This window comes from Pseudomonas sp. MWU16-30322 (genome assembly GCF_020515535.1).
Taxonomy (GTDB): domain Bacteria; phylum Pseudomonadota; class Gammaproteobacteria; order Pseudomonadales; family Pseudomonadaceae; genus Aquipseudomonas; species Aquipseudomonas fluorescens_H.
Genome location: NZ_JAIWYL010000006.1, coordinates 226,820 through 342,162, shown reverse-complemented (window position 1 = coordinate 342,162; position 115,343 = coordinate 226,820). Strand labels below are relative to the sequence as shown.

101 protein-coding genes and 2 pseudogenes (2 of these 103 running past the window's edge) are annotated in these 115,343 nt (G+C 60.9%); 55 read left to right on the top strand and 48 right to left on the bottom strand.

The genetic code is table 11. From position 1 onward, the window contains the following. Positions 1-428, bottom strand: the 5' portion of a protein-coding gene (locus LCH64_RS14930; RefSeq protein ID WP_226500628.1) for an antibiotic biosynthesis monooxygenase. Its footprint begins 142 nt before the window's first position; only the first 428 of its 570 coding nucleotides appear in the window; its start codon is at positions 426-428; the stop codon falls past the left edge of the window. Between the two features lie 209 nt (positions 429-637). Here LCH64_RS14930 and LCH64_RS14925 point away from each other — a divergent pair, with 209 nt between their 5' ends. Continuing rightward, positions 638-1,597, top strand: a complete 960-nt coding sequence (locus LCH64_RS14925; RefSeq protein WP_226500627.1) for a MerR family transcriptional regulator — start codon at positions 638-640, stop codon at positions 1,595-1,597. A 3-nt stretch (positions 1,598-1,600) separates the two neighbouring features. On the opposite strand, the gene LCH64_RS14920 is transcribed toward LCH64_RS14925, so the two are convergent. Together LCH64_RS14920 and LCH64_RS14915 are read right to left on the bottom strand one after the other, a co-directional pair. Next, entirely contained in the window at positions 1,601-2,206 is a 606-nt protein-coding gene (locus tag LCH64_RS14920) for a hypothetical protein (RefSeq protein WP_003221742.1), read from the bottom strand. Between the two features lie 55 nt (positions 2,207-2,261). Beyond that, on the bottom strand, positions 2,262-2,738 hold the full coding sequence (locus LCH64_RS14915; protein WP_201135781.1) for a PAS domain-containing protein: 477 nt from the start codon (positions 2,736-2,738) through the stop codon (positions 2,262-2,264). Positions 2,739-2,891: 153 nt separating this feature from the next. Here LCH64_RS14915 and LCH64_RS14910 point away from each other — a divergent pair, with 153 nt between their 5' ends. Continuing rightward, the gene (locus LCH64_RS14910) at positions 2,892-3,347 is read left to right on the top strand and encodes a flavodoxin (protein ID WP_103521859.1); all 456 of its coding nucleotides are present in this window, start codon (positions 2,892-2,894) and stop codon (positions 3,345-3,347) included. On the opposite strand, the gene LCH64_RS14905 is transcribed toward LCH64_RS14910, so the two are convergent. Continuing rightward, positions 3,337-4,224 (bottom strand): LysR family transcriptional regulator, encoded by an 888-nt coding sequence (locus LCH64_RS14905; protein ID WP_226500626.1) that lies wholly within the window; start codon positions 4,222-4,224, stop codon positions 3,337-3,339. The two genes, LCH64_RS14910 and LCH64_RS14905, sit on opposite strands and share 11 nt — an antisense overlap. 94 nt (positions 4,225-4,318) lie before the next feature. Here LCH64_RS14905 and LCH64_RS14900 point away from each other — a divergent pair, with 94 nt between their 5' ends. From LCH64_RS14900 to LCH64_RS14875, 6 genes are all read left to right on the top strand, one after another. Continuing rightward, complete coding sequence (locus LCH64_RS14900) at positions 4,319-4,705, top strand: CidA/LrgA family protein (RefSeq protein WP_226500625.1); 387 nt, start codon at positions 4,319-4,321, stop codon at positions 4,703-4,705. After that, entirely contained in the window at positions 4,695-5,408 is a 714-nt protein-coding gene (locus LCH64_RS14895) for an LrgB family protein (RefSeq protein WP_226500624.1), read from the top strand. The genes LCH64_RS14900 and LCH64_RS14895 overlap by 11 nt, the downstream gene beginning before the upstream one ends. 103 nt (positions 5,409-5,511) lie before the next feature. Further along, entirely contained in the window at positions 5,512-6,294 is a 783-nt protein-coding gene (locus LCH64_RS14890) for a class II aldolase/adducin family protein (protein WP_226500623.1), read from the top strand. Beyond that, positions 6,294-7,196 (top strand): alpha/beta hydrolase, encoded by a 903-nt coding sequence (locus tag LCH64_RS14885; RefSeq protein ID WP_103485814.1) that lies wholly within the window; start codon positions 6,294-6,296, stop codon positions 7,194-7,196. The genes LCH64_RS14890 and LCH64_RS14885 overlap by 1 nt, the downstream gene beginning before the upstream one ends. A 202-nt stretch (positions 7,197-7,398) precedes the next feature. Next, a complete protein-coding gene (locus tag LCH64_RS14880; RefSeq protein ID WP_226500622.1) occupies positions 7,399-8,310 on the top strand; it encodes an SDR family oxidoreductase in 912 nt (303 codons plus the stop codon). 970 nt (positions 8,311-9,280) lie between these two features. Then, positions 9,281-11,677, top strand: a complete 2,397-nt coding sequence (locus LCH64_RS14875; protein WP_226500621.1) for a DUF6543 domain-containing protein — start codon at positions 9,281-9,283, stop codon at positions 11,675-11,677. 24 nt (positions 11,678-11,701) lie between these two features. Here the strand turns inward: LCH64_RS14875 and LCH64_RS14870 are convergent, their stop codons facing one another. Beyond that, a complete protein-coding gene (locus LCH64_RS14870; protein ID WP_226500620.1) occupies positions 11,702-12,496 on the bottom strand; it encodes an IclR family transcriptional regulator in 795 nt (264 codons plus the stop codon). Positions 12,497-12,660: 164 nt separating this feature from the next. On the opposite strand from LCH64_RS14870, the gene hmgA reads away from it, so the two are divergent. The 4 genes from hmgA (at position 12,661) to LCH64_RS14850 (ending at position 17,438) form a co-directional block, all read left to right on the top strand. Then, on the top strand, positions 12,661-13,965 hold the full coding sequence (hmgA, locus tag LCH64_RS14865; protein WP_226500619.1) for a homogentisate 1,2-dioxygenase: 1,305 nt from the start codon (positions 12,661-12,663) through the stop codon (positions 13,963-13,965). Positions 13,966-13,968: 3 nt separating this feature from the next. Beyond that, a complete protein-coding gene (fahA, locus tag LCH64_RS14860; protein WP_226500618.1) occupies positions 13,969-15,273 on the top strand; it encodes a fumarylacetoacetase in 1,305 nt (434 codons plus the stop codon). 12 nt (positions 15,274-15,285) lie between these two features. Then, a complete protein-coding gene (gene maiA, locus LCH64_RS14855; protein WP_226500617.1) occupies positions 15,286-15,921 on the top strand; it encodes a maleylacetoacetate isomerase in 636 nt (211 codons plus the stop codon). Positions 15,922-16,067: 146 nt separating this feature from the next. Next, the gene (locus LCH64_RS14850; protein WP_226500616.1) at positions 16,068-17,438 is read left to right on the top strand and encodes an aromatic acid/H+ symport family MFS transporter; all 1,371 of its coding nucleotides are present in this window, start codon (positions 16,068-16,070) and stop codon (positions 17,436-17,438) included. Between the two features lie 55 nt (positions 17,439-17,493). On the opposite strand, the gene LCH64_RS14845 is transcribed toward LCH64_RS14850, so the two are convergent. Then, positions 17,494-18,297, bottom strand: a complete 804-nt coding sequence (locus tag LCH64_RS14845; protein ID WP_226500615.1) for a tetratricopeptide repeat protein — start codon at positions 18,295-18,297, stop codon at positions 17,494-17,496. A 172-nt stretch (positions 18,298-18,469) separates the two neighbouring features. On the opposite strand from LCH64_RS14845, the gene LCH64_RS14840 reads away from it, so the two are divergent. Then, positions 18,470-19,489, top strand: coding sequence for a Glu/Leu/Phe/Val dehydrogenase dimerization domain-containing protein (locus tag LCH64_RS14840; protein WP_003221772.1), 1,020 nt, complete (start codon positions 18,470-18,472; stop codon positions 19,487-19,489). A gap of 189 nt (positions 19,490-19,678) precedes the next feature. Here LCH64_RS14840 and LCH64_RS14835 read toward each other — a convergent pair. Then, positions 19,679-19,918 (bottom strand): annotated as a pseudogene (locus LCH64_RS14835) (YebG family protein); the annotation flags it as partial. A 326-nt stretch (positions 19,919-20,244) separates the two neighbouring features. Here LCH64_RS14835 and LCH64_RS14825 point away from each other — a divergent pair. Then, complete coding sequence (locus LCH64_RS14825; protein WP_003221775.1) at positions 20,245-20,745, top strand: phosphate-starvation-inducible PsiE family protein; 501 nt, start codon at positions 20,245-20,247, stop codon at positions 20,743-20,745. Here the strand turns inward: LCH64_RS14825 and LCH64_RS14820 are convergent. The 3 genes from LCH64_RS14820 to LCH64_RS14810 all read right to left on the bottom strand — a co-directional run bounded on the left by LCH64_RS14820 (position 20,742) and on the right by LCH64_RS14810 (position 24,143). Continuing rightward, positions 20,742-21,059, bottom strand: a complete 318-nt coding sequence (locus LCH64_RS14820) for a DUF3509 domain-containing protein (protein ID WP_003221777.1) — start codon at positions 21,057-21,059, stop codon at positions 20,742-20,744. The genes LCH64_RS14825 and LCH64_RS14820 overlap by 4 nt on opposite strands. Positions 21,060-21,378: 319 nt before the next feature. Then, on the bottom strand, positions 21,379-22,680 hold the full coding sequence (locus LCH64_RS14815; RefSeq protein ID WP_003221779.1) for an HAAAP family serine/threonine permease: 1,302 nt from the start codon (positions 22,678-22,680) through the stop codon (positions 21,379-21,381). Between the two features lie 86 nt (positions 22,681-22,766). Further along, positions 22,767-24,143 carry an L-serine ammonia-lyase gene (locus LCH64_RS14810; protein WP_226500614.1) on the bottom strand — a complete coding sequence of 459 codons (1,377 nt, stop codon included), beginning with the start codon at positions 24,141-24,143 and terminating at the stop codon, positions 22,767-22,769. A gap of 135 nt (positions 24,144-24,278) precedes the next feature. On the opposite strand from LCH64_RS14810, the gene LCH64_RS14805 reads away from it, so the two are divergent. Next, positions 24,279-25,226, top strand: coding sequence for a LysR substrate-binding domain-containing protein (locus LCH64_RS14805; protein ID WP_103369604.1), 948 nt, complete (start codon positions 24,279-24,281; stop codon positions 25,224-25,226). Between the two features lie 200 nt (positions 25,227-25,426). Beyond that, a complete protein-coding gene (locus LCH64_RS14800; protein ID WP_003221782.1) occupies positions 25,427-25,831 on the top strand; it encodes an HPF/RaiA family ribosome-associated protein in 405 nt (134 codons plus the stop codon). A gap of 214 nt (positions 25,832-26,045) precedes the next feature. Here LCH64_RS14800 and fecA read toward each other — a convergent pair whose 3' ends face one another. The 3 genes from fecA to LCH64_RS14785 all read right to left on the bottom strand — a co-directional run bounded on the left by fecA (position 26,046) and on the right by LCH64_RS14785 (position 29,937). Continuing rightward, positions 26,046-28,376: a TonB-dependent Fe(3+) dicitrate receptor FecA gene (gene fecA, locus LCH64_RS14795; RefSeq protein WP_226500613.1), complete on the bottom strand. Its 2,331-nt coding sequence runs from the start codon at positions 28,374-28,376 to the stop codon at positions 26,046-26,048. A gap of 143 nt (positions 28,377-28,519) precedes the next feature. Further along, positions 28,520-29,452 (bottom strand): DUF4880 domain-containing protein, encoded by a 933-nt coding sequence (locus LCH64_RS14790; protein ID WP_226500612.1) that lies wholly within the window; start codon positions 29,450-29,452, stop codon positions 28,520-28,522. Continuing rightward, a complete protein-coding gene (locus tag LCH64_RS14785; protein WP_103485826.1) occupies positions 29,449-29,937 on the bottom strand; it encodes a sigma-70 family RNA polymerase sigma factor in 489 nt (162 codons plus the stop codon). Before LCH64_RS14785 ends, LCH64_RS14790 begins: the two co-directional genes overlap by 4 nt. 179 nt (positions 29,938-30,116) lie before the next feature. Here LCH64_RS14785 and LCH64_RS14780 point away from each other — a divergent pair, with 179 nt between their 5' ends. From LCH64_RS14780 to LCH64_RS14755, 6 genes are all read left to right on the top strand, one after another. After that, entirely contained in the window at positions 30,117-30,422 is a 306-nt protein-coding gene (locus tag LCH64_RS14780) for a DUF3649 domain-containing protein (RefSeq protein WP_007967542.1), read from the top strand. Further along, positions 30,419-32,008 (top strand): PepSY-associated TM helix domain-containing protein, encoded by a 1,590-nt coding sequence (locus tag LCH64_RS14775; RefSeq protein WP_226500611.1) that lies wholly within the window; start codon positions 30,419-30,421, stop codon positions 32,006-32,008. The genes LCH64_RS14780 and LCH64_RS14775 overlap by 4 nt, the downstream gene beginning before the upstream one ends. Continuing rightward, a complete protein-coding gene (locus tag LCH64_RS14770; protein ID WP_226500610.1) occupies positions 32,008-32,334 on the top strand; it encodes a DUF3325 domain-containing protein in 327 nt (108 codons plus the stop codon). Before LCH64_RS14775 ends, LCH64_RS14770 begins: the two co-directional genes overlap by 1 nt. A 1-nt stretch (position 32,335) precedes the next feature. Next, entirely contained in the window at positions 32,336-32,902 is a 567-nt protein-coding gene (locus LCH64_RS14765; protein WP_003221797.1) for an RNA polymerase sigma factor, read from the top strand. Next, positions 32,899-33,888, top strand: coding sequence for a FecR family protein (locus LCH64_RS14760; RefSeq protein WP_226500609.1), 990 nt, complete (start codon positions 32,899-32,901; stop codon positions 33,886-33,888). Before LCH64_RS14765 ends, LCH64_RS14760 begins: the two co-directional genes overlap by 4 nt. A 213-nt stretch (positions 33,889-34,101) precedes the next feature. Further along, positions 34,102-36,531 (top strand): TonB-dependent receptor, encoded by a 2,430-nt coding sequence (locus LCH64_RS14755; RefSeq protein WP_226500608.1) that lies wholly within the window; start codon positions 34,102-34,104, stop codon positions 36,529-36,531. Between the two features lie 143 nt (positions 36,532-36,674). On the opposite strand, the gene LCH64_RS14750 is transcribed toward LCH64_RS14755, so the two are convergent. Then, on the bottom strand, positions 36,675-37,550 hold the full coding sequence (locus tag LCH64_RS14750) for an AraC family transcriptional regulator (protein WP_003221805.1): 876 nt from the start codon (positions 37,548-37,550) through the stop codon (positions 36,675-36,677). 254 nt (positions 37,551-37,804) lie between these two features. Between LCH64_RS14750 and LCH64_RS14745 the strand changes: the two genes are divergently transcribed. Continuing rightward, a complete protein-coding gene (locus LCH64_RS14745) occupies positions 37,805-38,707 on the top strand; it encodes a DMT family transporter (RefSeq protein ID WP_103485833.1) in 903 nt (300 codons plus the stop codon). A 24-nt stretch (positions 38,708-38,731) separates the two neighbouring features. Here LCH64_RS14745 and LCH64_RS14740 read toward each other — a convergent pair whose 3' ends face one another. The 3 genes from LCH64_RS14740 to LCH64_RS14730 form a co-directional block, all read right to left on the bottom strand. After that, the gene (locus LCH64_RS14740) at positions 38,732-39,241 is read right to left on the bottom strand and encodes a DUF2165 domain-containing protein (protein WP_226500607.1); all 510 of its coding nucleotides are present in this window, start codon (positions 39,239-39,241) and stop codon (positions 38,732-38,734) included. A gap of 148 nt (positions 39,242-39,389) precedes the next feature. Next, positions 39,390-40,364, bottom strand: coding sequence for a D-glycerate dehydrogenase (locus LCH64_RS14735; RefSeq protein ID WP_103485834.1), 975 nt, complete (start codon positions 40,362-40,364; stop codon positions 39,390-39,392). Positions 40,365-41,298: 934 nt separating this feature from the next. Continuing rightward, positions 41,299-42,267: a LysR family transcriptional regulator gene (locus tag LCH64_RS14730; RefSeq protein ID WP_045122300.1), complete on the bottom strand. Its 969-nt coding sequence runs from the start codon at positions 42,265-42,267 to the stop codon at positions 41,299-41,301. A gap of 274 nt (positions 42,268-42,541) precedes the next feature. Here LCH64_RS14730 and LCH64_RS14725 point away from each other — a divergent pair, with 274 nt between their 5' ends. From LCH64_RS14725 to LCH64_RS14710, 4 genes are all read left to right on the top strand, one after another. Further along, positions 42,542-44,041 (top strand): efflux transporter outer membrane subunit, encoded by a 1,500-nt coding sequence (locus LCH64_RS14725; RefSeq protein WP_103521374.1) that lies wholly within the window; start codon positions 42,542-42,544, stop codon positions 44,039-44,041. 139 nt (positions 44,042-44,180) lie between these two features. Beyond that, the gene (locus LCH64_RS14720; RefSeq protein WP_226500606.1) at positions 44,181-46,373 is read left to right on the top strand and encodes an FUSC family protein; all 2,193 of its coding nucleotides are present in this window, start codon (positions 44,181-44,183) and stop codon (positions 46,371-46,373) included. Continuing rightward, positions 46,363-46,563 (top strand): DUF1656 domain-containing protein, encoded by a 201-nt coding sequence (locus tag LCH64_RS14715; protein ID WP_226500605.1) that lies wholly within the window; start codon positions 46,363-46,365, stop codon positions 46,561-46,563. The genes LCH64_RS14720 and LCH64_RS14715 overlap by 11 nt, the downstream gene beginning before the upstream one ends. 10 nt (positions 46,564-46,573) lie before the next feature. Continuing rightward, complete coding sequence (locus LCH64_RS14710; RefSeq protein ID WP_226500604.1) at positions 46,574-47,437, top strand: HlyD family secretion protein; 864 nt, start codon at positions 46,574-46,576, stop codon at positions 47,435-47,437. 146 nt (positions 47,438-47,583) lie between these two features. Here LCH64_RS14710 and LCH64_RS14705 read toward each other — a convergent pair whose 3' ends face one another. Continuing rightward, positions 47,584-47,982 carry a DUF4440 domain-containing protein gene (locus LCH64_RS14705; protein ID WP_226500603.1) on the bottom strand — a complete coding sequence of 133 codons (399 nt, stop codon included), beginning with the start codon at positions 47,980-47,982 and terminating at the stop codon, positions 47,584-47,586. Beyond that, positions 47,979-49,349, bottom strand: coding sequence for an MFS transporter (locus tag LCH64_RS14700; protein WP_226500602.1), 1,371 nt, complete (start codon positions 49,347-49,349; stop codon positions 47,979-47,981). Before LCH64_RS14700 ends, LCH64_RS14705 begins: the two co-directional genes overlap by 4 nt. A 109-nt stretch (positions 49,350-49,458) precedes the next feature. On the opposite strand from LCH64_RS14700, the gene LCH64_RS14695 reads away from it, so the two are divergent. Continuing rightward, entirely contained in the window at positions 49,459-50,367 is a 909-nt protein-coding gene (locus LCH64_RS14695) for a LysR family transcriptional regulator (RefSeq protein WP_226500601.1), read from the top strand. 62 nt (positions 50,368-50,429) lie between these two features. Here LCH64_RS14695 and LCH64_RS14690 read toward each other — a convergent pair whose 3' ends face one another. The 16 genes from LCH64_RS14690 to yaaA all read right to left on the bottom strand — a co-directional run bounded on the left by LCH64_RS14690 (position 50,430) and on the right by yaaA (position 71,703). Then, positions 50,430-51,743: a hypothetical protein gene (locus LCH64_RS14690; protein WP_226500600.1), complete on the bottom strand. Its 1,314-nt coding sequence runs from the start codon at positions 51,741-51,743 to the stop codon at positions 50,430-50,432. Between the two features lie 197 nt (positions 51,744-51,940). Next, on the bottom strand, positions 51,941-52,765 hold the full coding sequence (locus LCH64_RS14685; protein ID WP_226500599.1) for an SDR family oxidoreductase: 825 nt from the start codon (positions 52,763-52,765) through the stop codon (positions 51,941-51,943). Between the two features lie 36 nt (positions 52,766-52,801). Next, a complete protein-coding gene (locus LCH64_RS14680; RefSeq protein WP_003221822.1) occupies positions 52,802-53,266 on the bottom strand; it encodes a hypothetical protein in 465 nt (154 codons plus the stop codon). Positions 53,267-53,528: 262 nt separating this feature from the next. After that, the gene (locus LCH64_RS14675) at positions 53,529-54,980 is read right to left on the bottom strand and encodes a mannose-1-phosphate guanylyltransferase/mannose-6-phosphate isomerase (protein WP_226500598.1); all 1,452 of its coding nucleotides are present in this window, start codon (positions 54,978-54,980) and stop codon (positions 53,529-53,531) included. 215 nt (positions 54,981-55,195) lie between these two features. After that, positions 55,196-55,852 carry an alginate O-acetyltransferase AlgF gene (locus LCH64_RS14670; RefSeq protein WP_003221835.1) on the bottom strand — a complete coding sequence of 219 codons (657 nt, stop codon included), beginning with the start codon at positions 55,850-55,852 and terminating at the stop codon, positions 55,196-55,198. A gap of 14 nt (positions 55,853-55,866) precedes the next feature. Continuing rightward, entirely contained in the window at positions 55,867-57,039 is a 1,173-nt protein-coding gene (locus tag LCH64_RS14665) for an alginate O-acetyltransferase (protein ID WP_226500597.1), read from the bottom strand. A gap of 10 nt (positions 57,040-57,049) precedes the next feature. Beyond that, positions 57,050-58,615 (bottom strand): MBOAT family protein, encoded by a 1,566-nt coding sequence (locus tag LCH64_RS14660; RefSeq protein WP_226500596.1) that lies wholly within the window; start codon positions 58,613-58,615, stop codon positions 57,050-57,052. A 194-nt stretch (positions 58,616-58,809) separates the two neighbouring features. After that, positions 58,810-59,934: a mannuronate-specific alginate lyase gene (locus LCH64_RS14655; RefSeq protein ID WP_226500595.1), complete on the bottom strand. Its 1,125-nt coding sequence runs from the start codon at positions 59,932-59,934 to the stop codon at positions 58,810-58,812. An 8-nt stretch (positions 59,935-59,942) separates the two neighbouring features. Next, entirely contained in the window at positions 59,943-61,394 is a 1,452-nt protein-coding gene (locus LCH64_RS14650; RefSeq protein ID WP_003221844.1) for an alginate O-acetyltransferase, read from the bottom strand. A 10-nt stretch (positions 61,395-61,404) separates the two neighbouring features. Next, entirely contained in the window at positions 61,405-62,976 is a 1,572-nt protein-coding gene (gene algG, locus LCH64_RS14645; RefSeq protein WP_103484933.1) for a mannuronan 5-epimerase AlgG, read from the bottom strand. A 26-nt stretch (positions 62,977-63,002) separates the two neighbouring features. Beyond that, complete coding sequence (locus tag LCH64_RS14640; protein ID WP_003221858.1) at positions 63,003-64,484, bottom strand: alginate export family protein; 1,482 nt, start codon at positions 64,482-64,484, stop codon at positions 63,003-63,005. Further along, positions 64,481-65,986 (bottom strand): alginate biosynthesis TPR repeat lipoprotein AlgK, encoded by a 1,506-nt coding sequence (algK, locus tag LCH64_RS14635; RefSeq protein ID WP_346269183.1) that lies wholly within the window; start codon positions 65,984-65,986, stop codon positions 64,481-64,483. Before algK ends, LCH64_RS14640 begins: the two co-directional genes overlap by 4 nt. A gap of 15 nt (positions 65,987-66,001) precedes the next feature. Next, positions 66,002-67,171 (bottom strand): alginate biosynthesis protein Alg44, encoded by a 1,170-nt coding sequence (locus LCH64_RS14630; RefSeq protein WP_226500593.1) that lies wholly within the window; start codon positions 67,169-67,171, stop codon positions 66,002-66,004. A 36-nt stretch (positions 67,172-67,207) separates the two neighbouring features. Next, positions 67,208-68,692, bottom strand: coding sequence for a mannuronan synthase (gene alg8, locus LCH64_RS14625; protein ID WP_177434733.1), 1,485 nt, complete (start codon positions 68,690-68,692; stop codon positions 67,208-67,210). A gap of 103 nt (positions 68,693-68,795) precedes the next feature. Beyond that, positions 68,796-70,112 carry a UDP-glucose/GDP-mannose dehydrogenase family protein gene (locus LCH64_RS14620; protein ID WP_003221866.1) on the bottom strand — a complete coding sequence of 439 codons (1,317 nt, stop codon included), beginning with the start codon at positions 70,110-70,112 and terminating at the stop codon, positions 68,796-68,798. Positions 70,113-70,923: 811 nt separating this feature from the next. Beyond that, positions 70,924-71,703 (bottom strand): peroxide stress protein YaaA, encoded by a 780-nt coding sequence (gene yaaA / locus LCH64_RS14615; protein WP_003221868.1) that lies wholly within the window; start codon positions 71,701-71,703, stop codon positions 70,924-70,926. Positions 71,704-71,968: 265 nt separating this feature from the next. Here yaaA and LCH64_RS14610 point away from each other — a divergent pair, with 265 nt between their 5' ends. The 6 genes from LCH64_RS14610 to LCH64_RS14585 all read left to right on the top strand — a co-directional run bounded on the left by LCH64_RS14610 (position 71,969) and on the right by LCH64_RS14585 (position 77,247). Next, positions 71,969-73,093 (top strand): polysaccharide deacetylase family protein, encoded by a 1,125-nt coding sequence (locus LCH64_RS14610; protein WP_103484927.1) that lies wholly within the window; start codon positions 71,969-71,971, stop codon positions 73,091-73,093. 337 nt (positions 73,094-73,430) lie between these two features. Next, complete coding sequence (locus LCH64_RS14605; RefSeq protein ID WP_226500592.1) at positions 73,431-74,825, top strand: PhoH family protein; 1,395 nt, start codon at positions 73,431-73,433, stop codon at positions 74,823-74,825. Positions 74,826-75,062: 237 nt separating this feature from the next. Beyond that, on the top strand, positions 75,063-75,536 hold the full coding sequence (gene moaC / locus LCH64_RS14600; RefSeq protein ID WP_095138249.1) for a cyclic pyranopterin monophosphate synthase MoaC: 474 nt from the start codon (positions 75,063-75,065) through the stop codon (positions 75,534-75,536). Beyond that, positions 75,533-75,775 (top strand): molybdopterin converting factor subunit 1, encoded by a 243-nt coding sequence (gene moaD / locus LCH64_RS14595; RefSeq protein WP_103521386.1) that lies wholly within the window; start codon positions 75,533-75,535, stop codon positions 75,773-75,775. Before moaC ends, moaD begins: the two co-directional genes overlap by 4 nt. Positions 75,776-75,778: 3 nt before the next feature. Next, a complete protein-coding gene (gene moaE, locus LCH64_RS14590; protein ID WP_226500591.1) occupies positions 75,779-76,231 on the top strand; it encodes a molybdopterin synthase catalytic subunit MoaE in 453 nt (150 codons plus the stop codon). Positions 76,232-76,470: 239 nt separating this feature from the next. Next, positions 76,471-77,247 (top strand): ABC transporter substrate-binding protein, encoded by a 777-nt coding sequence (locus tag LCH64_RS14585; protein WP_226500590.1) that lies wholly within the window; start codon positions 76,471-76,473, stop codon positions 77,245-77,247. A gap of 100 nt (positions 77,248-77,347) precedes the next feature. Here LCH64_RS14585 and LCH64_RS14580 read toward each other — a convergent pair whose 3' ends face one another. From LCH64_RS14580 to LCH64_RS14560, 5 genes are all read right to left on the bottom strand, one after another. Continuing rightward, a complete protein-coding gene (locus LCH64_RS14580) occupies positions 77,348-77,974 on the bottom strand; it encodes a transcriptional regulator (protein WP_003221883.1) in 627 nt (208 codons plus the stop codon). Between the two features lie 92 nt (positions 77,975-78,066). After that, a complete protein-coding gene (locus LCH64_RS14575) occupies positions 78,067-79,194 on the bottom strand; it encodes an FAD-binding oxidoreductase (protein WP_003221885.1) in 1,128 nt (375 codons plus the stop codon). Positions 79,195-79,344: 150 nt separating this feature from the next. Further along, positions 79,345-80,289, bottom strand: coding sequence for an ornithine cyclodeaminase family protein (locus LCH64_RS14570; RefSeq protein WP_226500589.1), 945 nt, complete (start codon positions 80,287-80,289; stop codon positions 79,345-79,347). A gap of 136 nt (positions 80,290-80,425) precedes the next feature. Beyond that, complete coding sequence (rhlB, locus tag LCH64_RS14565; protein WP_003221889.1) at positions 80,426-81,898, bottom strand: ATP-dependent RNA helicase RhlB; 1,473 nt, start codon at positions 81,896-81,898, stop codon at positions 80,426-80,428. 96 nt (positions 81,899-81,994) lie between these two features. Beyond that, entirely contained in the window at positions 81,995-82,651 is a 657-nt protein-coding gene (locus LCH64_RS14560; protein WP_226500588.1) for an alpha/beta fold hydrolase, read from the bottom strand. 468 nt (positions 82,652-83,119) lie between these two features. On the opposite strand from LCH64_RS14560, the gene LCH64_RS14555 reads away from it, so the two are divergent. The 9 genes from LCH64_RS14555 to LCH64_RS14515 all read left to right on the top strand — a co-directional run bounded on the left by LCH64_RS14555 (position 83,120) and on the right by LCH64_RS14515 (position 91,425). Continuing rightward, on the top strand, positions 83,120-84,151 hold the full coding sequence (locus LCH64_RS14555) for an amino acid ABC transporter substrate-binding protein (protein WP_047292688.1): 1,032 nt from the start codon (positions 83,120-83,122) through the stop codon (positions 84,149-84,151). 65 nt (positions 84,152-84,216) lie between these two features. Beyond that, a complete protein-coding gene (locus LCH64_RS14550) occupies positions 84,217-85,398 on the top strand; it encodes an amino acid ABC transporter permease (RefSeq protein ID WP_103484922.1) in 1,182 nt (393 codons plus the stop codon). A gap of 10 nt (positions 85,399-85,408) precedes the next feature. Beyond that, positions 85,409-86,506: an amino acid ABC transporter permease gene (locus LCH64_RS14545; RefSeq protein ID WP_226500587.1), complete on the top strand. Its 1,098-nt coding sequence runs from the start codon at positions 85,409-85,411 to the stop codon at positions 86,504-86,506. Between the two features lie 13 nt (positions 86,507-86,519). Then, positions 86,520-87,284, top strand: coding sequence for an amino acid ABC transporter ATP-binding protein (locus LCH64_RS14540; RefSeq protein WP_003221897.1), 765 nt, complete (start codon positions 86,520-86,522; stop codon positions 87,282-87,284). 136 nt (positions 87,285-87,420) lie between these two features. Then, entirely contained in the window at positions 87,421-88,080 is a 660-nt protein-coding gene (locus LCH64_RS14535) for a FadR/GntR family transcriptional regulator (RefSeq protein ID WP_201135739.1), read from the top strand. Then, the gene (locus tag LCH64_RS14530; RefSeq protein ID WP_226500586.1) at positions 88,070-89,356 is read left to right on the top strand and encodes a CynX/NimT family MFS transporter; all 1,287 of its coding nucleotides are present in this window, start codon (positions 88,070-88,072) and stop codon (positions 89,354-89,356) included. Before LCH64_RS14535 ends, LCH64_RS14530 begins: the two co-directional genes overlap by 11 nt. 236 nt (positions 89,357-89,592) lie before the next feature. Next, positions 89,593-90,063: a nuclear transport factor 2 family protein gene (locus tag LCH64_RS14525; protein WP_003221901.1), complete on the top strand. Its 471-nt coding sequence runs from the start codon at positions 89,593-89,595 to the stop codon at positions 90,061-90,063. 39 nt (positions 90,064-90,102) lie between these two features. Beyond that, on the top strand, positions 90,103-90,405 hold the full coding sequence (locus LCH64_RS14520) for a GIY-YIG nuclease family protein (protein WP_003221903.1): 303 nt from the start codon (positions 90,103-90,105) through the stop codon (positions 90,403-90,405). Between the two features lie 84 nt (positions 90,406-90,489). Next, a complete protein-coding gene (locus tag LCH64_RS14515; RefSeq protein ID WP_226500585.1) occupies positions 90,490-91,425 on the top strand; it encodes a glutathione S-transferase family protein in 936 nt (311 codons plus the stop codon). A 146-nt stretch (positions 91,426-91,571) separates the two neighbouring features. Here LCH64_RS14515 and LCH64_RS14510 read toward each other — a convergent pair whose 3' ends face one another. After that, the gene (locus LCH64_RS14510; RefSeq protein WP_226500584.1) at positions 91,572-91,922 is read right to left on the bottom strand and encodes a glutaredoxin family protein; all 351 of its coding nucleotides are present in this window, start codon (positions 91,920-91,922) and stop codon (positions 91,572-91,574) included. Beyond that, on the bottom strand, positions 91,922-92,926 hold the full coding sequence (yejK, locus tag LCH64_RS14505) for a nucleoid-associated protein YejK (protein ID WP_003221908.1): 1,005 nt from the start codon (positions 92,924-92,926) through the stop codon (positions 91,922-91,924). Before yejK ends, LCH64_RS14510 begins: the two co-directional genes overlap by 1 nt. Positions 92,927-93,321: 395 nt before the next feature. Between yejK and LCH64_RS14500 the strand changes: the two genes are divergently transcribed. After that, the gene (locus LCH64_RS14500; RefSeq protein WP_003221909.1) at positions 93,322-93,603 is read left to right on the top strand and encodes an HU family DNA-binding protein; all 282 of its coding nucleotides are present in this window, start codon (positions 93,322-93,324) and stop codon (positions 93,601-93,603) included. Between the two features lie 202 nt (positions 93,604-93,805). On the opposite strand, the gene rlmF is transcribed toward LCH64_RS14500, so the two are convergent. The 5 genes from rlmF to LCH64_RS14475 all read right to left on the bottom strand — a co-directional run bounded on the left by rlmF (position 93,806) and on the right by LCH64_RS14475 (position 100,557). Further along, entirely contained in the window at positions 93,806-94,825 is a 1,020-nt protein-coding gene (rlmF, locus tag LCH64_RS14495) for a 23S rRNA (adenine(1618)-N(6))-methyltransferase RlmF (RefSeq protein ID WP_226500583.1), read from the bottom strand. A gap of 234 nt (positions 94,826-95,059) precedes the next feature. After that, entirely contained in the window at positions 95,060-97,906 is a 2,847-nt protein-coding gene (locus tag LCH64_RS14490; RefSeq protein ID WP_007965170.1) for a valine--tRNA ligase, read from the bottom strand. Positions 97,907-98,173: 267 nt separating this feature from the next. Continuing rightward, positions 98,174-98,569: a hypothetical protein gene (locus LCH64_RS14485; protein ID WP_003221916.1), complete on the bottom strand. Its 396-nt coding sequence runs from the start codon at positions 98,567-98,569 to the stop codon at positions 98,174-98,176. 8 nt (positions 98,570-98,577) lie between these two features. Then, a complete protein-coding gene (locus tag LCH64_RS14480) occupies positions 98,578-99,006 on the bottom strand; it encodes a DNA polymerase III subunit chi (RefSeq protein ID WP_226500582.1) in 429 nt (142 codons plus the stop codon). A 60-nt stretch (positions 99,007-99,066) separates the two neighbouring features. Then, on the bottom strand, positions 99,067-100,557 hold the full coding sequence (locus LCH64_RS14475) for a leucyl aminopeptidase (protein ID WP_003221920.1): 1,491 nt from the start codon (positions 100,555-100,557) through the stop codon (positions 99,067-99,069). Between the two features lie 308 nt (positions 100,558-100,865). Between LCH64_RS14475 and lptF the strand changes: the two genes are divergently transcribed. The 9 genes and pseudogenes from lptF to LCH64_RS28370 form a co-directional block, all read left to right on the top strand. Further along, on the top strand, positions 100,866-101,987 hold the full coding sequence (lptF, locus tag LCH64_RS14470; protein ID WP_201135732.1) for an LPS export ABC transporter permease LptF: 1,122 nt from the start codon (positions 100,866-100,868) through the stop codon (positions 101,985-101,987). After that, entirely contained in the window at positions 101,980-103,041 is a 1,062-nt protein-coding gene (lptG, locus tag LCH64_RS14465; protein WP_003221924.1) for an LPS export ABC transporter permease LptG, read from the top strand. The genes lptF and lptG overlap by 8 nt, the downstream gene beginning before the upstream one ends. 172 nt (positions 103,042-103,213) lie before the next feature. Then, positions 103,214-105,010, top strand: a complete 1,797-nt coding sequence (lepA, locus tag LCH64_RS14460; protein WP_003221926.1) for a translation elongation factor 4 — start codon at positions 103,214-103,216, stop codon at positions 105,008-105,010. Positions 105,011-105,019: 9 nt separating this feature from the next. Beyond that, positions 105,020-105,874 (top strand): signal peptidase I, encoded by an 855-nt coding sequence (gene lepB, locus LCH64_RS14455; protein ID WP_003221931.1) that lies wholly within the window; start codon positions 105,020-105,022, stop codon positions 105,872-105,874. A gap of 183 nt (positions 105,875-106,057) precedes the next feature. Further along, complete coding sequence (rnc, locus tag LCH64_RS14450) at positions 106,058-106,747, top strand: ribonuclease III (protein ID WP_024011703.1); 690 nt, start codon at positions 106,058-106,060, stop codon at positions 106,745-106,747. Beyond that, on the top strand, positions 106,740-107,642 hold the full coding sequence (era, locus tag LCH64_RS14445) for a GTPase Era (RefSeq protein WP_003221935.1): 903 nt from the start codon (positions 106,740-106,742) through the stop codon (positions 107,640-107,642). The genes rnc and era overlap by 8 nt, the downstream gene beginning before the upstream one ends. A gap of 168 nt (positions 107,643-107,810) precedes the next feature. Further along, positions 107,811-108,500 carry a DNA repair protein RecO gene (gene recO, locus LCH64_RS14440; RefSeq protein WP_226500581.1) on the top strand — a complete coding sequence of 230 codons (690 nt, stop codon included), beginning with the start codon at positions 107,811-107,813 and terminating at the stop codon, positions 108,498-108,500. Positions 108,501-108,539: 39 nt separating this feature from the next. After that, positions 108,540-109,283 carry a pyridoxine 5'-phosphate synthase gene (gene pdxJ, locus LCH64_RS14435; RefSeq protein WP_226500580.1) on the top strand — a complete coding sequence of 248 codons (744 nt, stop codon included), beginning with the start codon at positions 108,540-108,542 and terminating at the stop codon, positions 109,281-109,283. Continuing rightward, positions 109,283-109,393 (top strand): annotated as a pseudogene (locus LCH64_RS28370) (metal ABC transporter ATP-binding protein); the annotation flags it as partial. The gene pdxJ and the pseudogene LCH64_RS28370, both read left to right, overlap by 1 nt. Before the next feature lie 17 nt (positions 109,394-109,410). Here the strand turns inward: LCH64_RS28370 and mltF are convergent. Then, complete coding sequence (gene mltF, locus LCH64_RS14425) at positions 109,411-110,871, bottom strand: membrane-bound lytic murein transglycosylase MltF (RefSeq protein ID WP_080593223.1); 1,461 nt, start codon at positions 110,869-110,871, stop codon at positions 109,411-109,413. 285 nt (positions 110,872-111,156) lie between these two features. Between mltF and purL the strand changes: the two genes are divergently transcribed. Together purL and LCH64_RS14415 are read left to right on the top strand one after the other, a co-directional pair. After that, the gene (gene purL, locus LCH64_RS14420; RefSeq protein ID WP_226500579.1) at positions 111,157-115,053 is read left to right on the top strand and encodes a phosphoribosylformylglycinamidine synthase; all 3,897 of its coding nucleotides are present in this window, start codon (positions 111,157-111,159) and stop codon (positions 115,051-115,053) included. 5 nt (positions 115,054-115,058) lie between these two features. Beyond that, on the top strand, positions 115,059-115,343 hold the 5' portion of the coding sequence (locus LCH64_RS14415; RefSeq protein WP_047601396.1) for a YqfO family protein. The gene runs 27 nt beyond the window's last position; 285 of the gene's 312 nt are visible here — the first part of the coding sequence; it begins with the start codon at positions 115,059-115,061; its stop codon lies off the right edge, out of view.

Genomic DNA, 115,343 nt, shown 5'->3' with positions numbered 1-115,343 from the left:
GGCAGCAGGCTCATCTCGCCCAGCAGCGGCCCGAGGACAAAGTTGAACAGCAGCGACACCGGGAAGAACGCCAGCCAGATCGCCACGGCCTGTTTCCAGCGCGGTGGCCGTTGACCGGCCGCGCCGAACCAGCCTTCAATGCCGCTGACGCGGTGCTCTTTGGGGTGTGCAAACAGATCGCTGCCACGGGCCAGCCACGCGGTACGCGAGGCCGAGTGCTCCCAGGCGTGCAGGGTCTGCTCGTCGACGAAGCGGAAAATGATCTGGAATTCGTTGTCACCGGGTGGCGGAGCGAGCACGCCGGAACCCAGGTAACCGGGAAAGTCTGTGGCCAGTTGTTCGCCTTCGCGCAGCCAGGCCATCAGGTCCTGATAGCGGCCGTCGGCGACGCGACGCGCAACCATCAGCGTGACGGGGGAAGTAGACATTATGTATCTCCGTATTCCGAGTGCGTCGCTCCGGGTAGGAACTTCGCAATACGCAGGCGGGGTAGGAGCCTGCGCTTTTCAACAAGCAAGGATTATTCCTGATTTTCGTGATTAAACCAGAGACGTTCGTCGCAGATCATTGCTTGAACGCTGATGGGGCATCGGATGTAGAATGGGATCCAAGAACCATCAAGGACATTGATCGGACAATGCCTGTCAAAACGGACATTCACCCTGCCTCGCAGGACTCTGTCGCGCTCGAGCGTGAAGAGCTGTTTCCCATTCGTGAGGTTTCGCGGCTGACGGGCGTGAATCCAGTCACGCTACGTGCATGGGAGCGCCGCTACGGGTTGATTCAACCAACGCGCACCGAAAGCGGGCATCGTCTGTATTCGATGACCGAAATCGAGCGTGTGCGCAGCATTGTCGACTGGATTGATCGCGGCGTGGCCGTGAGCAAGGTCGGCAAGATCCTCGCCAGGACCGAGCCGTTGAAAGCCTTGGCCCATATCATTTCCGATGATCTGGTACAGGCTGATTACGCGCAGTGGCAGCAGCAGGTGCAACTCGCCGTCAGTTCATTTGACGACCGGGCGCTGGATCAGGTCTACAACCAGATCTTCTCGTCCTACGCATTGCCGGTGGTGTTTCAGGACATCCTCATGCCTTTGTGGCTGCAGATGCTGCAGCGCCAGGACGCCTTCGGCCAGACCAGCGAATGGCTGTTTTTCGATGGATTTCTGCGGGCGCGGGTCTTGCAGCGCATCGTCGTGCTGCGCGGCACGCAGCCGCGCAAGGTGGTCGTCAGCGCACTGGCCGGTCAGTGCCGGGAGCTCGAGTTGCTGGTCGCCGCGTTGTTTCTCAGTGGCAATGACGCCGGGGTGCGGGTGCTGACCACCGGTCAGCCATTCGATGAGTTGGCGCTGGTGTGCGAGCGGATCAAGCCGCAGGCGCTGGTGCTGTTTTCCAATCACGCTCCGACAGCCGATTTGCCGCGACGGTTGAACCGTCTGGCCTTGAGCCTCGATTGTCAGGTGATGCTGGCCGGTGATACCGCGGATCTGGCGCAGGACAGCCTGGCGGGTTCTTCGATTGGTTGTCTGGGCAACGAAGGGGCGACGATGCGTCAGCGCATGACGCAGTTTCTCGCGGGCAAGCTGGATACGTGAGTTTCAGGTGTGCAGGGCAGGGTGGGTCAGGCGATGTTGCTGCAGGATGAACTGGCGCAGGCGTTCGGTTTCGTCGGCATCGGTCTGGCTGAGTTCATAGGCAAAGAAACCCTGTTCGGTCTCTCGCTCGAAGTTGCCACGCAGGGAGATCCGCTCATAACCTGACGGGCTGAACCACAGGGCGAAATGCCTCGGCGGTTTGGTTTTGTTGCGCATCTCCAGCAGCAGGCCTTTGTGCGATACCTCGTGAACCCACATCGCCCCCGGCTGGCCCTTGGCGTTTTCCAGTGCCACCGGTTCTTCAAGCGTCAGACGCCATGGCCGGATCATCGGGCCGTCTTCGTAAATGCTGGGTACACCGAGACGCAGATGCAGCGCGTGGAATTCGTCCTCCACCAGATGCAGCGGGAAGGTCATTTGCTGGTTTTCGAAGTTGGCCTGGATGGTCACTTGTTCGTGAGCAGCGAGGCGCGTGAGCAGATCGCGGATTTGCGAACCACCGTTGACCAACAGGCTCGACGTCGCATCCCGCACATTAAGCTGCGGGTTATGCTGCATGGTCTGGATGAAATCCAGCTCGTCCTGGGTCAGGAGTGCGTCGCGTTGCATGGCCTGGCTCGAAAGAAATAGTTACAAAGTCATTGGTGATTGTAGTTAATGACACTTAGTTCGCAGTTTTGTTTGCGCCGTTCGTCGCTTTCAACGCTGCCAGCTCCGCCTGCAGTGCGGCGACCTCGGCTTCCAGCTGTGTCACACGTTGCTGGGCCTTGACCTGAACGGTCACATCCTTCTGTACGCCGACGAAGTAAGTCATCCCGTCATCCGCGTTTTTCACCGTCGACAGTGACAGTTCATTCCAGAACGGCGTGCCGTCCTTGCGGTAGTTGCGCAGTGTTTCCCGACACGATCCACCGTTGCGCAGCACCTCGCGAATCCGCGCCAGGCTCGCCTGATCGCGGTCTCCGGCCTGCAGAAAACGGCAGTCCTGATAGAGGATTTCTTCGCTGGTGTAGCCGCTCAGGCGTTCGAAGGCCGGGTTTACATAGATCAGGATGTTGTCCTGCTCGCCTTCTTTCTCTGCCACCACAATTCCATCGTTCGACGCGTTGATCACCATTTGCAGCAGACTGGCATTGATCATCTGTGAATCCTTTCAGCATTGTCGATGGCTCGCATTCTAGAAGATCAACCGGCGCTGTCTATAGGCCATCAGTATCCGTTGAGAGCCAATCGCAACTTCATCCTTCGGGCTGGTACTATCGCGGCTCTTTTTTTTCGTTTCAGGATCCGTTTGATGAAAGTCGCCATTCTCTCCGGTTCGGTCTACGGCACTGCCGAAGAAGTCGCTCGCCATGCCCAGAACCTGTTGAAAGCCGCCGGTTTTGAAACCTTCTATAACCCACGTGCCAGCCTGGCGGATCTGCTGTCTTTCGGCCCTGAAGCGCTGCTTGCCGTGACCTCGACTACCGGCATGGGCGAGTTGCCGGATAACCTTCAGCCGTTGTATTCGAGCATTCGCGATCAGTTGCCGATGGCCTGGCGAGGTTTGCCCGGCGCGGTGATCGGTTTGGGCGATGCCAGTTACGGCGATACGTTCTGCGGCGGCGGCGAACTGATGCGCGAGTTGTTCGCCGAGCTGGGCGTGCGCGAAGTGCAGGACATGCTGCGTCTGGACGCCAGCGAAAGCGTGACCCCGGAAGCCGATGCCGAACCATGGCTGGCGCAACTGATCGCCACGCTCAAGGGCTGATCGCGCGCTCGCGCAGCAAGGCCAGCCAGGCCTGCGCGGCTTTCGACAGGTAGGCGCCCTGACGCCAGATGAACGCGATGTCCCAGCGCAGATAATCCGGTGCGCGCAACGTCAGGCGCACCACGCCCGGACGCTCCAGTGCCCGGGCGACCACGCTGGGCAGCAGCACCACGCCTTGCCCGGCGGCGACCAGTGCCACGAGAAAGTCCGCCTGGCCGCTGCGCCCACCTTCTTTAGGGGTGAAACCCATCTGCTGGCAGGCCTGCAATAAGCGGTCATTGAGCACGAAACTGCGCTGGTACAGCAGGAACGGCGTGTCGGCCAACTCCTCAAGAGCTATCTCGCCGCGTGCCGCCAACGGATGATCCACCGGCAGCAACGCATCGAGTTTCTCGTCGCAGAACGGCTGAAAGTCGAACTGCGGATCTTTCGGCAACAGGCTGCCGCCCAACTCCAGTTCGCCGCTGAGTACCGCCTGCTCGATGTTGCGACTGCCGCCTTCAAGCAATTGAATGCTGATGTTCGGATAGCGCCGCCGATACTCGGCGAACAGTCCGGCGAATAACGCATCGCTGCCCAGCAGCGGCAGACCGAGGCGCAATTCGCCGCGCGCCAGTTGGCTCAGATCATCCAGCTCACTCAGCAACTCATTGCGCAAACGCAACATGCCTTCGGCCCGCTGCAGCACCACGCTGCCCGCGGCGGTCAGGCGCAGTTGCGAGCCGAGCCGTTCGAGCAACGGCGTGCCGAGGCTCTGCTCCAGTTGCGCGACTTGCTTGCTCACCGCCGACTGGCTGATGTGCAGGGTTTTCGCCGCCTGGGTGAAGCCGCCCTGATGCATGACTTCGACAAAACTGCGCAGCTGTTTGAATTCCATCATCCGATTCCGTTTTGGAATAGTGCTGAGTCTAACAATTCGCTTCTGGGATGACAGGCCGCTTCGTAAAATAAGCCCCTGTCAGGAGCCCATCATGAACGCCGCATCCCTCAAGTATCTTTCCCGTCTATTCGCCGAGCTGACCGTGTTGCTCGGTCTCTACCTGCTCGGCTGCCAGATCGCCGCGTGGCTGGCGTGGCCGATTCCCGGCGGAGTCATCGGCATGGCCTTGTTGCTGCTGGCGTTCGCATTCGGCTGGGTCAAACCGGCGGCGCTGCAACTGGGGGCCGGATTGCTGATGGCCGAGATGCTGCTGTTCTTTATTCCGGCGCTGATGAGCCTGCTCGACTACGGCGCGCTGTTACGCAACGACGGCTGGCGGATTCTGCTGGTGATCGGCGCCAGTACCCTGATGGTGATGCTGGTGACCGCGTTCACCGTAGAGCTGGCCGTGCGTCTGAGGCGGTCCCATGAAGCTTGAATGGATGCCGATGTTCTGGCTCGCCTTCACTCTGCTGGCGTACCTGTTCAGTCGCTGGATTTATCGGCGCACCGGGCGCTATCTGCTGTCGCCACTGATTCTGGTGCCGGCACTGCTGCTGGCGCTCGCCGTGCCGCTGCACACCGCGTATGCCGAATATTCGAGCAACACTCATTGGTTGATGCTGGTGCTCGGGCCGGTGACGGTCGCCTTCGCCGTGCCGATCTGGCAACAGCGGCGCTTGTTGGTACGGCACTGGTCAGCGCTGTTGCTGGGTATGCTCGCCGGCAGCGCGGCGTCGATCGCCACCTCGTTCGGACTGGCCAGGGCGCTGGCGCTGGACACCTCAGTCACGATGTCGCTGGTGCCGCGCTCGATCACCACGCCATTCGCCATGCCGCTGGCGCAGGATCTGGGCGGTGTGCCCGAGCTCACCGCGGTGTTCGTGATGTTCACTGGCGTGTTCGGCGCGATGCTCGGCGGTGTATTGCTGAAGTGGCTGCCGCTACGCAGTGCCTTGGCGCGTGGTGCGTTGTTTGGGGTTGGCGCGCATGGCGCCGGGGTCAGTCGGGCGCATGAAGTGGGCGGTGAGGAAGGCTCGGTGGCGGGGCTGGTGATGGTGCTGACCGGGCTGCTCAATCTGTTCGCCGCGCCTTTGTTGGCGTCGTTGCTTGACATGGATCCAAGCTGTTTGCATTGCTGACCCGCTCAGTCATCAAGCTGGCTGGCAATGCAACTACGTGAATTGTGGGAGCTGACTAGACTGCTGACACGTGCAAAACAATAAGAACGCAGAGGTGCATACAGTGAGCGTAGCCCCCGTCCAATCGTCCCTTGATGTCAAAGATCAGGTCAGTGCCGCGGAATGGCAGACCCGGGTCGATCTGGCCGCCTGCTATCGACTGGTGGCGCTGCATGGCTGGGATGACCTGATCTTCACCCACATTTCCGCCAAGGTTCCGGGCACCGAAGACTTCCTGATCAACCCGTTCGGGTTGATGTTCCATGAGATCACCGCCTCGAGCCTGGTCAAAGTCGATCAGGCCGGCCACAAGCTCATGGACAGTCCCTACGAAATCAATCCCGCCGGTTACACCATCCACAGCGCCGTGCACGAGGTACGGCACGATGTGGTTTGTGTGCTGCATACCCACACCGCGTCCGGTGTAGCCGTTTCCGCGCAAAAACAGGGTGTGTTGCCGATCAGCCAGCAGTCGCTGTTCGTGCTGTCGAGCCTGGCCTACCACGCCTACGAAGGCGTGGCGCTGAATCACGAAGAGAAGGCGCGCTTGCAGGCCGACCTGGGCGATAACAATTTCCTGATGCTGCACAACCACGGTCTGTTGACCTGTGGCGGCACCATCGCCGACACCTTTCTGATGATGTTCACCTTCCAGCGCGCCTGCGACATTCAGGTCATGGCGCAAACCGGCGGTGCTGAACTGATCGCCATCGAACCGCAAATCCTCGCGGGCGCCAAGGCGATGATCGCCGGCGTGACCAAAAGTGCTCAAGGCATGGGCGGCGCGCTGGCTTGGCCGGCACTGCTGCGCAAACTCGATAAACAAGACCCCGGATATAAACTCTAATGCCTCTTGCCGAGATTCCTCTGTGTGTCTGGCGCAAACGCAGCCGGACGTTTGTCTTTCGCGGCCAGTCGATCCGTTACTGGACGGCGGGGCAGGGTGAGCCGCTGCTGATGATCCACGGTTTCCCGACGGCCAGTTGGGACTGGCACTACCTGTGGCAGCCGCTGGCCCAGCGTTACCGAGTGATCGCCTGCGACATGCTCGGTTTCGGTGATTCGGCCAAACCGCTGAATCACAGCTACAGCCTGCTGGAACAGGCCGATCTGCAACAGGCGCTGTTGGCGCATCTTCAGGTCGAGCAACCGGTGCACCTGCTGGCCCACGATTATGGCGACAGCGTTGCCCAGGAACTGCTCGCCCGGCATTACGAAAATCGTATCGAGGTCGCCAGTTGTGTCTTTCTCAATGGCGGCCTGTTCCCGGAAACCCATAGACCGGTGTTGATGCAAAAGCTGCTGCTCAGCCCGGTGGGCTGGATGATCGGGCGTGCGTTTACCCGTGATGCATTGGTGAAAAGTTTTCGGCAGATTTTCGGCCCGCAGACCCGGCCCAGCGAAAGCGAACTGGATGATTTCTGGAGTCTAATCGAGACCCATCGCGGCCCGCGCATCCTGCACAAATTGATCGGCTATATCCCGGAGCGTCGGGTGCAACGTGACCGCTGGGTGTCGGCGATGCAACGTGGTGAGGTGCCGTTGCGGGTGATCGATGGCGAAGTCGATCCGATCTCCGGTGCGCACATGGTCGAGCGTTACCGCAAGCTGATTACCGATGCCGACACCGTACTGTTGCCGGGCATCGGCCACTATCCGCAGATCGAAGCGCCGGTGCAGGTGCTCAAGCATTATCTGGCGTTTCGTGAGCGCCTGGAGTTGCCGCCGCGCAAGGTGGCGTGTTCCTGAAAGATCAAGAGATCGCAGCCTGCGCCAGCTCCTGCACCGATCTTCTGTAGGAGCTGCCGCAGGCTGCGATCTTTGGATTTTGCTGTTCATCATCCCCCTGCCTTATCGCCCACCATTCAGCCCCAGCCGTGTTCGTTGTGACCTAACGCCCCGTGCCTGACACTCGGGATTATTGTCCCTCAGGCCAGCTGGAGTTCCCGCGATGAATGAGTCCGTACGTTTCGAAGATAAAGTCGTGATCGTCACTGGGGCCGGTGGTGGCCTCGGTCGGGCGCACGCTTTGCTGTTCGCCCGGCACGGCGCCAGAGTGCTGGTCAACGACCTCGGCGGCTCGACCCAGGGTGAAGGTGCCAACGCCTCCGCCGCCGACCGTGTGGTGGCGGAAATTCGCGAAGCCGGCGGCATCGCCGAGGCCAACCACGATTCGGTCACTGACGGCGACAAACTGGTGCAAAACGCCCTCGATGTCTTTGGCCGTGTCGACGTGGTGGTGAACAACGCCGGGATCCTGCGCGACAAGACCTTTCACAAGATGGAGGACGCCGACTGGGATCTGGTCTATCGCGTCCACGTCGAAGGCGCCTACAAAGTCACCCGCGCCGCCTGGCCGCACCTGCGCGAGCAAAACTACGGTCGGGTGATCTTCACGGCTTCGACTTCGGGCATCTACGGCAACTTCGGCCAGTCCAACTATGGCATGGCCAAACTTGGCCTCTACGGACTGACCCGTACCCTGGCCATCGAAGGACGCAAGAACAACATCCTGGTCAACGCCATCGCCCCCACCGGTGGCACGCGCATGACCGAAGGCCTGATCCCGCCGCAAGTGTTCGAACAGCTCAAACCGGAACTGGTCAGCCCGCTGGTGGTGTACCTGGCCAGCGAGCAGTGCCAGGAGACCTCCGGCCTGTTTGAAGTCGGTGGCGGCTGGATGGGCAAGGTTCGCTGGGAACGCAGCCTCGGCGCCGGGTTCGATCCCCGCAGCGGCTTCTCCCCGGAAGATGTTGCGGCGCACTGGCAACAGATCTGCGATTTCGAGGGCGCGGCGCATCCGAAGGACAATATTGAAGCGTTGAAGGAAATGATGGGGAATTTGCAGAAGTATTCGCTCTAACAAGAAAAATAACGAGCAGGCACAACGTGTTTGCTCGTTTTTTTATTTTTCAGGTTTGAATCCGGGTTTTCCATTGGCAGCACGCCGCGCCTTGACGCTCGGCAATACGATCCTTGTCGCCAGGCGATGCTTGAGTCGTTCAAGTTACGACAAGGCCTGAATTCAAAGTCTGAACACTCCATGAATTAAAGCTTGTTTGATTGAGTGCGCTTTCGAATTTTCTTTAATCGCAGGGTTGTGTACTTCTACGCAATAAGAAGTGTTCGATGGGTTTTCGGAGTTTTCTTTCAGGAGGGTACGCTTGCTTTTTGTCAGGCATAAAAAAGGCCGCTGCAAACGCAGCGGCCAAGGTAAGACGTTGGATCAAGGAGCTACAAATCAACGTCAGTGAACACCGGGGCGATCAATCCGAAGATTCGATTGATCTGAAAACGGTCAGCGATGGCGCGAGGGGCTCAGCAGCCAAGGCTTCCTGTTTCACGGCGCCTGCCGTGAAAGCCCGCTCAGAATAAGGGGTTCGACCCGAAGGAAAAATAGCGATTCCGGACATGCACTGTTACGGGGCATGCAACAGTCCAAGGGCTCATTGAGGGCATTGCCCCTTCGCCAGAGGGCATCCGCGTGCAGTCCATGTCGTGGCACCACTGAGGGCCGACGCTTATTTTGATCAATATATTGCCGCAGCAATGCTGTTTCTTTTGCACGATGTGAAGTTGCCGATCATGGTGCATCTATTCAATGGGATGGCTGAATAACGAATACAGGGCAGAGGCACTAGACGTCAGTCGAGTGCGCTGTGGGGTCAAGTCACATTTATGTTTCGACATTAACGCTGTGTCATATGCGGTCATGTTCTCTGGATTTTGGTATTGGTTGTGAGGTTGGGAGTTGGTTTGTCCTTATTTAGATTGGGTTGCCAATTTTTGGAATTGGCTGATCGACTTCTCATAAGGGCAATTCAATGAACGTCATGAACACACATATTCTCACTCAAGACAGCACTGCGCCGACATGGCTGAGCCGTGTAGGGGCGGAAGAGAAACTTAAGTACTGCGAGCTGGAACAGCAGTGGGTCGATAGCCAGGTCGAGCTGGATCGGCAACTGGAGGACGCCGCAAGTTTGCGCGCTTTCGCCCGTTCACTGATGAGTCGGGAGTTGGAGCAGGACTTCGGCAACCCACTGGATCCCGATTTGATCGTCACTCACAGCCGTTATGTATTCCAGGCGGCGGGGCGCACGGTGATTCAGGAGGACAGGCGCTCGTTGACGGATCTGTTGCTGCAAGGCCTGCATGAGCCGGGCATGCGCGGGCGAATCAGCTTTTCCGGGGACGGACTGCCCGCGGGTCTGAACCAGCCATGGCTGGAAAAAATCGTCACCAGCAGTGTTCGCGCCGAATACGGTGTCCGCTTGCGCAAGGCGTACGAACGCCAGGGCGTGCTGGCAGCCTTGAACAGCCTCATCCGTGATCAATTGCTGCTGAGTGCTTTTGCCGCGAAGTGTCAGGGACATTTGAGTGACGCCAACTTGCAGCGGATTCAAAGAGCCGTCGCCGGGGACGCGGCGCTGACGATTGCCCCTTTGCAGCTGCGTGCGGACGTCCGCGCGCTCAAGGATCTGGTGGCCGTCGGCAGTCGCGGCGCGGGCGAGGATAGCTGGCTGCTGTATGCCCCGGGGTCGCCCGACGGTCGGGACTGGTATGAGAAACACACCTTCCGAATCCTCAATCTTGAAGTAGCGGCCTGGGCGGCCACCGAGCGTGGACGTGACTATCTGACCTGGCAGTCCCATGCCCTGGATCGCCAGCAAATCACTGGTTACCTCAAGCAGGCTTCTCAGCGCGGCGATGCCTGGATCGGCCTGACGCTCGCGCCCGCGCACTCTGGCGGTGCCGAAGTGCTCGATCCTCTGGTTTTCAACGAGCGCGCCTGGCGGGTGTCGCAGGAAGAAGGTCAGACGCCATACGGCTACCGCACGGCGGATGAAACGTTGCGTCAGGGCTTCACCCGGATCAACTGCGAACTCAAGGCGCTGCAGACCATCCAGATACGCCAGTGCGGTTTTGCATCCTATGAAAAGTTTTGCCGTGATCTGATCAAGGCGCGGGTAGAAGAAGTCTTGTTGCAACGGGGCCAGCAGGTTGTCATCGACCCGGACCTGATCGAGGTGCAGATCGACGAGCGACAGAGGATGACCTTGCATGAGTTGATAGTGGGTGAGGTCGCGTTTTATGCCGATCAAACGGGGCAGCCGCTATACCCGCGTTTCGTGCTGCTGGACGGGCATCCGCCGTTCACTGGGCTGGACATCCGTGACATCGCCAGTCGGTCGAGAACCTTGCGTCCGGGGGAGCAATACATCGGTCAGCTACGCGCCGTTGACCTCAATCCAGCCCATTCCGAGGGGCTGCTCAAGCGAGGCATTGCACTGGCCATCCTCCAGCGGCGGATGCGGGTGGCGATCATGCAGGGACAGTTCAATGGGCAACTGCCGCAGGCGCACGTTGAGGCCTTGCTCGGGGTCGTCAACCTGTACGTCGAAAATGATCCGCGACAGATCACCCGGCAGGCCGACGCCTTCGGCAACGTCGGGCACAGTGTTCTGCATCAGTTGCATCTGTTGTTGCGGCCGGTAGTGGGGGTCTATGTGTTCAGGCTGCGTCTGCAGGGGCAGGTCATCGAATACCTGTTTACCCCCGACGCTCCGGATGGCCGCGAGTTGCGACCGTTCAGCGAGTTTGTCAGTGCGGTCAAGACACTAGGCCTGGGCGACTACCTGCATCAGCGGCTCTACGTGAAGCATCAGCTGCAGGTGGGGAGCTATCTGCGTGAGCTTGAAGAGTCGTCCAGAGCCACGCAGGCCCCAACGCTCAATGGCAGGATTCACATCACCGATTTCAACGAGTGTTACGAAAGCGTTCTGCACAAGGTGATTGCCGATGTGGATGAGAAGACCCGAAGCCTCAAGGAAATCATCGGCGGTCTGCTGTTCGACGCGGTGGTCGCAGCGGCGGGAGCCATCAGTATTGTGTTCGCGCCCGTCGGCATCGCCCTCACGGCCGTGCTGTTCACCAAAGCGATGGTGCAAGGGTTCGAGGCTTATGGGTTGGGCGACCGGGCGCGCGCCATCGGGCATTTCAAGGACGCGCTGATCGAGTTGGCATCTCTGGGCAAGGCCGGGTTCACCAAGGCGTCGGTGACCCAAGTGCAGAAGAATGTCATCGGGCTGATAGGCGATGCTTACGTGATCGAGAAGCTGGTAGCCGAAGCGTCCGGTCAGACTCGATTGCCCAAACGCTTGCTGGAGGTGATTCAAGAGATCCTTGATGACCCGCAGAGCACCACCAGCAAAACCACCCTCGCCTGATTGCGAGACATGGCCGGCGGCGCTTCAGGGATGGAGGTCGTCGGCCTGATAGCCCATTCGCCAACTGACGGCTCGCGCTGCCGCCAGCAAACGCTGGGCAGCCGGGCCGTTTTCATCGGCGTGGAACAGCGAGGTCGGGCCGACGATAGTCAGGACGGCAGCAATTTGCCCGACCGCGTTGAACACCGGCGCCGACAGCGCGTCCACACCGGGCATCAGCAAACCATGCACATGATGCAGGCTACGCGCGCGGATCTGTTCGCACAGGTCCGAATAGGTTTTTTCATCGGCCAGCGGATGATTGGCGACGGCGGTTTCCTGCTCGCGCAATTCATCGGTTTCGCGATGTGCCAGGTACGCGCTGAACACCAGCCCGGTGGACGAACTGAGCAGCGGTAATACCGAACCCAACTGCGTCACCACCGTCACCGCGCGCACCGCCGGCTCGATGTGCACCACGGTCGCGCCCTGATTGCCCCACACCGCGAGAAAACAGGTTTCATTCAGTTCGTCGCGCAACTCGGACAGGGGCAGGGCGGCGACTTTGAGTACGTCCATACTGTTCAGGGCTGCAAGACCCACGCGCAACGCTTCACGGCCGAGGCCGTAATGGTTGGTGGCGGCGTTTTGCTCGGCGAAGCCGCTGGCGATCAAGGCCTGGAGATAGCGGTGCACCTTGCTGGCCGGCATCTGCACATGTTCGGCCAGACGCGACAGCGAGGTGGACGGCGACAACTCGGCCAAAGCCTTGAGGATGTCGGTGCCGACCTCGGCGGAGCGGACTTTCTGTTTGCCGTTACTGTCGCTGGTTTTTTCCATGGTGCGGCCGTGTTCCGAAACGAATGGGCGTCTTTATAGCTTGACGCTGGATAGCGAGCAAATTACGTTATGCGTAATCGAATTACGATAATAACAACCCCGGCGTGCGCAAACCTCTGAGCCAGAGCGATGGGCCACTGCCGACTCCCTGTTCAGGAGGCTCCATGAACCTCGATTCAAACGCGTCGGAGCTGGCGTACCAGTCCGGTTTCGGCAACGAATTCAGCAGTGAAGCGTTGCCCGGCGCCTTGCCCATCGGCCAGAACTCCCCGCAAAAAGCCCCCTACGGCCTCTACACCGAATTGCTCTCCGGCACTGCATTCACCATGACCCGCAGTGAAGCCCGGCGCACCTGGATGTATCGCATTCAGCCGTCGGCCAATCACCCGGCGTTCGTCAAACTGGAGCGGCAACTGGCCGGCGGCCCGCTGGGTGAAGTGACGCCCAATCGCCTGCGCTGGAATCCGCTGCAGATCCCCGCTGAGCCGACCGATTTCATCGACGGTCTGGTCGGCATGGTCGCCAATTCGGTGGCGGAAAAACCGGCCGGCATCAGCATCTATCACTACACCGCCAACCGTTCGATGGAGCGGGTGTTCTACAACGCCGACGGCGAACTGCTGCTGGTGCCGCAACTCGGGCGTCTGCGGATTGCCACCGAACTCGGTGTGCTCGAAGTCGCGCCGCTGGAAATTGCCGTGCTGCCGCGTGGCCTGAAATTCCGCGTCGAGCTGCTTGATCCGCAAGCGCGCGGGTACGTCGCCGAGAACCACGGCGCGCCGCTGCGCCTGCCGGATCTGGGGCCGATCGGCAGCAACGGTCTGGCCAATCCGCGGGACTTCCTCGCCCCGGTCGCCGCCTACGAAAACCTGCAGCAGCCGACCACGCTGGTGCAGAAATTCCTCGGCCAGTTGTGGGGCACCGAGCTCGATCATTCGCCGTTGAACGTGGTGGCCTGGCACGGCAACAACGTGCCGTACAAATACGACCTGCGCCGTTTCAACACCATCGGCACCGTAAGCTTCGATCACCCGGATCCGTCGATCTTCACCGTGCTGACTTCGCCGACCAGCGTGCACGGTCTGGCCAACCTCGACTTCGTGATCTTCCCGCCACGCTGGATGGTCGCCGAGAACACCTTCCGTCCACCGTGGTTCCACCGCAATCTGATGAACGAATTCATGGGCCTGATTCAGGGCGAGTACGACGCCAAGGCTGAAGGTTTCGTGCCCGGCGGTGCGTCCCTGCACAGCTGCATGAGCGCCCACGGCCCGGATGGCGAAACCTGCACCAAAGCGATCAACGCCGACCTCAAGCCTGCGAAGATCGACAACACCATGGCCTTCATGTTCGAGACCAGTCAGGTGCTGCGCCCAAGCCGCTTCGCCCTCGACTGCCCGCAACTGCAATCCAATTACGACGCCTGCTGGGCCACGCTGCCCGCCACGTTCGACCCGACCCGGAGATAACCCATGACTCAGACTTCCATTACCCGCAGCTGGGTTGCTTCGGCCAACGGCCACGCGGATTTCCCGTTGCAGAACCTGCCGCTGGGCGTGTTCAGCCTCAATGGCGCGGCGCCGCGCGCAGGCGTGGCGATCGGCGAGCACATTTTCGATCTGCAAGTGGCGCTCGAAGCCGGGCTGTTCGACGGCGCGGCACGCAGCGCGGTCGAAGCCATGCACGGCGGTCTGCTGAACGCCTTCTTCGACCTCGGTCGCGAAGCCCGCGTAGCCTTGCGCACCCGTTTGCTGGAATTGTTCAGCGAGGGCAGCAGCCATCGCGGCGCCATCGAAGCCCAAGGCGCGAAACTGCTGCCACTGGCTGCCGATTGCCAGTTGCACCTGCCGGCGCGTATCAGCGATTACACCGACTTCTACGTGGGCATCGAGCACGCGCAGAACGTCGGCAAACTGTTCCGTCCGGACAACCCGCTGCTGCCAAACTACAAACACGTGCCGATCGGCTATCACGGCCGCGCCTCCACGGTGCGCGCCTCCGGCACCGACGTGCGTCGTCCGAAAGGCCAGACCCTGCCGGCCGGTGCGAGCGAGCCGACCTTCGGCCCTTGCGCACGTCTGGACTACGAACTGGAGCTGGGCATCTGGATCGGCCAGGGCAACGAAATGGGCGAGCCGATTGCCATCGGTGATGCCGCCGAACACATCGCCGGTTTCTGCCTGCTCAACGACTGGTCGGCCCGCGATATCCAGGCTTGGGAATACCAGCCGCTCGGCCCGTTCCTCTCCAAGAGCTTCATCACCAGTGTGTCGCCGTGGGTGGTGACGGCCGAAGCGCTTGAGCCATTCCGCACCCCACAACCTGCGCGCCCGGAAGGTGATCCACAGCCGCTGCCATACCTGTTCGACAAACGCGATCAGGACGCTGGCGCATTCGATATTGAACTGGAAGTGCTGCTGCTCACCGAAGCCATGCGCGAGCAGAATCTGCCGGCCCATCGCCTGACTTTGAGCAACACCCGCTACATGTACTGGACCGTCGCGCAAATGGTCGCGCACCACAGCGTCAACGGCTGCCAGTTGCAGGCCGGTGACCTGTTCGGTTCAGGGACTTTGTCCGGCCCGCAAAGCGGTCAGTTCGGCAGCCTGCTGGAAATCACCGAGGGCGGTAAAAAGCCGATCGAACTGGCCTCCGGCGAAGTGCGCAAATTCCTTGAGGACGGCGACGAAATCATTCTGCGTGCGCGCTGCGCCCGTGACGGTTTCGCCTCGATCGGCTTCGGCGAATGCCGCGGCAAAGTGCTGGCGGCGCGCTGACAGGAGCGGTTCATGGATCTCTACACCTATTACCGCTCGACCTCGTCGTACCGGGTGCGCATCGCTCTGGCGCTGAAAGGGCTCGACTACACCGCGTTGCCGGTCAACCTGATCGCGCCGTCGGGGGGCGAGCATCGGCAGGCGGCGTATCTGGCGATCAATCCGCAGGGCCGGGTGCCGGCCTTGCGCACCGATGACGGCGAGTTGCTGATTCAGTCGCCGGCGATCATCGAGTACCTGGAAGAACGTTATCCACAGCTGCCACTGCTGCCCGAAAACCTTGCCGCCCGTGCCCATGTGCGCGGCGTGGCGGCGGTGATCGGCTGCGATGTGCATCCGCTGCATAACGTCAGCGTGCTCAATCGCCTGCGCCAGTTGGGCCACGAAGAGCCGCAGGTGGTGGAGTGGATCGCGCACTGGATCAGTCAGGGGCTGGTGACCGTCGAGCAATTGATCGGTGACAGCGGTTTCTGTTTCGGCGAGTGGCCGTGTGTGGCGGATGTTTATCTGATCCCGCAGTTGTATGCGGCGGAGCGGTTCGGCGTGAGTCTTGAGGCTTATCCACGGATTCGGCGGGTGGCGGCGTTGGCGGCTGAGCATCCGGCGTTCATCAAGGCGCATCCGGCCAACCAGCCGGATACACCGTAAGACCCTGTGGGAGCGGGCTTGCTCGCGAAAGCGGAGTGTCAGCTACGGGGATGTTGACTGACACATCGCTTTCGCGAGCAAGCCCGCTCCCACCTGTGGTCCGTGTTGCACCTCAAAAATCATAAAAACAAAACAGGTACCTTGCGATGCACAACCAGATTGCCAGCTTCCGCGCGGCACTCGACGCCCGTCCTGTGTCCCGCTATCAGTGGTTGCTCTTGATCCTGCTCGCCTTGCTGCTGGTCACTGACGGTTATGACGCCCAGGTGCTCGGTTACGTGGTGCCGGCCCTGGCCCAGGACTGGGGGCTGGAAAAAGCCGCGTTCGGGCCTGTTTTCAGCGCCAACCTGCTGGGCCTGACCCTTGGTTCGCTGGCCGTGACACCACTGGCCGACCGCTTCGGTGTACGGCGAATCCTGCTCGCCTGCGTGTTGATCTACGCCAGCCTCACGGTGCTGATGGTGTTCGCCGATTCGCTGAATACCCTGATGATCGCGCGCTTCATCTGCGGCATCGGCATGGGCGGGGCGATGCCCAGTGCCATGGCCTTGATGTCGGAATATTCGCCTCCGCGTCTGCGCACATTGATGGTGACACTGGCCGCTTGTGGGTTTTCGTTTGGCGGTGCGGCGGGTGGTTTTGTCGCCGCTGGCTTCATCGACCGCTTTGGCTGGCAAGCGGTGTTCCTCGCCGGTGGCGTCACGCCGCTGCTGCTGTTCCCGTTCCTGTGGTGGATGCTGCCCGAATCGCTGCCACGGTTACTGCGTGACGCACCGCCCTATGCGCGGCTGCGCAAAGTCACCGCGCGGATGCTACCGGACTGGCAACCGCCCGCCGCTTCGGTCGAACAGAACGCGCGCGAGCAGGGCAGCAAACTGACGGTGGTCGAGTTGTTCCGCAACGGTTATGCGCGACCGACCCTGCTGATCTGGGCGACGTTTTTTGTCAGCCTGATTCTGCTGTATTTCATGATCAGCTGGCTGCCGACGCTGTTGCTGGAAAGCGGCCTGAAACTCAATGAAGCCAACCTGGTGACCTCGATGTTCCTGTTCGCCGGCACCTTGGGCGCGGTGTGCATGGCCTGGTTTGCCGACCGTTTGAAACGCAAGGTGCGCTTGCTCTGCGCGGTGTTGGCCGGGGCGGCGCTGTGCACGATTCTGTTGGGTTTGAACCACGACAATCCACGCTATCTGGTGGCCTGCGTGTTTGCCGCCGGGTTCTGCATCATCGGCGGTCAACTGACGCTGAACGCCTTCGCCAGTAACTTCTACCCGGCCCATGTGCGGGCCACAGGCACTGGCTGGGCGTTGGGAGTAGGGCGCTTCGGTTCGATCCTCGGGCCGCTGTTCGGCAGCATGCTGCTGGCGATGCACATCCCGGTGACGCAGATTTTCTTCTTCTGCGCGATTCCGGCGGTCATCGCGGCACTGCTGATCATCCAGGTGCGCTCACCCTCGGACCCCACACAACCCCCTGTGGGAGCGGGCTTGCTCGCGAAGAACGATAACGCGGTCTGACAGAAAAAAACGGCGGCACCTGCATCGCGAGCAGGCTCACTTCTACAAAAAGCGTTTAGTGCACGACGGAGTTTGGGGGCAGGTGCCCAAGCCGTTCAGTCAGGCGCAGGCGCTGGACCGGATCGTCACTGAGCAGCAGCGCATGCTCCAGATCGAAGCGCTCGGCGTTCGGGCAGTCGAGGCGTTGGTACAGGCTGGCGCGGGCCAGATAATCGGCAGCGCTGGCGGTGCCCAGTTGCAGTACGCGTTCGGCGTCGATCAATGCGGCGATGTAATCCTCATGGGCCAGATGCAACTGACGCAGATTGCGTGACAGGCGCTGGAGCATCTGCTGCGGGGTGGCGGTGGCGAGATGATCGGCTTTGAGTTTGAGGTGCGCGCCGTACTGACGCTGCAACAACTCGCGACAATCGTTGGGATACAGACGCCGGCCACCACACGGGTCGAGCAGGTGATCGGCACCGGGCACCCGCAGCAGGAAATGCCCGGGGAAGTTCACCCCGACCAGCGGGATTTCCAGACCGCGCGCCAGTTCCAGAGCAATCAAGGACAGGGTCAGTGGCTGGCCGCGACGGGTCTGCAACACTTTGTGCAACAACGCGACCTGCGGGCGTAGCGGCAGAAAATCGTCCTGGGCGAACCCCAGATCATTCATCCGCCGCAGCAATGGCTGCGCCAGTTCGCTGACCGGCAGCATCGGCAAGCCGTGGCTGACGCGCTGCTGCAGCTCCTTGAAGTCTTGCTGCAGCGCTTCGACATCGAGACCTTTTTCGTGCTCGGCAGCCATCCACAGCGCCGCGTCGAACAGCGCGGGCGGTGAACGGTGCAGACACTCGAAAAAACGTTGGCGCGGGCTCATTGCAATCTCCGGGGAATGCCTCGTTTTAGCCCCGTCCGCGCCATTCGTCCAGTACCGGTCAGGTTATGCCGCAAAGTCACCGTTGCCGCTGGCGCTTATTCCGGTGCGCTTCAGCAATTTTTGGGCGCAAGCCTATACTGGCGTCTATCAGAAGTGATTCGGGAGCCTGCCGATGTTCGCTCTCATGCAAAGCACTCGCCTGGAATCGCTGCACCTCAGCGTTGACCCGATCACCGGGTTGAAGGCGGTCATTGCCATTCATAACAGTCGCCTCGGCCCTGCCTTGGGCGGATGCCGTTATCTTGCCTATCCCAACGACGAATCCGCGGTCGAGGACGCCATTCGCCTGGCGCAGGGCATGAGCTACAAGGCGGCACTGGCCGGGCTCGATCAGGGCGGCGGAGTAGCGGTGATCGTGCGCCCGGCGCATGTGGAAAACCGCGCCGCGCTGTTCGAAGCGTTTGGCCGTTGCATCGATCAGCTCGACGGTCGCTACATCACCGCCATCGACAGCGGCACCTCAGTGGCGGACATGGATTGCATTGCCCAGCAGACGCAACATGTCACCAGCACCACCTCGGCCGGCGACCCGGCACCGCATGCGGCGATGGGCGTGTTTACCGGGATTCGCGCTACCGCCATGGCGCGGCTGGGCAGCGACAACCTCGAAGGTTTGCGCGTGGCGATCCAAGGTCTGGGCAACGTCGGTTATGCACTGGCCGAGCAACTGCATGCGGCAGGGGCCGAATTGCTGGTCAGTGATATCGATCACGGCAAGGTGCAACTGGCGATGGAGCAACTCAACGCGCATCCGATCGCCAACGACGCGTTGCTCAGCACACCCTGCGACATCCTTGCGCCGTGCGGGCTCGGTGGCGTGCTCAACAGCCATACGGTGACGCAACTTCGCTGCTCGGCGGTGGCTGGCTCGGCCAACAATCAACTGACGCATCTGGACGTGGCCGATCAACTGGAGCGGCGCGGGATTCTCTATGCACCGGATTACGTGATCAACGCGGGCGGGTTGATTTATGTCTCGCTCAAGCATCGCGGCGAAGAGTTGGGGACGATTACTGCGCACCTGTCGAAGATCAGTTCGCGGCTGACCGAAGTATTCGCCCATGCGCAGGCCGAGAAGCGTTCGCCGGCGCGGGTAGCGGATGAGTTGGCAGAGAAAGTCTTGTATCGCTGAAAAGCAAAAGATCGCAGCCTGCGCCAGCCCCTACAGGAAACGTATTCCAATGCAGGGCTGGCGCAGGCTGCGATCTTTTCGATTCAAACGTGGTTACTTGGCAGCTTTCGCCGCTTTAACCGGCTTCAATGGAGCCTCTTCCGGATCGGCCACTTCGGCTTTTTCGACGACTTCTGCCGGTGCATTGATCAGCTCCGACAGCGCATCAGGCTGGCTCTTGAACGCCTTGGCAAATACATCGCGGTTCTTCGCCATGTAGATCCCGACTTCTTCAACCTGCTGCTCGTTCAGCGACGGAACGGCTTTTTGCAACACTTCGGACAGCATCTCGGCCAGTTCGAGCATTTTGTCATGACGGTCAGCTTCGGCTTTATCCATGAACAAGCGCTCCAGATCTCGGCTGCTGCGGTATACCACTTCGACGGCCATTCACCACCTCACATGCCTTCACATTTAGTTGTCTTAGCGACTACTGTATTTATATACAGCGAAAGGATAAGCGAATCCCTGCGCTTTGGGTAGTGGCTTTTCAATGTAGACCGGATTCGGGATTTGTCAGTGGGATCGCAGTGCGGCCATTCGCGAGCAGGCTCGCTGCCACAATTGCTCGGGTCTGCGACCAAACGCCACGGCGCGGGTTTGGTGCTGGCTCGCCATGATGGCGTGGCCTCTTTTCTGCATGAAACTCAAGACGTGCAGAAAACCGTCACGTCCAACACGCATCATCCGCCCGAGTCGGGCTAAGGAACATCATCGTGAAAATAAACTGGGCCGAGAAACTGCGGCAAAACGTGCATCAACTGGCCGAGTCCCTGGGCAACCTGTTCGTCGAGACCTTCCACTACCTGGCACTGTTTGCCATTGGTGCGGTGACCGCGTGGGCGGCGGTGATGGAATTTCTCGGCATGCTCGAAGAAGGCCACATCAAGATCGATGACATTCTGTTGCTGTTCATCTATCTGGAACTGGGGGCGATGGTCGGGATTTATTTCAAGACCAACCACATGCCGGTGCGCTTCCTGATCTACGTGGCAATCACTGCGCTGACGCGTCTGCTGATCTCCAACGTCTCGCACCACAATCCGCCGGACATGGGCATCATCTACCTGTGCGGCGGCATTCTGCTGCTGGCGTTCTCGATCCTGGTGGTGCGTTACGCTTCGTCGCAATTTCCGTCGGTGAAGATCGAGAAACCGCAACGCAAGCTCGGCGCCGGTTCCGGTGAGCACCCCGAGATCGAGAAGGGCGAGCTTTAAAGTCCCAGCGACGGCCGAGGCTGGCCGGTGCTCTGCTGCGGTGGCGGGGGCAGCCCGTCGCCACTGGTCATCGCTTCAAGGATCGCCATGGCGCTGTGGCCCTGTTCGATGGCGATGCCGAACTGAATGCTTTGCACCAGCCGTTTGAGCCTTACAGGATCGTTGCGCTGTTCGGCGCTGATCATCCGTTTGGCGACGATCCGGCCGTTGTTGGACAGGGTCAGCATGATGCTGCCGTCCAATCCCTGAATGCTCAGGTTGATCTGATAGTCCGGCGCGAAGGCATCGGTAATGATCTGAAAAGGGTTGTCCATGATGCGTCACCGCCTGATTGAACGTGCAGTTGTTGACCGGCCGTGATCGGGTTGGTTCGCCATACCGGACCATCGGCCATTCCGTGGCCATTTCGCCAATTGCTTCTGTGTAGGAGCTGCCGCAGGCTGCGATGTTTTGATCTGCGCTGTTTTGACTTCGGTCATGAAGATCAAAAGATCGCAGCCTCGTTGCACTCGACAGCTCCTACACAGCTCCTGCACAGGTCATAGCAAGGGCTGTGCCGGGAAAATTGTTGGACAATGGATACGGCACAAAAAAGGCGAGCACACGGCTCGCCTTTGTCATTTGTGGCCCGTTTCAGGGCAGAACCGAATAGATGATCGCCGACAGTGCAATCAGGCCGATCAGCACCACGAACACGTTGGACGCCTGACCCGAATACTGGCGCAAGGCTGGCACGCGGCGGATGGCGTACATCGGCATCAGGAACAACAGGCAGGCAATCACCGGTCCGCCGAGGGTTTCGATCATGCCCAGAATGCTCGGGTTGAAGGTCGCAACGGCCCAGCAACTGAGGATCATGAACAGCGCGGTCGCACGGTTCAGCCAGCTCGCCGACATCACCTTGCCACGACCGCGCAGGCTCTTGACGATCATGCCCTGAAAGCCTTCGCTGGCGCCGATGTAGTGGCCGAGGAAGGATTTGGTGATCGCCACCAGCGCGATCAGCGGCGCGGCGTAAGCGATGACCGGGGTCTGGAAGTGGTTGGCCAGGTACGACAGGATCGAAATGTTCTGCGCTTTTGCGGCCGCCAGATCCGCCGGCGACAGCGCCAGCACGCAGCTGAAGCAGAAGAACATCACCGTCACCACCATCATCCCGTGGGCCATGGCGAGGATGCCGCTGCTTTTGCGTTCGGCCTCGGCGCCGTAGCGTTGCTTCTGGTCAACCGCGAACGCAGAGATGATTGGCGAGTGGTTGAACGAGAACACCATCACCGGGATCGCCAGCCACATCGTCTTGAGGAACGTCGACAGCGGCATCGCCTCCTTGGCACTGGCGAAGAACGCACCGTTCCAATTCGGGATCAGGCTGAGGCCGAGCAACAGCAGCGCGGCGACGAACGGATAGACCAGCACGCTCATGGCTTTGACGATCACGTTCTGCCCGCAACGGACGATGGCCATCAGGCCGAGGATCAGCGCCAGCGACAGAATCGCCCGGGGTGGCGGGGCGATGTGCAATTGGTGTTCGAGAAAACTGCTCAGGGTGTTGGTCAGCGCCACGCTGTACACCAGCAGAATCGGGAAGATCGCGAAGAAGTACAGCAGGGTGATCAGCTTGCCGGCACCGATGCCGAAGTGTTCTTCGACGACTTCGGTGATGTCGCCCGAACGCCCGGACAGCACGAAGCGGGTCAGGCCGCGGTGGGCGAAGAAGGTCATCGGGAACGCCAGCAGCGCCAGAATCAGCAACGGCCAGAAACCGCCGACCCCGGCATTGATCGGCAGGAACAAGGTGCCGGCACCGATGGCGGTGCCGTACAGACCGAGCATCCAGGTGGTGTCGGATTTGCTCCAGCCCTTGTGGGCAATTTCGGTGTTGCGTGTGCGATCTACAGCGGGATTTTCAGCAGCAGGTGTACGTACATCGGTCATCGTTTTTGCCTCGTTATTATTTTTGCTCGGGCTCACGGTTGGCAGGCCGCGGGTGTCGGCCTGCCGGGGCGCTCAGGGAATGCGCGTCAGCATTCCACCCAGCTCACGGCCAGGCCGCCCCGTGAAGTCTCTTTGTATTTGTCGTGCATGTCGGCGCCGGTATCGCGCATGGTGCGGATCACCCGGTCGAGAGAAATGAAGTGTTTGCCGTCGCCGCGCAGGGCCATTTGCGTGGCGTTGATCGCCTTCACGGCGGCGATGGCGTTGCGCTCGATGCACGGCACCTGCACCAGGCCGCCGACTGGGTCGCAGGTCAGGCCGAGGTTGTGTTCCAGGCCGATTTCGGCGGCGTTTTCCAGTTGCTCCGGGGTCGCGCCGAGCACTTCAGCGAGGCCTGCCGCGGCCATGGCGCAGGCTGAACCGACTTCGCCCTGGCAGCCGACTTCGGCGCCGGAGATCGAGGCATTTTTCTTACACAGAATGCCGACGGCGGCGGCGCCCATGAAGAACGCGACGACGTCATCGTCAGACGCGTCCGGATTGAATTTCATGTAGTAGTGCAGCACCGCCGGAATGATCCCGGCCGCGCCATTGGTCGGCGCGGTCACCATGCGCCCGCCGGCAGCGTTCTCTTCGTTGACGGCGAGGGCGAACAGGTTTACCCACTCCATCGCCGACAGCGTCGAACTGATGACATTCGGCTTGCCGATTTCCAGCAGGCTGCGGTGCAATTTCGCTGCGCGGCGCGGCACGTTCAGCCCACCGGGCAGAATGCCTTCGTGACGCAGGCCTTGCTCGACACACTCGCGCATCACCGACCAGATGTGCAGCAAACCGTTACGGATTTCAGCGTCGCTGCGCCAGGCCCGTTCGTTGGCCATCATCAGTTCCGAAACGCGCAAGTTGTGCTGCTTGCACAGGCTCAACAGTTCGGCAGCGCTGGAAAAATCGTACGGCAGCACCACGTCGCCGGCCGGTGCCACACCGGACTCGGCTTCCGCGGCTTCGATGATGAAACCGCCGCCAATCGAGTAGTACGTCTGCGTGAACAGCTCGGCGCTTTCGCCGAAGGCTGTCAGCGACATGGCGTTGGGGTGGTAGGGCAGGCTTTCGTCCAGCAGCAGGAGGTCGCGCTGCCAGTTGAAGGAAATTTCTCTGTGACCGGCCAGCGACAGCAGACCACTTTCGCGCAGTTGCTGGATGCGTGGGTCGATGGTCGCCGGATCAATGCTGTCCGGCCATTCGCCCATCAGGCCCATGACCGTGGCGCGGTCGGTGGCGTGGCCGACACCGGTGGCCGACAGCGAACCATACAAGCGGATTTCCACGCGACGCACATCGTTGAGCAGCCGTTGGTCGATCAGCGCCTGGGCGAAGGTTGCGGCGGCGCGCATCGGGCCGACGGTGTGGGAACTGGATGGACCGATGCCGACTTTGAATAGATCGAAAACACTGATAGCCATGCTAAACCCTTACAAGCAATGGAGTAGGAATCGCTGCCATTTTTTGTAGGACAAGCGCAATGTCGGCGATACTGCCTACCTCGGTCCTACGTGACCAACGAAACTTCCTAAGAAAGCCTTTAGCAGGACTAAACGATGAGTCGTCAATTGCATGCCCAGACCTACGTCTGGCTGCAGGTGTTTTCCTGTGCCGCGCGGCACCTGTCGTTCACCCGTTGTGCGGAAGAGCTGCACATCACTCCGGGGGCGGTCAGCCAGCAGATTCGCCAATTGGAAGAGCGTCTGGGTTTTCGCCTGTTCCATCGACGAGCGCGGGGTGTCGAGTTGAGTGCGGAAGGCCAGCGACTGGCCATCACGGTCAACGAGGCCTATGGCAGCATCGATGCTGAATTGCGCCGTCTGGATGCCGGGATGATCAGCGGGATTCTGCGGGTGCGTTCGATTCCATCGTTCCTCAGCAAATGGCTGACCCCGCGTCTGCCGCGTCTGCAACAGCGCTATCCGGACATCCAGTTGCGCCTGGTGGCCGAGGACAGCAGCGTGCCGTTGCATGAGGGCGACTTTGATCTGGCGATTGACCTGAATGACGGCAGCTATCCGGGGCTGTTATCCACAGCCTTGCTCGACGAACAGATTTTCCCGGTGTGCGCACCGAGCCTGTTGCGTGGACGTCCGCCGCTGCATGGGCCGGTGGATCTGGTGCATTTTCCGTTGTTGCACGACATCACCGCGTGGCGCGGCAGTTATGAATATGCGGAATGGGAGTTCTATCTGAATGCGATTGGCTTCGAGGGCGCCGACGTGCGGCGTGGGCACACGTTCAATCGCAATCACCTGACGATCGAAGCGGCGATCGCCGGTATGGGTGTGGCAATTGCCCGGCGCACGCTGCTCAACGATGAGCTGGAGCGCGGGACGCTGATTGTGCCGTTCGGCCTGTCGGTGCCCAACCACAAACGCTACGTGCTGCTGTATGCGCCGGGGGCGTTGAGCCATCCGGGCGTGCGCGCGGTGCATGACTGGCTGGTGGAGGAGGCGGGGATTTTCCGCAGCTTGCACCCGTTGAATGACGGGCAATTGTGACCAAATCTTGCGGGGTAGCGAGGCAACCCAACTCCCGACCTTACCAGTGACTTGCCCGGTTGTCCGGCTTTTTTTGCGAATGAATATTTATCTTTTTTCAGGGGTTGAAATGTTCGCCGGTCGGGCCGATTGTTGTAACCAAGAGGTCAGGAAATTCAATTCGAGGCCTCTCGCGAGCTAGCTGAAATAAGGGATGAACTATGCAAATCCAAGTCAACAGCGATAACCATATTCAAAGCAGTAAACGACTGGAGGAGTGGGTACGTACAACTATTGAGAGCACGCTCGACCGTTATGAAGAAGACCTGACCCGTGTCGAAGTCCACCTGAGCGACGAGAACGGCGACAAACCAGGTCCTCATGACATGCGTTGCCAACTGGAAGCGCGGCCAAAAGGCCATCAACCGATTTCCGTCACCCATAAAGCCGATTCGCTGGAACAGGCGATCGATGGTGCAGCCGAAAAACTGGAACACGCGCTGGAGCACCTGTTTGGCAAACTGCGGGGCAAACCACGCGCCGCCATCGTGCCATTCAGCAAGGCGAATGACGCACTGCTGGAAGAAGAGTTTCTGGAGAACGAACAGGCAGCGATCAACAGTTGATGCGCTGATTTTTCAAGCCACCCCATGAGAACGGGCCTGCGCAAGCAGGCCCGTTTTTGTTTGTGTTGCTGAACACTGTGGCGAGGGAGCTTGCTCCCGCTGGGCTGCGAAGCGGCCCCAAAACCTGCAAAGGCGTTCAACAGCCAGACCGCATTAGCAGGATTTACGTCTGCTTCGCAGCCGAGCGGGAGCAAGCTCCCTCGCCACAGTTTTTTTAGAAAGCCACAGACGTTTGTACATACACCGTACGTGGTTCACCCACGTACTTGCCCTTGTTGTTGTCATCGAACGAACGGGTGAAGTATTGGGTGTTGAAGATGTTCTTCACCCCCACCGCCACATTCAGATCCGACAACTGCGGGCCGAAGTCGTAACCGGCGCGGCTGCTGAACAGCATGTAGCCGGGGATCTTGCCGGTGCTGCCGTCGGCACTTTCTTTCGAGGTGTTGGCGTTGTCGGCGAACTGGTCGCTCTGGAAGCTGCTGTCGACGTTGAGCTTCCACGGCCCTTCGGTGTAACCGACACCAATCGTGCCTTTGTGTTTCGAGGAAAACGGCACGCGATTGCCCTTGTTCGGTCCGTCTTCGCGGATGGTCGCGTCGACATAGGCATAAGTGGCGTACACATCGAAACCGGCCAGTGCCGGGCTCAAGTCATCCAGCGCGTAGTTGACGCTGGTCTCGATGCCCTGATGACGGGTCTCGCCACGGGCGATCACCGAGTCGTTGGTCTGGTTGCTTTCGTACTGGTTGTCGAAGTTGATCAGGAACGCGCCGATCTCCGCGCGCAGTGCGCCGTTGTCATAACGGGTGCCGAGTTCCCAGGTGCGCGCCTTCTCCGGTTTCACCTCGCCGCTGCTCACGCGGTTGGGCATCTGACTGTACTGCACGCTGCCGAACGAACCTTCGGTGTTGGCGTACAGATTCCAGCTGTCGCTCAGGTGATACAGCACGTTCAGTGCCGGCAGCGCGGTGTTGTAGTCGCCCTTGTATTTGACGTCGGTCAGGTTGTTGGTCTGCTGCGACTCGATCATCTCGTAGCGCACGCCCGGGGTGATGGTCCATTTGCCGATGTCGATGCGATCGTCGACGAAGAACGCATTGGCTTCGGTGCCGCCGCGGGTATCGCGGTCGTTGCGGCTGTCGGTGGTCGGGTATTGGTTGCTGCTGATCGGCGTGCGATAGCGCAATTCGTGGCCGGCCTCGTTGATGTAGCGGTAGCCGACGCCGACTTCGTGGCTGGTCGGGCCGAGGTCGAAGCCTTGGGCGAAACGGGTTTCGAAACCGCGCACCCAATACTCGCGCGGCGACAGCGAGAGGAATGTGCCCTGATCCAGATAGCCGCTGCGCAGGGTTTTGGTGAAGAAGGTGTTGGCGGTGAATTCGCGGCGATCTTCCTGATAGCGATAGCCGAAGTTGAACATCGTCCGACGGCCCCAGAACTGGTCTTTCAGGCGTGTCGACTGATACGGATCGGCGTCGTAATCGGCAACGCTGAGGCCGCCGGGCATATCGGCCTTGCCTTCGTAATACTGGGCCATGGCGTTGAAGCTGTTGGCCTCGTCGAGCTGGTATTTGCCCTTGAGGATCAGGTCGTCGATTTCGCTGTCGCTGTGTTCACGCCAGTCGCCGCCACGGGTGCCGGAGTACAGCAGCGCGCCGCCCAGACCATTTTCGTTGGTGCCGCCGGCCAGCAGGTTGGCGCTGGTCTTGAAGCCATCGTGACTCGACGACGGGCTGGTTTCCGTCTGGAAACCACCCTTGACCGTCGGCGCGTCGGGAATGGCGCGGGTCACGAAGTTGACCACGCCGCCGACGTTCTGCGGGCCGTAACGCACGGCGCCGCCGCCACGCACCACGTCCACGGCATCCATGTTGCCCATGCTGATCGGCGCGAACGACAACTGCGGTTGGCCGTAGGGTGCGAACGGTACGGGAATGCCGTCCATCAGCACGGTCGAGCGCGCGGCAAGGCGCGGATTGAGGCCGCGAATGCCGAAGTTCAGCGCCATGTCGTGGCTGCCGGTGCCGTTGTTTTCCGGAGCGTTGACCCCGGGGATGCGGTTGAGCACATCGCGCGCCTGAGTCGCGCCCTGCCGTTCAAAATCTTCGCGGCGGATCACGTCGCGGGCACCCGGGTGTTCGAACACGTTGACCTGCGCGGCATCACCGAGCCAGTCACCAACGACTTTCGAGGTGTCCAGCTCCAGCGCCGTGTCGCCGACCGGTTGCAGGCTGAAGGCATTGTTGCCCTCGGCGCGGGCTTGCAGGCCGGTGCCTTCGAGCAGCGCATCGAGACCTTGTTCGGCGCTGTAGCTGCCTTCGAGGCCACGGCTTTGCACGCCGCTGGTGATTTGTGAGCCAAAGGAAATCAGCACGCCAGCTTCACGACCAAACTGGTTGAGGGCGTTTTCCAGCGACGCCGGGGCGATGTGGTAAACCTTGGTTTCGGCAGCTATGACCGGCAGGGCGCTGAAGCTCAGGCTGGCGCCCAGTACGAGGTTGCGCAGACTGCGGGCCAGCGGCGTGAGGCGAGTGGGGTGCATGAAGGTTGATCCTGAGAAGGTTGAATCAAGGGGGCTTTCCTTCTCTGTCACGCCAGATCTGAAAAACGGCTCACGGTTTACGAATATTTTTTGAATGACTGATTTTGTGGCCAGGGAGCAAGCTCCCTCGCCACAGTTTTCTGCTAAGCCCGCGCCTCGACGCTGACCCAATAGCGGGTAAAGCGCCGCACTTTCACCGGCAGACTGATTTGCAGCAGATCAAGAATCCGTTCGCTGTCGTCCAGTGGATAAGTCCCAGATATCAGCAGGTCGGCCACTTTCGCAGCGCAATGCAACTGCCCTCGACGGTAGCGGCCGAGCTCTTCAAGGAAGTCGCCCAGGCGCATGTGCGCGGCGATCAGCATGCCGTCGGCCCAGGCGCCGCTGTTGGCGTCCAACGGCTTGGCCTCGCTGATCGAGGTGGCACTGAAACTCAGTTGTCGGGCGATCGGCAGTTGCATCGGCGCGCGTCCGTTGGCGGTCAGTTCGACCGTGCCTTCGAACAGCGCGACCTGTGTGCGATCAGCAAATTGTCGAACGTTGATACGGGCAGCACTGGTTTTCAACACACCTTGCGCCGTGCTTACTGCGAACGCTTGCGCGGTGCTGAGCAGGATCTCGCCTTCGAGCAAACGGATCAGTCGTTGCGCGCCATCCACGTCCGCCGCACTGGCTGTGTTGAGCTGCAACTGGCTGTCTGCGCCCAGCGCAATTTTGCGGCGTTGGCCCACCGGGCTGCGGTAATCGGCGAGCAGCGTCGGCAGCGGATTGTGCTCGCGCATGCCCCAGGTGACGGCGGAACCGGCACCCAGAAGCAGCAGCAACTTGAGGGTCTGGCGTCGACTGGAAGACTTCGGCCCGTTCAACGCGGCATGCGCCAATGGCGAAGCCACACCGCGCAAGCGCTGGTTGACCCGCTGCATGTGCTCCCACGCCCGACGATGTTCGCTGTGGGCGTCCAGCCAGTGTTGCCAGGCCTGTTGCTGACGCGGGGAGAGCGTGCCTTGCTGCATTTCCATCAGCCAGTACACGGCCTGTTCGGCCACTTGCGCAGAGAAATCCGGAACGCGGTTCACAGGGCGAAGTAGCAGCGCAGGGCGGCTTTTTGCAGGTGACGTTTGACGGTGGCCACCGAAATGCCCAGCTCGGCGGCAATCTGCGGATAGGTCAGGCCATCGACCTGCGCCAGCAAAAACGCGCGTTTGACCGGTCGTGGCAAACCATCGAGCAATTGGTCCAGTTCGATCAGGGTTTGCAGGATGATCGCTTTGTCTTCTTCCGATGGCGCGAGCATTTCCGGCATCTGCGCCAGGGTGTCGAGGTAGGCGCGTTCCAGATCCTGACGACGGTAATGATTGAACAGCACGCGTTTGGCGAGGGTAGTGAGAAAGGCGCGCGGTTCGATGATCACCGCGGGTTCGCGGGCGCTGAGCACGCGAATGAACGTGTCTTGCGCCAGATCCGCCGCGCTGTCCGGGCAGCCGAGTTTGCGCCGCAACCAGCCGGTGAGCCAGCTGTGGTGGTCTTGGTAGAGCGATTCGACGGGATGGGCGGACGGCAACGGTATTACTCCGGGCGCATGATGGATGCGTTAGAGAACAAGAACTGTTCGCATTGTAGGGGCGGGCGAGGGTGTCCGGCAATCAGATGCTTTTGCGTATGAGAATATTTATCATTAATATTGCTCGCCTGTTGGTCCGGCCTCGTCGGTCGGACGTTTTTTCGTTTCAGGGTCGAAACATGAAAGGCAAACTCGCCTCACTTCCCATGTCCTATCGTCTGGCCGTCACCTCGCGGGTGCTGGCGGCGGTGTTCGGCGGCTATCTGGTCGCGGCGCTGGCCAGCGTGGCCCTGACGATGTGGTTACCGTTGAGCCGCGCCGAAGCTGTAGTGACTGGCATGACCATTTCCTTTCTGGTCTATCTGGTTGCGGTGCTGTGGTGTTTCGCTTGCCGCACGGCATGGTCGGCGTGGGTCGGATTGCTGGTGCCGAGCGTGATTCTGGCGACGGTGTCCGGGGCCGCACGTGGTTTGGGCTACGCATGAAAGAGGGCTTTCGCCAGTCGATGGCCTGGCTGCACACCTGGACGGGGCTGGTGTTCGGCTGGCTGCTGTTCGCGATTTTCCTGACCGGGACACTGGCCTATTTCAAGGACGAAACCACGCACTGGATGCAGCCGGAAATCCCTTTGCGCCCGCTCAACGCCGAAGCGAGCCTGACGCTGGCGCAAAACTATCTGCAACAACGGGCGCCGAATGCTTCACGCTGGCGGATCGGCCTGCCCAGCGCCCGCGAGCCCGGCCTTTCCGTCAGTTGGCAAGACACTCCGGCCAGCCCTGGCAAGCGCGGCAAGTTCACTGAAAAGACGCTCGACGCGCAAACCGGAGCCGAAGTAGAACCCCGGGAAAGCATGGGCGGCGAATTCTTCTACCGGTTCCATTTCCAGCTGCAAATGCCCTATCCGTGGGGCCGCTGGCTGGCGACCAGTGCGGCGATGGTGATGTTCATCGCGTTGATCACCGGCATCATCACCCACAAGAAAATCTTCAAGGATTTCTTCACCTTCCGCCCGCGCAAGGGCCAGCGCACCTGGCTCGACGGCCACAACGCCGTGGGTGTGCTGGTTTTGCCGTTCCACCTGATGATCACCTACAGCAGCCTGGTGATTTTCATGGCGATGGTTATGCCGGCGAGCATTCTGGCGACTTACGGCAACAACCTCGGTGCGTTCTACGATGAGGTGTTTCCCGAAACGCCGCTGCCGGAGCGCGCCGGCCAGCCAGCGACTTTGCCGCCGCTGGCTGCGCTAATGACGCGCGCCAGTGAGCACTGGGGCGGCGGCCACGCGACACGGGTGATGGTCACTAACCCCGGCGATGCCAGTGCCTCTGTGCAGTTTTCCCGTGCCAGTTCCGACAAGATCACCTACGAGTACGGTAGCGATGTGACCTTCAATGGCGTGACCGGGCAGTTGCTCGGCGCCACAGCGGACAAGCCGCTGCCGATGGTGATTGCCGGGAGTTTTTACGGTTTGCACATCGGCCGGTTCGCCGGCCCGGTACTGCGCTGGCTGTACTTCCTCTGCGGCCTGGCCGGTACGGCGATGATCGGCACCGGGCTGGTGATCTGGCTCGGCAAGCGTCAGCTCAAACACGCAAAAAGTGGCGTGATGCCGTTCGAGTTACGGCTGGTCGAAGTGCTGAACATTGCCAGCATGGCGGGATTGGTCAACGCGGTGGCGGTGTTCTTCTGGAGCAATCGTCTGTTGCCGCCGAGTCTCGATGGGCGGGCCGATTGGGAGGTGAACGCCTTCTTCATCGCCTGGGGCTTGAGCGTGGTGCACGCACTGCTCAGGCCTGGACGCAAGGCTTGGGTCGAACAACTGGCACTGGCAGCGCTGCTGTTCGGCGCGGTGCCGTTGCTCAATGCGTTGACCACTTCGCATCACCTCGGCGTCACGCTGGCACAAGGTGACTGGGCGCTGGCCGGTTTCGACCTGACCTGTCTCGGCGCCGGTCTGTTTCTGACGTGGGCCGCCTGGAAGATGCAGCGCGCCGGGCATAGTGTGCGAGTGAAAAAAACGCCCCGCGAAACGGCTCGGCCAATCACGCTCGAGCAGGGGACGAACTGATGCTGCTGGCGTTGTTGCTGTGCTATGCCGGATTCACCGCGTTGTGCCTGTCGATGCCACGGCATCACGACGAACTGCTGGGGCGCAAACCTTCAGCCCGGCGTGGTCGGGGTCTGAAACTCTTCGGTTGGCTCATGCTGGGCCTGTCACTCTGGGCCACCGTGGCTGCCAACGGTTGGGGCTTGGGTCTGGTCGACTGGTTCGCGGTGCTGATGTGCAGTGCGCTGGCGTTGGTACTGCTGATGCCGTATCGGCCGAAACTGGCCTTGGTGCTGGCCGCTTTGAGTTTGCTGGCAAGCCCGGTCGTTGCCTGGGCGCAGGGCTGACATGCTGATCGGTCATCCTCCGGAATCCCGCGACGACGAGCCACACGGCGCGCGTGCGCATTTTCTCCAGGTGTTCCTGTCGCAGCGCTCGCAGATGGAAGCGCTGGTGAACCGGCGCGTCGGCTGCCGGGCCACAGCGGCAGATCTGGTGCAGGATCTGTTCCTGCGTTTCTGGCGACGGCCGCTGGTGCAGGTCGAAGAACTCAGCACCTATCTTTTGCGTTGCGCCGGCAACATCGCCATCGATCATTTGCGCAGCGAAGGTACGCGGGTGCGGGTCAATGAGGGCTGGCAACCGGACGCGCCGGACAGCCACGGCAGCGAACCGCAAGCTGCGCTCGAAGCAGGCAATGATCTGCGCCATGTCGAAGCGGCGTTGCGCGCCTTGCCCGAACGCACCCGGCAGATCTTTTTGCTCAATCGCATCCACGGTCGCAAGTACGCGGACATCGCCAAGGCCATGGGCTTGTCCCAAAGCGCCGTGGAAAAACATATGATGCGCGCCCTCGAGGCCTGCAAGGCCAGCCTGCGCGAACCCGCGCCACGTCTGCCAGGGAAAGCACCGTGAATCACACCGACCGCATCGTCCCGACGCCGACTCAGGAACAGGCCGCACTCGCTTGGCTGAGTCTTCTGCATGACCGCCCGAGCAGCGGCGATCAACTGACCTTCAGCCAGTGGCTGCGCGCCGACCCGGCCCACGCCGAGGCTTACGCGCAGGCGCAAGTGCTGTGGGAGCTAAGCGAAAGTCCGGCACGCACTCTGGCCGATGAAGATGCGTTTGCGTTGCAGGGGTACCTCAATGCGATGGATCGCCCGCGTCGCTCAGCGCTTGTGCGCTGGTCGGGCGCGCTGGCGATGGCCGCGTGTCTGATGCTGATGATCAGTCTCGGCACCGGCTGGCAACCGCAGCGCTGGGTCGATGATCTGGGCGCCGATTACGTTTCGGCGCCGGGCGAGATCCGCACCGTGACGCTGGCCGATCAATCGCAAGTCACGCTGGATGCCGACAGCGCCATCGCCGTGGATTTCAGCCAGGGCGAACGGCATGTGCAACTGCGTCGCGGTGCCGGTTTTTTCAGTGTCACGCATACCGGCGAGCCGTTCGTGGTCGAGGCCGAGAATGGTCAGGCGCGGGTACTCGGCACGCAGTTCGAAGTGCGTCTGCAACCCGGTGGCGCGCAAGTCACGGTGCTGTCCGGGCGCGTTGGCGTGACGGCGGATCGCGACGCGCCGCAGCAGATTCTGACGGCCGGCCAGCAAGTGGCCTACGGGCAGGGCACTGCGGAAAAACTGCACGCGGTGGACAGCGAAGCGCAACTGGCCTGGCGTCAGGGCTGGCTGAATTACTACAAGGCGTCACTGGCCGATGTGGTGCAGGATTTGCGGCGCTATTACCCGGGGCGGGTCGTTGTACTCAACGATGAGCTGGCGGCGCGCAAGGTCAGCGGCAGTTTTCCGAGCAAGGATCCGCAGGCTGTGTTGAGTTCGCTGCAAGGGGTGATGGGGTTTGAGCAGCATCAGGTGTTGGGGCATCTGATTATTGTGCGCTAGGTCTACTGGCCTCTTCGCGAGCAAGCCCGCTCCCACAGGGGAATGCATTCCAGATGTGGGAGCGGGCTTGCTCGCGAAGGCGTCAGAACTACCGACGCTGCTCCCGAAAAATATTTTCAAAATTGTGGTGAGGTAAACCACAGGCCCATCCGTGTAGTGACTGAAACTGCGAGTCATTCGCATCCGTTGCGGTTCTACACAGGTCATTGAGCAATGAAGTCCAGGGAAAAATCGGGTTCGGTCAAACAGTGGTTGGGTGTTTCGGCACTGAGTTTTTGCGCATTGGCGCTGTTGCCGATGAGCGTGGCGCTCGCCGCTGAAACCGTCAGCAGCCCGGCGCAAAAGCAGTTCAGTTTTTCCCTGAGCGCCAAACCGCTGCCCCAGGCCCTGAGCGACTTCAGCCGTATCACCGGGCAAAGCGTGGTCTACACCGATGAAGCGCCGTACGGCCTCAACGCCCCGGCGGTCAGCGGCCAGATGAGTGCCGAACAGGCGCTGCAACGCTTGCTCAGTGGCTCCGGCATGACCTTCCGCCGCACCGACAGCCACACCTTCGCGCTTGAGCCGCAACCCACCGCGGGCGCCCTCAATCTCGGCGCCACCACTATCACCTCGATGCGCGACGAGTCGATGAGCTACCAGCCGCCGCAAACCAGTTCGGTGATGCGCTCCTCGGCTTCGCTGCAGGAAATCCCGCAGACCGTCAACGTGATCCCGGCTCAGGTCATTCGCGATCAGACCCCGCGCAATCTCGACGATGCGCTGGCCAATATCAGCGGCATTACCCAGGCCAATACCTTGGGCAGCACTCAGGATTCGGTGATGATTCGCGGCTTTGGCGACAACCGCAACGGCTCGATCATGCGCGACGGCATGCCGATCGTGCAGGGTCGCGGGATGAACGAGACCGTTGATCGTGTCGAAGTGCTCAAGGGCCCAGCCTCACTGCTGTACGGAATTCAGGACCCGGGCGGCGTGGTCAATCTGGTCAGCAAGAAGCCGGAACTGACCCAATACAACGCTTTGACCCTGCGCGGCTCAACCTATGGCGACGGCAAGAATGGCAGCGGCGGCAGCTTCGACAGCACCGGTGCGCTGGGCGATTCCGGCCTCGCTTACCGCATGGTGCTGGATCACGAAGACGAAGATTACTGGCGCAACTTCGGCACCCATCGCGAGACGTTGATCGCGCCATCGCTGGCCTGGTATGGCGAGCGTACCAAGCTGCTGTTCTCCTACGAACACCGCGAGTTTCTCACGCCGTTCGACCGTGGCACGCTGATCGATCCGCGCACCAACCACCCGCTGGACATCTCGCGCAACGAGCGTCTGGACGAGCCGTTCAACGACATGGAAGGTCGTTCCGACCTGTACCACTTCGAGGCCGACCACGAACTCAACGACGACTGGAAAGCCCACTTCGGCTACAGCTGGAACCGCGAAACCTACGACGCCAGCCAGGTGCGCGTGACCGCCATCGACACCAAAAAAGGCACGCTGACCCGCAGCATGGACGGCACCCAAGGCGCGATCAGCACTGACCGCTTCGCCACCGCCAGCCTCGAAGGCAAGGTCAACGTGCTGGGCATGCAACATGACCTGGTGTTCGGCGTCGACGACGAGTACCGCAAGATCTACCGCGCCGACCTGATCCGCCAGAAAAGCCTGAGCACCTTCAGCTACGTCAACCCGGTCTACGGTCGCGAAGTCGAAGGCACCACCGTCAGCCCGGCGGACAGTGCGCAGACCGATCTGCTGCGCAGCGATTCGGTGTTCCTGCAGGACTCGATCCACCTCAATGACCAGTGGATTCTGGTTGCCGGCGGGCGCTTCCAGGAATACGACCAGTACGCCGGCAAAGGCGTGCCGTTCAAGGCCAACACCGACAGCAATGGGCAGAAATTCGTACCGCGCGCCGGTCTGGTGTATCGCTACACCGACGAGTTGTCGTTCTACGGCAGCTACACCGAATCGTTCAAACCCAACTCGACCATTGCCCCGCTCAGCGGCAGCAGCACCGTGCTCGACGGCAGCATCGCGCCGGAACAAGCCAAGTCGTGGGAACTGGGCGCGCGTCTGGATATGCCGGGGCGCATCACCGGCAATATCGCGCTGTTCGACATCAAGAAACGCAACGTGCTGGTCTCCAACTCTGAAGGCCCAACCACTATTTACAGCGCGGCGGGCGAGGTGCGTTCCCGTGGTCTGGAACTCGATCTGACCGGCCAACTGACCGACCGTTGGAGCCTGATCGGCGCCTATGCCTACACCGATGCCGAGGTCACCGAAGACCCGGACTACAAAGGCAATCGCTTGCAAAACGTGGCGAAGAACAGCGGCTCATTGTCGGCGGTGTATGACTTCGGCAGCGTGATCGGTGGCGATCAACTGCGGGTCGGCGCCGGGGCGCGGTATGTCGGCGAACGCGCGGGCAACGCGGTGAATGATTTCGACCTGCCGAGCTACACCGTGGCCGATGCGTTCGCCACTTATGACACCAAGCTTGAGGGACAGAAGGTCAAGTTTCAGCTCAACGTGAAGAACCTGTTCGACCGCACCTACTACACCTCGGCGGCGAGCCGGTTCTTTGTGTCGATGGGCGATTCGCGGCAGATTTCGTTGTCGAGCACGTTGGAATTCTGATCCGCAACCGCGTCATCGTTCTTCGCGAGCAAGCCCGCTCCCACAGGTTCTCCGGTCGGACACAAACGTCTTGAACGGCCGCAGACCTGGTGGGAGCGGGCTTGCTCGCGAAGAGGCCCGAACAGGCAATAAAAAACCCGGCTCTAACGCAAAAACGCCTGCCGATATTCCCCCGGCGTCCCACCCAATACCTGCCGAAACCGGTTGGTGAAATGACTGGCACTGGCAAACCCGCACGCCAGCGCAATCTCCCCCAACGGCAACGCCGTGCCGCGCAACAACTCCCGCGCCCGGCTCAAGCGGCGCGCCAGCACGTACTGATGCGGCGGCAAGCCAAAGCTCACGCGAAACATTCGGGCAAAGTGGTATTCCGACAACGCGCACAATCCGGCCAGTTGTCCGAGGCTGATCGGCTCGGCCAACTGATTGTCGATGAACTCGACCAACTGCCGACGCTGATGCGGCGCCAGACCACCCTTGAGGCGCAACCCCTGACGGGCGCCGACCTGGCTGAGCAAGGTATGGCTGATCAATTCATGGGCAATGCTGCTGGTCAGCACGCGCTCGGCAGGCTCTTCCCAATTCAGTGTCAGTAACTGGCGAAAACGTCGCGCCTGCTGCGGATCTTCCAGAAAGGTCTGCTCGCGCAGTTGCATCTCCCGCGGCTCGCGATCAAGCAGCGTGACGCAACCGAGGGCAAATTGTTCGGCGCTGAAATACAGGTGAGCGAGGCGGATATCACCGTTGATCACCCAGCCGGATTCGTGATCCGCCGGCAGGATGCACAGCTTGTCCGGCCCACCCTTGTGCCCCGGTTGCCCGCGACGAAAAGTGCCGGTGCCGCCGGCGATGTAGCAGGACAGGGTGTGATGGCTCGGCGCTTCGTATTCCTGGGCGTCGTGGTGGTTGGTCCACAGGGCCGCAGACAAGCCGTCACCGAGCTCGGCGCTGTGCACAAGGCGCGCGTTCGGCGAGCGGTTGAGGGCTTGAAAGACTTGCAGGGTATCGATAGCGGCCATGTTCGGTTCTCTCCAACGCCTTGCATCCTACTCCGTAGACGTCGCGCTGCCAGCCTGTCGGGCGACAAAAGCGCAAGAATCTGCAAGCGCCCCGACCCTTGCTGCCGCACCCTGAATCGCTGTTAAACGTAAAACCTGTGGCGAGGGAGCTTGCTCCCGCCGAGTGCGCAGCACTCATGAACGGGGCCGCTTCGCAGCCCAGCGCGAGCAAGCTCGCTCGCCACAGAGTGTCCCGTGTCCTCAGGAGTCTCGTCATGAACCTTTCGCTGTATCTGCTGACCGTGCTGATCTGGGGCACCACTTGGATTGCCCTGAAATGGCAACTCGGTGTGGTGGCGATTCCGGTGTCGATCGTCTATCGCTTTGGCCTCGCTGCGTTGGTGCTGTTCGTGCTGTTGCTGCTCAGTCGGCGACTGCAACCGATGAATCGGCGCGGGCATCTGATCTGCGTGGCGCAGGGTTTGTGCCTGTTTTGCGTCAACTTCATGTGCTTCCTGACGGCCAGCCAGTGGATTCCCAGCGGACTGGTCGCGGTGGTGTTTTCCACGGCCACTTTGTGGAACGCGCTCAATGCACGGGTATTCTTCGGTCAGCGCATCGCCCGTAACGTGCTGATGGGCGGGGCGCTCGGCCTGTTCGGTCTGGGAATGCTGTTCTGGCCGGAACTGGCCGGCCATCACGCCAGCCCTGAAACGTTGCTCGGGCTTGGTCTGGCGCTGTGCGGCACGCTGTGTTTTTCGGCGGGCAACATGCTCTCGAGCCTGCAGCAGAAGGCCGGTCTGAAACCGTTGACCACCAATGCCTGGGGCATGGCCTACGGCGCGGCGATGTTGTCGGTGTGGTGCCTGGTGAAAGGGATTCCGTTCGACATGGACTGGTCGCCGCGTTACGTCGGGGCGTTACTGTATCTGGTGATCCCGGGTTCGGTGATTGGCTTCACCGCCTACCTGACGCTGGTCGGGCGCATGGGCCCGGAGCGCGCAGCCTATTGCACGGTGCTGTTCCCGGTGGTGGCGTTGAACGTTTCGGCGTTTGCCGAAGGGTATCAATGGACTGCGCCGGCGCTGGTCGGACTGGTGTTGGTCATGCTCGGGAACATTCTGGTGTTCCGCAGACCTCGTGCAATACAGGTGCCGGCTCAGGGAAAGTTGGCCTGATGGTGAATTGAGTCGGGCGCTGTTTCAGCGCTCGACTCTTAAGACGATATAAATCAGCAGCGGAAATATGAAGTCGACAATGTGTCGGGCCCAGTCCTTGGCGTTCCAGGTTTGTGAAGTATCCATGTCAAACCATTCAACACCGATTACTTGCAGGCACAAGTAGTAGATAAACAGCGCGATCAATAAACCAATGATCGAAAACCGCTTCGCTTCATGAAATTTTTCTTTCGTAGCATTTATGTTTTTCAGCAGATGATAAGTACCTAACAGGCAAAAAGCGGTGTAGGTCACTTCCAGCGTGATAATGAGCCAGTAGATCCGGTGGTGAAGCATGGGGGAAGTGATCGCGCGATAGCGGATGCTGAGGTTGTGTTGGGTAGTGTCCATGCTCAGAACATGCCCGACATACTCATAGTTTGAAGCATAGTCAGTGAAGTTGCTGTACATCACCAGCAAGCCAAAAAAACTGATATAGCCCATCAGTATGACTTTGCTGAAGCGGATGATTTTATCCGTGGTCAGAGTGTTCAAGTGAGTGTTCTCCATGATATTTATCGAGAAGCCGACAAGTCAGGAGAGTTTATAGCGGGTGTTTTTATTTCGGTGCAGGGTTGAATTTCAAAACATGTGCGGGGGAAACTTGTCGGGCAAGTATCTTTTGATACTTGCCCGATGTTTTTTAACCGCGCCAGACCTGTGGGTTCACCAGATCCTGTGGGCGCTCGCCGAGCAAAGCGCTGCGCAAGTTGGCCATTGCGCGATTGGCCATGGCTTCGCGGGTTTCATTCGTAGCGGAGCCGATGTGCGGCAATGTCACTGCGTTTTTCAGCTGAAACAGCGGTGATTCGGCCAGCGGTTCTTTCTCGTAGACGTCCAGACCGGCGCCGCGGATGCGGTTGTTTTGCAGGGCTTCGATCAGCGCCGGTTCGTCGACCACCGGGCCACGGGAGATGTTGACCAGGATCGCGTCCGGTTTCATCAGCGCCAGTTCGCGGTGGCTGATCAGGTGGCGAGTCTTGTCGCTGAGCGGTACTACCAGGCAGACGAAGTCGGCTTCGGCCAGCAGTTGGTCGAGGCTGCGAAACTGTGCGCCGAGTTGCTGTTCCAGCTCAGTCTTGCGACTGTTGCCGCTGTAGAGGATCGGCATGTTGAAGCCCAGGCGTCCGCGGCGGGCGACGGCGGCGCCGATGTTGCCCATGCCGACGATGCCCAGGGTCTTGCCGTGCACGTCGCAACCGAACAGCGGGGCGCCGACACTGGCCTGCCACTGGCCAGCCTTGGTCCAGGCGTCGAGTTCGGCGACGCGGCGGGCGCTGCTCATGATCAGGGCGAAGGCGAGGTCGGCGGTGCTTTCGGTGAGCACGTCCGGGGTGTTGGTGAGCATGATTCCGCGTTCATTGAAGTAGGCGAGGTCGTAGTTGTCGTAGCCGACCGACACGCTTGAGACCACTTCCAGTTTTGTCGCGGTTTCGAGTTGGGCCTTGCCGAGTTTGCGGCCGACGCCGATCAGGCCGTGGGCGTGGGGGAGGGCTTCGTTGAATTGGGCGTTGATGTCGCCGTTCTTGGGGTTGGGGACGATGACGTCGAATTCCTGTTGCAGGCGTTCGATCATGGGTGGGGTGATGCGGCTGAAGGCCAGGACTGTTTTTTTCATCGGGCTTGGGCTCGGCTGTCTTGATTGCCAAGCACGCTAACATTTCTGTTTTGGGTTGTCTTGGCGGCCTTTGGGCTGACCATGCTTTTGGGGTTTTGGGTGTTAATCCGTTGCTTTGGGGGTTGCTGCTGGCGGTTTCGCCCTTACGGCGAGTCACTTTGGCAAACGCCCCAAAGTAACCAAAAGTCTGGGCCCCGGCGTTCGGCCCTCGCTTAGGCTCGGGTTCCTTCGTTGCGGGATTCATCCGGGGGCATCGCCTCCGGTTTGCTTCGCTGCACCTCCTCTCGATGCATTTGGCTTCGCCAAACGGTCGCTGCGCTCCCACCCCCGGATAAACCCCTCCACTCAGCCTGCCGATGGGGCCGGCACGGCAAGATCAAGAGCTTTCGGCGAGCTGACACTCGGCCATTTGAGTGGTGAAAAGCATGCGGTCTGTCTGGACTGCTTTGCTTTTCTGTGGGAGCTGGCTTGCCAGCGATGGCGGCCTGACAGCCGACCAGTCTCCACCTGACTCACCCAATCCAACTGTAGGAGTGAGCCTGCTCGCGATGGCGGCCTGCGAGCCGACCAAATCTCCAACTGACCACACCCATTCCAACTGTGGGAGCGGGCTTGCTCGCGAAAGCGGTGTGTCAGTCTCCGCAAGTGTTGGATGTGCTGACGCTTTCGCGAGCAAGCCCGCTCCCACTATGGCTCAGCTGTGTGCCGCAGATTGGGTGATTTCCACATTATCCAGCACCCGATTCACCGCCAGTTCAGCCAGCGTGATGATTTGCTGAATCGCCAGAATCGTAGTCTGCTGTGGCGGATCGATGTCAGCAGCAATATCGCTGGTCCTGACTTGCCGAGGCCTGCGACTCCACTAGCGAGTGGGCAATCGATGCGACCTGTCGTAAACGTTCACAACGTCACCGCCGTCTGAAGGACGCCAATTTCAGGTCGCCACCCGAGCACCCGCCAGGCTCCCACTCAACTCATAAGCCGCCAGTTCCGCCTGATGCGCCGCCAATATCTCTGGCAGCGACCCGCGCAAATACTCGACCCACGTCTTGATCTTCGCATCCAGGTATTGCCGTGAAGGGTAAATCGCATACAGGTTGAGTTCCTGCGAGCGGTAGTTGGGCATGACGCGCACCAGCGTGCCGTTGCGCAGGCCTTCGATGGCGGCGTAGACCGGCAGGACGCCGACGCCCATGCCGCTGATGATTGCGGTTTTCATCGCGTCGGCGGAGTTCACCAGGAATGGCGAGCTGTTGATGGTGACCATTTCCTGGCCTTCGGGGCCGTCGAAGGCCCATTTTTCCAGGGGGATCACCGGGCTCACCAGACGCAGGCAGGCGTGGTTCAGCAGGTCGCTGGGTTTTTGCGCGCAGCCGTTGGCTTTCACGTAGGCCGGGGAGGCGCAGACGATGCTGTAGGTGATGCCCAGGCGTTGCGAGACGAAGCCCGAATCCGGTAGTTCGCGGGCCAACACGATGGACACGTCGTAGCCTTCGTCGAGCAGGTCCGGCACACGGTTGGCCATGGTCAGGTCGAAGGTCACGTCCGGGTGGGTCTTGCGGTAGCGGGCGATGGCGTCGATCACGAAGTGCTGGCCGATGCCGGTCATGGTGTGCACTTTCAACTGGCCGGCGGGGCGGGCGTGGGCTTCGCTGGCCTCGGCTTCGGCTTCTTCGACATAGGCCAGGATCTGCTCGCAGCGCAGCAGGTAGCGCTTGCCGGCCTCGGTCAGGGCGATGCGCCGGGTCGTGCGATTGAGCAGGCGGGTTTGCAGGTGGGCTTCCAGGTTGGAGACCGCGCGCGAGACGTTGGCCGTGGTGGTGTCGAGTTGCACGGCGGCGGCGGTGAAGCTGCCGGCTTCGGCCACACAACTGAAGGCGCGCATGTTTTGCAATGTGTCCATGGGGTGCTCTCAAGGGAGATGGCAAATTGTGACACGTAGTTTCAGGGGCTGAGACCCCCGACCAAGGGATTATCTCGTTAACGGTAACAAAGATTCACAGGAATCCCAGCTTATCGCCACCAAGGTGCCCACCTAGAATTGCGCCGTTGTGGGAGCGGGCTTGCTCGCGAAAGCGATTTCATCTTCAACGCGGCGTCTTCTGACAGAGCGCTTTCGCGAGCAAGCCCGCTCCCACAGGGCCTCGGTTCTTCCCCTCTTTCAGGAATTCGCAGCTGTGCCGCGTCGCATCAACAGAGCGCTTTTGCCGCTCAGTGTTCTGGCTTTTACCCTGGGTCTCAGCGGCTGCATCTCAACGCAAGGAATTGCCCCGCATAGCAAGGCATTGGAAGCCGACGCACTGGCCACTGACGACGCCATCGCCCACGCCGCCAAAGACGCCAACTGGCCCACCGCACAATGGTGGCAAGCCTACGGTGACCCGCAACTCAATCACTGGATCGACCTCGCCGTGCAGGGCAGTCCGACCATGGCCATGGCCGCTGCTCGGGTGCGGCAGGCCAAGGCCATGGCCGGTGTCGCCGAAGCGGCCGAGTCGTTGCAGATCAATGGCGAGTCGACACTCAAACGTCACAACTGGCCGACTGACCCGTTCTACGGCCCGGGCGAGCTGTCCAACACCACCACCTGGGACAACAACGCCGCGCTCGGTTTCAGCTATGCCCTCGACCTCTGGGGCCGTGAAAGCAATGCCAGCGAACGCGCGGTGGATCTGGCGCACATGAGCGCCGCCGAAGCGCGGCTGGCGCAGCTGGAATTGCAGAACAACCTCGTGCGGGCCTACATCGAACTGTCGCTGCATTACGCCCAGCGCGATATCGTCGCCGCGACGCTGAAGCAGCAACAGCAGATTCTCGATCTGGCGCAGAAGCGCCTCAACGGCGGAATCGGCACGCACTTCGAAGTCAGTCAGGCCGAAACGCCGCTGCCGGAAACCCATCGGCAACTCGATGCGCTGGACGAAGCAATCGCCCTCAGCCGCAACCAGATCGCCGCGCTGGCGGGCAAAGGCCCAGGCGCGGGTGCGCAGTTGCAGCGGCCGACGCTGGCGCTGGGGGCAGCATTGAAACTGCCGTCGGCATTGCCCGCCGAGTTGCTCGGTCAGCGCCCGGACGTGGTTGCCAGTCGCTGGCAAGTGGCGGCGCAGGCACGCGGGATCGATGTGGCGCACGCCGGTTTCTATCCCAATGTCGATCTGGTCGGCAGCCTCGGCTACATGGCGACCGGTGGCGGGGCGCTGGAGTTTTTGACTGGCAAGAAGCTCAACTACAACGTCGGCCCGGCGATCTCGCTGCCGATCTTCGACGGTGGGCGTTTGCGCAGCGAGTTGGGCGAAGCGTCCGCCGGTTATGACATCGCCGTGGCGCATTACAACCAGACGCTGGTCAATGCGCTGAAGAACATCTCCGACCAGTTGATCCGCCGCGAGTCGATGGACAAGCAGCAAGCCTTCGCCGCCGAGTCGGTGGCCACTGCGCAGAAGACTTACGACATCGCGATGATCGCCTATCAGCGTGGCCTTACCGATTACCTCAACGTGCTCAATGCGCAGACCTTGCTGTTCAAGCAACAGCAAGTGCAGCAGCAGGTGCAGGCGGCGCGGTTGAGTGCGCATGCGGAGTTGGTGACGGCGTTGGGTGGCGGCCTCGGGGCTGGCAATGACGTGCCCACTGCCGAGCAAACAGCAGCCCCGAAAACCCCGGCCCTGCTGCGGTGAACACACAACCCTTGTGGGAGCGGGCTTGCTCGCGAATGCGGTGTGTCAGCCAGCGCATTGGGTGTCTGACACACCGTATTCGCGAGCAAGCCCGCTCCCACAGGTTCTCCGGTTCGACTGAATTCTTGAGCAAAATTTAATGACTCCCTTGCCCGCACCTCTACGCTGGCTCTACTCCCTGGAATGGCGTCGGGGTTTGTTTGACTGGGCGCGCAGCGATGGCGTGACCTGGGTCTACATCTTCAAGGTATTGCTCGCCGCGTTCCTCACACTGTGGCTGGCGATGCGCCTGGAGTTGCCGCAGCCGCGTACGGCGATGATCACCGTGTTCATCGTCATGCAGCCACAGAGCGGCCATGTGTTCGCCAAGAGTTTCTATCGTTTCCTCGGCACCCTGGCCGGGTCGGCGATGATGGTTACGCTGATCTCGCTGTTCGCGCAGAACACCGAACTGTTCCTCGGTTCGCTAGCCATCTGGGTCGGTATCTGCTCGGCGGGTGCGGCGCGTTGCCGTAACTTTCGCGCTTACGGTTTTGTCCTCGCCGGCTACACCGCGGCGATGGTCGGGTTGCCCGCGCTGGCGCATCCGGACGGTGCGTTCATGGCCGCCGTCTGGCGGGTGCTGGAGATCTCGCTGGGGATTCTCTGCTCGACGGTGGTCAGCGCCGCGATCCTGCCGCAAACCGCCAGCGCGGCGATGCGCAACGCCCTGTATCAGCGCTTCGGCGTGTTCGCGTTGTTCGTCACCGATGGCCTGCGCGGACGCAGCAAAGCCGAGTCGTTCGAAGCGAGCAACGTGCGTTTCATTGCCGAAGCCGTGGGCCTCGAAGGGCTGCGCAGCGTGACCGTTTTCGAAGACCCGCACATGCGTCGGCGCAACGGTCGCCTCAGTCGTTTGAACAGCGAGTTCATGGGTATCACCACCCGCTTCAACGCCCTGCATCAGTTGCTCGAACGCTTGCGCGTGAACGACGAAGAACACGTGGTGGCGGCGATCAGACCGGGCCTGCAGGATCTGGCCGAAGCGCTCGACGGCTTCAGTGGCCGCGCCCTCACCAGCCCGGACGCCGCACGCCTGGCGACGGCACTTGCGACGTACAAGGATGGCCTGCCGGCGCGGGTGCGCAGCCTGCGTGCAGCCTTTCAGGAGACTGACCCTAGCGACGCCGAGCAACTGGATTTTCACACCGCGTACGAACTGCTCTATCGCTTCGTCGATGACTTGCACAGTTATGCACAGACCCACGCCTCGCTGGCCGATCACCGCCACGAGCGTGAGCGCTGGGACGAGCCGTTCACCCCGCAAACCAACTGGTGGGCCGCGGCGGCTTCGGGGATTCGCGCCTCGTTCATCCTGATGGTGCTGGGCAGCTATTGGGTCGCCACCGCGTGGCCGAGCGGTGCGACCATGACCCTGATTGCTGCCGCGACCGTGGGCCTGTCCGCCGCCACGCCGAACCCGAAACGCATGGCTTTTCAAATGGCCTGCGGCACGTTCCTCGGAGCGCTGATCGGCTTCGTCGAGATGTTTTTCATCTTCCCGTGGATCGACGGTTTTCCCCTGCTGTGCGTGATGCTCGCGCCAGTGATCGTGTTCGGCTCGTTCCTCGCTTCGCGACCGCAATACGCAGGTGTCGGTCTCGGTTTGTTGATCTTCTTCAGCACCGGTTCGGTGCCGGACAACCTGACCATTTACAACCCCTACACCTTCATCAACGACTACATCGCCATGGTCATGGGCATGCTGGTCTGCGCCGCTGCCGGCGCGATCATTCTGCCGCCCAACAGCCGCTGGTTGTGGAAGCGCCTGGAGCAGGATCTGCGCGGCCAGGTTGTCTACGCGATCAGCGGCAAACTCAAGGGCCTGGCGTCGAGTTTCGAGAGCCGTACCCGCGACCTGCTGCACCAGGCTTACGGTCTCGCTGCCGGGCAGCCGACCGTGCAGAAGAACCTGCTGCGCTGGATGTTCGTGGTGCTCGAAGTCGGCCACGCGATCATCGAGTTGCGCAAGGAACAGGCGATCCTCCCGGTGCATCCGGCCTATGCCGAATCGCAGCCGTGGCGTCAGGCAATTCGCGTGATGGGTCGGGCGCTGGTGCGACTGTTTCTGCAACCGAACCCGAGCAACCTGGAACGCGCACTGGTGGCGGTCGATCACGCAATCAGCCGGGTTGCGGCGACCGACGAGCCGTTCGCGCCGCACTTCGACACGTCCGCGTTGCGTCGGGTGAAGAGCTATCTGCACTTCATCCGCACCTCGTTGCTCGACCCGCAATCACCACTCGCTGCCTATGCCGTCGCCAAGCCCGAAGGACTTGCCCATGCCTCGTGAAATCGCCTTCCACGGCGTGTACATGCCGACCATGACCCTGTTGTTCTTTGTCGCTGCGGCGCTGGCCTGGGCGCTGGACCGGTTCCTGTCGGGGTTCGACCTGTACCGTTTTTTCTGGCACCCGGCGCTGTTGCGCCTGAGCCTGTTTACCTGTCTGTTCGGCGCGATGGCGCTGACTGTCTACCGTTGAGAACGTTCTGATGAAAAAGTTTTTCAGCCTGCTCGCGACCCTGCTGGTGCTGGCCCTGGCACTGTGGATCGGCCGGACCCTTTGGGAGCACTACATGAACACGCCGTGGACCCGCGACGGCCGGGTGCGGGCGGACATCATCAACGTCGCCGCCGACGTCACCGGGGAAGTGGTCGACGTACCGGTGCGCGACAACCAGTTGGTGAAGAAGGGTGACCTGCTGATGCAGATCGACCCCGAGCATTACCGTCTCGCGGTGAAGCAGGCGCAGTCGCTGGTGGCTTCGCGCAAGGCGACGTGGGAGATGCGCAAGGTCAACGCGCATCGCCGCGCCGACCTCGACAATCTGGTGATCTCCAAGGAAAACCGCGACGACGCGAGCAACATCGCCGACGCCGCGCTGGCCGATTATCAACACGCACAAGCGCAACTGGAAGCCGCCGAACTCAACCTCAAACGCACCGAAGTGCGTGCGGCGGTGGACGGCTACGTGACCAACCTCAACGTGCATCGCGGCGACTACGCGCGCATCGGCGAAGCGAAAATGGCCGTGGTCGACATGAACTCGTTCTGGGTCTACGGCTTCTTCGAAGAGACCAAATTGCCGCACGTGCGCGTAGGCGACAAAGCCGACATGCAACTGATGAGCGGTGAAGTGTTGAAGGGGCATGTGGAGAGTATTTCCCGCGGCATCTACGACCGCGACAACCCGGAAAGCCGCGAGCTGATCGCCGACGTGAACCCGACGTTCAACTGGGTACGACTGGCGCAGCGGGTGCCGGTGCGCATTCACATCGATGAAGTGCCGGAGGGTGTGTTGTTGGCGGCGGGGATTACCTGCACGGTGGTGGTGAAGCAGGACACAGGAGAGTAAACCTGTGGCGAGGGAGCTTGCTCCCGCTCGGCTGCGTAGCAGTCGTAAAAGCTGACAGCGCGGTGTGCCTGACAGGGTTGGGGGCAGGTATCGGGGCTGCTGCGCAGCCCAGCGGGAGCGAGCTCCCTCGCCACAAAAGGATCGCATCAGCCTTGGCAAAACGTCTCCTGCAAATGCCGCCACAGCACCCGCCCGGCCTCGGTCTTTTCCAACACCACCGTCGATCGGCGATCGGTGTGCAACCCGCTCGCATCGGTCTGCCGCTCGCGATAACTCAGCGTCGCGCCATGCGCATGCAGCGCAATCCCGCGCAGCTCACTGAGCTCGATTCTGAAGCCGGTCTTCTTCCCGCCCGCCGACTGAAACAATGCGCGCAAGGCCTCGATACCCAGCGCCCGGCCCAGCGGCGTGACCATGGAAAAATCCGCCGAGAACCGGCTCAGCAAACGCGCAAGTTCCGCCGAATCCTGCTCCACGGCAAACCAGCGTTCGATGACCAGGTGGGCCTGGATCACCTCATCAAAATATTCGTTGTAGTCAATCATGTGGATTTTTCCTGAAGGGGAGGTGAGCTCAGCAGGGCGAGCACTTTGCTTGCATCGAAACGCAGCACGGCAGCCATCGGTAACAGGGTGAGCAGCACGGCGGCGAGAAAGCAGTATTGGAATCCGTTGCCGCCCAAAGCGCCCAACAACGAACTGAGCAGCGCCGCGCCGAGGCAGAAACCGAGCTGGCGATTGATGTTCCACAGCGCACTGGAGTGGCCCATTTTTTCCGGCGCGATGCCGACAAACGCCAGGCTCTGCGCGGTCACGCTGCACAGGCTGCCGCCCAGACCCATCAAGGCATAGGCAATGATCAGCAGCGCGGCGGCGGGTTGTTCGATGCGCATCAGCAGGACAATCCCCAGGCACTGCAAAAGCATCCCGGCGATCAGCAACGGCTTGGGGCCGATGCGGTTGAAACTGCGTTTGCCGAGCATGATCGCCACACCCGAGGCGGCCGCCCAGGACAGCATCAGCGCACCGGTTTGCGCCGCGCCGAAACCGAGGTCGTGCAGGTACAACACGGCAATGATGTTGGTACCGGTAAACACCCCGGGCACGAACAGGTAAATCAGCATCGCCAGGCGCAGCGACGGGCTGTTGATCAGTTGCAGGTCGAGCACCGCGTCGGGTTTGTGCCAGCCATCACGCAGGTACAGCCATAAGGTCAGGACGCCGAGCAGCAGAACCCCGGCGGCGAGGTGACGGGTAGCGGCGGCGCTCGCCAGGCTCACGGCAATCAACAACAGACTCAGGGCTGATACGGCCAGCAGCAGACCGAGTAGATCCAGCGTGGGGCGTTCAAGGGTGGCCTGATCCGCTTTCAACCAGAGCAGACCCAATCCGAAGGCCAGCAGCGCCATGGGCATGTTCAGGTAGAAAATCCAGCGCCATGACAACGCCTCGACGATCAGGCCGCCCGCCGCCGGCGACAGGGCCGGCACCAGCAGCGCAACCATCAGCACCACGCCGGTGAGGTGCGCGCGTTGCGTCGCTGGATATTGCCGATACGCCAAGGCCTGACCGATTGGCAACAGCAAGCCGCCACCGAGTCCTTGCAGCAGGCGCCAGCCGATCAGGCTTTCAATCGACCCGGCCTGGGCCACCAGACCGGAGGCGATGCCGAACACCAGCAACGAGCCGAGGATCAGCCGCCGCTCGCCCAGCCGCGCTGCCAGCCACACGCTCAGTGGAATGATCAGTGTCAGCCCGAGCATGTAGGCGTTGGTGATCCACGTCAGTTGCGTCACGGATGCCTGTAATTCCCGGGCGATGTCCGGGTAGGCGATGCTCGCGGCGAACATGTTCAGCAGGTCGAGGGCAAACCCGAACAGATACACCAGCGCAACTTTCGAGCGATAGGCCATGGCAGCTTCCCTGTGATGAGACGTGCAGGGTAGGAGGCTTCAGGCGTTAGGAAAACGCTGGTTTACCTGCTAGTTTGTCAAAATAATTTTGACAAGGGGTGCGTGGGACATGGTCAGCCTGGACCGTTTTGACACTTTCAAAGCCGTGGTCGAGGCCGGCTCATTGACCGCGGCCGCCGATACTCTGGGCCAGACCCGGGCGGTGGTGAGCTTCAATCTCAAACGCCTGGAAGAAGAACTGGGTGTCACCTTGCTCACCCGCAACACCCGGCAACTGGCCCTGACCGATGCCGGCGAGCGCTTCTATCGGCGCTGCCTGCGCACCCTCGACGAAGCACGACTGGCGATCGAGGAAGCGCGCTCCGAGCATTCGCAACTCAAGGGCACGTTGCGCATCACCACCACCGTGGAATTCGCCCTGGCCCAGGTGGTGCCGGCGCTGGAGGTGTTCCGTCAGCAACAGCCGCAACTGAACATTCATCTGTCGACGTCCTCGACCCATGCCGATCTGATCTCTGAACGCTTTGACATGGCGATTCGTCTGGGGCGCATGCACGACTCCAATCTGCGCGCGGTGCAGTTGTCGACGTTCGAGGTGTTTGCGGTGGCGGCGCCACAGTTGGTCGAGCGCTTCGCGCCGGTTGCCACGCTGGCAACGCTGGAGTCGATGCCGACGCTGGGCCACGGCCGCGTTCCGGAAATGACCGTGACCGACCCGACCGGGACCGAGCATTTCTACCAGCCAAAACCGGGTACCACCGCCATCGTCGCCGACAATTCGGCGACGCTCAGGGCGTTTGCGCTGACCGGGCAAGGCGTGGCGATTTTGCCGCAATGGCTGATTCAGGAGGATCTGGAGGCCGGGCGACTGGTGCGGATGCTGGCCGATTACCGTTTTGCCCAGCAGGGGGTTTATGCGCTGTATCCGGATACCCGGCATTTGCCGCTGAAGGTGCGGGCGTTTATTGATTTCATGAAGGGCTGGGGGGGAAGGAGCAAACTATCCGCACCGACGTGAACCCGGCTTGATAATCGCGAGCACGCGCCCATCCCCGAAATGTCGAGGATGGGCATCGATGATCAACCGAAAAATCCCCAAAGATTGCCGTATGGGCCGCCGACTCCGGTGACGTTACCGGCAAATATGAATTTCTCATCGGCGCGTGGTTGCAGGAAAATCGACGCGGGCATGGCCGACGTGTCCCTGCTCAGAAAGCCATTTGTGCCAAATTCTTTGTCAAGGTCGCCAGTGCCAAGAAAACGAGCGATGTGGGTTTCCAGGTCACTGCCCGCTACGGTGATTCTGTTCTCGCTGTCGATGAAACCTGCGCACCAGTTGTCTCCTGTGTGCTTTTCAAGAAGGGTCAGTAACGGTTCGCCTCGGTTGAAATGAGGGTTTGGCTTGCCGTTTTCATCCATTTTGACCAGGAGCCCGTGCATGCTTTGCCCGGCTCGCCTTGAGTGACCCAGACCGAAAAAACCTCCTTCCGCTGTTTTCACCAGACCCTGCACGGTGCTGTCGCTGTGTGTGAGGTTCAGCAAGTGGACTCCGGGCGTGCTGGGGTTGCCGTAGCTTTTATCCATGCTGCCGTCAGGGTTGAGACGGGCAAAGTAACCCTGCGTTCTTTCTGCACGAGTGGCGCTGCCGGCGATCAGGATCTTCCCGGAGTCGAGCAGGTGCATTGCCGAAATCGATGTCGCGGAGACCGTAGCGTGAAGTTTGATGTCGAGGCGTCCATCGCTGGCGAAATCCTTGTCCGGTTGTCCCTTTTCAGTCACGCGATACAGCACGGCATGAGTTCTTTCCGGGGCGCCCATGACGTAATAGGTCGCACCGACGACGATCATGCCATCCGCTTGCACTGCCACATTGCCTGTGTCTGAGAGGCAATTCTCCGTCGGTAGATTTTGCAGGATCAGTTTGCCCTGGGTCGCAAAGTCCAGGTCCTGCACGCCATTTTCGTTGAAACGTCCCAACACCAGGTGCACGGGCGGAGACTCGGTGTCTTTATCCACAGTGGTTCCGCCCTGCATATAGATCCGTGACCCATGCATCGCCACTTTGCCGCCTAATGCGTCAAACTGCTTATAGAACTTGTTGAAGGTGAAGCCTTTGCTCGCGAAGGTCGGATCCAGCCTGCCATCTTCATTCAGACGTGCCAGCCCATAGTAGGACGAGGTGTAGAGTATGGAGTCGTCGGCCTCCTCGGCTTCCTCGGCCTCGTCGTCATGGGAGACAGTGATGCCGAGGAGGAGTTTTCCCGTGGGCAACCGGTAAAGGCCTTTGATTTGTCGATCATTCCCGTTTGCGTGCGGCAAAATCGCGAGGGTCACAACGCCCTTTTCACCAAAGCTCGGATCGATGTCGCCAGGTTTGCGCTCGAAAGTACTCATGATTTTCACCGATTGATGTACGGATGCTCGCGAGTGTGAGCGTCTTGCATCGAGTCTGCTCTGCTTGTGAAATCAGCGTCTACTGTCAGAGTTGACAGGTGGTGAAGGGCCGTGGGCGGGAGTAAGGTGAGTGCCCGAGGCGCACGTTGCTCAGGCTTTGTGTCTTCCCAGCGTGGAGCGTGACTGTCGAGGCTGAATCAGAGCTTCCCGCGCAACCCGAACCGCTTCTTCAACGTCGACTCCAGCAACCCCTTCGGCAACAACGTCGCCAGCAACGGCAACGCCCGACTGCCATTACCAATGCGGATCAAGCGTGGCGGTGTGTCCCGCTGCACAGCCTTGAGCAGTTCAGCCGCAAACTCGGTAGCCGGGGTCGGCTTGTCCTGCGAGGCCTTGGCCCGCGCGCGAATCCCCTCACGCAACGGAAACCACGGCGACTGCTCGTTGATCAACTGCTCGGCTTCGTGCCCGGCATTCTTGGCGAAGCTCGACTGAATTGCCCCCGGTTGCACTTCCATCACGCGAATGCCGAACGGCGCCAGTTCCATGCGCAAGGCATCGCTCAGAGCATGCACCGCCGCTTTCGACGCACAGTAGGCGCCGGCGAATGGCGTGACCAGAACGCCCGAAACACTGCCGATGTTCACTACCAGCCCCTTGGCCCGGCGCAGCACCGGGAACAGTGCGCGAGTGACGCCGACAATCGAGAACACGTTGGTCTCGAACTGGCGTTGCATGGCCGGCACGCCGCCATCGAGCAGCGGCCCCATGGCGCCATAACCGGCATTGTTGATCAGCACGTCGAGGCCACCGTGTTGCTGGTTGATGCGTTCCGCGAGTTGTTCCAGCGCCACGCTGTCATTGACGTCCAGCGGGATCGCGGTGAACCCGGCGGTGGTCAGCGCCGCGACGTCTTCAGTCTTGCGCGCAGTGGCCCAGACTTCGTAACCGGAGCCTTTGAAGGCGTCGGCGAGGGCGCGGCCAATGCCGCTGGAGCAACCGGTAATCAACGCAACGGGCATGGCGCATTCCTTGTGCAAAAAAGTGGAGGAGGGGGATCAGTCGGAGAAACTGCCTTGCAAGCGCTCGGCGCGAAACTCCAGGGTTTGCGGGCGATAACCGGGACGCAGCGGTGGCATCGGCAGGCAGTCTTCCCAGTCGCCGCCGGCCTGCAGTTCGCCGGGGCCGCGATAGCGCGGGGCGGTGTATTGGTTGTCGGCCAGATTGACCGTGTCACCGGGCGCGTAGGCTGCAATGCGCCAGCGCAGTTCGGTCAGCGGCACGTCGTTGCCGTTTTTCATTTTCAGTTGCAGCGGTCGATCCGCCGGGCACTGTTCGGGCGCATAGACAATGCGCATCTCCAGACGCGCCAGTTGCTTGAGTTCGCGGTTGTCCAGCCACACCACCCAGACCGCGACCAATCCCAGACCAACGGCAGCCGCGACGGACACCGGCACGGCCTTGGCCGGATAGCGCAACAACAGGATCAGCCAGGTGATGACCAGCAAAACGCCGATGAACATGTCGCACAACCTCGAGGAGAGAGAGGGCCATCCTACCTAAGCGTAGGTGAGGTTGGCGATGGGCATCGGGACTTGCGGTGTCTGACCGGGCCTCTTCGCGAGCAGGCTCGCTCCCACAGGAGACGCATTTCAAGTGTGGGAGCGGGCTTGCTCGCGAAGAGGCCAGTACCGACACCGCAGATCGCGGATAAAAAAGCCCCCGCCCAACCCACTGCGGATGGGGACGCAGCGGGCTGGACGGGGGCTTCTTATTGCGGGGTGATCACTGCGCGATGGTTTTCACCGACACGCCGCGTTCGATCGGGGTGGAACGACCGTAGATGTCCTCGAAACGCTCGATATCGTCTTCGCCGAGGTAGCTGCCCGATTGCACTTCGATGATTTCCAGCGGGATCTTGCCCGGGTTGCGCAGGCGGTGCACCGAGGCGATCGGGATGTAGGTCGACTGGTTTTCGCAGAGCAGGAACACGTTGTCATCGCAGGTCACTTCGGCGGTGCCGCTGACCACGATCCAGTGTTCGGCGCGGTGATGGTGCATCTGCAGCGACAGGCACGCGCCCGGTTTGACCGAGATGTGCTTGACCTGGAAACGCCCGCCCATGTCCACCGAGTCGTAGGAACCCCACGGACGATAGACCTCGCAGTGATTCTGGGTTTCGCTGCGGCCCTGCTCGTTGAGGGTGTTGACCATCTGCTTGACGCCCTGAACCTTGTCCTTGTGCGCGATCATCATCGCGTCCTTGGTCTCGACCACGACGATGTTTTCCAGGCCGATCACCGACACCAGTTTGCCGTTGCCGTGGATCATGCAGTTCTTGCTGTCCTGGATCACCACGTCGCCTTTGCTGACGTTGCCGTTGGCGTCTTTTTCGTTGACTTCCCACAGCGACGACCAGCAACCGACATCGCTCCAGCCGGCGCTCAGCGGCACCACGCAGGCGCGCTGGGTTTTTTCCATGACGGAGTAGTCGATGGAATTGTCCGGGCAGCAGGCGAAAGTGGCTTCGTCCAGGGTAACGGTGTCGGCGTCCTGCTGGCTGCGCTCGAGGGTCAGCAGGCAGGTGTCGTAGATGTCCGGATCGTGCTTTTTCAGCTCTTCGAGGAAGCGGCTGGCGCGGAACAGGAACATGCCGCTGTTCCAGTAGTAGCCGCCGGATTCGACGTATTCGGTGGCGCGTTTGACGTCGGGTTTTTCGACGAAGTGCGAGACGCGGCTGACGCCTTCCGGCAGCAGCGCGTCGCCGGTGGATTTGATGTAGCCGTAGCCGGTTTCCGGTTTGGTCGCCGGGACGCCGAACAGCACCATTTCGCCGTTTTCGGCGGCGACGGTGGCCAGGGCGAGCGCGCGTTGCAGGGCTTTCTGGTCTTCCAGCACGTGGTCGGCCGGCAGCACCAGCATCAGTTCGTCACGCCCTTCGTTGACCAGCATCATCGCGGTCAGCGCCACCGCCGGCGCGGTGTTGCGGCCGAACGGCTCCATCAGGATGCGCTGGCATTCGAGATTACGGTTGGCCAGCTGTTCGTTGACGATGAAGCGGTGATCCTTGTTGCAGACCACGATCGGTGTGTCCATGCCTTCGAACACCAGACGCTCCAGGGTTTGCTGGAACAGCGTGTGTTCACCGGTCAGGGCGAGGAATTGTTTAGGGAATTGCTTGCGCGAAAGCGGCCAAAGACGTGAACCGCTACCACCTGACAAGATCACCGGAATCATATTGTTTACTCCATAAAATCGATTGGTTAGAGGCACGAACGCTGTGTCGTTTCACTCTTGTTTTTGTCTCGTATCCGAACTGACAACCCGGTCGCAGGGTGGGAGGGGGCTTGCTCCCGAAGGCGGTGTATCAGTCGACATAGCTGTTGAATGTCAGACCGCTTTCGCGAGCAAGCTCGCTCCCACAGGGGATATGCGTCAGTCAGGAAAAATGATTAGCGGGTCGACACCGGGCGTTTCACCCAGACTGGCGACAGGCTGCTGCCGGAACCGGTGACGTACAGCACCGCTGCCTCACCGCGCTCCAGAGCGACCGGTTTCACGTCGCCGACTTTCTTGTCGCCTTCGTACAGCGCGAGGCTGACTTTCACCGGGTTGATTTCACGTTCGCCACGGCCCTTGGCGGCCACGTTCGGCACCACGTCGGTCTTGCCGTCGGCGGTCTTCAGGGTCAGCGGCTTGTCGCTGAGGTTCTGCACGCGCACCAGGGATTTCTGCTTGTTCTTGAACGGTGGTTCTTCGATCAGCTGTGGCGCGCCGGAAGCGTTGTTGACCAGGGTGTAGTAGTGGTCACCGGCAAGTTTCACCGGCAAGGTCTGGCTGCCGACCTTGGCGCTGTAATCGCCGCCCGGCATGAAGCTGAAGTCGCTGCTGGCCAGTGGCGCAACGTCGCTCAGATTGGTGCTGCCGACAGTGGCGCTGACTTCAGCGTTGCTGGCGTTATAGACACGCACAAAGGTCGAGCCTTTCGGTGCAGTCGGACCGTACAGCGCGGCGTCACCACCGGCGAAAGCCTGGACCGACAGCACGCTGAGACCGGCAACCAGTGCAATGCGTTTTGCGAGACGACGAGGAGTAGTAGTGAAAGTCATGGTGTACCTCTCTTTCAGTTTTGCGCCCGGTCGGGCGTCTCGGATTTAGTGTTGATGGCTACGTTTTGTTGGCGAGCACCGGCTTGTTTGAGCTCTGCGACCCACTGCGGGTCGGCGTCGCCGATTTCGTTGTTCACAGGCAGATATCGTTCAGGAAACTCCCAGATCAGCACCTGTGGCGGGCTGTTCTTGAAGTCATCGCTTTTCAGGTAGCTGAGCATCGGCAGGATCGGGCCGTGGCCGTCTTCGGCGTAGTTGACGACGTCGCTGTGCAGCGCTTGTTTCAGCGCACCGACGAAGTTCCAGTTGGGGTTGGCGCTGTAGCTGGTGCCGATCAGTGCGACCGGCACCTCGCTGCTGGCGAACAGCGCGTCGTCACCGGCAGGTTGCTCGGCGGCCACGGTGTTGCGCTTCTGCAGCGGCTCTTGCGCCGGCATCAGGTTTTCAAACAGCGGATCCAGCGGCAGGAACAGACGAAGGTCGCCCTTGTGCGTGACCTTCTCCGCTGGCGTGGTGACAAAGCGCTGCGGCTCGCCGCTGAGCGGGAACTTGGCGGCGATGGTTTTCGCCAGGGTGTTGGCGGCGATCTCGGCGCCTTCCGGGGTCCAGTGGGTGTCGGTGCGCAGGAACACTTGCTGACCGTTCTGCTTGGCCTGTTGCAGCGGGCCGAGCAAGTCCGGGGCGAGGATTTTGTCCGCCGCGACACGGGCGTGGAAGTCCTGATAGAGGTTGGCGTGGATGCTCGCCGGTTTCACTTCACCCAGGTGTTCCGGGTACAGGCGCACTTTGGCAGGGACGATGGCCATTACCAGTTTTACGCCTTTGGCCTTGAGGGTCTGGCGCACGCCTTCGACCAGCGCGTAGTTGCCTTGCAGGTTCAGCTCTTCGTTGACGATCGGGTTGAATTCCTCGTCGCTGTACAGCCACTGATCGCGACCGAGCACCACGCCCGGACGACCTTCGTTGAACAGTTTGAAATCCAGCGCCGCCCAGAGGTTGGTGCCCAGGCGCTTGATCGGAAACTGATCGTCGTAGTGGGTTTCCACGGCTTTGGTCCAGCGACCGTTGAGCACGGTCGCATCGGCGTTGGTGCTGAAGCCAAAGAAGCTGCGCACCGACCACAGACCGAGCACCAGCAGGGTCAGCAGAAACAGCGCGATGTAGAAGATGCGTAATGAGCGGGTCATGTCAGATCCCTCAGAACTGGAAGTAAAGGAACGGCGAGAAGCTTTGCGCCGAGAGTTTGAGAATCGAGGCGATGAACAGCAGCAGGATCAGCCCGCGCATCACGTAGCGTGACCAGTCCGCGCTCCAGTAGGCCGGTTGCACCTGGGCTTCGACGCCGACGGTGTAGCCAGGCTCATGGATGCTCGCCGGGTTTTCGCCAGGCGCGGCTTTGATCATGCCCGGGGTCGCGGTGGCAGGGCCGTTGGCCTCGACGTTGACTTCAGGTTTGCTCTTCACCGGAGGCTGGTTGGTGTACAGATCACGCAGACCGAAGAACGCCAGCGTTGCGTACGCCACCACCAGGGTTGCCACTTGCAGACCGGTGAGGCTGGCACGGTTGAGTTCCGACAGCGACCAGTCGCTGAAGCTGAACATCGCGCCGTACATGCGCCCGGCGACGTGCAGGTTTTCGGCGCGGAAGATCACCCAGCCCATCACCACCAGCAGGAAGGTCAACGCCCAGCGGATCGGGTTGAGGCTGCGCGGCGCGGTGTTGATGCCGAGCATTTTTTCGATCGCCAGCCACATGCCGTGCCAGGCGCCCCAGACGATGTAAGTGATGTTCGCGCCGTGCCACAGACCACCTAGGAGCATGGTCAGGAACAGGTTGCGATAGGTCATCAGCGTGCCTTTACGGTTACCGCCGAGGGTGATGTACAGGTAGTCACGCAGCCAGGTGGACAGGCTGATGTGCCAGCGCCGCCAGAACTCGGTGATCGACTGACTGATGTACGGCTGCTTGAAGTTTTCCATGAAACGGAAACCCATCATCAGGCCCAGACCGATGGCCATGTCGCTGTAACCGGAGAAGTCGAAATACAGCTGCGCGGTGTACGCCAGCGCGCCGAGCCAGGCATCACCGGTGGTCGGGTTTTGCAGGGCGAAGCAGTGGTCGGCGACCACCGCGAGGGTGTCAGCGATGAAGACCTTCTTGATGAAACCCTGCATGAACCGCGTGCAGCCCTCGGAGAACTTGTCGAGGGTGTGGGTGCGGTTGTTGAACTGGTCGGCGAGGTCGCGGAAACGCAGGACCGGGCCGGCAATCAGGTGCGGGAAGATCGCCACGAACGCCGCGAAGTCGATCAGGTTGCGCGTGGCCGGGGTGTCGCCGCGGTACACGTCGATGATGTAGCTGATCGACTCGAAGATGTAGAACGAGATGCCGATCGGCAGCAGCACGTGGGTCAGGATGAACGGCTCCAGACCGAACGAGCTCATGATCGCGTTGATACTGTCCACGCCGAAGTTGGCGTATTTGAAGTAGCCGAGGATGCACAGGTCGACTGCCACGCCGAGCAGCAGCCAGCGCTGTGCCGGTTTGGTACGCACGCCGGCAGCACCGACTTTCAGGCCGATCCAGTAGTTCCACAGGGTGACGCCGGCGAACAGCGCCAGGAAGTCCACCCGCCACCACGCGTAGAACACGTAGCTGGCGATCAGCAGCAACAGGTTGCGATAGCGTTGCCCGCTCAAGTAGTACAAGCCGAGAAAGATCGGCAAGAACAGAAACAGGAACACGTTGGATGAAAATACCATCCCGATCTCTCCATGTTTGAACCAACAGTCAAGGGCCAAAGCCCCCCCAAACCCCCCATGAAAATTCAGGGGGCGACATCACTTCACTGTGGGAGCGGGCTTGCTCGCGAAGGCGGTGTGTCAGTCGACATTATTTTTGAATGTCAGACCGCATTCGCGAGCAAGCCCGCTCCCACAGGGGATTGCATTCATTCTTACGAACCCTTGTTGCCCTTCTCATGCGACGGGTCGTAGACCTTGGTCAGGTCGCCGCCGAGGCGGAAGGTCTTGAACGGTTGCATGCCGTGCTTCTTCTCGATCACATCCGGCGGGCAGGTGTAGAGGGTGCAGAACGGTTCGAGCCAGGCGAATTTCATGTCCTCTTTCAGGTCGGTCATGTCCTGCTCTTTGCCGTTCTTCTTCTCGAATTGGTCAGGGTCTTTCACCCCGGCCAGCACCCGGTCACCCAGACGCTTCAGCGCGCTGTTGTTTTCCTGACGCAGGTCGACACCATTGACCTGAGCGAAGCTGGCGATCATCGCCAGTGGCGGCAGGGCGTAGTTGTGATAGGCGAGGGCGCGTTGCTGGCGCTTGAGTTCGTTGGGCAGGAAGCCGTCGGCGTCGACTTGATTGACCCCGACCTTGTATTCCTTCACCGCCCAGTCAAACAGGTCGCGACGGTTGGTGGCGATCGAAGTCGCCATCACCGACCACGCGGCCCAGTACGAGTGGTTGTTGGTTTTTTCCAGCGGCAGGTTGTCCCAATCGCTGACCACCTGATCGGCCATCTTGCTGAACCACGCCTCGATCAACTGCGCCTCTTGCTGATGTTCGGCCAGTGGATGCGAGTCGGAGAACTTCAGGCGAATGTACGAAGAGGCCATGCTGCCCAGCGCCCATTTGCGCATCGACTTGCCGGTGTGGTTGAAGTCTTTCGACATCAACGCATCGGCCTTGGCCCACGCAGTCAACCAGTTGAGGGTGCAGTCGAGCTGTTCCGGACGCCCGTCGCGCATGAACTGCATCACCCGTTTGGCGGTGCCGCGCTCCAGGGTGGTGATGTCCTTGGTGGTGTCGCGGAAGGCTTTTTCCGACTGCACGTTCAGCGTTGCGCGGGCCTTGTCCGAGCCTTCGTATTTGCTGCGAAATTGCAGCGGCCCGGTGTACGGCGTGGGCATCGCGTCGCAGCCTTCGCTCTTGTCGCCGCTCTTGAATTTATCCACAGGGGCAAAGTAGCCCTGCGGCGGACGCAGTGGCGCGGCGGCCTGAGTGGCCCCGGCGAACATCGCCAGGGTCAGCAGGGATGGTGCAAGCAAGTGTTTGATCGTTCGATTTCGCATAGCAGACCTCATTGCCCGACCTGAGCGGTTTGTGGCCCAGCGCCCGGGAATACGTTGCGTTTGCAGATTTTCGCTTCGACTTTTTGCGGCGCGGTGCCCGCTTCCGGGCCCTGGACTTCGACTGCCAGCAGATTTTGCGAGGCCCAGTCTTCGTCCGTGCGCAGCTCAAAGGCGAAACGACCGTCGGTGTCGGAGGTTTCCGGTTTCTCGATCTTGATGTCCTCGTGGCGACCGTTCATGTACCAGAGGGTGGCTTGCAGGGTTTTCACCGAGGTGTCGGCGAAGCGGATGTCGACCTGATGACTGCTGTTCTGCAGGTTCAGGTTTTTGCTGTTGACCAGCAGTTCCTGTTTGCCGCCGGGCTTGAGCGTGGTGCTGGCGGACATTTGCGTGTCTTTGCCTTCGCAGCCGTTATCGAGCAGCGACATCATCTGGCGGTAGATGGTCTCCTGGTCGAGGCGGTACAGCGGCGAGAATTCCCAGATCAGAATCTTCGGCGGGGTCTTCTGGAATTCGTCGCTACCGAGGTACTGCAGCATCGAACCTTCGAGACCGCCGCCGGGGAAGGCGACGTTGAGAATATCGGCGCCAATGGCCTCTTCGAGGAAGCCGGCGAAGTTGTAGTTCTTGCCGCTGTGCGAGGTGCCCACGAGAGTGATTTGCGGGTTGCCGGAATCACCGAACAGGTCGCCGTCACCGGCCTCGCCTTTCGGCTCGGTGGTGAACTGGTCCATGTACTGAATCGCGTAACTGGTGCCGCACAGTTGCCCGGCCATGTTGTGCAGGGTGCCGGTCTTGCCCATGCGCCCGGTGCGCTTGGTCTCGAATTCACGCTTGGGAATGTCGGCGAAGGCCGGGATCTGCTTGACCTTCTCGGCGACGATTTTCGCCGTGCGCTGAGCGCCGTACGGGGTCCAGTGCTGGTCGCCGCGGAAGTAGAAATCGTGGGCGGGCAGGGTGTCCGGCAGCGATTCGTTGGTCAGCGGCGACAGGTCTGGCACCACGTAACCCATCTGCGCGAAACGCCCGAGCATGGTCTTGTAGTTGCCCAGCGCTTTCTCGTAATCGAACGCGGCTTTTTCCTGCGGGTTGAGCTTGTTGCGGTTCACCAGGCCACGGGTCGGCTGATAGACGATCACCAGTTCGACGCCTTTGGCCTTGAACGCATCGTGCAGCTGTTGCAGGCGCTTGTAGCCGGCCGGGGTGGTGTTGAACTCGGTGCGCAAATCTTCCTGCGTACGGAACAACCAGTCGCCCTGCGCCTGCACCAGCGTGGTGAAGTTCTGCTGATAACGCGTGGTGTAGTTCTTCGCGTCATGCGCGGCCGGGCACAGGTTGCAGCACGGTTCGGCGGTGAACTTCGGTGCTGCGGTCTCGTCTGCACGAGCCGCATTGCTGGCCGCCAGAATGCCCACGGTCAGGGCCGACAGGCTGAGTAATTTGATCAAGTGTGGGTGCATAAAATTATCCTCAGTCCCGCATTTCGGTCTGGCGTTCGACAGGGTCGATCAGCACGGCTTTCTGCTGGCGCACCAGCAGGTCGAGAATTTCATCCTGGCGCTCGCCGAGGATGCCGTTGAAGCTGATGCCGCTGGATTTGGTCGGCGCCAGCATCGATACGCGATACAGCTCGACGCTCAACGGCGAGTCGATGGCCATCGGGCCGCTGCCGTTGGCCGCCAGTTCACCGCCGACCACGATCAGCGAGACTTGCGCGTCGAACGGGTCGAGCTTGATGTCACGGTCGGTGTCGGTCAGGTCCTTGATGTGGCCGTAGACGCCGGTCAGACCGTTGGCCATGGCGACGTTTTCGTAGAGGCGGATGTTCACGCTGTTACGAATGCGGATGCCGTGACGCTTGTTGCTGATGACCTTGTTGCCCCACAGCAGGTTGTCGGCGGACTCGTAAAGCGTGATGCCGTCCGTGTGGTTCTTGTAGATCTCGTTGTAGGCGATGATGTTGTTGACGCTGTTACGGTCGATCACCAGGCCCGAGAGGTGGTTGTCGTAGCTCTTGTTGTTGAAGATGAAGCTGTCGTTCACTTCACGGGAAATGATGATGCCGTGCTTCTTCTTCGTGCCGTGGACGGTGTTCTCGGCAATGATCAGGCCGTGGGAACGGTCGTGCGGGTCGATGCCGTAGACGATGTTGTCCTTGTAGGTGTTGCCCTTGACCACGAAGTCGCGGGTCTCGTAGCAGTAGAAGCCGTACCACATGTCGGAGAACTCGGAGCCGACGATCCAGCCGGTCGGCTCGGGACGCTTGAGCACCTTGGCCATGTTCGGCGTGTACTGGGAAATACTCACCCCGTACGACTTACTGTTGGCGTAGCCGAAACTGGCCATCTTGCTGTTGACGATATAGGTCTCGGTGCCGCCCCAGGCCAGCAGGAACGGACGGAATTCCTTCGGCGAACGGAAGGTCGCCGGGCCGTTGTCCTTCTCGCGCCAGCCGGTGACTTTGGTGTCACGCACGAACAGCTGACCGTCGTTGACCAGGAACGAACCGGCCTCCTGCGACAGGCGCAACTCCTGGGTCTGGCCGTCGATTTCGAGGATACCTTTGCGGCCGACCACGATCGGCAGCTTCGCCAGGTACACGCCCGGCGCGGTCTCGCTGAAATACTGCTTGGGCAGTTTCTGCGCCAGATCCTTGAGGTTCAGGTAACCGTCGTCGACGAAGATTGCCTGCGGGATACCGTGCTGACGCACCACCCACTCGGCCATCTTGTTGTCGCCGCCGATGAAGTCCTTCAGCGCGTCTTCCTGCATCATCCGGCGCACGCTGATCTTGCCCGGTTTGCTGCGATTGATCTTCGCGGCAGCCGCCTCGGCGGTGAAGCCGGACAGGTCGGGCAGTGTCGGCTTGGCCAGTTCCAGCGCCTCGGTCGGCGCGCTGCTGACGGTGTAGGTCTTGGCTTGTTGCAGCTCTTTGGTGGTGGTCACAGGCTTGGCCGGTTCCACCGTGGCGAACGCGCCAGCGGAGGCCAGCAGCATGGCGCCGGCCAACAGGCTGAGCGAGCCTTTCCTTGCATGGTGCATGTCGGGCACTCCCTTGGCGGTTTGCATCAGAAGCGCCAGATCACGTCGATGAACGCGCGGTGCATGTACGAATCGACCTGGCTGCCATAGGCATCACCGGGCTTGAACACGCCGCCACGGAAACGCACCAGCGCCGAAGGTTCGTCGATCGACTGGCTCAACGCCGCCGGCAACAGGCCCTGCTTGAAGTACTTGGTCACGACCAGGTCCATTTCCTGACCCAGGTCCTTGTTGCCATCCTGCAGCGGCAGCGAGGTGCTGGAGAGGATCGCGCCGGTGACGTCGTCGGTGTTGTTTTCCACGGCGTTGATGCCGTTGCTGCCCACCGGCTTGTTGCCGTCCACGCGCCAGAACTTGTGGTAGATCAGGCTGGCGTCGTACTGGTCGTTGAGCATCCACGAACCGAACAGGGTGGCGGTCTGCATGTTGTTCATTTCGCCACGGAACGCTTCGCCGAAACGGTGCACGCGCGAGCGGGTACCGGTGTAGTTGGAGCGGTTGCTTTCCAGACCGTTCTGTTGGTAATCGGCGCTGGCGCGGGCGTAGGCCGCACCGACCTGCCACTGCGGGTCGAGGCGCAGACGCACGCCAAGGTCGGTGGCCCAGCCGTTGATGTCATCACTGCGCTTGGCTTGCGCCGGACGGCTGCCATCGGCGTTCAGCGGGTTGACCGAATCGAGGTCGCCGCTCATGCCGGTGATGCTGCCCCAGTAGTTGACGGTGTTGGTGTTGCGCCAGTTGTAGGCGTCGCTGTCTGCGGTCAGGCCGAGCCAGCTGATGTCGCCGTTCTGGGTTTTGTCGAGGGTGTCGCGGGGTACGCCTGGTTCGGCGTAATCGAGCTTGCCGTCATCGTGGGTGTGGTGGCCGCGAATGCCGACCCAGTTGCCCGGGGTCCACTGGTAAGCGGCATCGGCGTAGGCGTGCAGGCGATCCTTGTCTTTTGGCGCCAGCTCTTTGAGGTCGGTGCGGTATTCGCTGAAGCGTTCGGCGACACCGACGTTGGCGCGCAACAGGGTGGTGTCGAAGGTCCAGTTCAGCGCTTCGATGTTGGTGTCACGCCATTGCCCGTCGTCATTGCGCAGGCGCTGGCGACCGAGCTTGAGCATTTCGCCGGGATACGGCGTCAGGCCGCTGTAGCCGACCCAGAATTCGCGCATCGCCAGGTAGTTCTTCTTGGTCTTGCGATCACTGTTATCAGTGGTTTCGGCACCGTCGGCTTGCTGCAGGGTGTCGGTTTCGATGATGTCGGTCGAGGTCACGGCCTGGCCCATGGCGTAGGCGCTCCACGCGCCGCTTTCGCCGTAGATCCATGGACGCAGGTCGAGGCCCACACCGTTGACGTCGCCACCGGGTGCGGTGCCGAGGTCGCGGTCGTCTTCGGACTGGCCGGTGATTTTCACTTCCAGGCCGAAGTTCTTGGTTTCAGTGATCGCGGCCAGTGTCGGGCAAGACCAGATCAGCGCAAACGTGAGGCCAATGCCGGCCTTCACAAAGGGATTCAACTTCATAGGGCTTCCTCGCCGTCTTCTTCTTGCAGGGCGTGCAGTTGCAGCGTGTTCTGGTTCAGGGCGCCACGGCTGGCCTGTTCCTGTTGCAGCAGGCGCTGGGCTTCGGCCAGACGCTCGGGCGGCAATTGCGCTGCGAGGGTGGTCGCCAGTTCATCGGCTTGCGGAGTGTTCTGCGCCTTGGCCAGTTGGCTGAAGACATAGGCGTTGAGCGGGTCGGGTTTGGTGCCCTTGCCTTGGGAAAACAGTTGGGCGATGGCGAAATCGGCGCTGTTCTGGCCGTTGCGCGCCGCGGTCAGCAGGTGGTCGAGAGCCTTCTGCGGGTAGACCTTGCCCAGGTAACCACGGCGATAGATCTGGCCGAGGTAGTAGTCGGCGGCGACTTCGCGGCCGACGGCTTTCTGGAAGTGTTCTTCGGCGACTTTGGCGTCGGCCGGCACCAGTTTGCCTTCGTAGTAGAGCTTGCCCAGCAACAGTTCGGCGCGCGGCTGGTCGGCGGCGCGGCCGTTGTCGAGGTACTGCATCATCTGATCGACATCGCCCAGTTCCGGGAAGTCGTACAGCAATTGCGCGAGGGTCACCCACGATGCCGGGTAGCCCGGGGCGATCGGTTCGAGCAGCGACTGCGCGGTCTTCTCGTCGGTCTTGCCGAGGGTCGCATCGGCCAGCACGCGGGCCACCGAATCGACGCGCTGCGCGCTGACGCTGCCACGGCGGTAACCGGCCTGCATCTGCTTGATCAGCTCGGCCTGTTGCTCAGGCTGGGCATGTTTCTGATAGACCGTGGCCAGTTCGACGTAGCAGATGTCGGTGGTGTTGAGCGCGGCTTTGCAGATCTTTTCCACGTCATCCAGATGCTGGTCGTAAGTGCCTTGAGTGCGATACAGCAGCACCTGCGCCAGACCCGCTTCCGGGTAACCGGATTTGCGCCACTGATCGATCTGTTGCTGCGCGTTGATATTCGGGAAGCTGTGCGGAAATTGCAGGTAGAGCATCGCCAGCGGGATCAACGTATTGCCTTCGCCATTGGCGCCTGCTTTTTTCAGCAGACTTTCGGCTTCGTGGTGCTCGGCTTCGGTCGAACCCGGTTTGGCTACCAGCAGGCGACCGAGACGGGCCTGGGCCCGTGGCGACACGTCGGCGGCGGCACGATAGGTCGCCTCGGCCTGCTTGATCTGCTCGGGGTCGCGGCTGTCGACCTGGATATCGGCGAGACCGACTTGCGCCTCGCTGTAGCCCAGATCTGCCAGTGCGCGGTAGTTCTGCGCGGCGGTGGCGGTGTCGCCACGCTTGAGCGCTTCGTTGGCCAGACGCTGGTCGGGCAGGCCGGCGCAACCGGCCAGACTGACGGCCAATGCAACTGCGCATAGTGGCCCCATGTGGGAGCGGGCTTGCTCGCGAAGGCGGTGTGTCAGCCCACACTGATTTTGAATGTTGAACCGCATTCGCGAGCAAGCCCGCTCCCACAAGGGCTGCGGCGTGTTCAAAAGAGTAGGAATCGTCACAGGCATGTCCTCGACTTAAAGACCGGCAGCCATGGCTTTGTCGATCAGCCAGTTCAGGTTCGGGCCACGGTCGCTGTTCACTTCCACCGGGCGGCCGGCGAAGCTGCTGTCCAGCGGTTCGTCCGGCTGGATCTGCACGCGGATGTCGGAGGACAGGTCGGCGCTTTTCAGGCTGGTGCTGCTGACGATCTTGCCGGTGCGGGTCTGGTCTTCGCCGGCGATCTGGAAGCTCACTGGCGTACCTGGGCGCACGTCGCCGAACTGGCGATAGGAGAAGCGTGCATCGACGGTGGCCTGGGTGTTGCGCGGCACCAGGGTGAAGATCACATCGCCCTTGCTCGCGTACTGACCGTCCGCCACCAGTTGCTGGGCCACGGTGCAATCGCACGGCGAAGTCAGGGTGCCGGTCATTTGCTTGCCGAACAGTTCTTCAACTTTGGCCGGTTGCAACTGGTCTTCGTCCAGATGACCCTTGAGCACGTCGAGCATGCTGGTGCTGAAGGTCGCCAGCGGGGCGCCTTTGGCGGCGACGCCGTCGGACTTGACCAGACTCTGCACGGTGCCGTCACGCGGCATGGTGATGTTCATTCCCGGTACGCTGACCAGACCTGCTTGCGCATGGCTGACGAAGTACATGCCGTACACCGACTTGAAGACGAAACCGAACGCCACCAGGCCAATGGCGAAGATGCCGGCGCTGAAGGTCACGGCTTTCAGACGCCCGAACGGGGTCATGCCGCTGCCGCCGTCGTTGACCTTGCGCGCCTTGGTGAAGTTGTCGCGCTGCAGGGTCGCCAGCACTTCACCCATGCTGACGATGTCGCCGGCCAGGTGCGAAGTGATCAGGTGGCGCAGAGTGGAAATGTCCTGCGGCTCAAGGTTCTGGAACTGGCAACCGGCGCGGCCGGTCTGGCGGTCGTAGGAGCGGATCTGCAGCTCGACGTCCATGGCCAGGCCGAGGTTGTCGATGACGAATTGCAGGCGTGCCTTGTGCACCTCACCCACGGTCAGCGGCATCTGCCCGGCGTTGAACGCCAGACCACCGGCGGACAGGTCGAGGACCCGCGCTTCGAGCGGCGTCCGGTCGTGGCCGAAAAAGCGCAGTTTGGCCGGGATTTTCACTCGGGCGTGCTGACGCTGGGCTTCGGATTCATGCACTACGTTGGCGTTGACGGCGGTATTCATAGGGGCGATTTCCTTGTTAATTCAATAAGGGGGCGGTCAGACCATCATCAGCAGCACGGCGACGAAAATGCTGCCGGCGGAGAAGGTCATGGTCCGAGACGACCAGGTGTTGAACCAACGTTGAAAGCTGGCGAGATCACGGGTCAGGGAAGTGGGTTGGCGCGTCCAGGATTGCTGGTCGAGGCGGAAGAACACGTAGATCTTCACCAGCGCACCGACGATCTGGTTGTAATAGAGAATCGCCGGGTAAGCCGGGCCGATCCGGTGACCGGAGCACGACAGCAGCAAGGTCAGAATCAGGCGGGTGATGCCGATCCACAGCAGGTAGGCGAGGATGAACGCGCCGCCGTACTTGAAGCTGGCGATGATCGCCACGGTCAGGCCGAGCAAGGACGTCCACATCGATACGCGCTGGTCGAACAGCACCACCGAGGTGAAAGCGCCGAGGCGTTTCACACCCAGGCCCAGCGCTCGCGAGTTCTGGCGCAGGTTGTTGCCGTACCAGCGGAACATCAGTTTGCGGCTGGCCTTGATGAAGCTCTTTTCCGGCGGATGCTCAACCGTGTTGATCGCGGCGTCCGGCACGTAAAAGGTGTCGTAACCCAGGCGCATCAGGCTGAACCAGCTCGACTTGTCGTCGCCGGTGAGAAACTTGAAACGGCCCAGGCGCCAGTGTTGCAGCGAGTCGCTTTCGACGTCGGCGATGAATTCCGGATCGGTGACCACGGTGGCGCGGAATACCGACATGCGCCCGGTCATGGTCAGCACGCGCTTGGACAGGGCCATCGAGCACATGTTGATGTGACGCTGGGCGAAACGCAGCTTGTGCCATTCGCTCATGATGTAGCCGCCGCGCACTTCGCAGAATTCGTTGGTGGTCAGGCCACCGACGTTGCCGAACAGCTGGAACCACGGCACGGTCTTGCGCACGGTGCCTTCGCCGAGCACGGTGTCGCCGTCGATCACCGCCACTACGGCGCGGTCGTCTGGCAGGTGACGGGAGATCGCGCGGAAACCGTAGGCCAGGCCATCACGTTTGCCGGTGCCGGGAATGCGCACGAAGTCGAGCTTCACGCGTTCTGGCGGATTCATCCGCGCCCACAGCGCTTTCACCAGCAGCTCATCGGACATTTCGACGATCGAGCAGACCACGGTGGTCGGCAGTTCGCAGTCGATCGCTTCGCGGATCACCGAGCTGTAGACCTGCGCGGTGGTCAGCGCGTCGATACGGAAACTGGTGACCATCAGAAACACATGCGACGGGTCCGCCGCTTTACCCAGCTTGCGCACTTTGCGGCGCAGATGCGGGTAGACGATGTAGAGAAAAATCATGCCGCGCACAAAGTGCGTTGCACCCATCGAGTAGCGCCAGATACCCACGGCGCCAATCAGGAAAATGAAGTCCTTCGACTCGGAGTCGAATGTGGACGTGGGCAGCATCAAGGCCAGGCCCAACAACAAACTGAGGTAAAACAGCCAACCGGCGGCCTGAAGTAGGCCGTGCTTTAGCCTGTGCATAATCTGCATCCGTCTCTATCTCGGGCGAGCCTGTCGGGTGGCCCGATGGGGTTAAGGCAGGCGAAGAACCGGCCGGGGGTTCAAATCCCCCGGCCGGAAGGCTGACTTACCAGCAGATACCTTCGGTGCGAGTACCGGCGTTGGTGGCTTTGGCCATGAAGCCGACCAGGTCGATGACCTGTTTGCCTTGCGGTGCTTCCTGAGCCAGCGCGCGGAATTTCTCGTCGCGGTTGCCGAGGATGATCACGTCGGAGTTGTCGATCACCGAATCGAAGTCCGAATTGAGCAGGGACGACACGTGCGGGATCTTCGACTCGATGTAGTCCTTGTTCGCGCCGTGAACACGGGCGTACTCGACGTTGCTGTCGTAGATGCTCAGGTCGTAGCCCTTGCCGATCAGCATCTCGGCCAGTTCCACCAGCGGACTTTCGCGCAGGTCATCGGTACCGGCCTTGAAACTCAGGCCGAGCAGGGCGACTTTGCGTTTGTCGTGGCTTTCAACGATGTCGAAGGCGTTCTGCACTTGCGATTCGTTGCTGCGCATCAGCGAGTTGAGCAGCGGCGCTTCGACGTCCAGCGAACCGGCACGGTAGGTCAGGGCGCGCACGTCTTTCGGCAGGCACGAACCGCCGAAGGCGAAGCCCGGGCGCATGTAGTACTGGGACAGGTTGAGGGTCTTGTCCTGGCAGACCACGTCCATCACTTCACGACCATCGACGCCAACCGCTTTGGCGATGTTGCCGATCTCGTTGGCGAAGGTGACCTTGGTCGCGTGCCAGACGTTGCAGGTGTACTTGATCATTTCGGCGACAGCGATGTCCTTGCGGATGATCGGCGCGTCGAGTTCTTCGTACAGCGATTGCAGAACGTCGCCCGAGGCTTTGTCGAACTCGCCGATGACGGTCATCGGTGGCAGGTCGTAGTCCTTGATCGCGGTGGATTCACGCAGGAACTCCGGGTTGACCGCCACGCCGAAGTCGACGCCGGCCTTTTTGCCCGAGCAGTCTTCGAGGATCGGGATCACCACATTGGCGACGGTGCCCGGCAGCACGGTGCTGCGCACCACGATGGTGTGGCGGGTGGTTTTTTCCCGCAGCACGAAACCGATCTCGCGGCATACCGCTTCGATGTAGTTCAGTTCCAGGTCGCCGTTCTTCTTGCTCGGCGTACCGACGCAGATCATCGACAGGTCGGTGTCACGAATCGCCTCGGCGAAGTTGGTCGTACCGCGCAGACGACCGGTCTCGATACCTTGCGCCAACAGTTCGCCCAGACCCGGTTCAACAATCGGCGATTTGCCGGCGTTGATCATGTCGATCTTGTCTTTGGCAACATCGACGCCAACCACGTCGTGGCCCCGTGCAGACAGGCAACCGGCACACACTGCGCCAACGTAACCCAAACCAAATATGCTGATGCGCATCGCAATTACCTCTGTGTTTTATCAAGCCATTAGATGGCCGGAGTTAATGGTGTTCAGCGGTCATAGTGCACTCGAAGGTGCGGCAAACAGGCGCCACAATGCCGTGTGCAGGCATACTAAGTTCCGAGTGTCTAAATAAGTGCACTCAAGATGTGCGCAACTAGGCCTTAGTTGTTATGACTTGCCCTGTTATGCAGCTGATCTTCTTTTTGGAAGATGCTTGTGCATGTGTCTAGTCCACCTGATGTCGGGCGTAAGGCCCGTAGATCAAGCGGTTGGGTGCTCAGGCGAGCACGTTTACAGGGGCGCAGCCTTGGCCGTGTAGAGGATGTTTATGGTGCGTTTCACCTATCCATCGTTAGTTGATCAGATGAGTGAACCATCTAGGCAAGTTGCTGTGACAACTTGGTTACATGGTTCTCCGCTCTGCGTAAGTTATCTCGTACAAACTCGGTGAGAATCGTTACCGGTGGTATGAGCTATGCATTTGGACATAGTTCCTACCCACTCATCGCGAAATCTGAAATTTTTTGAAATATTGACAAAGATGGCACTGGTCTCAATTTGATAGCACTTTCGATTTGGGCCTTTGTTAATCGGTGCGTAATCGAGCTAGATAGTTTTGTGCCACTACCGTAAAAAAATTTACGTGCCACTACTGAAAAAAAGTGCGGCTGTCGAGTGAAACTAAAATTAGAATCGGGGAGAACGATTTTATGGCGCCAATAAAACGGCGAAATGTGGCGAGGGATTTTTGACGTCGTGCGAGCTGCACGACTCTTTATGGAAAGAGTCGTGCAATGGGCATGCTTTATTCCGGAGCGTGGTCGCGCAGAAACACCAGATTGTCCGGTTTCGACTGCTCGGCGCTGTAGCGATAACCCTGCACATCGAACTGTTTCAGGGCGGCCGGATCGTTGATCTGCTCCTGAATCACGAAACGGCTCATCAGGCCACGGGCCTTTTTCGCGTAGAAGCTGATGATCTTGTACTGGCCGTTCTTCAGATCCTTGAACTCGGTATTGATGATCCGCGCGTTCAGGGCACTGCGCTTGACTGCCGAGAAGTACTCGTTGGACGCCAGGTTCAGCAGCACGTCGTCGCCTTGCTCGGCCAGCGCTTCGTTGAGCCATTCGCTGATGCGCGTGCCCCAGAACGCGTACAGATCCTTGCCACGGGCATTGGCCAGTTTGGTGCCCATTTCCAGACGATACGGTTGCATCAAATCCAGCGGACGCAACAGGCCATAGAGGCCGGAGAGCATGCGCAGGTGCTTTTGCGCATAGTCGAACTGGGCTTCGCTGAACGATTGCGCATCGAGGCCGGTGTACACGTCACCCTTGAACGCGAGCAGGGCCTGCTTGGCGTTTTCCGGGGTGAAGGCGGGCGTCCAGCTGCCGAAACGCGCGGCATTCAGGCCGCCGATCTTGTCGGACACGTGCATCAGTTCGCTGATCTGTGCCGGACTCAGTTCGCGCAGTTGCTGGATCAGCTCCTGGGAGTGGTCGAGGTATTGCGGCTGGGTGAAGCGCTGGGTCGCCGGCGGTGTTTCGTAATCGAGGGTCTTGGCGGGGGAAATCACCATCAGCATGAAGTCGTCTCCTTTAATCGTGGGGGCGATTCTAGGGGGTTGGCCGAGTTGACTCCAGCTATCAAGCCCATAGGTGATCGACGGCTCGCCACATTTCCCTGTGGGAGGGGGCTTGCTCCCGAAGAGGCCGTGTCAGTCGCCATATTTGCTGAATGACACACCGCATTCGGGAGCAAGCCCCCTCCCACAGGGAATCGGAGTGGCTGAGGGGAATCGCGCGGGATCAGCTATAGTGCCGCGCGGGTTTGGTTATGGAGACACCCCTTTGCGTATTGTTCTTTTATTCACCGCGTGGCTGTTGAGCTTCGGGGCCATGGCGGCACCGGGTGATGTGGCGACGCTGGATCGCAGCACCTGGCCCGAACAACTGAGCAGCCCGACGCTGTTCGACGTCGCCTCGCGCGCGGAAATCCTCATGTTCGCCCGGGGCCTGCTCGGCACCGAGGCGCTGGACGAGGCCGCGCTGGCCCAGCGCCTTGGGCTGCGCACGGTCAATGTCGACGCGATCAGCCGCCTGCGCCAGCGGCTCTGGGAACGTCTGTTGGCCAACTACAACTTCGCCCAGCAGAGCTGCGATCAGGACGCCTCGTTCTGCTTCCTCGTCGAAGACCTGCCGACCCTGCGCGAGCAGGCCGCCAAGTTCGTGGTCAGCGACGACAGCTATTACACCAAGTGGGCCGAGCCGAGCCGCTTGTTCCATCTGCAGTACCTGGACGAGCTGATGCGCAAGGCCGCGCTGTCGCCGCAGACCAGCAGCGAAGTCGATCACTTCGGCGACTACGAGCGCAACGGCGACGAGATGCACGATCGGCTGTTTCTGCTGAGTTTCGACAGCGCCGCCAATCTGCAGCCGGATAACACCGACTGGATCGCCGACTACCTGCGCAAATCCAACCTCAGCGGCACGTTCTTCCTGTTGGGCAAGGATGTGCAGGCGCGGCTGGCCGATCGCTCGGTGAGCAACCTGCAATCGGAGTTCTCGAAGCAATGCGTCGGTGTTCAGGGCTGGGAGTTCCGCTCCCACAGCCACTGGCAGGACTGGCAGGACTCGGTGCGCCGCAGCAGCGATCTGGTAAAGAACAAGTTGCCGGAGAATTACGTACCGCTGTTCCGTCCACCGGAAGGTCAGCGCCGCAGTGATGCCGGCAGCTTCTTCCGCAACCAGGGCCTGCAAGTGGCGCTGTGGGACATCGATGCCCAGGACGGTGCAGGCAAGCTCAAGGGCGCGCCGAGCGCGCAGCGGGTGTTGACCCTGATGCTGCTGTGGCGCCACGGGGTGATCAATTTCAACATGAAACAGGATGCGGTGAAGACCGCGTTGCCGTGGCTGATCACGCAAACTGCGCAAAGCGGCATCGGCTTTGAGGACTGTCAGGACGGGTTTCGCTGACAAACGGAGAAAGCCCGGAAACATTGGGCTTGGGGCGATTTTTCTAGAGAATTCGATGCAGGCGGACTTCCGACTTTAGCGGGGTCTGGACGGTCCGCCAAGGGCTTTTCGTCACTCTGCAAAATAAACTTAAAAAAACCGTCAAAGTGCTTTTTTATGTCATGGGTTTTGGAGTATTACGAAGACAGACCGCCGAAACCTGCAACACAGGTGGCGTCTTCCAAGACTCCTTTTGTGTGCAGTTCATCCAGGCCCTCGTGGATGAGTTCGGCAGTCACTTCGAGGCGCAGCACCGCCCAGGTATTGCGTCGAATGGCTCCCACAAAGGTGACCGAGTATGGATGATCACGGACGTAGCCCTTCTTCCAACCAGCCAATCCTTTATGTACTCGATACCAACGTATTGATTCACGATCCAAATGCCCTGCTGAATTTCGAAGAACACCACGTCGCGATCCCGATGACCGTGCTCGAAGAGCTGGACAAGCTCAAGAGCGGCCATCACAGCGTTGCTGCCGAATGCCGCCAGGCGATCCGGCTGATCGACAAGACCCTGGGCGATGCCTCCCCCGAGGACGTCGAGCTGGGTGTGCCGATTCAGCGCGGCAAGGGGGGGGCGAAGGGCTTGCTGTCAATTCTGATGAGCAAACAGGCCGAGTCGAACCTGATTCTGCCCGAGCATCTGAACGACAACAAAATCATCAACCAACTGATCGACCTGCACACCCGTGATCCGAAGAAGGCCGTGGTGCTGGTTACCAAAGACATCAACATGCGCCTCAAGGCGCGCGCCTGCGGGATCGCGGCCGAGGACTACAGCACCGACCAACTGGTCGATGACGTGTCCCTGCTGCCCAACGGCTACCACAACATGACCGGCTCCTTCTGGGACCGCGTGAGCAAGGTCGAAACCCGTCAGGATCACGGCCGCACCTGGCATCAGGTACAGCTGATCGACAACCTGCCGGCGGTGCACATCAACGAGTTCATCATTGACGAACAAGGCTTTGTCGGCTGGATCAAGGAAATCCAGGAAGACAGGCTGCTGATCCTCGACCTGCACCAGGAACCGCTGCTGCATCAGGAAGCCTGGGGCCTCAAGCCACGTGACATCTACCAGAGCCTGGCGCTGTATGCGTTGCTGGATCCGGACATTCACCTGGTCAACCTGTCGGGTGCCGCCGGTTCCGGTAAAACCATCCTGGCGCTGGCCGCGGCCATCGAGCAGACCATGGTCAGCAAGCGCTATCGCCGGATCATCGCAACCCGCAGCGTGCAGGGCCTGGACCAGGAAATCGGCTTCCTGCCGGGCACCGAAGCGGAAAAAATGGAGCCTTGGCTGGGCGCCATCACCGACAACCTCGAAGCCTTGCACATGGATGACGAAAACACCCATGGCAGCGTCGACTACATCCTCAGCAAAGTGCCGTTGCAGTTCAAATCGCTCAACTACATTCGCGGTCGCAGCTTCCAGCAGAGCCTGATCCTGATCGACGAATGTCAGAACCTCACGCCGCACCAGATGAAAACCATCATCACCCGGGCTGGCGCCGGTTCCAAAGTGGTGTGCCTGGGCAACCTGGCACAGATCGACACCCCTTACCTGTCCGCGACCAGCTCCGGGCTGACGTACTTGACCGAACGCTTCAAGGATTTCCCCAACGGTGTGCACATCACCCTGCAAGGGGTGCCACGCTCGATTCTGGCCGAATACGCCGAATCGCATCTGTAACCCTCCATCAGAAAACGGGCGGCCTGACAGCCGCCCGTTTTTTATGGATGAACACATCACCCAATGTGGGAGCGGGCTTGCTCGCGAAAGCGGTGTGTCAGCCACCAAATGTGTGCCTGATACACCGCTTTCGCGAGCAAGCCCGCTCCCACAGGGGATAGTGGTGAATTCATAATCAGTGATGCGGAAATTTGACCCACAGGTTTACAATCCCGGCTCCTGATCAGGAGTAATCCCGTGCTGACTCATCTCGATTCCCAAGGTCGCGCCAACATGGTCGACGTCACCGAAAAAGCCGTGACGTTCCGTGAGGCGACCGCCCAGGCGCTGGTGCGCATGCTCCCTGAAACCCTGCAGATGATCGTCAGCGGCGGCCATCCCAAGGGCGACGTGTTTGCCGTGGCGCGCATTGCCGGCATTCAGGCAGCGAAGAAAACCAGCGATCTGATCCCGCTGTGCCATCCGCTGATGCTGACCGGGGTCAAGGTCGAACTCAGCGCTGAGGGTGACGACAGCGTGCGCATCGTCGCGCGCTGCAAACTGTCCGGGCAGACCGGCGTCGAGATGGAAGCGCTGACCGCTGCCAGCGTCGCCGCGCTGACCATTTACGACATGTGCAAAGCGGTGGACCGCGGCATGGTCATCGAAAGCGTGCGTCTGCTGGAGAAGGTCGGCGGCAAGAGCGGGCATTTCCAGGCGGAGCAGCCATGAACCTGACCGTGAAATTTTTCGCCCGTTACCGTGAAGCGCTGGGTGTGGACTCGGTCGCGGTTGAAGGCGATTTCGCCACCGTCGACGATGTGCGTGCGCTGCTCGCGCAACGCGATGGCGCCGAGGTGTTGAGCGAACAGAACCTGATGTGCGCACGCAACGAAGATCTGTGTCAGCTCGACGAGCCGGTGAGCGACGGCGACGAAGTGGCGTTTTTCCCCACTGTGACCGGAGGCTGAGGCATGGCGATTCGGGTGCAGTCCACGGCGTTCGATCCCGGCGCTGAAGTCAACGCGATGCACGCGGCGAATGTCGGTGTCGGCGCGGTGGTGAGTTTTGTCGGCTACGTGCGCGACTTCAATGACGGGCTGGATGTGGCCGGGATGTTCCTTGAACATTATCCGGGCATGACCGAAAAAGCCCTTGGCAAGATCGCCGTCGAGGCCGAACAGCGCTGGCCGCTGCTGAAGCTCGAAGTGCTGCACCGCATCGGCGCGCTGGAACCGGGCGAGCCGATCGTGTTTGTCGGTGCGGCCAGTGCCCATCGCCAGGCGGCGTTCGACGCCTGCGCCTTTGTCATGGACTACCTGAAAACCCGCGCGCCGTTCTGGAAGAAAGAAACCACCAGCAACGGCCCGCGCTGGGTGGAAGGGCGTGACAGTGATCATGCCGCTGCAGATCGCTGGAAGAAGTAAAACCCGCGTCGTCCTCAAGTCAGTCATCGCGAGCAGGCTCACTCCTACAGTTGGAATGCGTTCCCCTGTAGGAGTGAGCCTGCTCGCGATGGCGTCATTCGCCACACAAAAATATCCTGACTGCCTGCCCGATTGACGGTTTGTACATAAAAGTCCAGTATGGATTTACAAGTACAAAAAACCGTTTCAGCTTTTTCTTCTGTCTTGCCAAACCAACAACAACCCGCGAGAAAACGAACATGAAGAAACTCCCCCTGATCACCGGTCTGGCCCTGAGCCTGTTGGCGTGCACCAGCTCATTCGCTGCCGAGAAAACCTTGCGCATCGGCATCGAGGCCGCTTATCCACCGTTCGCCTCGAAGACCGACAAGGGCGAGATCGTCGGTTTCGACTACGACATCGGCAACGCCCTGTGTGCGCAGATGAAGGTCAAGTGTGTGTGGGTCGAGGGTGAGTTCGATGGTCTGATTCCTTCGTTGAAAGTGAAGAAAATCGACATGGCCTTGTCGTCGATGACCATCAACGAAGACCGCAAGAGGTCGGTGGATTTCACCCACAAGTACTACTTCACTTCCTCGCGACTGGTGATGAAGGACGGCGCCACGGTCGACGACCAGTACGCCAGCCTCAAGGGCAAGAACGTCGGCGTGCAGCGCGCCACCACCACCGACCGTTATGCCACCGAGGTGTTCGAACCCAAGGGCATCAACGTCAAGCGCTACGGCAATAACGAAGAAATCTACATGGACCTGGCGGCCGGGCGGCTCGACGCGATTTTCGCCGACACCATTCCGTTGAATGATTTCCTGTCGATGCCGCGCGGCAAGGGTTATGCGTTTGTCGGGCCGGAGCTGAAGGATCCGAAGTACGTGGGCGAGGGCGCGGGGATTGCGGTGCGCAAGGGCAATACCGAGTTGGTCAGCGAGTTGAACACGGCCATCGACGGGATTCGTGCGAGTGGCGAGTATCAGACGATTTCCCAGAAGTACTTCAAGTCCGACATCTACGGCGACTGATAGTCCGCTATCGCGAGCAGGCTCACTCCTACAGGGGAACGCATTCCAACTGTAGGAGTGAGCCTGCTCGCGATGGGGCCGGAACTGCCAATGCAGATTTTCAGCCCTTCAATTCCTTCAAATGCTTGTACACCGTCGCCCGCCCCATGTTCAGCACATTGGCCACATAGTTCGAGGCACTCTTGCCCTTGAACGCGCCTTCGGCGTGCAGGGCCAGTACCAGTTCGCGCTTGTGATCGCGGGTCAGCAGATTCAGGCTCAACTGCCGCTCGCGCAGCCAGGCGTGGAGGAAGGTGTTGATGCGTTCCTGCCAGTCATCGCGAAACAGTGAATCCGGCTGCGGGATCAGTTTGCTTGGCGACAGGAACAGGTCCAGCGCAGCCTTGGCATTCTCGAACAGCGAAATATTCAGGTTGATGCACAGCACCGCCAGCGGCCGCTCGTCGCGGTCGCGCAGCACGGTGCTCAGGCTGCGAATCTTCTGGCCATCCCAATTGAGCTTTTCGTACGGACCGATGTTGCGCTCACTGACCTCCTCGCTGAGCATGTCTTCAAGCGACGAATCGTCACCTATCTCGCGCTTGGACAGGTTGTTGGCGATGTAATCGACCTTCTGCGTGCGCAGGTCGTGCAGCACCACTTCGGCGTGGGGAAAGAACAGCGTGGCGATGGCGTCGGCGATGGCACGGAAGTTATCCAGGGCCGGATCGAATTCGGGGGCGGTCATGATTGTGGAGCTCCAGGCGGCGTCAGCGCCCCCGTGCACGGGGGCGCTGCGAGTGTGCCGCAATCCGTTGGGCGCGTCATCCGCAGGGGCCTTCAGCGCAGCCGTGAGGGGGAGAGCATGGCGCTGCTCAGGCCGAACTGACGCAGGTGTTCAGGCAACGCCTGCCCACGCACCAATGCCGCACTGGCCTGGCCCATGGCCGGTGAAGTCTGAATGCCGTAACCGCCCTGGGCCGCGACCCAGAACAACCCTGGTACCTGTGGATCGAAACCGCTGAGCAGATCGCCGTCGGCGACGAAGCTGCGCAGTCCGGCCCAGGTGCGGGTCGGGCGGCGGATGGTCAGGGTCGTGGCCTCTTCGATCTGGTAGATGCCCATGGCGATGTCCAGCTCCTCCGGCTGCACGTCATGCGGTTCGACCGGGTCGGCGTTGGCCGGCGAGCCGAGGAACATCCCGGCGTCGGGCTTCATGTAGAACGATTCGTCGAGGCTGACCAGCATCGGCCAGTGATGAATGTCCACGCCCTCGGGGCCGGCGAAAATGAACGCCGCGCGGCGTTTCGGTTGCAGGCCCAGCGCTTGTGCGCCAGCCAGTGCGCCGATCTTGTCGGCCCAGGCGCCGGCGGCGTTGATGATGACCGGAGCGCTGAAGGTCTGGCCGTTGGTTTGCACCTGCCAGAGGCCATCGGCGTCACGTGTCAGGCCCAGCACCTCGCAATCGGTGTGCACTTCGCCGTTGTTGCGGCGGATACCGCGCAGGTAACCCTGATGTACCGCGTCGGTGTCGATGTCGGTGGCGGTCGGATCGTAGATCGCGCCGTGGACTTTTTCTCGACGCAAAATCGGCAGACGGGCGCAGGCTTCGTCGGCGCTGAGCAGTTGCATTTCCGGCACCGTGGCCTTGGCGCTGAGGTACTGGTTGTGCAGCTCGGCGGCATCACCGCTGAAATCCACGGTCATTTCACCGCGCGGCGTGAGCAATGGATGCTCGCAGAAGCCGCTCGGCGGATGGTCGAAAAACTCACGACTGGCCAGCGTCAATGCTCGCACCTGCGGCGTGCCGTAGGCCGCGGAGTACAACGCGGCAGAGCGTCCGGTGGAGTGGTAGGCCGGATGCGATTCACGTTCGAGCACGATCACTTTGGCGTGGGGCGACAGCCAGAACCCGGTGGAAGCGCCGGCAATCCCGCCGCCGATGATGATGAAATCTGCCTGGCTCATGAAAGGTCTCCGGTGTTTACGCAATATCAAGGAGTTCGCGATCTCCTGTAGGAGTGAGCCTGCTCGCGATAGCGCTTTTACATTCAACATTATCGTTGACTGATATACCGCTATCGCGAGCAGGCTCACTCCTACAGGGGATTTGTGGTGTTAGTTGGTCAAGTGATAAACCGCATTGGCCAGCGCAATGTCTTCCAGGCCCAGGCCGATTGAACGGAAAAATACGTGACGGTCGTAACCGGGGCGCGGCACTTTCTCGCTGAGCAGGTCGGCGAGGTCGCCGACGATCAAGTCCTTGCTCCAGCCATGTTGTTCACCGGCGATCAACATTTCACCGGCCGACCCCGGCGTGGTCAGACGATAGTCGCAGAACACCCGCATGTCGCCCAGGCTCTGCGGCGGCACCTCATGGGCGCGTGGCGCGTTGGTGCTGATCGAGGTGATCAGCGCCGGTTTGGCCAACGCTGCGGGTTCGATCACCGGCCCGGCGGACGAGGTGCAGAGCATGATCACGTCCGCATCGTCGAGGGCGGTTTCGCGGCTGTCGGCAGTCTTCAGCCCCGGGAAAATTTCTTTCAGCAGTGCCTGGGTGTGCGCATCCTCAGACAGACTCGGCGAATACACGCTGATGTTCTGCCAGTCGCGCAGGCCTTTCACGTAATGCAGATGCGCCTGAGCGACCTTGCCGCTGCCGATGATCGCCAGTCGAGTGGCATTCAGCGGGGCGAGGGCATCGACCGCCACCGCCGTGGTCGCGGCGGTACGCGCCGTGGTCAGCTCGCCGGCATCGCACAACAGCAACGGCTGGCCGCTGTGCATCGACATCAGCAGCGTCCACGCCGTCACCAGTGGCCCTTGCTCGCGGACGATGTAGGGCGAGGTCTTGACCCCGTACACGCCGTCCTCGGCCAGCACCCCCAGATAATTGATGAAGTCGCCGGCGCCCTGTGGAAACTCCACCAATTGCTGCGCCGGTTGCACGGCGTGGCCGGCGGCGAGGTCGCGGAACAGTTTGCGCAGGATCTGCGGCACGTCGATGCGCGCCAGCAGCTCGCGGGCCTGGGTGTGGTCGATCACGTAGGGTGTACTGGACATGTCAGGCTCCGCGGTCTGGATATAAACTAATTTGTCTATTATGGACTTTTAGTTGTCTCTCGCAAGCGCCTGTTGAAAACGCCGGACAAAAAAAGCGCAGTCCGTTGCCGGCTGCGCTTTTGGCGTTACAGGTCGCTTACTGCGGCTGCGGACGCTTGCGTTCCACTGCGCGCAACAGGTGCGTCGGCGGTGTTTCGCAACTGATCTTGCGACCGAGTTTTTCTTCGATCGACGGCAACTGGTAGGAGTCGTCTTCGCCGGCGAAGCTGATCGACACGCCGTCAGCGCCCGCGCGACCGGTACGGCCGATGCGGTGCACGTAGTCGTCCGGGACTTCCGGCAGGGTGAAGTTGATCACGTGGCTGATGCCGTCGATGTGGATGCCGCGACCGGCGACATCGGTGGCCACCAGTACGCGGATCTTGCCTTCGCGGAAGCCTTCCAGGGTCTTGATGCGCTTGTGCTGCGGCACGTCGCCGGACAGCTGCGCGGCGTTGATGCCGTCGCGCACCAGGCGTTCTTCGATGCGGCGCACTTCGTCCTTGCGGTTGGCGAAGACGATCACGCGCTCCCAGCCGTTATCGTTGACCAGGTTGTAGAGCAGTTTGTATTTGTCAGCCGCGGCCACCGCATAGATGTGCTGCTCGACGTTTTCGTTGGCCACGTTGGTGATTTCGATTTCGACGATCGCCGGATCGGTGGTCCATTGCTTGGCCAGGTTCATCACGTCTTCGGTGAAGGTCGCGGAGAACAGCAGGGTCTGGCGTTCGCTTTTCGGCGGGGTCTGGCGAATGATCTGCCGCACTTGCGGGATGAAACCCATGTCGAGCATGCGGTCGGCTTCGTCCAGCACCATCACTTCGACCATGTCCAGGTGCACGTCGCCGCGCTGGTTGAAGTCGAGCAGCCGGCCCGGGGTGGCGACGAGAATGTCGCAGTGGCGCGCTTCAAGGTGCTTGAGCTGTTTGTCGAAGTCCATGCCGCCAACGAACGTCATCACGTTGAGGCCGGTGTACTTGGTCAGGTCGGCAGCGTCCTTGGCGATCTGCACCACCAGCTCACGGGTTGGCGCGATGATCAGCGCACGGGGTTCGCCCATGTAGCGTTCTTTCGGCGGTGGCGTCTGCAACAGCTGAGTGATGATCGAGATCAGGAACGCGGCGGTCTTGCCGGTGCCGGTCTGCGCGCGGCCGATGGCGTCTTTACCGGCGAGGGTGAAACCCAGCACCTGCGCCTGGATCGGTGTGCAGTATGGAAAGCCCAGATCCTGGATGGCGTGCATCAGTTCCGGAGCAAGTTTGAAATCGTGGAAGCGGGTCTTGCCTTCCTGGGGTTCGACGACGAAGTCTTCGAGTTTCCAGGGAATGACCGGTGCCTTGGGCTTCGGTTCGCGGCGCGGTCTGGCCGGTTTCGCTGCTTCGGCGCGGACCGGTTCGGCGGCGATAGCGGGTTGCGGCTCGGGCTCGGGTGTCGCTACCGGTGCCGGACGTTCAACCTTGGGCGCATCGCTGCGAGGGCCGGGGGCGTGCGACGGCGCACTGGGAACTGGCGCGAGCTGCTCAGCCTCGCTTTTACCGAACATTTTCTTGAGTGCTTCGAGCACGGTCATCTCATCAATTGGTTAAGGAATGTACGCCGGCCAGTGTAATGCAAGAAACGGGCGCGGCGTAGTGGGATGATCAAAGCGGTCCGGCAAGCGGCCGAATCAGCGCAGGCGCTCACTCAGCCAGACGCCGATGTCGCGAATTTCTTCGGGTAACACTTCGTGCTCCATTGGGTATTCCTGCCATGTCACGGTGACACCATGCTTGTTTAAATGCTCGTAAGCACTGCGGCCCATGGCGTTCTGCACCACGTTATCGAACTGGCCGTGCAGGCACAGCGCGGGAATGCGCTGCTGACTGGCGGAAAGCTCCATCTCGTCGGTAAAGGTCGGGGCATAGGTGGAGAGGGCAAGTACGCCACCCAAAGGACCTTGCCACTTTATATAAGCGGTGTGCAGCACCACGGCGCCGCCCTGGGAAAACCCGGCGAGAAAAATCCGCGAAGCGTCTATTCCGCTGGCGCGCTCCTTTTCGATCAATTCAATGATGCGATCCGCTGACGCTTCCAACTGCTCACGGTCAATCGACCGCGCCGGGCTCATGGCCTTTATGTCGTACCAGCTCGGCATCGCGTAACCGCCATTGATGGTGACGGGCAGGGTCGGCGCTTGCGGCAAGACGAAGCGGGTCGTCAGCAGGCTTTCCTGCAGCGCTTCGGCGACCGGCAGGAAGTCATAGCGGTCAGCGCCGAGGCCGTGCAGCCAGATAACGCAGGCGTCTGCGGGCTTTACGGGTTCAAGAATCAGGGGCTCGGTCATGGCTGCTCCAAAAATGTGCGGGCGCTCTCAATAAGTGCGTGATTTGCGTGCGCGCCCGGTCGATCAGTTAACAAGATGTCGCAAGGCTACAAGTTTTGCTCTTGACCTGTCGCACAATCGCTTCAGCAAGCGGTGTGGTACGGGCTTTGCTATGGAGGAATCTGTACGACGCGTCCTACGCCTTGCGGTAACACTATCAGTGTACGACTTGCGACGGGATTGCAAAGAATCCGGTGATGGATGTTCGCCAATGGCCGCTACGGGCAAAGCGAACGTGAAAGGGCTACAGCCCGTTCGGCCGACTGGTGAGAAGTGAGTTGTCCATGATGTGGATTTTCTCCTACTAGACTCATAGCGAAGGTCTTACGTCGGTTGACCCCAAAAAAAGCCAACACGGGTCAACAACGCCTCAAAAGGGTGCGACTGGACTCAAGCTCCGACACAACAAGAGCAAAACTGGAGGTTTGAATGAAGATGTTGAAATCCACTCTGGCGGTCGTGACTGCTGCAGCAGTACTCGGCGTCAGCGGGTTCGCTCAGGCGGGTGCAACCCTGGATGCCGTGCAGAAGAAAGGTTTCGTGCAATGTGGCGTGAGCGACGGTCTGCCGGGTTTCTCGGTGCCGGACGCTTCGGGCAAGATCCTCGGGATCGACGCTGACGTTTGCCGCGCTGTGGCTGCTGCGGTATTCGGCGACGCCAACAAGGTCAAGTTCAGCCAGTTGAACGCCAAGGAGCGCTTCACCGCGCTGCAGTCCGGCGAAATCGACCTGCTCTCGCGCAACACCACCATGACCAGCTCGCGTGACGCCGGCATGGGCCTGAAATTCCCGGGCTTCATCACTTACTACGACGGCGTGGGCTTCCTGGCCAACAACAAGCTGGGCGTGAAAAGTGCCAAGGAACTGGACGGTGCAACCATCTGCATCCAGGCCGGTACCACCACCGAACTGAACGTGTCCGACTACTTCCGTGCCAACGGCCTGAAGTACACCCCGATCACTTTCGACACCTCCGATGAAAGCGCCAAGTCGCTGGAATCCGGTCGTTGCGACGTGCTGACCTCCGACAAGTCGCAGTTGTACGCACAGCGCAGCAAACTGGCTTCGCCAAAAGACTACGTGGTACTGCCGGAAACCATCTCCAAAGAACCGCTGGGCCCGGTCGTGCGTAACGGCGACGACGAGTGGCTGGCGATCGTTCGCTGGGTTGGCTATGCGCTGCTGAACGCTGAAGAAGCCGGCGTGACGTCGAAAAACGTATTGGAAGAAGCCAAATCCACCAAGAACCCGGACGTCGCTCGTCTGCTGGGTGCTGACGGTGAATACGGCAAGGACCTGAAACTGCCGAAGGACTGGGTTGTGAAAATCGTTTCGCAGGTCGGTAACTACGGTGAAATCTTCGAGAAAAACCTCGGCAAGAGCACTCCGCTGGAAATCGACCGTGGCCTGAACGCGCTGTGGACCAACGGCGGCATTCAGTACGCACCACCAGTGCGCTAATGGTTCTATCACCCGGCGGGCCAACCGCCGGGTGATGTTCTGTTCCATTTCTTCCGGGGCACTTCATGCAAAATTCAATCGGCGCACCAAAGCAGAGGTTCAGCCTCAGCGATCCGCGAGTGCGTGCGTGGCTGTTTCAGATCATCACCGTCGTGGCGGTGGTCGCCATGGGCTGGTATCTGTTCGACAACACCCAGACCAACCTGCAGCACCGGGGCATCACTTCCGGTTTCGGCTTTCTGGAGCGCAGTGCCGGGTTCGGCATCGCTCAACACCTGATTTCCTACACCGAAGCGGACAGCTACGCCCGGGTGTTCGTGATCGGTTTGCTCAACACCCTTCTGGTGACCGTCATCGGCGTGATCCTGGCGACCCTGCTGGGCTTCATCATCGGTGTGGCGCGGCTGTCGCCGAACTGGATCATCAGCAAACTGGCGACCGTGTATGTGGAAGTGTTCCGCAACATTCCGCCGCTGCTGCAGATCCTGTTCTGGTACTTCGCGGTGTTCCTGACCATGCCGGGACCGCGTAACAGCCATAACTTCGGCGACACCTTCTTCGTCAGCAGCCGGGGCCTGAACATGCCGGCCGCGCAAATGGCTGACGGCTTCTGGGCGTTCGTCATCAGTGTGGTGCTGGCCATCGTCGCCATCGTGCTGATGTGCCGCTGGGCCAACAAGCGTTTTGAAGACACCGGCGTACCGTTCCACAAATTCTGGACCGGCGTGGCGATCCTGCTGGTGCTCCCGACCCTGTGCGCACTGATCTTCGGCGCGCCGCTGCATTGGGAAATGCCGCAACTCAAGGGCTTCAACTTCGTCGGTGGCTGGGTGCTGATCCCGGAACTGCTCGCGTTGACCCTGGCGCTGACCGTGTACACCGCCGCGTTCATCGCGGAAATCGTCCGTTCGGGGATCAAGTCGGTCAGCCATGGCCAGACCGAAGCGGCGCGTTCGCTCGGCCTGCGCAACGGCCCGACCCTGCGCAAGGTGATCATTCCGCAAGCCCTGCGAGTGATCATTCCGCCGCTGACCAGCCAATACCTGAACCTGGCGAAGAACTCGTCGCTGGCCGCCGGTATCGGTTATCCGGAAATGGTTTCGCTGTTCGCCGGCACCGTGCTCAACCAGACCGGTCAGGCGATCGAAGTCATTGCCATCACCATGAGCGTGTACCTGGCGATCAGTATCAGCATTTCCCTGCTGATGAACTGGTACAACAAGCGCATTGCGCTGATCGAGCGGTGAGGAAACGCGCATGACAACCCATACTTTCAAACCCGACATGCCACCGCCGGCCAAGGTCTTCGGCCCGATGGCCTGGATACGCGCCAACATGTTCTCCAGCTGGCTCAACACCCTGCTGACCCTGTTCGCGTTCTACCTGATCTACCTCGTGGTCCCACCGATCCTCAGCTGGGCGATTCTCGATGCCAACTGGGTCGGCACCACCCGCGCCGACTGCACCAAGGAAGGCGCCTGCTGGGTGTTCATTCAGCAGCGTTTCGGCCAGTTCATGTACGGCTATTACCCGGCGGAACTGCGCTGGCGCGTCGACCTGACCGTGTGGCTGGCGGTGATCGGCGTGGCGCCACTGTTCATCAAACGCGTGGCGCACAAAGCCGTGTACGGCCTGAGCTTCCTGGTGATCTACCCGATCGTCGCGTGGTGCCTGCTGCATGGCGGCGTGTTCGGCCTCGACACCGTGGCGACCAGCCAGTGGGGCGGCCTGATGCTGACGCTGGTCATTGCCACCGTGGGTATCGCCGGCGCTTTGCCGCTGGGGATCATTCTGGCGCTGGGCCGTCGCTCGAACATGCCGGCGATTCGCGTGGTCTGCGTGACCTTCATCGAGTTCTGGCGCGGCGTGCCGTTGATCACGGTGCTGTTCATGTCCTCGGTAATGCTGCCGCTGTTCCTGCCCGAAGGCATGAACTTCGACAAGCTGCTGCGGGCGCTGATCGGCGTGATTCTGTTCCAGTCGGCCTACGTTGCCGAAGTGGTGCGCGGCGGTCTGCAAGCGATCCCCAAAGGTCAGTACGAAGCGGCTGCGGCGATGGGCCTCGGTTACTGGCGCGCGATGGGCCTGGTGATTCTGCCGCAAGCCCTGAAGCTGGTGATTCCGGGCATCGTCAACACGTTTATTGCGCTGTTCAAGGACACCAGCCTGGTGATCATCATCGGCCTGTTCGACCTGCTCAACAGCGTCAAACAAGCCGCTGCCGACCCGAAATGGCTGGGCATGGCCACCGAAGGCTACGTGTTCGCCGCCCTGGTGTTCTGGATTTTCTGTTTTGGTATGTCGCGCTATTCCATGCATCTGGAACGCAAGCTCGACACTGGCCACAAGCGTTAGGAGTTCTCGGTAAATGAGCGAAGCAATCAAAAAGCCTGTGGGCCCTGAAGGCATTATTCAGATGCAGGGCGTGAACAAGTGGTACGGCCAGTTCCACGTGCTGAAAGACATCAACCTCAACGTCAAACAGGGCGAGCGTATCGTCCTGTGCGGCCCGTCGGGTTCCGGCAAGTCGACCACCATCCGCTGCCTCAACCGTCTGGAAGAGCACCAGCAGGGCCGCATCGTCGTCGACGGCGTGGAACTGACCAACGACCTCAAGCAGATCGAAGCGATCCGCCGCGAAGTCGGCATGGTGTTCCAGCACTTCAACCTGTTCCCGCACTTGACCATCCTGCAGAACTGCACGCTGGCGCCGATGTGGGTGCGCAAGATGCCCAAGCGCAAGGCCGAGGAAATCGCCATGCATTATCTGGAGCGCGTACGCATTCCGGAGCAGGCGCATAAATTCCCGGGGCAACTGTCCGGCGGTCAGCAACAGCGCGTGGCGATTGCTCGCGCACTGTGCATGAAACCGAAAATCATGCTGTTCGACGAACCGACCTCGGCCCTCGACCCGGAGATGGTCAAAGAGGTGCTGGACACGATGATCGGCCTCGCCGAGGACGGCATGACCATGCTCTGCGTAACCCACGAAATGGGCTTCGCCCGCACCGTGGCCAACCGCGTGATCTTCATGGACAAGGGCGAAATCGTCGAGCAAGCGGCACCGAACGACTTCTTCGACAACCCGCAGAATGACCGCACCAAACTGTTCCTGAGCCAGATCCTGCATTGATCGAAACCAGCCAGTAAAATAAACCCGGACCTGTTCCGGGTTTATTTTTGCCCGCGATTTGCCCCTTGTGCCGATTCGGCTGCCTGACTACCATGTCAGGAAATTCATCCTATGATTGGATGAAAGGGCGAATTTCATGACAGACATCTCACCTTTGATCAAGCGATCCCTGGTCGATCAGGCCCTGGATCAGCTGCGCCAGCGCATCACCGATGGCGTGTGGCAGGTCGGCGCACGGCTGCCCACCGAGCCGGAGCTGTGCAGCGAGTTGGGCATCAGCCGCAACACCGTGCGCGAAGCCATGCGCGTGCTGGCGTTTTCCGGGTTGATCGAAATCCGTCAGGGCGACGGCAGTTATCTGCGCGCAGTGGTCGATCCGATGGACACGCTCAAGGCGTTGTCCCGTTGCTCGCTGGAGCAGGCGCGCGAAACCCGGCACATCCTTGAAGTCGAGGCGATTGGCCTGGCCGCGTTGCGCCGCACCGATGAAGACCTGCTCGCGCTGCGCGAAGCGCTCGGCACCAGCGGCAGCCACTACCACGGCGATCTCGACACTTACATTTCCTGCGATCTGGTGTTCCACCGCCGTCTGGTGGACGCCGCGCATAACCCCACCCTCAGCGAGTTGTATCGCTATTTCTCCAGCATCGTCGGCGCGCAATTGCGCCAGACGCTGAACATCGTCCCGCGCCGTCAGGAAGTGTTCGACCTGCACATCGAGTTGCTCGATGCCGTCGAACAACGCGACCCGGAACGGGCCAAAGCCATATCGAGGCAGTTGATCAATGAACCTTGAAACCGAGAACAACCTCTCAACCCCCAAGCGCACGGCAGAACTCGAAGAACTGCTGAACGACGCCGAGGCCGACGACGAACAAGTGCAGCAAAGCCATCCGCTGGTACGCCGCCCGTGGCTGTTGCTGCTGGGGCTGATTCTGGTGGCGCTGAACCTGCGCCCGGCGCTGTCGAGCATGGCGCCGCTGCTCAGCGAAGTGTCGAAAAGCCTCGGGCTGTCTGCTGCGCAGGCCGGTTTGCTGACCACGTTGCCGGTGCTGTGCCTGGGCCTGTTCGCACCGCTGGCGCCGATACTGGCGCGGCGTTTCGGCGCTGAACGGGTGGTGCTGGGGATTCTGCTGACCCTGGCCGCCGGCATCATTGTGCGCAGCAACTTCGGTGAGATCGGCCTGTTCGCCGGCAGTGTTCTCGGTGGCGCGAGCATCGGCATTATCGGTGTGCTGCTGCCGGGCATCGTCAAACGCGACTTCGCCAAACACGCCGGAACCATGACCGGCGTCTACACCATGGCCCTGTGCCTCGGTGCGGCAATGGCGGCGGGTTCGACCGTGCCGTTGAGCGAGCACTTCGACCACAGCTGGGCGCTGGGCCTGGGTTTCTGGGTGATCCCGGCGCTGGTGGCGGCGCTGTTCTGGCTGCCGCAGGTCGGGCAGAAACACGGCGCGCACCACGTCGCCTATCGGGTGCGTGGGCTGTTGCGCGATCCGCTGGCCTGGCAAGTGACCTTGTACATGGGCCTGCAATCGTCGCTGGCGTACATCGTGTTCGGCTGGTTGCCTTCGATCCTGATCGGCCGCGGGCTGACCCCGACCCAGGCCGGGCTGGTGCTGTCCGGCTCGGTGATCATCCAGCTCGCCAGTTCGCTAGCGGCGCCGTGGCTGGCGACCCGTGGCAAGGATCAGCGGCTGGCGATCGTGGTGGTGATGGCGCTGACCCTCGGTGGTCTGTTCGGTTGCCTGTATGCACCGATTGAAGGCCTGTGGGGCTGGGCGATTCTGCTGGGCCTGGGGCAGGGCGGTACGTTCAGCCTGGCGCTGACTTTGATCGTGCTGCGCTCACGGGATTCGCACGTCGCGGCGAACCTGTCGAGCATGTCCCAGGGCTTCGGTTATACGCTGGCTTCGATGGGGCCGTTCGCGGTCGGCGTGGTGCATGACTGGACCGGCGGCTGGAATGCGGTGGGCTGGATTTTCGGCATCATCGGCACCGGGGCGATCATTGCCGGGCTGGGTGCCGGGCGCTCGCTGTACGTGCAAGTGCAAAGCGAAAAAATCTGACGCGTAGCCCTTTTTTGGGGCCAGTGATATCCCATGTGGGAGCGAGCCTGCTCGCGAAGACGGTGGTTCAGGCACAGATCATGTTGAATGTGCCGGCCTCTTCGCGAGCAAGCTCGCTCCCACAGTTTTTGCGGTGCTTTAAATCTTGCGTGGTATTCGCTCTGCGAATGCCGATAGTGTTTCTGCGATTTGCAGCTTATCGTGCTGGCAATCTGTCCATTTCCTGGAGTTTGCCCATGAGCGAAGCCCACGCCGCCCTGATCACCCGCTTCTACCAGGCCTTCCAGCGCCTCGACGCCGAGGCCATGGCCGCCTGCTACACCGACGATGTGGTGTTCAGCGATCCGGCCTTCGGTGAACTGCGCGGGCGCGATGCCGGCGACATGTGGCGCATGCTCACCACCCGGGCCAAGGACTTCTCCCTGACTTTCGACAATGTCCGCGCCGACGAACGCAGTGGCGGCGCGCACTGGGTGGCGACTTACCTGTTCAGCCAGACCGGCAACGTGGTGATCAACGATATACAGGCGCGCTTCGTCTTTCGTGACGGCAAAATCTGCGAGCACCACGACCACTTCGACCTGTGGCGCTGGTCGCGGCAGGCGTTGGGTTTCAAAGGCTTGCTGCTGGGCTGGACGCCGCTGGTGCGCAACGCCGTCCGTGCGCAGGCGCTGAAAGGGCTGAAGGCATTTCAGGCCGGTCGCTGATAAGATCGCGGCCTGTTTCCTACACGTCCAGATCCCGAAGTGACCAGCCTCAGCGAAAAACCACTTGATGTCGTCGAGCCAGTGAGCAAGTCCTGGTTCGTCTACCTCGTGCGCGCGGCCAACGGTTCGCTGTATTGCGGGATCAGCGACGACCCGGTGCGCCGCTTCGCCAAGCATCAGAGCGGCAAGGGCGCGCGCTTCTTCCTGTCCAGCCCGGCGATGGCGCTGGTCTACACCGAACGTTGCCGCGACAAGAGCGATGCGTTGCGTCAGGAACGCTTGATCAAGAAGCTGCGCAAGAGCGCCAAGGAATGCCTGGTCGCGTCTTATCAATCTGACTGATCGGTTCCCATCAGCCAGATCTGTAGGCTGCTATCCAAATGCACGCTAAGCTGCTGACTCACTTTTTGTGCGGCGGAGCCGAGCATGTCCGAGTTGATTCTGCATCATTACCCGACCTCCCCATTTGCCGAGAAGGCTCGTCTGCTGTTGGGCTTCAAAGGCTTGTCCTGGCGCTCGGTGCACATTTCGCCGGTGATGCCCAAGCCGGATCTGACCGCGCTGACTGGCGGCTACCGCAAGACCCCGGTGTTGCAGATCGGTGCCGATATCTATTGCGACACGTCGTTGATCGCCCGTCGTCTGGAGCAGGAAAAAGCCCTGCCGGCGTTCTTCCCTGAAGGTCAGGAAATGACCAGTGCCAGCTTCGCGGCGTGGGCCGATTCGGTGGTGTTCCAGCACGCGGTCAGTCTGGTGTTTCAGCCGGAATCGGTCGCTGTGCGTTTCGGCAAGTTGCCGCCGGAAGCGATCAAGGCCTTTATCGCTGACCGTGCCGGGCTGTTCAGTGGCGGCAGCGCCACGCGGCTGTCGGCCGAACAGGCCAAGCATCAGTGGCCAACGCTCATGGCGCGGCTGGAGCAGCAATTGCAGCGTGAGCAGGGCGACTTCCTCTTCGGTGAGCCGTCGATTGCCGACTTCGCTCTGGCGCATCCGCTGTGGTTCCTCAAGGCGACGCACGTCACTGCGCCGTTGGTGGACGAGTATCCGGCTGTCGCTGCGTGGCTGGGGCGCGTGTTGGGCTTTGGTCATGGTGCGGCGAGTGAGATGACGGCCGAGGAAGCGCTGGAAGTGGCGCGCAGCTCGACGCCGGCGGCGCTGCCGGATGAGCAGTTTGAAGATCCGAACGGTTTCAAGGCCGGGCAGCAGGTGGCGATTGCCGCCACAGACTACGGGGTTGATCCGGTGGTGGGTGAGTTGCTGTTTGCTGGCCGCGAAGAGCTGATCCTGCGCCGCGAAGACCCGCGTGGCGGCGTGGTGCATGTGCACTTCCCGCGCTTTGGTTTCCGCATCGAAGCCAAGTAACGGTTACACACAACATCCTGTGGCGAGGGAGCTTGCTCCCGCTCGACTGCGCAGCAGTCGCAAAATATGCGAACGCGCGCTCGCCCTGAAAAGCGAGGGCCGCTTCGCAGCCCAGCGGGAGCAAGCTCCCTCGCCACAGGTGTGTGTTATTTCAGGGCAGCGAGGATCTCGTCCGGGTCGAACCCGCGAATCAACGTGCCATTCACATCAATCAACGGAATCCCGCGTCCACCCAGCGCTTCATACGCCTTGCGCGCCTCGGCGTCCTTTTCGATGTCGAACTCCTGGAACGCAATCCCTTTGCTGTCGAGAAAACGCTTGGTCTGCTTGCAGTAGCCGCACCAGTCGGTGGAATACAGCACGACATGGGCGTTGGCGCGAACCTGCTCAGAGACCATTTGCGACGGATTGAACACCCGCTCGATCTTGCCCCAGTTCTGATAGACCACGACCACCAGCAGAACCAGTGCGACCTTCTTCAGCACATTACCGAGCATCAGTTGCGGCGCTTGAGCTGATCAGTGAGCGAGGTCGGCAGGCCCTTGATGATCAGGGTGCCGGCCTCTTCGTCGTACTCGATCTTCGAACCCAGCAGGTGCGCTTCAAAGCTGATCGACAGGCCTTCGGCGCGGCCGGTGAAGCGGCGGAACTGGTTAAGGGTGCGTTTGTCCGCCGGAATCTCCGGCGACAGACCGTAGTCCTTGTTGCGGATGTGGTCGTAAAAGGCTTTCGGGCGTTCTTCGTCGATCAACTCCGACAGCTCTTCCAGGCCCATCGGCTCGCCGAGCTTGGCCTGGCTGCTGGCGTAATCGACCAGGGTCTTGGTTTTTTCGCGGGCGGAGTCTTCCGGCAGGTCTTCGCTCTCGACGAAGTCGCTGAAGGCCTTGAGCAGGGTGCGCGTCTCACCCGGGCCGTCGACGCCTTCCTGGCAGCCGATGAAGTCGCGGAAGTATTCCGAAACCTTCTTGCCGTTCTTGCCCTTGATGAACGAGATGTACTGCTTGGACTGCTTGTTGTTCTGCCACTCGGACACGTTGATCCGCGCCGCCAGGTGCAATTGGCCGAGGTCGAGGTGACGCGACGGGGTCACGTCCAGCTCATCGGTCACCGCCACGCCTTCACTGTGGTGCAGCAGGGCGATCGCCAGGTAGTCGGTCATGCCTTGCTGATAGTGGGCGAACAGCACGTGGCCGCCGACCGACAGGTTCGACTCTTCCATCAACTTCTGCAGATGCTCGACCGCGACTTTGCTGAACGCGGCGAAGTCCTTGCCACCGTCCATGTATTCCTTCAGCCAGCCGCTGAACGGGAACGCGCCGGATTCCGGATGGAACAGGCCCCAGGCTTTGCCCTGTTTGGCGTTGTAGCTCTCGTTGAGGTCGGCGAGCATGTTCTCGATGGCCGCGGACTCAGCCAGTTCAGAGTCACGGGCGTGCAGAACTGCGGGCGTGCCGTCGGGTTTTTTGTCGATCAGGTGGACGATGCAATGACGGATCGGCATGGGCTTCTCGGCTGGTGGAAGGGAGGAGGGCAGGCTCCCCCGAAAAAGCGCCCAGTGTACCGCAACCACTGGTTTTGGCGCGGGGTGAAGGGCAAATCCGGGGCGGGTGGCGGTCCTTATGCAGTTTTTTACCGATTTAGAGCAATAAACCTGACCAAATGGGTAGCTAGAGGCGGATATTTCCCCGTCTCTGTGCTAGTTTTGCCCGGTCTTACGCGAAGTCACTGCGTTAAGCGTGCAATCAGCATTTGTCAGGTCGAACCAAACCCTGATTTCGGCATCTATAACCCGACTCGTCGTGGTTATCGCCGAGGGTGCCAGATCCAGAAGATCGGGCTCGATGGCTGACACTGCACTCTGCAATCCATATGAATTTGATAGGGAAGGAACACTACATGGCTCTTACTAAAGACCAACTGATCGCCGACATCGCTGAAGCTATCGACGCGCCGAAAACCACCGCGCGTAACGCTCTGGACCAACTGGGCCAAATCGTTGCCGATCAGCTGGAAAACGGCGGCGAAATCACCTTGCCAGGTATCGGCAAGCTGAAAGTGACCGAGCGTCCTGCCCGCACTGGCCGTAACCCTTCGACTGGCGCTGCCATCGAAATCCCTGCAAAGAAAGTGATCAAGCTGGTTGTGGCCAAAGGCCTGACCGACGCTGTGAACAAGTAAGACGCAGCGATAAAAAAACCGTGCACCGGAGCGATCCGGGCACGGTTTTTTTGTGTCTGCGATTTGGCGATGCCACGCAATCCAATGTGGGAGCGAGCCTGCTCGCGAAAGCGCTGCGTCAGTCAATAATGAAGTTAACTGACACGCCGCCTTCGCGAGCAGGCTCGCTCCCACAATTGACCAGCGCCGGTCTATGCAATGTTTAGCGCGTCCAGCGCTCGCGACGCCAGATCTGCTGCTCCGACTTGGTCTGGAAGGTCCACGCCACAAAGCGGCTCTGCTTCTGCCCTTGCGACATCTCCACTACCTGGCTTTCCAGCACGCCGGCCTTTTTCAGCGCGGTTTCGATGGCGGGCAGGTTCGAGGCTTTCGACACCAGGGTGCTGAACCACAGCACCTTGTGCTGGAAGTTCGCGCTCTCGGCGATCAGTTGCGTCACGAAACGCGCTTCACCACCCTCACACCACAGTTCGGCGGACTGACCACCGAAGTTCAGCACTGGCAGCTTGCGTTTCGGATCGGCCTTGCCCAGTGCGCGCCATTTGCGCTCGCTGCCCTTGGTCGCCTCTTCCATCGAAGCGTGGAACGGCGGGTTGCACATGGTCAGGTCAAAGCGCTCGCCCGGCTCCAGCAGACCAATCAGGATGTGCTTGCGGTTTTCCTGCTGGCGCAGCTTGATGACCTTGTTCAGGTCGTTGGACTGGACGATGGCTCGGGCGGCGGCCACGGCCGTCGGGTCGATTTCCGAACCGAGGAAGTGCCAGCGGTATTCGCTGTTGCCGATCAGCGGATACACGCAGTTGGCGCCCATGCCGATGTCCAGCACGTTGACGATCGCGCCGCGCGGGACCTTGCCGTCGTTCATGCTCGCCAGCAGGTCGGCGAGGAAGTGCACGTAATCGGCACGGCCCGGGACCGGTGGGCACAGATAATCTGCCGGGATGTCCCAATGTTCGATGGCATAGAACGACTTGAGCAGCGCCCGGTTGAACACGCGCACCGCATCGGGGCTGGCGAAGTCGATGCTTTCCTTGCCGTACGGGTTGGTGATCACGAACTTCGCCAGTTCCGGCGTGGTCTTGATCAGCGCCGGGAAGTCATAGCGACCCTGGTGGCGATTGCGCGGGTGCAGGCTGGCCTTTTCACGCGACTCAACGGCTTTGGTCGGGGTCGCGGCATCAGGCTTCTTGCGCGCAGGTTTGGGTGTGCGGGGGGCGTTCATGGGTGTGATCGATTCGGGTATGGCTGAAAGTGGCGGGTATTGTCCCACATCTAAAGGCAACACCGTTCAAACTGTGGGAGCGGGCTTGCTCGCGAAAGCGGTGTGCCCGCCAACACACAGGTTGAATGACACACCGCATTCGCGAGCAAGCCCGCTCCCACAGGGGATTTGTAGCGATTCTTGAATAAAAAAGGGAGGCCGTTGCGGGCCTCCCTTGTTCATTGCGGCTTGCCGTTACAGGCTGGAAATCCGCGCGTGCTGCTCGGCCAGTTTGCCCAGGGCTTGTTCAGCCTCGGCCAGCTTGGCGCGTTCCTTCTCGATGACTTCGGCCGGGGCCTTGTCAACGAAACCGGCGTTCGACAGCTTGCCACCAACGCGCTGAACTTCGCCCTGCAGACGCAGGATTTCCTTGTCCAGACGCGCCAGTTCGGCGCCCTTGTCGATCAGGCCGGCCATCGGCACCAGCACTTCCATCTCGCCGACCAGCGCGGTGGCAGACAGTGGCGCTTCTTCGCCAGCGGCCAGAACGGTGATCGACTCCAGACGCGCCAGCTTCTTCAGCAGTGCTTCGTTTTCGGTCAGACGACGCTGGTCTTCAGCGCTGACGTTCTTCAGGTAGATCGGCAGCGGTTTGCCCGGGCCGATGTTCATCTCGCCACGGATGTTGCGCGTGCCGAGCATCAGACCCTTGAGCCATTCGATGTCGTCTTCGGCGGCCGGATCGATGCGCTCCTCGTTGGCCACCGGCCAAGGTTGCAGCATGATCGTCTTGCCCTGAATGCCGGCCAGCGGCGCGATGCGCTGCCAGATTTCTTCAGTGATGAACGGCATGAACGGGTGCGCCAGACGCAGCGCCACTTCCAGTACGCGCACCAGCGTGCGACGGGTGCCGCGCTGACGCTCGACCGGGGCGTTCTCGTCCCACAGCACTGGCTTGGACAGTTCCAGGTACCAGTCGCAGTACTGGTTCCAGATGAACTCGTACAGCGCTTGCGCGGCGAGGTCGAAACGGAATTGATCCAGTTGACGGGTCACTTCGGCTTCGGTGCGTTGCAGCTGCGAGATGATCCAGCGATCCGCCAGCGACAGCTCGTAGGCTTCGCCGTTCTGGCCGCAGTCTTCGCCCTTGTCCAGAACATAGCGCGCGGCGTTCCAGATCTTGTTGCAGAAGTTGCGATAGCCTTCGACGCGGCCCATGTCGAACTTGATGTCGCGACCGGTGGACGCCAGCGAGCAGAAGGTGAAGCGCAGGGCGTCGGTGCCGTAGCTGGCGATGCCGTCGGCGAACTCGTCGCGGGTCTGCTTCTCGATCTTCTTCGCCAGTTTCGGCTGCATCATGCCGGAGGTGCGCTTCTGCACCAGGGCTTCCAGCTCGATACCGTCGATGATGTCCAGCGGGTCCAGGACGTTGCCCTTGGACTTGGACATCTTCTGGCCCTGGCCATCACGCACCAGACCGTGCACGTAAACGGTCTTGAACGGCACCTGCGGGGTGCCGTCCTCGTTCTTGATCAGGTGCATCGTCAGCATGATCATCCGGGCAACCCAGAAGAAAATGATGTCGAAACCGGTGACCAGCACGTCGGTGGAGTGGAATTTCTTCAGGAATTCGGTCTTTTCCGGCCAGCCGAGGGTGGAGAAGGTCCACAGGCCCGAGCTGAACCAGGTGTCGAGCACGTCGTTGTCCTGTTGCAGCGCAACGTCCGGGCCGAGGTTGTGCTTGGCACGCACTTCGGCTTCGTCGCGACCGACGTAGACCTTGCCCGACTCGTCGTACCAGGCCGGAATCCGATGGCCCCACCACAGCTGACGGCTGATGCACCAGTCCTGGATGTCGCGCATCCACGAGAAGTACATGTTTTCGTACTGCTTCGGCACGAACTGGATACGGCCGTCTTCAACGGCAGCAATCGCCGGCTCAGCCAGCGGCTTGGTGGAAACGTACCACTGGTCGGTCAGCCACGGCTCGATGACGGTGCCGGAGCGGTCGCCTTTCGGCACTTTCAGGTTGTGATCGTCGACGCTGACCAGCAGGCCGGCGGCATCGAACGCCGCGACGATCTGCTTGCGCGCTTCGAAACGCTCGAGACCGGCGTATTCAGCCGGGATCTTGCCGTCGATGCTGTCGTTCAGCGTGCCGTCGAGGTTGAACACCTGGGCGGCGGGCAGCACGTTGGCGTTCTTGTCGAAGATGTTCAGCAGCGGCAGGTTGTGGCGCTTGCCGACTTCGTAGTCGTTGAAATCGTGCGCCGGGGTGATTTTCACGCAGCCGGTGCCGAATTCAGGATCGCAGTAATCGTCGGCGATGATCGGGATGCGGCGGCCAACCAGTGGCAGCTCGACAAACTTGCCGATCAGGGCTTTGTAGCGTTCGTCGTTCGGGTTAACCGCGACGGCGGAGTCGCCGAGCATGGTTTCCGGACGGGTGGTCGCGACGATCAGGAAATCGTTGCCTTCAGCGGTTTTCGCGCCGTCGGCCAGCGGGTACTTGAGGTTCCACAGGAAACCTTTCTCGTCGTGGTTTTCCACTTCGAGGTCGGAAATCGCCGTGTGCAGCTTGGTGTCCCAGTTGACCAGACGCTTGCCGCGATAGATCAAGCCGTCTTCGTGCAGGCGCACGAAGGCTTCTTTAACCGCTTCCGAGAGACCGTCGTCCATGGTGAAGCGCTCGCGGCTCCAGTCCACGGACGAGCCGAGGCGGCGGATCTGGCGGCTGATGTTGCCGCCGGACTGATCCTTCCACTCCCAGACTTTCTCGAGGAATTTCTCGCGGCCCAGGTCGTGACGGTTCTGGCCGGTGGCTTCCAGTTGACGCTCGACCAGCATCTGCGTGGCGATACCGGCGTGGTCGGTGCCCGGCTGCCACAGGGTGTTGCGACCCTGCATGCGGCGGAAACGGATCAGGGCGTCCATGATCGCGTTGTTGAAACCGTGACCCATGTGCAGGCTGCCGGTGACGTTCGGCGGCGGGATCATGATGGTGTAGGAATCGCCCGCGCCTTGCGGTGCGAAATAGTTCTCGGACTCCCAGGTGTTGTACCAGGAAGTTTCAATGGCGTGCGGCTGGTAGGTCTTATCCATGCGCGGCGGGACCCTATTGGCATTTATTCAGGAAAAGCCGGGAAGTATAGCGGGGCATGGGGCCGAGGGCGAGCGGGGCGGGCCGGGTGGAGACCTAAATGTGATCGCGAACTCTGTGGCGAGGGAGCTTGCTCCCGCTCGGCTGCGCAGCAGTCGTAAACACTGCCACGCAGGCTTCGCGGACAAAACACTGTTGAATAGTTCTGGGGGCGCTTCGCACCCCAGCGGGAGCAAGCTCCCTCGCCACAAAAAATACCGGAGGCCGGGTTATTCGTATTGGCTCAGCAACCGCTCCATCCGCGCCTCGAGGCGGCGTTTGATTTCGGTTTCGATGTGCGGCGCGAAGTCGTCGATCACGTCCTGCATGATCAGTTGCGCAGCGGCGCGCAGTTCGCTGTCCAGGTGCAGCAGGGCGTCCGGGCCTTTATCCACAGGTGCTGCCGGTTTGGCAGCAGGCGCCGGGGCCGGAGCCTGGGGCGGTTCGATGGCGGGCGGCGCGGTGTCGACGGCCTCGAACAACATCGGAATCTGTTCCTGTTCACCGTCATCGACCGTGTCGGTCAGCAGTGGCGGTTGCAGGTTGTCATCGCCGAGCAACTGGCGGATCGATTCGAGATCGTCCAGCAGGTGCGCAGGCTTTTGCAGCGGTTTTGGAGTGTCCATCGGCGTACTCAGAGTCGCTGTAAACGGTGATCTTGCAGAGGATAGCCCTGTTCGCGGTAGAAACGGAAACTCTCCCGTGCCGCCGCGCGAATCACCGGATCTTCCACCACCACTTCCGCCACGCGGGCGAATTGGCTGGCGAAGGCCGGGACTTTCAGGTCGAGGTTGACCAGCAGGTCCTGATGCGCGCCGCAGTCAGCGCCCACTCCCAGCACGATCAAACCGTCCGGTTCGCTCTCGGCAGGGCCGTGGGGCACGAACGTTTCGCCCTTGAACGCCCACAGGCGCGCATCGAGATCGTCACGCTGGGCAGCATCGCTGCAATGCAGGTAGATGCGATGACCCATGCGCCAGGCTTTCTCGGTGAGCTTGCAGGCAAAGTCCAGACGAGCCGAAGGGTCGGCGCTGGGCAGGATATAGAAGTCGACTTTGGTCATTGCGGTTCCTGAGCCTTGAGCGGCGTTACCGTAAAGTGACGCCGCCCAGGTTCATCGGTTTCAGGCTTTGGCGCGGTCCAGCAGGTATTGGGTCAGCAGCGGCACCGGACGACCGGTGGCGCCCTTGTCCTTGCCGCCGCTGGTCCACGCGGTGCCCGCGATGTCCAGGTGCGCCCAGTTGAGGTTCTTGGTGAAGCGCGACAGGAAGCACGCAGCGGTGATGGTGCCGGCCTTCGGCCCGCCAATGTTGGCGATGTCGGCGAACGGGCTGTCCAGTTGCTCCTGGTATTCGTCGAACAGCGGCAGTTGCCAGGCGCGGTCGTCAGCGGCTTTACCGGCGCTGAGCAGTTGCCCGATCAGTTCGTCGTTGTTGCCCAGCAGGCCCGAAGTGTGGGCGCCCAGTGCAACCACGCAGGCACCGGTCAGGGTGGCGATGTCGATCACGGCTTGCGGCTTGAAGCGCTCGGAGTAGGTCAGCGCGTCGCACAGCACCAGACGGCCTTCGGCGTCGGTGTTGAGGATTTCCACGGTCTGGCCGCTCATGGTGGTGACGATGTCGCCCGGACGCGAAGCAGTGCCGCTCGGCATGTTTTCGGCGCAGGCGAGGATGCACACCAGGTTGATCGGCAGCTTCAGCTCGAGCACCGCACGCAGGGTGCCGAACACGCTGGCAGCGCCGCCCATGTCGTATTTCATCTCGTCCATGCCGGCGCCCGGCTTGAGGCTGATGCCGCCGGTGTCGAAGGTGATGCCTTTACCGACCAGCGCGTAAGGCTTCTCGGACTTCTTGCCACCGTTGTATTGCATGACGATCAGGCGCGGCGGCTGGGCGCTGCCCTGGCCGACGGCGTAGAACGAACCCATGCCGAGCGCTTTGATTTTCTTCTCGTCGAGGACTTCGACTTTCAGATCCTTGAACTCTTTGCCGAGGTTCTTGGCTTGCTCGCCAAGGAACGTCGGGTGGCAAATGTTCGGCGGCAGGTTGCCCAACGTGCGGGTGAAGGCCATACCGTTGGCGATCGCGGTGGCGTGGGTCACGGCGCGCTGCACTTCAGCCTGGGCTGCCTTGATGGTCAGCAGGGTGATTTTCTTCAGGGCGCGCGGTTCGGCTTTCTGGCTCTTGAACTGGTCGAAAGTGTATTCGCCGTCCACCAGGGTTTCCGCCAGCAGACGGGTCTTGCCGTAGCTGTCGCGGTTTTTGACGATGATTTCATCCAGGGCCAGTACGGCGTCGCTGCCGCCCAGACCTTTCAGGGTATTGAGGATGCCGGCAACGATTTTGCGGAACGGACGGTCGCCCAGTTCTTCATCCTTGCCCACGCCGACCAGCAGCACGCGCTCGGCCTTGAGGTTCGGCAGGCTGTGCAGCAGCAGGCTTTGACCGACCTTGCCGGCCAGATCGCCACGCTTGAGTACGGCGCTGATCGCGCCGCCGCTCAGCTCGTCGACCTGTTTGGCGGCCACGCCGAGTTTGCGGCCTTCGCCGACGGCAACCACCAGGGTGGCGGTTTTCAACGTTTCTGGGCTAACGCTTTTTACAACCAGTTCCATGTCCGGATCCCTGAATGAATGGTCAACACACAGGCGTTCGACGGTGTCCGCAGTCGCCTGCTTATAGATAGAAGAGACGCAGGCCAGTGCCTGCGACAAAGGCGGCAGTTTGAACCTCGCTCCCTGCGCCTGACAACCCTCGGCGGCACGATCTTCAACCGATTACACGCTTGGGTGAGTGTGCGCAGTGACAGGCGCCCTCAATCACAGGATAATGCCGCATCTTTTTTCGACGGCTCTGCCTTGCGGGCCGCTCGAAACGTTTGCTTGTTTGGCCGCCTTAGCCTGACAACCCTGGAGTGTCTGGTTTGATCGTCTTCCGTTATCTGTCCCGTGAAGTGATGTTGACCCTGAGCGCCGTCAGCGCCGTGCTGCTGGTCATCATCATGAGCGGTCGCTTCATCAAATACCTTGCCCAGGCCGCTGCGGGCCAACTCGATCCGGGATCGCTGTTCCTGATCATGGGTTACCGCCTGCCGGGTTTCATGCAACTGATCCTGCCATTGGGGCTGTTTCTCGGGATCCTGCTGGCTTACGGCCGGTTGTACCTCGAAAGCGAAATGACCGTGCTCTCGGCCACCGGCATGAGTCAGCAGCGTCTGCTGCGCATGACCCTGTTCCCGGCAACGCTGGTGGCACTGGTGGTCGCGTGGCTGAGCCTGAGCCTGGCCCCGCAGGGCGCCACCCAGTTTCAGCTGTTGCTGAACAAGCAGGACGCCCTGACCGAGTTCGATACCTTAGAGCCTGGCCGTTTTCAGGAGTTGCGTGACGGCACCCGGGTGACCTACACCGAAACGCTGACTGATGATCGCGTCAATCTCAGCGGCGTGTTCATCTCGCAGAAGAACCTCGGTTCCGATCAGAAAGACCGAGGGATTTCCGTGCTGGTGGCCGAGAAGGGCCGTCAGGAAATCCGTCCGGACGGCAACCGCTACCTGATCCTGCACAATGGCTATCGCTATGACGGCAGTCCGGGCCAGGCCGATTATCGTGCGATCCAATACGACACCTACGGCGTATTGCTGCCCAAACCTGATGCCAGTGACGAAGTCACCGACCGTGATGCGATCCCCACTTCGACCCTGCTGAGCAATGACGACGTGCGCTCCAAGGCCGAACTGCAATGGCGCCTTTCGCTGCCGTTGCTGGTATTCATCGTGACTCTGATGGCGGTGCCGCTGTCGCGGGTCAATCCGCGTCAGGGCCGTTTCCTGAAGCTGCTGCCGGCGATTCTTCTTTATATGGCTTACCTGACCATCCTGATTGCCGCCCGCGGCGCCCTCGAAAAAGGCAAGATCCCGTCGGGCCTCGGCTTGTGGTGGGTGCACGGGATCTTCCTGGTCATCGGTCTCGGCCTGTTGTACTGGGAGCCCATGCGCCTGAAACTGGCCAGCCGTCGCAGCGCTGCGCTGGAGGTGGCCCGTGGTTAAACTCGACCGCTACATCGGCAGCAGTGTGTTCATGGCGATCATCGCCGTGCTGGCGATCATTCTGGGTCTGGCGACACTGTTCGCTTTCATCGACGAGATGGGCGACGTCAGCGATACCTATACGCTGACCGATGTGCTGAGCTTCGTCATCCTCACCGCGCCACGTCGCTTGTATGAAATGCTGCCGATGGCCGCGCTGATCGGCTGTCTGATCGGCCTCGGCAGTCTGGCCAGCAGCAGCGAGCTGACGGTCATGCGTGCGGCGGGTGTGTCCATCGGGCGCATCGTCTGGGCGGTCATGAAGCCGATGCTGGTGCTGATGCTGGCCGGCGTGCTGATTGGCGAGTACGTGGCTCCGGCCACCGAAAGCATGGCCCAGGCCAATCGCTCGCTGGCGCAAGGCAGCGGCGACGCGCAAAGCGCCAAGCACGGCATGTGGCACCGTCAGGGTGAGGAGTTCATCCATATCAACGCCGTGCAACCCAACGGCCTGTTGTATGGCGTGACCCGCTATCACTTCGACAAAGAGCGCCACCTGCTGAGCTCCAGTTTCGCCAAACGTGCGGATTTCGACGGCAAGCGCTGGCTGCTCACCGACGTAGCTACCACGGTTTTCCACGAACGCAGTACCGAAGTGGTGAATGCGCCGAGCGAGGAGTGGGACGTGTCGCTGAGTCCGCAATTGCTCAACACGGTGGTGATGGCGCCTGAGGCGCTGTCGATTTCCGGTCTGTGGGGCTATATCCACTATCTGGCGGATCAGGGCCTGAGCAACGGTCGTTACTGGCTGGCATTTTGGGTCAAGGTGTTGCAGCCGCTGGTCACCGCCGCACTGGTGCTGATGGCGATTTCCTTCATTTTCGGTCCGTTGCGCTCGGTAACCCTCGGTCAGCGGGTGTTCACCGGTGTGCTGGTGGGCTTCACCTTCCGCATCGTCCAGGATTTGCTCGGCCCATCGAGCCTGGTGTTCGGTTTCTCGCCGCTGTTCGCGGTGCTGGTGCCGGCCACGGTCTGTGCGCTGGCAGGCGTCTGGTTGCTGCGACGGGCCGGTTGATGGCCGCGTTGTTGCCAATGCTTTAATCGCGAAAACGCCTCGGTCGACAGATCGGGGCGTTTTCGTATGCAATCCGGGTGACAGGCGAACGTGACGCTTGCGCCGTGTATCAGGTACAATTCCCGGCTATTTTTCGGCGGGCCAAGCCTGCAGCCTTTTTGAGTGTTGATCCGTGAGTGATTTGAGTCATATCCGCAATTTCTCCATCATCGCCCACATTGACCATGGCAAGTCGACGCTGGCTGACCGTTTCATCCAGATGTGCGGTGGCCTGGCCGAGCGTGAAATGGAAGCCCAGGTACTGGATTCCATGGATCTGGAGCGCGAACGCGGGATCACCATCAAGGCCCACAGCGTTACTCTCTATTACAAAGCCAAAGATGGCGTCACCTACCAGCTGAACTTCATTGACACCCCGGGCCACGTCGACTTCACCTACGAAGTCAGCCGTTCCCTGGCGGCGTGTGAAGGTGCGTTGCTGGTGGTCGATGCCGGTCAGGGTGTTGAAGCCCAGTCCGTGGCCAACTGCTACACCGCCATCGAGCAGGGCCTCGAGGTCATGCCGGTGCTGAACAAGATCGACCTGCCACAGGCCGAGCCGGACCGCGTCAAGGACGAGATCGAGAAGATCATCGGCATCGACGCCACCGACGCCGTCACCTGCAGCGCCAAGACTGGCCTGGGTGTCGACGAAGTGCTCGAGCGTCTGGTCGCGACCATTCCTGCGCCGACCGGCAACATCGAAGATCCGCTGCAAGCGTTGATCATCGACTCCTGGTTCGACAACTACCTGGGCGTTGTCTCCCTGGTGCGCGTGCGTCATGGCCGCGTGAAGAAGGGCGACAAGATCCTGGTGAAATCCACCGGCAAGATCCACCTGGTCGACAGCGTCGGTGTGTTCAACCCGAAACACACCGCCACCGCTGATCTCAAGGCCGGCGAAGTGGGCTTCATCATTGCCAGCATCAAGGACATTCACGGTGCACCGGTCGGTGACACCCTGACCCTGAGCTCGACTCCGGATGTCCCGGTGCTGCCCGGCTTCAAACGCATCCAGCCACAGGTTTACGCCGGTCTGTTCCCGGTCAGCTCCGACGACTTCGAGGACTTCCGCGAAGCGCTGCAGAAACTGACCCTGAACGACTCGTCGCTGCAGTACACCCCGGAAAGCTCCGACGCACTGGGCTTCGGCTTCCGTTGCGGGTTCCTCGGCATGCTGCACATGGAGATCATCCAGGAGCGCCTGGAGCGCGAATACGACCTGGACCTGATCACCACCGCGCCAACGGTAATTTTCGAACTGGTGCTGAAAACCGGTGAAACGATTTACGTCGACAACCCATCCAAGCTTCCGGATGTGTCGGCGATCGAAGACATGCGCGAGCCAATCGTGCGGGCCAACATCCTGGTTCCACAGGAGCACCTGGGTAACGTCATCACCCTGTGCATCGAGAAACGCGGCGTACAGGTCGACATGCTGTTCCTCGGCAATCAGGTGCAGGTCACTTATGACTTGCCGATGAACGAAGTGGTCCTGGACTTCTTCGACCGCCTCAAATCCACCAGTCGCGGCTATGCTTCGCTGGATTACCATTTCGATCGTTACCAATCGGCTAATCTGGTGAAACTGGACGTGCTGATCAACGGTGACAAGGTCGACGCCCTGGCGTTGATCGTGCACCGTGACAATTCGCACTTCAAAGGTCGCCAGTTGACCGAGAAGATGAAAGAACTGATTCCTCGTCAGATGTTCGACGTGGCCATCCAGGCTGCCATTGGCGGTCAGATCGTCGCCCGGACCACCGTCAAGGCACTCAGAAAGAACGTATTGGCCAAATGCTACGGCGGTGACGTAAGCCGTAAGAAAAAGCTGCTTGAAAAGCAAAAGGCCGGTAAGAAACGCATGAAGCAGGTCGGCAACGTGGAAATTCCACAAGAAGCCTTCCTTGCCGTGCTCAGGTTGGAATAGTCAGGTCCTATGTCACTAAATTTCCCGCTGTTGCTGGTCATCGCCGTGTTCGTCTGCGGCCTGTTGGCGTTGCTCGATCTGCTGTTCCTGGCGCCGCGTCGGCGTGCTGCCATTGCCTCTTATCAAGGCAGTGTCAGCCAGCCCGAGCCCGTGGTGGTCGAGAAGCTGAACAAAGAGCCGTTGCTGGTTGAATACGGCAAGTCGTTCTTTCCGGTGCTGTTCATCGTGCTGGTGCTGCGTTCGTTCCTGGTGGAACCGTTCCAGATCCCGTCCGGCTCGATGAAACCGACTCTGGACGTCGGCGACTTCATTCTGGTGAACAAGTTTTCTTACGGGATCCGCCTGCCGGTGATCGACAAGAAAGTCATCGAAGTCGGTGATCCACAGCGTGGCGATGTGATGGTGTTCCGCTACCCGAGCGACCCGAACGTCAACTACATCAAGCGTGTAGTCGGCTTGCCGGGCGACACGGTGCGTTACACCGCTGACAAGCGTCTGTTCGTCAATGGCGAGTCGATTGCCGAGCAATTGGTCGGCTCCGAGCCGGGCACGCTGGGCAGCGCGGAACTCTACAAGGAAAAACTCGGCGCCGCCGAGCACCTGATCCGCAAGGAAATGAGCCGCTACCGCGCTACGCCGGACCATACCTGGACCGTGCCGGCCGGGCACTACTTCATGATGGGCGACAACCGCGACAACTCCAACGACAGTCGCTACTGGGATGACCCGAACATTCCCAAGGATCTGCTGGGCATGGTTCCCGACCAGAATATCGTCGGCAAAGCCTTCGCTGTCTGGATGAGCTGGCCGGAACCGAAACTCAGCCACCTGCCGAATTTCTCGCGGGTTGGCCTGATCAAGTAATCACACACGGCGCTGTTGACCACAGCGCCGAATGCATTTCTGGAGTCGACACAAATCGGCTCCGGGGCATGAAGCCACGATATTCAGGATGTAATTTTTGAACACAGCGTTAATTGTCCCAGGCCTGCGCCGTACCCCGGCGATGGCAGTGGAATCCAGCCACGAACTCAGCGTGGGTAAACCGTGAGCGTTTCTCTAAGCCGTCTCGAGCGCCAGCTCGGTTACACCTTCAAGGATCAGGAGCTGATGCTGCTGGCCCTCACGCACCGCAGCTTTGCCGGGCGTAACAACGAACGCCTGGAATTCCTCGGCGATGCCATCCTCAATTTCGTCGCAGGCGAGGCGTTGTTCGATCGCTTCCCGCTGGCCCGCGAAGGCCAGTTGTCGCGTTTGCGCGCACGCCTTGTGAAGGGTGAGACACTGGCCGTGCTGGCCCGTGGTTTCGACCTGGGCGATTACCTGCGTCTGGGTTCGGGCGAACTGAAAAGCGGTGGCTTCCGTCGCGAATCGATTCTGGCCGATGCCCTCGAAGCGCTGATCGGTGCGATCTACCTCGATGCCGGCATGGACGTCGCTCGCGAGCGCGTACTGGCCTGGCTGGCCGGCGAGTTCGAAGGCCTGACGCTGGTCGACACCAACAAGGATCCGAAGACCCGTCTGCAGGAACACCTGCAATCGCGCGGTTGCGAACTGCCACGCTACGAAGTGGTGGACATCCAGGGTGAACCGCACTGCCGTACCTTCTTCGTCGAGTGCGAAGTTGTCTTATTGAATGAAAAAAGCCGGGGTCAGGGTGTGAGCCGTCGTATTGCCGAACAGGTAGCGGCCGCAGCAGCACTGATTGCCCTGGGCGTGGAGAATGGCAATGACTGATACAAACGCAACTCGCTGTGGCTACGTTGCCATCGTCGGCCGTCCCAACGTCGGTAAGTCGACGCTGCTCAACCACATCCTCGGCCAGAAGCTCGCGATCACCTCGCGCAAGCCGCAGACCACTCGCCACAACATGCTCGGGATCAAGACCGAGGGTGACGTGCAGGCGATCTACGTCGACACCCCCGGCATGCACAAGGGTGGCGAAAAGGCCCTGAACCGCTACATGAACAAGACCGCTTCGGCGGCGTTGAAAGACGTCGACGTGGTGATCTTCGTGGTCGATCGCACCAAGTGGACCGAAGAAGACCAGATGGTGCTGGAGCGCGTGCAGTACGTGACCGGCCCGCTGATCGTCGCGCTGAACAAGACCGACCGCATCGAAGACAAGGCCGAGCTGATGCCGCACCTGTCGTGGTTGCAGGAACAGCTGCCGAACGCACAGATCATCCCGATTTCCGCGCAGCACGGGCACAACCTCGACGCGCTGGAAAAGGTCATCGCCGATCATCTGCCGGAGAACGATCACTTTTTCCCGGAAGACCAGATCACCGACCGCAGCAGCCGTTTCCTCGCCGCCGAACTGGTGCGCGAAAAAATCATGCGCCAGATGGGGGCCGAGCTGCCGTACCAGATCACCGTCGAGATCGAAGAGTTCAAGCAGCAGGGCAAGACCCTGCACATCCATGCGCTGATCCTCGTCGAACGTGACGGCCAGAAGAAGATCATCATTGGCGACAAGGGCGAGCGCATCAAACGCATCGGCACCGAAGCGCGCAAGGACATGGAGCTGCTGTTCGACTCCAAGATCATGCTCAACCTGTGGGTCAAGGTGAAGGGCGGCTGGTCCGACGACGAGCGTGCACTGCGTTCGCTGGGTTACGGCGACCTGTAATAGCGGTTTTCTGATCCATCAGAGAACCCCCTGTGGGAGCGGGCTTGCTCGCGAATGCGCAGTGTCAGTCGACATATACTTTGACTGATTCACCGCATTCGCGAGCAAGCCCGCTCCCACAGTAGTTTTGGGTTGTGTGCAAAACCGCGTTTCTTCATCGAGAACTTCATGTCGCAAACCCCGCCTCCCGCCCAACTCGCCTACGTCCTGCATTCGCGCGCCTACCGCGAAACCAGCGCGCTGGTCGACTTCCTCACGCCGCAAGGTCGGCTGCGGGCGGTGTTGCGCAGTGCGCGGGGTAAGGCCGGGACACTGGCGCGGCCGTTCGTGCCGCTGGAAGTCGAGTTTCGTGGCAAGGGTGAACTGAAGAATGTCGGGCGCATGGAAAGTGCCGGCAACGCGACCTGGATGGTCGGTGAGGCGCTGTTCAGTGGCCTCTATCTCAATGAGCTGCTGATCCGCCTGCTGCCTGCCGAAGACCCGCACCCGGCGGTGTTCGACCATTACGCTGCAACACTGCTGGCCCTGGCCGAAGGTCGCCCGCTGGAGCCGTTGTTGCGCTCGTTCGAATGGCGCCTGTTGGACGATCTCGGTTACGGCTTCTCCCTGAGCACCGATATCCACAGCGAACCGGTCGCGCCGGACGGTCTCTATCGTCTGCAAGTGGACGCCGGACTTGAGCGGGTGTTTCTGTTGCAGCCGGGCTTGTTCAACGGCACCGAGCTGCTGGCCATGGCCGAAGCCGACTGGACCGCTCCCGGCGCACTGTCGGCGGCCAAGCGTCTGATGCGTCAGGCACTGGCCGTGCACTTGGGCGGTCGCCCCCTCGTCAGCCGCGAGCTCTTTCGCAAGCCCTGATATGCTGTGCGCCGAATCTTTCCCTTCAGGAGCGCATCCGTGACCACCAGCAATCGCATTCTTCTTGGCGTGAACATCGACCACGTCGCCACCCTGCGTCAGGCCCGTGGCACGCGCTACCCGGATCCGGTCAAGGCTGCGCTGGACGCGGAAGAGGCGGGCGCCGACGGCATCACCGTGCACCTGCGCGAAGACCGCCGGCACATTCAGGAGCGCGACGTGCTGCTGCTCAAGGATGTGCTGCAGACTCGCATGAACTTTGAAATGGGCGTCACCGAAGAAATGATGGCGTTCGCCGAGCGCATCCGTCCGGCGCACATCTGCCTGGTGCCGGAAACCCGTCAGGAGCTGACCACTGAAGGCGGCCTGGACGTAGCGGGGCAGGAGGAACGCATCAGGGCAGCGGTCGAGCGCCTGTCGAAGATCGGCGGCGAAGTGTCGCTGTTCATCGATGCCGACGAACGCCAGATCGCCGCGTCGAAGCGCGTCGGTGCCCCGGCCATCGAATTGCACACCGGGCGCTACGCTGACGCCGAGACCCCGACTGAAGTCGCTGAAGAGTTGAAGCGCGTGGCGGACGGCGTGGCGTTTGGTCTGGCGCAAGGCCTGATCGTCAATGCCGGGCATGGCCTGCATTACCACAACGTCGAAGCCGTGGCGGCGATCAAGGGCATCAACGAACTGAACATCGGCCATGCGCTGGTGGCGCATGCGTTGTTCGTCGGGTTCAAGTCGGCAGTGTCCGAGATGAAGGCGCTGATCCTGGCGGCCGCCAGGCACTAATCAACAACCCAGAACCCAATGTGGGAGCGGGCTTGCTCGCGAATGCGGTGTGTCAGTCGACATATTCTTTGACTGATACACCGCATTCGCGAGCAAGCCCGCTCCCACAGGGGATTCAGGGGGCTGATTAAAGCGGCGCAGGCTCCTGCGCCGGCTTGGTCTTGTCGATACCGGGCACATGCAGATTGCCCTCGGCCACCTGATCGCCTTCAAGCTGCGGCTGGGTCACCCAGGTCAGGATGTCGTAGTAGCGACGGATGTTCGCCACGAAATGCACCGGTTCGCCGCCCCGGGCGTAGCCGTAGCGGGTCTTGCTGTACCACTGCTTCTGCGACAGGCGCGGCAGCATCTTCTTCACATCCAGCCACTTGTCCGGATTCAGGCCCTCACGGGACGCCAGTTTGCGTGCGTCATCGAGGTGACCGCTGCCGACGTTGTACGCCGCCAGCGCGAACCAGGTGCGGTCCGGCTCCTGAATCGACTCGTCGAGCTGATCCTTCATGTAGGCCAGGTACTTGGCGCCGCCCATGATGCTCTGCTTGGGATCGAGACGGTTCGATACGCCCATGGCCTGAGCGGTGTTCTGGGTCAGCATCATCAGGCCGCGCACGCCGGTTTTCGACGTGACCGCCGGTTGCCACAGCGATTCCTGATAACCGATGGCCGCGAGCAGGCGCCAGTCGACTTTCTCTTTCTTGGCGTAGGTCTTGAAGTGCTGTTCGTATTTGGGCAGACGCTGCTGCAAGTGCTGGGCGAAGGTAGTGGCGCCCATGTAGCCGAGGACATCGACGTGGCCGTAATAGCGGTCTTTCAGGCGCTGCAGGGTGCCGTTCTTTTGCACCTTGTCGAGGTAGGCATTGATCTCGTTGAGCAGGCTGTTGTCTTCGCCGGCGGCCACTGCCCAGCTCTGGCTGCGCGCATCGCCGAGGTCGAAGGCCACGCGGATGTTGGTGAAGTACACCTGGTTCATCGCCACTTCGTTGGAGTCGACGAGCGTCAGGTCGATCTGGCCTTCATCGACCATGCGCAACAGGTCGACCACTTCAACGGCGTCGGACTCTTCGTATTCGATGCCGGGAAATTTCTTTTTCAGCTCCGCCAGCTGTTCGGCGTGGGTGCTGCCCTTGAGCACCATGATCTTCTTGCCGACCAGATCGGCCGGGTCGGTCGGTCGCGACTGGCCGTTGCGATAGATGATCTGTGGGGTGACTTCGAGGTAGGAGTGGGAGAAGCGCACCTGTTTCTTGCGCTCCTCGCTGCTGACCAGGCCGGCGGCGGCCAGCACCGGGCCGTTCGGCTTGCCGATCTGATTGAACAGGTCATCGAGGTTGTCGGCGGTCTCGATCTTCAGTTCGACTCCCAAATCGTCGGCGAAGCGCTTCACCAGCTCGTATTCGAAGCCGGTTTCACCGCTGCGATCCTGAAAGTAGGTGGCGGGGCTGTTACGGGTAATCACCCGCAGCACACCATCCTCCTTTACTCGCTCGAGTGTGTTGGGTTTATCAACACAACCACCGAGCATCAGGAAGAGTCCGGTTGCGATCAGCCATTTGGCGTACCGCGGACGCAAAGCCGTTGGGAAAAACATCTGCGCAGTATACGCAAACGGCTGCGGGCGCCATATCTCGACAGTGAAGGGCTTGTCTGCTAGAGATCACAAAACCGCACGAAACCCCGCAGGAATGGGGCTGAACGGCATTTTGTGACAGAAAAAATAAGCGCTGCTCGCACACCCTCGAAATTTGACTTCAAAGGCAGAAACACAGATTGATATCCGAGTGCAACCGTGCGTAGCGTTTCGGGTGATGTTGAGGGCGGTTTAGGCTAGAATGCACGGCCTCAAAGCACACCCCTTCCCGAGGCTGTCCCGAAGATGTTGATCCTGCGCGGCGCTCCTGCCCTTTCTGCCTTTCGCCACAGCAAACTCCTTGAGCAACTGAGCCAGAAGGTTCCAGCTGTCAGTGGCCTGTATGCTGAATTCGCTCACTTCGCCGAAGTCACCGGCGTCCTGACCGGCGACGAACAGCAGGTGCTTGCGCGCCTTCTGAAGTACGGCCCAAGCGTTCCGGTACAAGAGCCGACCGGTCGTCTGTTTCTGGTGTTGCCGCGTTTCGGCACCATCTCGCCATGGTCGAGCAAGGCCAGCGACATCGCCCGCAACTGCGGCCTGAGCAAGATCCAGCGCCTGGAGCGCGGCATCGCGTTCTACGTGGCCGGCCAGTTCAGCGACACCGAAGCCCAGCAAATCGCCGACGTGCTGCATGACCGCATGACCCAGATCGTCCTGGGCAATCTGGAACAGGCTGCCGGTCTGTTCAGCCACGCCGAGCCGAAGCCGCTGACCGCGATCGACATCCTCGGCGGCGGTCGCGCCGCGCTGGAAAAAGCCAACACCGAACTCGGTTTGGCCCTGGCCGAAGACGAGATCGACTATCTGGTCAACGCCTTCAACGGTCTCAAGCGCAACCCGCACGACATCGAACTGATGATGTTCGCCCAGGCCAACTCCGAGCACTGCCGCCACAAGATCTTCAACGCCAGTTGGGATATTGACGGCGAGAGCCAGGAAAAAAGCCTGTTCGGCATGATCAAGAACACCTATCAGATGCACAGCGAAGGCGTGCTGTCCGCTTATAAGGACAACGCCTCGGTGATCGTCGGCAACGTCGCCGGCCGCTTCTTCCCGGATCCGGAAACCCGCCAGTACGGCGCGGTGCAGGAGCCGGTGCACATTCTGATGAAGGTCGAGACCCACAACCACCCGACCGCGATTGCCCCGTTCCCGGGCGCGTCCACCGGTTCCGGTGGCGAGATCCGCGACGAAGGTGCAACCGGTCGTGGCGCCAAACCGAAGGCTGGTCTGACCGGTTTCACCGTATCCAACCTGCAGATCCCGGGCTTCGAACAGCCGTGGGAAGTGCCGTACGGCAAGCCTGAGCGCATCGTTACCGCGCTGGACATCATGATTGAAGGCCCGCTGGGCGGCGCCGCGTTCAACAACGAATTCGGGCGTCCGGCCCTGACTGGCTACTTCCGTACCTTCGAACAGTCGATCACCACCCCGCACGGTGACGAAGTTCGTGGCTACCACAAGCCGATCATGCTCGCCGGCGGCATGGGCAACATCCGTGAAGAACACGTCAAGAAAGGCGAGATTCTGGTCGGTTCCAAGCTGATCGTCCTCGGCGGCCCGGCCATGCTCATCGGTCTGGGCGGCGGTGCCGCTTCCTCGATGGCCACCGGCACCAGCTCGGCGGATCTCGACTTCGCTTCCGTACAGCGTGAAAACCCTGAGATGGAGCGTCGCTGCCAGGAAGTCATCGACCGTTGCTGGCAACTGGGCGACAAGAACCCGATCAGCTTCATCCACGACGTGGGTGCGGGCGGTCTGTCCAACGCCTTCCCGGAACTGGTCAACGACGGCGACCGCGGTGGCCGTTTCGAACTGCGCAACATTCCCAACGACGAGCCGGGCATGGCCCCGCACGAAATCTGGTCCAACGAATCGCAGGAACGTTACGTTCTGGCGGTCGGTCCGGCCGATTTCGAGCGCTTCAAGGCGATCTGCGAACGCGAGCGTTGCCCGTTCGCCGTGGTCGGCGAAGCCACTGCCGAGCCGCAACTGACCGTGACTGACAGCCACTTCGGCAACAACCCGGTGGACATGCCGCTGGAAGTGTTGCTGGGCAAGGCCCCGCGCATGCACCGTTCGGTGGTTCGCGAAGCCGAGCTGGGCGATGATTTCGATCCGTCGAACCTCGACATCAGCGAGTCCATCGAGCGCGTCCTGCATCACCCGGCCGTGGCGAGCAAAAGCTTCCTGATCACCATCGGCGACCGCACCATCACTGGCCTCGTGGCCCGTGACCAGATGGTGGGCCCATGGCAGGTTCCGGTGGCCGACGTCGCAGTTACCGCCACCAGTTTCGACGTCTACACCGGTGAAGCGATGGCGATGGGCGAGCGGACTCCGCTGGCGTTGCTGGACGCTCCGGCGTCGGGCCGCATGGCCATCGGCGAAACCCTGACCAACATTGCCGCCTCGCGCATCAACAAGATCTCCGACATCAAACTGTCGGCGAACTGGATGTCCGCCGCCGGCCACCCAGGCGAAGACGCGCGTCTGTACGACACCGTGAAAGCGGTCGGCATGGAGCTGTGCCCTGAGCTGGGCATCACCATTCCGGTCGGCAAGGACTCGATGTCCATGGCCACCCGCTGGAACGACAACGGCGAAGAAAAAACCGTGACCTCGCCGATGTCGCTGATCGTGACCGGTTTCGCCCCAGTGGCTGACATCCGACAGACCCTGACCCCGGAACTGCGCATGGACAAGGGCACCACCGACCTGATCCTGATCGACCTCGGTCGTGGTCAGAACCGTATGGGGGCTTCGATCCTTGCTCAGGTTCACGGCAAGCTCGGCAAGCAGGCTCCGGACGTCGATGACGCCGAAGACCTGAAAGCCTTCTTCGCGGTGATCCAGGGCCTCAACGCCGACGGTCACCTGCTGGCTTACCACGACCGTTCCGACGGTGGTCTGCTGACCTCCGTGGTGGAAATGGCGTTCGCCGGCCACTGCGGTCTGAGCCTGAACCTGGACAGCGTTGCCGAAAACTCGGCAGAAATCGCCGCGATCCTGTTCAACGAAGAACTGGGTGCAGTGATCCAGGTTCGTCAGGACGCCACGCCGGACATCCTCGCGCAGTTCAGCGCGGCCGGTCTGGGCGACTGCGTGTCGGTGATCGGTCAGCCGATCAACAATGGCCAGATCAACATCACCTTCAACGGTGACACCGTGTTCGAAGGCCAGCGTCGTCTGCTGCAACGTCAGTGGGCCGAGACCAGCTACCAGATCCAGCGTCTGCGCGACAACGCCGACTGCGCCGAGCAAGAGTTCGACGCGCTGCTGGAAGAAGACAATCCAGGCCTGAGCGTCAAGCTGAGCTACGACGTCAACCAGGACATCGCCGCGCCTTACATCAAGAAGGGTATCCGCCCACAGGTTGCCGTGCTGCGTGAGCAGGGCGTCAACGGTCAGGTGGAAATGGCGGCAGCGTTCGACCGCGCCGGCTTCAACGCGATCGACGTGCACATGAGCGACATTCTCGCCGGCCGTGTCGACCTGAATGAGTTCAAAGGTCTGGTGGCCTGCGGTGGTTTCTCCTACGGCGACGTCCTCGGCGCCGGTGAAGGCTGGGCCAAGTCGGCCCTGTTCAACAGCCGTGCCCGCGATGCGTTCCAGGGCTTCTTCGAGCGTAACGACAGCTTCACCCTCGGCGTGTGCAACGGTTGCCAGATGATGTCCAACCTGCACGAGCTGATCCCGGGCAGCGAGTTCTGGCCGCACTTCGTGCGCAACCGCTCCGAGCAGTTCGAAGCGCGCGTGGCGATGGTGCAGATCCAGGAGTCGAACTCGATCTTCCTGCAGGGCATGGCCGGTTCGCGCATGCCGATTGCCATCGCTCACGGTGAAGGCCATGCCGAATTCGAAAGCGAAGAGGCGTTGCTGGAGGCCGATCTGTCCGGTTGCGTGGCGATGCGTTTCGTCGACAACCACGGCAAGGTCACCGAAGCCTACCCGGCCAACCCGAACGGTTCGCCGCGCGGGATCACCGGTCTCACCAGCCGCGACGGTCGTGTGACGATCATGATGCCGCACCCGGAGCGTGTGTTCCGCGCGGTGCAGAACTCGTGGCGTTCGGAAGACTGGACCGAGGATGCTCCTTGGATGCGCATGTTCCGTAACGCTCGCGTCTGGGTGAACTAAGCGTCGTGTACAAGCTCGGGTTTTTTGTTCCCGACAGCCATGTCGAGGTGGTCAAGGACGCCGTATTTGCTGCCGGTGGTGGGCGGATCGGGGACTATGACCACTGTGCGTGGCAGGTGCTTGGCTTGGGTCAGTTTCGACCGTTGGATGGCAGTCAGCCGTTTATTGGGGAAGCGGGGCAGGTTGAGCGGGTTGAGGAGTGGAAGGTTGAGCTTGTGGTTTGTGACGCGTTGATTCGTGATGTGGTGGCTGCTCTTAAGTTGAGCCACCCGTACGAGACGCCGGCTTAT

Excerpts from the sequence above, each read along its gene's own strand:
- LCH64_RS14925 (WP_226500627.1), top strand. The coding sequence starts at position 638 with ATGCCTGTCAAAACGGACATTCACCCTGCCTCGCAGGACTCTGTCGCG.
- LCH64_RS14920 (WP_003221742.1), bottom strand. The coding sequence starts at position 2,206 with ATGCAACGCGACGCACTCCTGACCCAGGACGAGCTGGATTTCATCCAG.
- LCH64_RS14915 (WP_201135781.1), bottom strand. The coding sequence starts at position 2,738 with ATGATCAATGCCAGTCTGCTGCAAATGGTGATCAACGCGTCGAACGAT.
- LCH64_RS14910 (WP_103521859.1), top strand. The coding sequence starts at position 2,892 with ATGAAAGTCGCCATTCTCTCCGGTTCGGTCTACGGCACTGCCGAAGAA.
- LCH64_RS14905 (WP_226500626.1), bottom strand. The coding sequence starts at position 4,224 with ATGGAATTCAAACAGCTGCGCAGTTTTGTCGAAGTCATGCATCAGGGC.
- LCH64_RS14900 (WP_226500625.1), top strand. The coding sequence starts at position 4,319 with ATGAACGCCGCATCCCTCAAGTATCTTTCCCGTCTATTCGCCGAGCTG.
- LCH64_RS14895 (WP_226500624.1), top strand. The coding sequence starts at position 4,695 with ATGAAGCTTGAATGGATGCCGATGTTCTGGCTCGCCTTCACTCTGCTG.
- LCH64_RS14885 (WP_103485814.1), top strand. The coding sequence starts at position 6,294 with ATGCCTCTTGCCGAGATTCCTCTGTGTGTCTGGCGCAAACGCAGCCGG.
- LCH64_RS14880 (WP_226500622.1), top strand. The coding sequence starts at position 7,399 with ATGAATGAGTCCGTACGTTTCGAAGATAAAGTCGTGATCGTCACTGGG.
- LCH64_RS14875 (WP_226500621.1), top strand. The coding sequence starts at position 9,281 with ATGAACACACATATTCTCACTCAAGACAGCACTGCGCCGACATGGCTG.
- LCH64_RS14870 (WP_226500620.1), bottom strand. The coding sequence starts at position 12,496 with ATGGAAAAAACCAGCGACAGTAACGGCAAACAGAAAGTCCGCTCCGCC.
- hmgA (WP_226500619.1), top strand. The coding sequence starts at position 12,661 with ATGAACCTCGATTCAAACGCGTCGGAGCTGGCGTACCAGTCCGGTTTC.
- fahA (WP_226500618.1), top strand. The coding sequence starts at position 13,969 with ATGACTCAGACTTCCATTACCCGCAGCTGGGTTGCTTCGGCCAACGGC.
- maiA (WP_226500617.1), top strand. The coding sequence starts at position 15,286 with ATGGATCTCTACACCTATTACCGCTCGACCTCGTCGTACCGGGTGCGC.
- LCH64_RS14850 (WP_226500616.1), top strand. The coding sequence starts at position 16,068 with ATGCACAACCAGATTGCCAGCTTCCGCGCGGCACTCGACGCCCGTCCT.
- LCH64_RS14845 (WP_226500615.1), bottom strand. The coding sequence starts at position 18,297 with ATGAGCCCGCGCCAACGTTTTTTCGAGTGTCTGCACCGTTCACCGCCC.
- LCH64_RS14840 (WP_003221772.1), top strand. The coding sequence starts at position 18,470 with ATGTTCGCTCTCATGCAAAGCACTCGCCTGGAATCGCTGCACCTCAGC.
- LCH64_RS14820 (WP_003221777.1), bottom strand. The coding sequence starts at position 21,059 with ATGGACAACCCTTTTCAGATCATTACCGATGCCTTCGCGCCGGACTAT.
- LCH64_RS14815 (WP_003221779.1), bottom strand. The coding sequence starts at position 22,680 with ATGACCGATGTACGTACACCTGCTGCTGAAAATCCCGCTGTAGATCGC.
- LCH64_RS14810 (WP_226500614.1), bottom strand. The coding sequence starts at position 24,143 with ATGGCTATCAGTGTTTTCGATCTATTCAAAGTCGGCATCGGTCCATCC.
- LCH64_RS14805 (WP_103369604.1), top strand. The coding sequence starts at position 24,279 with ATGAGTCGTCAATTGCATGCCCAGACCTACGTCTGGCTGCAGGTGTTT.
- LCH64_RS14800 (WP_003221782.1), top strand. The coding sequence starts at position 25,427 with ATGCAAATCCAAGTCAACAGCGATAACCATATTCAAAGCAGTAAACGA.
- fecA (WP_226500613.1), bottom strand. The coding sequence starts at position 28,376 with ATGCACCCCACTCGCCTCACGCCGCTGGCCCGCAGTCTGCGCAACCTC.
- LCH64_RS14780 (WP_007967542.1), top strand. The coding sequence starts at position 30,117 with ATGAAAGGCAAACTCGCCTCACTTCCCATGTCCTATCGTCTGGCCGTC.
- LCH64_RS14775 (WP_226500611.1), top strand. The coding sequence starts at position 30,419 with ATGAAAGAGGGCTTTCGCCAGTCGATGGCCTGGCTGCACACCTGGACG.
- LCH64_RS14770 (WP_226500610.1), top strand. The coding sequence starts at position 32,008 with ATGCTGCTGGCGTTGTTGCTGTGCTATGCCGGATTCACCGCGTTGTGC.
- LCH64_RS14765 (WP_003221797.1), top strand. The coding sequence starts at position 32,336 with ATGCTGATCGGTCATCCTCCGGAATCCCGCGACGACGAGCCACACGGC.
- LCH64_RS14755 (WP_226500608.1), top strand. The coding sequence starts at position 34,102 with ATGAAGTCCAGGGAAAAATCGGGTTCGGTCAAACAGTGGTTGGGTGTT.
- LCH64_RS14750 (WP_003221805.1), bottom strand. The coding sequence starts at position 37,550 with ATGGCCGCTATCGATACCCTGCAAGTCTTTCAAGCCCTCAACCGCTCG.
- LCH64_RS14745 (WP_103485833.1), top strand. The coding sequence starts at position 37,805 with ATGAACCTTTCGCTGTATCTGCTGACCGTGCTGATCTGGGGCACCACT.
- LCH64_RS14735 (WP_103485834.1), bottom strand. The coding sequence starts at position 40,364 with ATGAAAAAAACAGTCCTGGCCTTCAGCCGCATCACCCCACCCATGATC.
- LCH64_RS14730 (WP_045122300.1), bottom strand. The coding sequence starts at position 42,267 with ATGGACACATTGCAAAACATGCGCGCCTTCAGTTGTGTGGCCGAAGCC.
- LCH64_RS14720 (WP_226500606.1), top strand. The coding sequence starts at position 44,181 with ATGACTCCCTTGCCCGCACCTCTACGCTGGCTCTACTCCCTGGAATGG.
- LCH64_RS14715 (WP_226500605.1), top strand. The coding sequence starts at position 46,363 with ATGCCTCGTGAAATCGCCTTCCACGGCGTGTACATGCCGACCATGACC.
- LCH64_RS14710 (WP_226500604.1), top strand. The coding sequence starts at position 46,574 with ATGAAAAAGTTTTTCAGCCTGCTCGCGACCCTGCTGGTGCTGGCCCTG.
- LCH64_RS14705 (WP_226500603.1), bottom strand. The coding sequence starts at position 47,982 with ATGATTGACTACAACGAATATTTTGATGAGGTGATCCAGGCCCACCTG.
- LCH64_RS14700 (WP_226500602.1), bottom strand. The coding sequence starts at position 49,349 with ATGGCCTATCGCTCGAAAGTTGCGCTGGTGTATCTGTTCGGGTTTGCC.
- LCH64_RS14695 (WP_226500601.1), top strand. The coding sequence starts at position 49,459 with ATGGTCAGCCTGGACCGTTTTGACACTTTCAAAGCCGTGGTCGAGGCC.
- LCH64_RS14690 (WP_226500600.1), bottom strand. The coding sequence starts at position 51,743 with ATGAGTACTTTCGAGCGCAAACCTGGCGACATCGATCCGAGCTTTGGT.
- LCH64_RS14685 (WP_226500599.1), bottom strand. The coding sequence starts at position 52,765 with ATGCCCGTTGCGTTGATTACCGGTTGCTCCAGCGGCATTGGCCGCGCC.
- LCH64_RS14680 (WP_003221822.1), bottom strand. The coding sequence starts at position 53,266 with ATGTTCATCGGCGTTTTGCTGGTCATCACCTGGCTGATCCTGTTGTTG.
- LCH64_RS14675 (WP_226500598.1), bottom strand. The coding sequence starts at position 54,980 with ATGATTCCGGTGATCTTGTCAGGTGGTAGCGGTTCACGTCTTTGGCCG.
- LCH64_RS14670 (WP_003221835.1), bottom strand. The coding sequence starts at position 55,852 with ATGACTTTCACTACTACTCCTCGTCGTCTCGCAAAACGCATTGCACTG.
- LCH64_RS14665 (WP_226500597.1), bottom strand. The coding sequence starts at position 57,039 with ATGACCCGCTCATTACGCATCTTCTACATCGCGCTGTTTCTGCTGACC.
- LCH64_RS14660 (WP_226500596.1), bottom strand. The coding sequence starts at position 58,615 with ATGGTATTTTCATCCAACGTGTTCCTGTTTCTGTTCTTGCCGATCTTT.
- LCH64_RS14655 (WP_226500595.1), bottom strand. The coding sequence starts at position 59,934 with ATGCGAAATCGAACGATCAAACACTTGCTTGCACCATCCCTGCTGACC.
- LCH64_RS14650 (WP_003221844.1), bottom strand. The coding sequence starts at position 61,394 with ATGCACCCACACTTGATCAAATTACTCAGCCTGTCGGCCCTGACCGTG.
- algG (WP_103484933.1), bottom strand. The coding sequence starts at position 62,976 with ATGCACCATGCAAGGAAAGGCTCGCTCAGCCTGTTGGCCGGCGCCATG.
- LCH64_RS14640 (WP_003221858.1), bottom strand. The coding sequence starts at position 64,484 with ATGAAGTTGAATCCCTTTGTGAAGGCCGGCATTGGCCTCACGTTTGCG.
- LCH64_RS14630 (WP_226500593.1), bottom strand. The coding sequence starts at position 67,171 with ATGAATACCGCCGTCAACGCCAACGTAGTGCATGAATCCGAAGCCCAG.
- LCH64_RS14620 (WP_003221866.1), bottom strand. The coding sequence starts at position 70,112 with ATGCGCATCAGCATATTTGGTTTGGGTTACGTTGGCGCAGTGTGTGCC.
- yaaA (WP_003221868.1), bottom strand. The coding sequence starts at position 71,703 with ATGCTGATGGTGATTTCCCCCGCCAAGACCCTCGATTACGAAACACCG.
- LCH64_RS14605 (WP_226500592.1), top strand. The coding sequence starts at position 73,431 with ATGGATGATCACGGACGTAGCCCTTCTTCCAACCAGCCAATCCTTTAT.
- moaD (WP_103521386.1), top strand. The coding sequence starts at position 75,533 with ATGAACCTGACCGTGAAATTTTTCGCCCGTTACCGTGAAGCGCTGGGT.
- moaE (WP_226500591.1), top strand. The coding sequence starts at position 75,779 with ATGGCGATTCGGGTGCAGTCCACGGCGTTCGATCCCGGCGCTGAAGTC.
- LCH64_RS14585 (WP_226500590.1), top strand. The coding sequence starts at position 76,471 with ATGAAGAAACTCCCCCTGATCACCGGTCTGGCCCTGAGCCTGTTGGCG.
- LCH64_RS14580 (WP_003221883.1), bottom strand. The coding sequence starts at position 77,974 with ATGACCGCCCCCGAATTCGATCCGGCCCTGGATAACTTCCGTGCCATC.
- LCH64_RS14575 (WP_003221885.1), bottom strand. The coding sequence starts at position 79,194 with ATGAGCCAGGCAGATTTCATCATCATCGGCGGCGGGATTGCCGGCGCT.
- LCH64_RS14570 (WP_226500589.1), bottom strand. The coding sequence starts at position 80,289 with ATGTCCAGTACACCCTACGTGATCGACCACACCCAGGCCCGCGAGCTG.
- rhlB (WP_003221889.1), bottom strand. The coding sequence starts at position 81,898 with ATGACCGTGCTCGAAGCACTCAAGAAAATGTTCGGTAAAAGCGAGGCT.
- LCH64_RS14560 (WP_226500588.1), bottom strand. The coding sequence starts at position 82,651 with ATGACCGAGCCCCTGATTCTTGAACCCGTAAAGCCCGCAGACGCCTGC.
- LCH64_RS14555 (WP_047292688.1), top strand. The coding sequence starts at position 83,120 with ATGAAGATGTTGAAATCCACTCTGGCGGTCGTGACTGCTGCAGCAGTA.
- LCH64_RS14550 (WP_103484922.1), top strand. The coding sequence starts at position 84,217 with ATGCAAAATTCAATCGGCGCACCAAAGCAGAGGTTCAGCCTCAGCGAT.
- LCH64_RS14545 (WP_226500587.1), top strand. The coding sequence starts at position 85,409 with ATGACAACCCATACTTTCAAACCCGACATGCCACCGCCGGCCAAGGTC.
- LCH64_RS14540 (WP_003221897.1), top strand. The coding sequence starts at position 86,520 with ATGAGCGAAGCAATCAAAAAGCCTGTGGGCCCTGAAGGCATTATTCAG.
- LCH64_RS14535 (WP_201135739.1), top strand. The coding sequence starts at position 87,421 with ATGACAGACATCTCACCTTTGATCAAGCGATCCCTGGTCGATCAGGCC.
- LCH64_RS14530 (WP_226500586.1), top strand. The coding sequence starts at position 88,070 with ATGAACCTTGAAACCGAGAACAACCTCTCAACCCCCAAGCGCACGGCA.
- LCH64_RS14525 (WP_003221901.1), top strand. The coding sequence starts at position 89,593 with ATGAGCGAAGCCCACGCCGCCCTGATCACCCGCTTCTACCAGGCCTTC.
- LCH64_RS14515 (WP_226500585.1), top strand. The coding sequence starts at position 90,490 with ATGTCCGAGTTGATTCTGCATCATTACCCGACCTCCCCATTTGCCGAG.
- LCH64_RS14510 (WP_226500584.1), bottom strand. The coding sequence starts at position 91,922 with ATGCTCGGTAATGTGCTGAAGAAGGTCGCACTGGTTCTGCTGGTGGTC.
- yejK (WP_003221908.1), bottom strand. The coding sequence starts at position 92,926 with ATGCCGATCCGTCATTGCATCGTCCACCTGATCGACAAAAAACCCGAC.
- LCH64_RS14500 (WP_003221909.1), top strand. The coding sequence starts at position 93,322 with ATGGCTCTTACTAAAGACCAACTGATCGCCGACATCGCTGAAGCTATC.
- rlmF (WP_226500583.1), bottom strand. The coding sequence starts at position 94,825 with ATGAACGCCCCCCGCACACCCAAACCTGCGCGCAAGAAGCCTGATGCC.
- LCH64_RS14490 (WP_007965170.1), bottom strand. The coding sequence starts at position 97,906 with ATGGATAAGACCTACCAGCCGCACGCCATTGAAACTTCCTGGTACAAC.
- LCH64_RS14485 (WP_003221916.1), bottom strand. The coding sequence starts at position 98,569 with ATGGACACTCCAAAACCGCTGCAAAAGCCTGCGCACCTGCTGGACGAT.
- LCH64_RS14480 (WP_226500582.1), bottom strand. The coding sequence starts at position 99,006 with ATGACCAAAGTCGACTTCTATATCCTGCCCAGCGCCGACCCTTCGGCT.
- LCH64_RS14475 (WP_003221920.1), bottom strand. The coding sequence starts at position 100,557 with ATGGAACTGGTTGTAAAAAGCGTTAGCCCAGAAACGTTGAAAACCGCC.
- lepB (WP_003221931.1), top strand. The coding sequence starts at position 105,020 with ATGTCACTAAATTTCCCGCTGTTGCTGGTCATCGCCGTGTTCGTCTGC.
- era (WP_003221935.1), top strand. The coding sequence starts at position 106,740 with ATGACTGATACAAACGCAACTCGCTGTGGCTACGTTGCCATCGTCGGC.
- recO (WP_226500581.1), top strand. The coding sequence starts at position 107,811 with ATGTCGCAAACCCCGCCTCCCGCCCAACTCGCCTACGTCCTGCATTCG.
- mltF (WP_080593223.1), bottom strand. The coding sequence starts at position 110,871 with ATGTTTTTCCCAACGGCTTTGCGTCCGCGGTACGCCAAATGGCTGATC.
- purL (WP_226500579.1), top strand. The coding sequence starts at position 111,157 with ATGTTGATCCTGCGCGGCGCTCCTGCCCTTTCTGCCTTTCGCCACAGC.